Origin of the sequence: Polaromonas sp. 39-63-25 (assembly GCF_002278925.1) — a bacterium.
Classification (GTDB): domain Bacteria; phylum Pseudomonadota; class Gammaproteobacteria; order Burkholderiales; family Burkholderiaceae_C; genus Polaromonas.
Map to the genome: position 1 here is coordinate 55,417 of NZ_NCJH01000008.1, position 113,077 is coordinate 168,493.

A 113,077-nucleotide genomic window follows, 5' to 3' on the forward strand; every position below is an offset into this window, starting at 1 on the left:
TAGCGGCCACTGCTGCGGTGCGGCTTCGAGCATCGCGTAACTCATGCCAGTGATGTCGAGGTCACGGCCGCGAGTGGATTCGCGGTGTTCGTTCCAGATGGCCTCCACGCTTGCCGCCTCTGTATCGGCGGACCAGGGGAACAGGCTGCTGATTTTCTGCACCGGCAACAACTTTTCCAGCCGCTGCGCAAACGCGACGGCAATCGACCAGTCGTGGCGTGTTTCGCCGGGTACGGGCACCGCCGGCCGCACCCGGCTGATGCGGCGTTCGCTGTTGGTCACGGTGCCGGTTTTCTCGCCCCAGGTGGTGGCCGGCAGCAGCAGGTCGGCGTAGTCGCAGGTGGCGGAGGTGGCAAAGGCTTCCTGCACCACGACCAGTTCGGCGCGCTGCAGCGCGCGGCGCACGGTGGCCTGGTCGGGCATGGACTGCGCCGGGTTGGTGCAGGCGATCCACAAGGCCTTGATCTCGCCGTCGGCCGCCGCCTGGAACATCTCCACGGCGGTTTTTCCGGGCTGGTCCGGGACCGAAGGAATGCCCCAGAGCGCGGCAACCTCGGCGCGGTGCTGCGGGTTGGCCAGGTCACGGTGGGCGCTGAGCAGATTCGCCAGGCCGCCGACTTCGCGTCCGCCCATGGCATTGGGCTGGCCGGTCAGCGAGAAAGGTCCGGCGCCCGGTTTGCCGATCTGCGCGGTGGCCAGGTGCAAATTGATCAGCGCCGCATTTTTCGCGGTGCCGCTGCTCGACTGGTTCAAGCCCTGGCAGTACAGGCTCAGGGTGGCGGCCGAGGTGGCGAACAGCTTCGCGGCGGTGAACAAATCGTCTTTTGTGATCCCGCAGATCTGCGACACCAGGTCGGGCGTGTAGTCGCGCACCGTGGTTTTCAGCGCGTCGAAACCGTTGGTGTGTTCTGCGATCCAGGCCGGTTGGGCCCAGCCTTCCCACAGCATGATGTGCAGCATGCCGTTGAACAGAGCGACGTCGGTGCCGGGCTGCACCGGCAGGTATAGATCGGCGATGCCCGCGGTGTCGGTGCGGCGCGGGTCGCAGAAGATGATTTTCATCGCCGGGTTGGCGGCCTTGGCGTCCTCGATGCGCCGGAACAGGATGGGGTGGGCGTAGGCCGTGTTGCTGCCGACGATGAAGATGCACTGCGCGTGTTTGACGTCGTCGTAACAGCTGGGCGGTGCGTCGGCCCCCAGGGTCTGTTTGTAGCCCGCCACCGCGCTGCTCATGCACAGGCGCGAGTTGGTGTCGACGTTGTTGGTGCCGATCAGGCCCTTGGCGAGTTTGTTGAAGACGTAGTAGTCCTCGGTCAGCAACTGGCCGGAGATGTAGAAGCCGACCGCGTCCGGCCCGTGCTCGCGGATGATTCGGGTGAAACCTTCGCTGGCCACATCGAGCGCATGGTCCCAGCTGATGCGCTGCGGCGCGGCCCCGCGCTGCGCACGTTGCATCGGGTGCAGCAGCCGGGTCTGGCGCGTGACGGCGTGGGACGCGGTCAGGTGCAGGGTAGCACCCTTGGTGCACAGCCGCCCGACATTGGCCGGGTGTTCCGGGTCGCCGCGAACCCCCGTGATTTCGTCGCCCTGCGACTCGATGAACACGCCACAACCCACACCGCAATACGGGCAGGTGGACTTGGTTTCCCGGGTCATCACGCGGTGTGCGGTGCCTGCACGTCAAAGGTCTCGTCGCCCAGTGCGCCTGTGGAGGCACGGGGGCCAGCGCGCGGCGGCACCAGGTCCAGGGCCAGCGTGGCCAGCTCGACAGTGTCCAGCAGCACCTGGCCGGCCTCCACCTTGCAGGAAAATTTCGGTGTGCAGCCTTCGTCGGCGCCCTGGGCGCAGCCGTCGGCCAGGGCTATGGTCCAGTTGTGCAGCGGGCAGGCCACGCTGGTGCCGAACACGATGCCCTGCGACAGCGGGCCACCTTTGTGCGGGCAGCGGTCCAGCAACGCAAACACCTGGTCGTCGGCGTTGCGGAAAACTGCGACGTCGATGCCGCGCTCCCGCGTCACGCGGCGAGCGCCCAGCACCGGAATGTCGGTGACCAGGCAGATTTTTTTCCATTCGCTCATGATGAATATCCTTGTTTCAACCGAGCACGCGGGCATACATGCCGGTGACGCGGTCCATGACCTGAAGAAGGTTTTCGCTGCTCACGAAGACGTCATTGGCAGCCTTGGCGCCGCTGACACGGGCCTTCAGCGCGTTGTCAAAGAACAGCCACTGGTGGTCGGCCAAGGCCAGCTCCTGCCTTATCTCTGCGGTCGCTTCCGGCGCATTGCGCAGCAGTTCCAGCGCCGGCACAAACTCCTCGCGGGCCTTGCTGATTTCCCGCTGGCTCGCCACGCTGTCCACGTTCCAGTTGCTGGCCAGGTAGAACTGCGCCATGCGCTGCGACAGCATGCGCTGGCGGCCCGCGACGTTGACCAGCTTGGCACCGGGCTTGCCGGCCTGCTGCTCGAACAATCCCGTGCCCTTGTGCGCCAGGGTCAGCACCTTGCCGGCCTGGTCGAGCACCGACTTGGCCCTCTCCTGAGACGGTACGGCACCGACCAGCAGGCTTTTGTAGTCGGACCAGGCGGATTCCAGCAGCACATAGGTGTCGCGGGTTTCACCGGCTGGTGCGTAGGTCTTGAGTTCGACCTGCTGCCGGTCGAACAGGGCCATGGACTGGTCGAGCACGCGGCGTGCCGACTCTGCCTGGATGCCCTGGCCCATGCCGAACCAGGCCTTGGCCATGCGCTGCGACAACATGCGCTGGCGCCCGGCCTTGTTGATGGCGTCGCCGAGTCCGGCCACCTGTGCGTGGGCCGGCAGCAGCGCAGCCAGCGCGATGCCGCAGAAAACGCGGCGCTGAAGAAGGTAGGTCATCGGTGTTGTCATCCTGAACATCGCGTGTTTCAAGCGGGAAGTGCGGAAAACTGCCGCGTGTCGACGGCCGCTTCCTTGAGCTCAAACCACGGATCGGGTTCACCGTCGAGCGCAAACTGCAACTGCTCCCAGAGCTTCTTGCGGCCCTCGTGGTCCTCCAGGATTTTTTTCTTCACGTAGTCGAGGCCGACGCGGTTCACGTAGTGCACCGTGCGCTCCAGGTACCAGCCCTCCTGGCGGTACAGCTCGCAGAAGGCGCCGGTGTATTCCAGCACCTCGGCGGCGGTTTTCAGCTTCGTGAAAAAGTGCGCCACCTCGGTCTTGATGCCGCCGTTGCCGGCGATGTACATCTCCCAGCCGGAATCGACGCCGATGATGCCGACGTCCTTGATGCCGGATTCGGCGCAGTTGCGCGGGCAACCCGACACCGCGAACTTGACCTTGTGCGGCGCATACATGCGCCACATCGCGCGCTCCAGGTCCTTGCCCATCTGCGTGCTGTCCTGCGTGCCCATGCGGCACCACTCGCTGCCGACACAGGTTTTCACCGTGCGCAGTGCCTTGGCATAGGCGTGGCCGGAGGGCATGCCGATGTCCTTCCAGATGTTTTGCAGGTCTTCCTTTTTCACGCCCAGCAAATCGATGCGCTGGCCGCCCGTGACCTTGACCGTCGGGATCTTGTACTTGTCCACTGCATCGGCGATGCGGCGCAGTTCACTGGCCGTGGTTTCGCCGCCCCACATGCGCGGGATCACGCTGTAGGTGCCGTCTTTCTGGATGTTGGCGTGGCTGCGCTCGTTGATGTAGCGGCTTTGCGGATCGTCTTTCGCCTCCTTGGGCCAGGTGCTGATCAGGTAGTAGTTGATGGCCGGACGGCAGGACGCGCAGCCGTTGGGCGTGCGCCATTCCATGAACTTGAAGGTATCGGCAATCGTCATCAGCTTGTTGTTGCGGATGGCGTCACGCACCGCCTGATGGCCGTGGTCGGTGCAGCCGCACATGGCCTTGAGCTTGGGCGTGGCCGAGTAGTCGCCGCCGGCGGTGGCCATCAGGATCTGCTCGACCAGACCGGTGCAGGAGCCGCAGGACGCGCTGGCCTTGGTGTGTTTTCGCACTTCGTCCAGTGTGAACAGGCCTTTTTCCTTGATGGCTTTGCAGATCGTGCCCTTGGTCACGCCGTTGCAGCCGCAGACTTCCGCCTCCATGGGCATGCTTGCTGCCTTGTTGTGGCCTTCGTGACCGGCGTCGCCGATGTTGGATTCGCCGAACATCAGCTTGTCGCGGATGTCGCCGATACTGCGGCCGTCGCGCAGCAACTTGAAGTAGTAGGAGCCGTCGACGGTGTCGCCGTAGAGGCAGGCGCCAATGAGTTTGTCGTCCCGGATGACCAGCTTTTTGTAGACGCCGCCGAAGGGGTCGCTCATGACGATTTCTTCCGTGCCTTCGCCGCCCATGAATTCGCCGGCCGAGAACAGGTCGATGCCGGTCACTTTCAGTTTGGTCGATGTCAGCGAGCCGGTGTAGCGGCCGATGCCGAACTGCGCCAGGTGATTGGCCGCGACCTTGGCCTGCTCGAACAGCGGGGCGACCAGGCCGTAGGCAATGCCGCGGTGCGCCGCGCATTCACCGACCGAGTAGATGCGCGCATCGGTCACGGTCTGCATGGTGTCGTTGACCACAATGCCCTTGTTGCAGTGCAGGCGCATGGTTTCGGCCAGCTGGGTGTTCGGGCGTATGCCGACCGCCATGACCACGAGGTCAGTGGCCACTTCCGTGCCGTCCTTGAATTTGATGGCGGTGACGCGGCCGTCCGGTCCACCCACCAGCTCCTGGGTCTGCGCACCCATCAGGAAGGTCAGTCCGCGTTCTTCCAGCGATTTCTGCAGCAGCTTGCCGGCCACGCTGTCGAGCTGGCGCTCCATCAGCGTCGGCATCACATGCACCACGCTGACGTCCATGCCGCGCAGCATCAGGCCGTTGGCGGCCTCCAGGCCGAGCAGGCCGCCGCCGATCACCACGGCTTTTTTATACTTTTCCGACGCTGCGATCATTTCGTTGGTGTCGGCGATGTCGCGGTAGGCGATCACGCCCTGCAGGTCCTTGCCGGGCACGGGCAGGATGAAGGGGTTGGAGCCGGTGCACATCAGCAGGCGGTCGTATTCTTCTTCGGTGCCGTCGTCGGCGCGCACCACCCGCCGGATGCGGTCGACCTCCACGACTTTCTTGCCAGCGTGCAGCGTGATGTGGTTGTCCTTGTACCAGTCCCAGCTGTTGAGAACGATCTCGTCAAGGGTCTGTTCGCCGGCCAGCACGGGGGACAGCAGGATGCGGTTGTAGTTGGGGTGCGGCTCGGCGCCGAACACCGTGATGTCATACAGCTCGGGCGCAACCTTGAGCAGTTCCTCGATGGTACGGACGCCCGCCATGCCGTTGCCGACCATGACCAGTTTTGATTTTTTCATCGTGCCACTCCAGTGGGGGCCGGTGCCGTCGGCGCAAGCGCCAAAGCCGTGCCGGCTTGCGAAAAATGGGGGGTAAAGACCATGATGTTCTCTCCTGCAAAACAGGGACCCGGCTGTGGCCGGTATGAGGTACACCAATACGCACGTCGTTATGCGCAGAACCCGCAGTGTGCTGGTTGCGGGTGGGCGCGTCGTTGCGCCCGTGAAGGCTTACGCAAAAGTTGTGCCATGAGGCGGCGTGAGTGGCGAGCCTCATGGCGCGCCCGTGGCGTGCCCGGGAGGGCTGGCATGTTCTGCCCATGCGCGGCATGCCTGGGCTGGCGCAGTGCTTGTTGCAACATTGCTCCGGAAGGCTCGTTATCTGCACCAAAGGCGGGCATGCATAGGGCTTGTCATGGTGCAGGACGTGCCCCCCGTCGCGGGTAGCAGACCGGAAAGAGGCCTTGACGCCTAAAGCGCGATGCCCAGCACCTCGGTGCCGTCCACGGCGCCGCTGCGGCCTGGCAGGGAAAAGCGCTTGCGCCGCCCCGTCTTCACGGCGCCGGCGACCTCGCGCAGCAAGGTGGCGCTCGCCGCAATCTTCCAGCCGGCCGAGGTGGCCTGCTTCTGCAGTTGCAGGGTGGTGCTGACGCTGTCGCCGACCGGCAGAACCTGGGCGTTGCCCCACAACGGGTCCTCCAGTTTGGCCAGCGTCACGGGGCCGCTGTTCAGGCCCACACTGATTTCAAAACGCGGCAGCGAGCGCCCGGAAAAATGACTGAGCAAAAAGCCCTGAACCCGCTGGGCGGCGTCGATCAGGCCCAGTGCCGCCCGGGTCGCACGCAGGCCGTGGTTGACGGTGTCGGTGTCCGTGCTGTCCACGAACACGGCCAGCAGGCCTTCGCCCACAAACTGCATGTGGAAGACGCCGAAAAGATAGAGGGTATCGCCCGCATTCTTGTAAAACTCGCGCACGACCTCGCTGAGCTCCGTGCTCGAGAGTTTTTCAGCCAGCGCCGGGAAGTTGACCACGTCGACAAAGAGAACGCTGGCGCTGGAAAACCTGTGGTCCGCGACCAACGTTTCCGCCGAGGGCCATTTGTCGGCGAGTTCAGCCAGCATTCTTTTTTCATAGAGGCTGCCCAGCTTTTTTTCCTGTTCCCTCAGGGCCTGCCCGATGGCTGCGCCGACCGCCTGCTCCTGGACGGACTGGCGCATCAGCTGCTTGTTGAGCTGGGTGGCGGTTGCTGCCAGCAGTTCCTCGAAAACCAGGGGTTTGGTCAGGTAGTCGTCCGCGCCGCTGGTCATGCCCGTGCGGACGTGGGCGCGTTCCTGCAGCGAGGTCAGCAGGATGACGGGTGTGGCCTGGATGGCGGGGTCGTTGCGCAGCGCCTGCAGCATGGCAAAACCGTCCATCACGGGCATGTTGACATCGCTGACCACCAGGTCGGGTGCGTTGCCCCGCACCAGCGCCAGCCCGGCGGCGCCGTTGTCCGCCTCGGCAACCTCATAACCTTCAAAGCGCAAGGCAGCAGCGATCAGGGTTCGGATCGCCTCATCGTCATCGATGACCACAATCAGGGCCATCTCTTTATTCCATGAAAACAAGCGTCATGGCTGCAAGCTTACCAGCGCTGCCGGCATACTGGCGAGATGCCCCACGTTCGCCAGGCCGGCCTGCCCCCGTTCGATCTGCCGCGGTGTCAGTCACACAGGGTTGTGCGCCCTGCGCTTGCCGGTCACGCGGCTTTTTCGACGTGGCCCTGGCGGGTGTAGAGGAAATCGATCACCGCCTTGCGGTAGTGCAGATACTCGGAGCTTTCGGCCAGCGCCACCCGGTCGCGCGGCCGCGGCAGCGCCACGCTCAGCACTTCGCCGATGGTGGCCGAGGGGCCGTTGGTCATCATCACGATGCGGTCGGACAGCAGCACCGCCTCGTCCACGTCATGCGTCACCATCACCACCGTGCTCTGGGTGTTGGCAACGATCTGCAGCAGCTCATCCTGCAGCTTGGCGCGGGTCAGTGCGTCGAGGGCGCCAAACGGTTCGTCCAGCAGCAACACCTTGGGCTCCATGCACAGGGCGCGGGCAATGCCGACCCGCTGCTTCATGCCACCCGAGATTTCGCCAGGGCGCTTTTGCGCTGCAGCGGTGAGGCCCACCATGGCCAGCGCCGCGTCGGTGCGGGCCTTGAGTTGCGCCTTGTTCTCTTTGGCTGCAAACACGCGCTCCACCGCAAGGTAGACATTTTCAAAGCAGGTGAGCCAGGGCAGCAGCGAGTGGTTCTGGAACACCACGGCGCGCTCGGGGCCCGGGCCGGAGATTTCGCGGTTGGCGCACAGCAGCGTACCTTGCGTTGGCGTGGTCAGGCCGGCGATCAGGTTGAGCAGCGTGGACTTGCCACAGCCCGAGTGGCCGATCAGTGCCACAAACTCGCCCTTGGCGACCGTGAGGTTGATGTTCTGCAGTGCGCAGAACGGGCCTTTTTTGGTCTTGAAGGTCTGCTCGACGCCCTGGATCTCGATGTATTTGGTGGTCAATGAACTCATGGTGCGTTCCTGGTTGGCAGGCCGGAGGCCTAACTTTTCACTTCTTCAAACGTGAAGGCCGTGGCGATCTTGATCAGCACAAATTCCAGCACCAGCCCGACGATGCCGATCACGAAAATCGCGATGATGATGTTCTTGACGTTGAGGTTGTTCCACTCGTCCCAGACCCAGAAGCCGATGCCGACGCCGCCAGTCAGCATTTCTGCCGCGACGATGACCAGCCAGGCGGTGCCAACGGCCAGCCGCACACCGGTCAGCATGTACGGCAGCACGGCGGGGAACAGGATCCTGGTGACGATCTTCCATTCGCTGAGATTGAGCACGCGCGCCACGTTCATGTAGTCCTGCGGCACGCGCTGCACGCCGACAGCGGTGTTGATGATCATGGGCCATATCGAGCAGATGAAGATGGTCCAGATGGCGGCCGGATCGGCGCCCTTGAACACCAGCAGGCCGATCGGCAGCCAGGCCAGCGGCGAGACCGGGCGCAGCAGGCTGATCAAGGGATTGAACATGCGGCTCAGGAAGGTGAAGCGGCCAATCATGAAACCCACCGGAATGCCTACCACGGCCGCCAGGCCGAAGCCCATGGCCACGCGCTTGAGCGAGGACAGCACGTTCCAGCCCACGCCCTGGTCGTTCGGGCCCTTGCTGTAGAACGGGTCCCTGAAGATCTCGATGGCCTGGATAAAGGTGTCTTTCGGTGAGGGAATGCTCGCCCCGGTGCCCATGGACACCAGTTCCCAGACCAGCACCAGCAAACCCATGCCCAGCAGCGGCGGCAGGATGCCCTGCCAGAGAATGGAGGCGTCCCGCGGTGATTTTGCTGGTGCGGCGGCTGGCACGGTGATTTTCATGCTGTTTTGGGCTGTAGTGCCCGTGGTATGGGCGTCATCAGCTATCAAATATGTAGCTGATGGTTCCCTGGATTTGTCGCCACTGCGGGCTGCCGGCGCGGCAGCTTCGAGTGGGCTGTGGAATACGGCACTGACCATGGCGATTTCCTTGATGCAGTTTGATCAGGCGCGCTGCCTCAGCAGCGTGCGGTGAATCTGAGGTGGGTGGTTTCGGCAGCGGAAAGCGTTCTCCGGGGCGTCGATCCCCACTGCGTGGGGCCCCTCGCCGCGCCGTTCACGCTGCGGCCTCCCGGGTTGTGAGGAGTAGCGAGGCTCAGAGGTGTCGGCAGCGGAAAGCGTTCTCCGGGGCGTCGATCCCCACTGCGTGGGGCCCCTCGCCGCGCCGTTCACGCTTTCACCTTGAAGGAATCCGCGTACTTTTTCGGGTCCTTGCCATCCCAGACCGTGCCGTCCATCAGCTTGTGGCTACGCATCAGGTCCTTGGGCACGCTGACCTTGGCGGCGGCGGCGGCGTCCTTGTAGATGTCGATCTGGTTGATCTGCCTGGCAATGCCCAGGTAGTCCGGGTGGTCCTTGATCAGGCCCCAGCGCTTGTGCTGCGTCAGGAACCACATGCCGTCGGACAGGTAAGGGAAGTTGACCGCACCGTCGTTGAAGAACTTCATGTAGTTCGGGTCGTCCCAGGTCTTGCCCATGCCGTTCTGGTAACGGCCCAGGATGCGCTGGTTGATCGCGTCGACGCTGGTGTTGACGTAGCTTTTTTCAGCAATCGTCTCGGCCATCTTGTTCTTGTTGGACAGGCTGGCGTCTATCCATTTGCCGGCTTCGATGATGGCGGCGGTGACGGCACGCGCCGTGTTCGGGTATTTTCTGGCGAAGTCGGCTGTCGTGCCCAGCACCTTTTCAGGATGGTCTTTCCAGATGTCCTGGGTGGTCGTGGCGGTCACGCCGATGCCGTCGATGATGGCGCGGTGGTTCCAGGGTTCGCCCACGCAGAAGCCGTCCATGTTGCCGATGCGCATGTTGGCCACCATCTGCGGTGGCGGCACGGTGATGACCTTGGCGTCCTTCATCGGGTTGATGCCGTTGGCTGCCAGCCAGTAATACAGCCACATCGCGTGGGTGCCGGTGGGAAAGGTCTGTGCGAAGGTGTATTCCCGCTTGTCGGAAGCCATCAGCTTCGCCAGGCCGGCGCCGTCCACGGCGCCCTTGTCGGCGATCTTCTTGGAGAGTGTGATGGCCTGGCCGTTGTGGTTCAGGTTCATCAGCACGGCCATGTCCTTTTTGGGGCCGGCCGTCCCCATGTGCACGCCGTAGATCAGTCCGTACAGCACATGGGCGAAGTCGAGTTCGCCGTTGACCAGCTTGTCGCGCACGCCGGGCCAGCTGGCCTCCTTGCTGGGGATGATGGTCACGCCATGTTTCTTGTCAAAACCCATGACCGAGGCCATGACCACGCTGGCGCAGTCGGTCAGCGGAATGAAGCCTATCTTGACTTCCTTCTTCTCGGGCGCGTCGGATCCGGCCGCCCAGGCGCCGGGGTTGCCGATGCCGAAGGTGGCGGCGGCGCCCAGTGCACCGGCTTTGCGGATGAAGTCGCGGCGTGTCGGCTTGCCTGGAGCGGGGGAAGTTTGCGTCATGTGGAACTCCTTGAGTGACAAAACAGAAGACTGAAAAAGAAGCGCGAAAAATCAAAAGAGGAAAAACAAAACGGCGCCCATTTCTGGCCTGCGCAAGCAGGCTGGAAATGGACGCCGTTGTCCGGTGAAGCCGTGGAAGACTTTTGAAACGGACCGTCGTTGGCCCCTTCATGCCATCAACTAAGCAGTAACCGTGCCAGATGATTTCGATGTGGGGGGTGGGCTGGTGCTTGCCTCTGAAAAACGGCTTGGCGCGGCAGCGCCGGGAGCGCAGGACACGTTCAGCCGGGGTGCGCCATCCTGGTGCGAATGCCCTCAGGCGGCACAGGCCTTGTGCTGAATCAGGGCGTTCCGGTGGCCAGGTAGTCCGCCATGGCCAGCACGGCTTCGGCCACGTCGGTCAGGCGGCGGTTCTGGTTCATGGCGGTTTGCCTGAGCATCTTGTAGGCCTCTTCTTCACTGAGCTTGCGGTGCGCCATCAGCAGGCCCTTGGCGCGTTCAATGAGCTTTCGCTCGTTGAGGGAGGCGCGCGCCGTCTCCAGCTCGTCGCTCATGGCCTGCAGCCGGCTCGCCTGGTCCTGGACCAGCTCGAGGATGGAGCGGTCCAGGTGCGGGCCGTAAGCAGTGGCCGCGGGACCGGTCTGGCCCGTTCCTGCCGGCAGGCCGCCGCCCTGTGCCGTGAGCGCGGCGAGGATCATCTGGTGGTCGCGCAGTTCGGCGCGGGCCTGCACGATCTTCTGTTCGCACAGCAGCAGGAGTTCGGCCGCCAACTGGTCCTCGACGGTTTTCATGGCGTCGATGCGGTGGGTGCAGCAGTCGAACCAGGTCTGGCTCAGGTTGGGGTCAAGGGCGCCGGCCGCCACCGAGCAGGCGATGCGGCGCAGGCGTTCGAGGTCTGCCAGCGTGGCGGTGCTCTGGCTGGTCTGCCAGAGTTCGCGCAGCGCCGGTGTCGAAAAATCGTTGAACACCTGCACGCAGCGTTCCTGCGACTGGATCAGGTGCAGCCACTGCTGCTGGCGCTGGCTGTCGGTCTGGCCCGAAGCGAAGGTGGCCGCGCCAAACGCGCGTTCCTGACCGGCAAACTCCTTGCCCTGCATGAAATTGAACATGGCCACCAGCAGGCGCGAGATCTCGGGGTTGGTGGCGCTATCGGCCGCTTCAAAGACCACGGCCAGCAGGCCGGCGATCAGCTTGACAAAGGCCGCGGTGGCCTCGGCCGCGGCCACGTTCTGCGTGCTGATGCGGGCCCGCAGGGCGGGCAGGGCGTCGAGCTCGTGCAGGACAAAGGCAATGCGGCTGAACAGCCGGGCGCCGTTGTTCAGGTGGCCGGCATCGGTGTCCAGGTGGTCGAAGCTGGCGCGCAACTCGTCCTCGACCTGCTGGCAATCGAGCACCTGGCGGGGCAACTGTGCGGCGAACCGGACGCCCTGCGAGCCCAGAAAAACATTGGAAATGCCGCGTTCCTTCTGCAGCGCGTGGACCAGCCGCCCGATCACGTTGACCAGCGCGCTGGTGCGGGTGAGTTGCTCGAGGTCGTTGATTTCGCAACGCCTGGCGGCAATCAGAAAGCTCAATCCGGATTTCATCGTTTCAGTCAAAGGAAGGAAGGTTCGCCATTGTCCAGCAACATTCATGCCTCGGGCCGCTTCTGGTCCGGATCCGGGGCGAACGGCACACCGCGCTTTACACTGGGTGCCATGCTTGTACTGGGAATTGAATCGAGTTGTGACGAAACCGGCGTGGCGCTTGTCGACGCCTCAGGCCAGGGCGTGCCGGCCTTGCTGGCGCACGCGCTGCACAGCCAGATCGACATGCACCAGGCCTATGGCGGCGTGGTGCCCGAACTGGCCAGCCGCGACCACATCCGGCGTGTGTTGCCGCTGATCAGCGAGGTGCTGGGCCAGGCGCAGCGTTCGCTGGCCGACGTCGACGTGGTGGCCTACACGCGCGGCCCGGGCCTGGCGGGCGCGCTGCTGGTGGGTGCGGGCGTGGCCTGCTCGCTGGCGGCGGCCTTGGGCAAGCCGGTGATGGGCGTGCATCACCTCGAGGGGCATTTGCTCTCGCCTTTTTTGAGCGCCGACCCCCCGCAGTTTTCTTTCGTGGCGCTGCTGGTGTCGGGTGGCCACACCCAGCTGATGCGGGTGGACCGGGTGGGCAGCTATGAGCTGCTGGGTGAAACCATTGACGATGCCGCCGGTGAGGCATTTGACAAATCGGCCAAGTTGCTGGGCCTGCCTTACCCCGGCGGGCCGCACCTGGCCAAACTGGCGCTGGGCGGCGACGCCCAGGCCTTCAAGTTGCCCCGGCCGCTGCTGCACAGCGGCGACCTCGATTTTTCATTTTCCGGCCTGAAAACCGCAGTATTGACGCAGGCCAAAAAACTCGGCGAGCCCATGGGCGAGCAGGCCCGGGCCGACCTGGCGGCCTCGACGCAGGCGGCCATTGTGGAGGTGCTGGTCAAAAAATCGGTGAAAGCGCTGGAGCAGACCGGCTTGAAGCGGCTGGTGGTGGCCGGTGGCGTGGGGGCCAATGCCTTGCTGCGCGAACAACTCAACGCGGCCTGCAGCAAAAAGGGGATTCGGGTGCATTACCCTGAGATGCATTTGTGCACCGATAACGGCGCCATGATCGCGCTGGCGGCCGGCATGCGGCTGCAGGCAGGCCTGGAAAGTCTGCAGCGCGGCTACACCTTTGACGTGAAGCCGCGCTGGGGTCTGGCGGAAATCACTGCCTGACCCGGTTTGCCGGCGGCGCAGGGGGCTAGACGCAGTGGGCGAACGTGGGGGCCGGGTTTTTCCGCCGGGCCGCCCCAAGGAAAAACGCGCCCCCTCGGGGGGCAGAGAGCGACCGTGGGGGCCAGGTCTTACTGAATCGTCAGCTGCGCCACGTTGCTGACCGGGACCTTTTTTCCCAGCGTCAAGGTCAACACGCCGTTTTCCAGTTTGGCGGTGCTTGCAGTGGCGTCGATTTCCACAGGAAAACGGTAAGCCGCCTTGACCTTGCGTGCGGCATCGGCTTTGCTGGCAATACGCACCACATCGCCTTCGATGCCGATGTCCAGCTGTTCCCTGGCCAGGCCTGGAACGTCCAGTTGCAGTGAATAGGCCTTGTCGCCGTCTTCCACCGACGCCGATTGGGCGGGGCGGCTGTCGGACAGGGAGCCCAGGGTGTCACTCAGGAATTTGTCAAGGGCGCCATTGCTGACCAGCGAGGAGGCGGGACGCTGAAAGTTTCGTGCAGGACGGCCGGCAAGTGAATAAAACATAAGGACTCCAGTTGGTTGGGCGGGAAAATTTTCCCCTTACACTTCGCGGCTCCCAATCGTGATCGCCGCATGCACAGCAGGTAAGCGTGCCCAGGCGTATTTCAAGGAAATTCCAGAATGTATTTTTTCAGTTCCAGGGTCTTGAAACGTGCCGTACTGGCCCTAGGCGCGAGCGTCTGCCTGTGGTCGGCCAGTGCCTCTGCACAGCAGCCCGTGGCGGCACCGTCTCCTGTGCGCGTCGCGCTGATCGAGAGTTTGTCCGGACCGTTTGCCAATACCGGCGAAGCCGTGTTCCGCAACCTGGTGTGGGCCGCGGAGCGCGTCAATGCGCGCGGCGGCCTCAAGCTGCCCGGCGGCAATCGCCCGCTGGTTTTCGAGCGCTACGACAGCAAGGGCCAGAACGAGGAAGCCCTGTCGGCCCTGCGCTCCGCCCTCGATGACGGGATCACGCTGGTGACCCAGGGCAACTCGTCGTCGACGGCCGCGGTGCTGATCGATGCGATCAACAAACACAATGAGCGCCAGCCGGCGCAGCGCGTGCTGTACCTGAATTATTCCGCGGTGGATCCGGTGCTGACCAATGAAAAATGCAGCTACTGGCACTTCCGCTTCGATGCCCACGCCGACATGCGCATGGCCGCGCTGATGGACGTACTCAAGGACGACAAGGCGGTCAAGAGCATTTACCTGATCGGGCAGGACTACAGCTTCGGCCAGGCCGTGCTGCGCGAAGCCCGCCGGCAACTGGGTGCCCAGCGCCCCGATGTGCAGATCGTCGGTGACGAGTTGCACCCGATGGGCCGCGTCAAGGACTTTCTTCCCTATGCCGCCAAGATCAAGGCCAGCGGTGCACAGGCCGTGCTTACCGGCAACTGGGGGAACGATCTGACCCTGCTGGTCAAGGCCGCGAGGGACGTGGGTTTTGAAGGCAGCTTCTACACGTTTTACGGCAATGCGCTGGGCGTCCCCGCCGCGCTCGGTGATGCCGGCGTCGGCAAGGTCATCGCCGTGGCCGACTGGTTTCCCAACGAGCCGGGTGCCCAGTCGGAGGCGTTTTACCAGTCCTTCCGACAACGTTTTCCGAAACCCCAGGACGACTATGTGCACATGCGCATGCAGCTGATGGTCGAGGCCCTGGCGCAGAGCATCGAAAAAGCCCGTACGGTGGAGTCAACCGCCGTCGCCGCGCAGCTGGAAAAGGCGACGGTGCTGTTTGCCGGCCACAAGGGCGTGATGCGCAGCGCCGACCACCAGTTCCAGCAGCCGCTGCTGGTGGCCGTGATGGACAAGCAGGGGACACCCGGCGTCAGGTTCGATGTGGAGGGCTCGGGTTATGGGTTTCGTGTGATCAAGACCATCGCTGCAGCGCGCTCCGAACAGGCGCACAGCTGCAGGATGCAGCGGCCCTGAACCGCACGCCAACGCCCCCCTCCGCTGAAAGACACGCATGAGACAAGCCGTTTTAGACCTCGAAGAGTCGATGATCCGCCAGGTGGCCAATGCCGGCATGGGGCGCAGCGATGTGCTCAAGTTCTGGTTTGGTGAAAGTGACGAGGTCACGCCCGCCTTCATCCGCGACGCCGCCATCACCTCGCTGCAGCAGGGCGAAACTTTTTATGCGCACAACCTGGGCCTGCCGGAGCTGCGCGAGGCGATTGCGCGTTACGCCACCGGCTTGCGCTGCGCCGGCGCGGCAGCGATTGATGCGGACCGCATTGCCGTCACCTCCGGCGGCGTGAATGCCCTGATGCTGGCCATGCAGGCGCTGGTGGATGCCGGCGATGAGGTGGTGGCGGTCACGCCGGTCTGGCCCAACCTGACCGCGCAGCCGCTGATCATGGGCGCCAGGCTGCGCTGCGTGAGTCTGCGGCCGGTGGCCGGCCAGTGGCAACTCGATATGGATGAGTTGCTGGCGGCCGTCACGCCCCGGACCCGGCTGTTGATTGTCAACGCACCGAACAACCCAACCGGCTGGACCCTGAGCCGCGCCGAGCAGGAAACCCTGCTCGCACACTGCCGCCGCACCGGTACCTGGATTCTCGCCGACGAGGTGTACGAGCGGCTTTATTTCGAGCCCACGGAAAATGGCTGCGCGCCGAGTTTCCTGGATATCGCTGTCCCGGATGACCGGCTGGTGGTTGTGCACAGTTTTTCCAAGAGCTTTTTGATGACCGGCTGGCGCTTGGGCTGGCTGGTGATGCCGCCGGGCATGACGCCGCACATTGGCAAGCTGGTGGAGTTCAATACCTCGTGCGCCCCGGTATTCGTCCAGCGGGCCGCCCTGGTGGCGCTGGCAAGGACCGATGACGTCACGCCGCAGCTGGTGGCGCACCTGAAAACCTGCCGCGACACGCTGGTGCCGCTGCTGCAGGCCCTGCCGGGCGTGGAAGTGGCCCCGGCCCGGGGCGGCATGTATGCATTTTTCCGGCTGTCGGATCAGGAGCGCTTCGGTGATTCGCTGGCCACTGCCAAACGCCTGGTGGTGGAGGCCGGCCTCGGGTTGGCCCCCGGCAATGCCTTCATGGTCAACCCGGCGCCCGAGGCCCAGGGCTGGCTGCGCTGGTGTTTTGCGAGCCGGGACGTCGCCAGGCTGGGGCAGGGCGTGGAGCGCCTGGCCCGCTGGCTGCCGGGCGCCTGAGCCGGCCCGGAGACTGGGCTATAATCCAAGGCTCTGCCCAAAAGCGTGCTTTTTCATTCGTGAACCAGCACCTCGCAGAACACGGCGGCAACGGTCAACTCCCACGTCGGGAACACTGTACCGCTCGCAAGTTATTTCAAGGAAAACCCATGATCGCGAAATCCATCAAGGCCGACATCGTTCAGGCCAACGCACGCGCCGCCGGCGACACCGGCAGCCCTGAAGTTCAAGTGGCCCTGCTGACTGGCCGCATCAATGAACTGATGCCCCATTTCAAGACCCACGCCAAGGATCACCACGGTCGCCGTGGTCTGCTGCGCATGGTGAGCCGCCGCCGCAAGCTGCTGGACTACCTGAAGTCCAAGGATGCGGCCCGTTATGTGGCGTTGATCGCCAAGCTTGGCCTGCGCAAATAAGCGCTAAAACGGTTGCAAGGCGCCTGAGTTAGTTCACTAGCTCAGGCGTTTTTTACTTCGGAGCAAGGCAAAACGATCACGCGCTGTGTCATTCCACAAGGCAAGTCCTGGTATCCCAGGCGTTTTGTGGAATGGCATCGTGTTCTGCCAGCCACCCCTCCGGGCTCCTGCACTGCCTCAAGTGCTTGAAACTAGTGGAGATAACCATGAGCATTTTCAACAAAGTCACCAAATCCTTCCAGTGGGGCCAGCACAAGGTCACGATGGAAACCGGCGAAGTCGCCCGCCAGTCCGGCGGCGCAGTGATGGTCGATATGGACGGCACCGTGGTGCTGGCCACCGTGGTCGCCAAGGCTGACGCCAAGCCCGGCCAGGACTTCTTTCCCCTGACCGTCGACTACCTCGAAAAAACCTACGCCGCCGGCCGCATTCCCGGCAGCTTTTTCAAGCGTGAAGGCCGTCCCAGCGAGTTCGAAACGCTGACCTCGCGCCTGATCGACCGCCCGATCCGTCCGCTGTTTCCTGAAGGCTTCTTCAACGAAGTGCAGGTTGTGATCCATGTGCTGTCACTGAATCCTGAAGTCGAAGGCGACATTCCTGCGCTGATCGGCGCAAGTGCTGCGCTGGCGATCTCCGGCATTCCGTTCAACGGCCCGATTGGCGCCGCCCGCGTGGCCTACATCGACGGCCAGTATGTGCTGAACCCCGGCAAGACCCAGCTGAAAGATTCGAAGATGGACTTGGTCGTGGCGGGCACCGAAGCCGCCGTGCTGATGGTCGAGTCCGAGGCCCAGCAGCTGTCCGAAGAAATCATGCTCGGCGCCGTGGTGTTCGGCCATGAGCAGGGCAACATCGCCATCAACGCGATTCACGAGCTCGTTCGTGATGCCGGCAAGCCGGTCTGGGACTGGCGCGCGCCTCCCAAGGACGAGGTGCTGATCGCCAAGGTGGTCTCGCTGGCCGAAGAGAAGCTGGTGGCGGCCTACCAGATCCGCAACAAGCAGGCCCGCACCCACGCCACGCGTGAAGTGACCACCTGGACCAAGATGGGCCTGAAGGCCGAAGGCGTCGAATTCGACAGCGTGGCTGTGGACGGCATGCTGTTCGACATCGAAGCCAAAATCGTGCGCAGCCAGATCCTGGCCGGCGATCCGCGTATCGACGGCCGCGACACGCGCACCGTGCGCCCCATCGAAATCCGCAACAGCGTGCTGCCCCGTACCCACGGTTCGGCCCTGTTCACGCGTGGCGAGACCCAGGCGCTGGTGATCACCACGCTGGGCACCGAGCGCGATGCACAGCGCATTGACGCCTTGTCGGGCGACTATGAAGACCGCTTCATGCTGCACTACAACATGCCTCCGTTTGCCACCGGCGAAACCGGTCGTGTCGGCTCGCCAAAACGCCGCGAAATCGGCCACGGCCGCCTCGCCAAGCGTGCGCTGATCGCCGTGCTGCCGACCAAGGAAGAATTCCCCTACACCATGCGTGTCGTCAGCGAGATCACCGAGTCCAACGGCTCCTCGTCGATGGCATCCGTCTGCGGCGGCTGCCTGTCGCTGATGGACGCCGGCGTGCCGATGAAGGCCCACGTGGCCGGCATCGCCATGGGTCTGATCAAGGAAGACAACCGCTTCGCCGTGCTGACCGACATCCTGGGTGACGAAGATCATCTGGGTGACATGGACTTCAAGGTGGCCGGTACCACCGCCGGCATCACTGCGCTGCAGATGGACATCAAGATCCAGGGCATCACGAAAGAAATCATGCAGGTTGCGCTGGCGCAGGCCAAGGAAGCCCGCATGCACATCCTCGGCAAGATGCAGGAAGCCATGGGCGAAGCCAAGGCCGAGGTCTCTGACTTCGCACCGCGCCTGTATGTCATGAAGATCAACCCCGAGAAGATCCGTGACGTGATCGGCAAGGGCGGCGCCGTGATTCGCGCGCTGACCGAAGAGACCGGCACGCAGATCAACATCGAGGAAGACGGCACCATCACGATCGCGTCGAACGACAGCGCCAAGGCCGATGAAGCCAAACGCCGCATCGCCGAGATCACCGCCGAAGTCGAAATCGGCAAGGTCTACGAAGGCGCGATCACCAAGATCCTGGACTTCGGTGCCCTCGTCAACCTGCTGCCCGGCAAGGACGGCCTGCTGCACATCAGCCAGATCGCCCACGAACGTGTCGAGCGCGTGACCGACTACCTGAGCGAAGGCCAGATCGTCAAGGTCAAGGTTCTGGAAACCGACGAAAAAGGCCGCGTCAAGCTGTCCATGAAGGCACTGCTCGACCGTCCGGCCCAAGGCCAGGACCAGGGCTGAACTGCTATCTGATTGATAGCTGCTCGCGCCCGTCTGACGGGCGCTTCGGCCAACAATGAGCATGTACCTGATGAAAGCAGTCGAAATCACTTCCTTCGGACCGCCCGACGTCCTGCGTCTGGGCGAGCGGCCTGCGCCGGTTGCCGGCGAAGGCGAGTTGCTGATCCGCGTCAGTGCCAGCGGGGTGAACCGCCCCGATGTCCTGCAGCGCACCGGCAACTACCCGGTGCCGCCCGGAGCGTCGGATATTCCGGGGCTGGAAGTGGCTGGCGTGGTGGTTGGCGGCGACGCCGAGGCCATGGCGCAGGCCGGCCTGAAGGTGGGCGACCGTGTCTGCGCGCTGGTGGCGGGCGGCGGTTATGCCGAGCTGTGTGTGGCGCCGGTGGGCCAGTGTCTGCCGGTGCCGGCGGGCCTCAGTGATATCGAGGCAGCCTCGCTGCCCGAAACATTCTTTACCGTCTGGAGCAATGTCTTTGACCGGGTGCGCCTGCAAAAGGGCGAAACCCTGTTGGTCCAGGGCGGCTCCAGCGGAATCGGAGTCACGGCCATCCAGATGGCCAAGGCGCTGGGCGCCACGGTGCTGGTCACGGCTGGCAGTGACGACAAATGCGCCGCCTGCCTGGCCCTCGGTGCCGACCATGCGATCAACTACAAGACCAGCGACTTTGCCGAAGAGGTCAAGAAGCTCACGGCAGGTCAGGGCGTCAATGTCATTCTCGACATGGTTGCCGGCAGCTACGTGGCGCGTGAGGTCGAGTGCCTCGCCGAAGACGGCCGTCTGGTGATCATTGCCGTGCAGGGCGGCCTCAAGGCCGAGTTCAATGCCGGCCTGGTGCTGCGAAAGCGCCTGACCGTCACCGGTTCGACCCTGCGGCCACGGTCCATCGAGTTCAAGGCTGCGATTGCCGCGGCCCTGCGGGACAAGGTCTGGCCGCTGATTGTCAGCGGTGCGATCAAGCCCGTGATCCACAGCACGTTTGCTGCGGCGGAGGCCGCGCAGGCCCATGCGCTGATGGAGTCGAACCAGCACATCGGCAAAATCGTCTTGACCTGGCAGGTACCCAGCCCATGAAAAAACTCATCGCAGGAAACTGGAAAATGAACGGCAGCCTGGCTGCCAACGAAGCCTTGCTGCAGGCTCTGGCGGCCGGTTTTCCGGGGCAGCCGGCGTGTGCGGTGGCGGTGTGTGTTCCTGCGCCGTATCTGGCGCAGTTCCAGGCGCTGGCCAAGGCCTTGCCGGCGCTGGCTGCCATTGATCTGGGGGCGCAGGACGTTTCGGCCAAGGCCTCCGGGGCCTACACCGGTGAAGTCAGCGCGTCCATGCTGAAGGACTTCGGCTGCCGTTACGCCATCGTCGGCCACTCGGAGCGCCGCCAGTACCACTTTGAGACCGATGCGCTGGTGGCCGAAAAGGCACAGCAGGCGCTGGCCATGGGTATCACGCCGATTGTCTGTGTCGGCGAGACCTTGGCAGAACGCGAAGCAGGGCAGACGGAAAGCGTCGTCAAACGCCAGCTGGCAGCCGTGATTCATGCCAATGGCCACTGCATCAGTGAAATCGTCGTGGCCTACGAACCGGTCTGGGCGATCGGCACCGGCAAGACGGCGACACCCGAGCAGGCGCAAGCGGTGCACGCGGTGCTCAGGGCCCAGCTCAAGGCGGCGACGGACCAGTCCGCGCGCGTGAAAATTCTGTATGGCGGAAGCATGAATGCGGCCAACGCCGCAACGCTGCTGAGCCAGCCTGACATCGACGGCGGCCTGATCGGCGGCGCGTCGCTCAAGGCCCCCGATTTTTTGACGATTATTGCTGCAGCTGCCGTCTGACGGGCGAAGCACGCTATTCAATTAGGAGTAAACATGAACGTTTTGTTAACCATTGTTCTGGCGGTCCAGATGATCACCGCGCTGGGCATGATCGGCCTGATCCTCGTGCAGCATGGCAAGGGTGCCGACATGGGGGCGGCTTTTGGCAGCGGCGGCTCCGGCAGCCTGTTTGGCGCCAGCGGCAGTGCCAACTTCCTGTCGCGCACGACAGCGGTTTTGGCCGGCGTGTTTTTTGTCTGCACACTGGCCCTGGCTTATTTCGGTAACGCGCGTCCACAGACCGGCACCAGCGTGCTGGAAGGCGCAGCCATCACCGCGCCAGCGCCGGTTGCTCCCGGTGCCGGCCAGATCCCCGGCACGGCAAGCCCCGCACCTGCAGCGGGTGCGGTTGCCGTACCGCCTGCACCGGCAGCTTCTGGCGCAGGTCAGATCCCGACGAAATAGCGCCATAAAGGTGCCGTTCTGCTCAGGGAACGGCACAAATTCAGGGTAAACTCTGAGACTGCCCGGAAAGCCAAAACCGCAAGGTTCCTCATGCAATCCGGACAGCTAAAAACCGCGGACGTGGTGAAATTGGTAGACACGCTATCTTGAGGGGGTAGTGGCGAAAGCTGTGCGAGTTCGAGTCTCGCCGTCCGCACCACCTACAGGCACTGGCCAGTACTGCGCAGGCAGGGCCCAAGGCCTTGAACAGCAAACTGGCACCCAGCACAAGCGGCTTGCAGAAGTTGAATCGACGATGAACCTCGACCAATACCTCCCCGTCCTGTTGTTTATCCTGGTGGGCGTGGCTGTCGGCGTGGTGCCCCAGGTGCTGGGTCGTCTGCTTGGTCCGAACAAGCCGGACAGCGAAAAAAATTCCCCTTATGAGTGCGGCTTCGAGGCGTTTGAAGATGCCCGCATGAAGTTCGATGTGCGTTATTACCTCGTCGCCATCCTGTTCATTCTTTTCGACCTCGAAATCGCCTTCCTGTTTCCGTGGGCCGTGGCGCTCAAGGAGATCGGTCCGGTGGGTTTCTGGTCCATGATGATTTTCCTCGGCATTCTGGTCGTTGGTTTTGCCTACGAGTGGAAAAAAGGCGCCCTGGACTGGGAATAGCTCACCAAGACTCAGCGGCTGCACGCGCAGCCGCCACAAAGGGACGGGTATGTCACTAGAAGGTGTTTTCAACGAAGGCTTCATGACCACCAGTTACGACTCGGTGGTCAACTGGGCCAAGACCGGGTCGCTCTGGCCCATGACCTTCGGCCTGGCCTGCTGCGCCGTCGAGATGATGCATTCGGCCGCTGCGCGTTACGACATCGGCCGTTTCGGTGCCGAGGTGTTTCGTGCCAGTCCGCGCCAGAGTGACCTCATGATTGTGGCCGGCACCTTGTGCAACAAGATGGGTCCGGCCTTGCGCAAGGTGTACGACCAGATGGCCGAGCCGCGCTGGGTGATTTCCATGGGTTCCTGCGCCAATGGCGGTGGGTATTACCACTACAGCTACTCGGTCGTTCGCGGGTGTGATCGCATCGTGCCGGTGGATGTGTATGTGCCGGGTTGCCCGCCCACGGCCGAAGCCCTGATCTACGGCATTATCCAGTTGCAGCAGAAAATCCGCCGCACCAACACCATTGCGAGGGCTTGATGGGTCCTTTGCATCCTGCTACTGCTGAACAGCTCTCCGGCATCATTGCCGCTGCCTTGGGCGACAAAGCCAAGCGCACCACGGTGGCGCTCGGTGAGGTGACCGTTGTTGTCGATGTGTCCGATTACAAGGCGGCTGCCCTGATCCTGCGCGACACCCGCGGCTGCCAATTCGAACAGCTGATGGACCTTTGCGGTGTCGATTATTCCGAGTACGCCGAGGGCCGCTACGATGGTCGCCGCTTTTGCGTGGTGTCCCATTTGCTTTCTGTCAGTCTGAACCAGCGTGTTCGCCTGAAGGTCTTCTGCGCCGACGATGATTTCCCTGTGGTGGCATCCGTCAGCGATGTCTGGAACTCGGCCAACTGGTTCGAGCGCGAGGCCTTTGACCTGTTCGGCATCGTTTTCGAGGGGCACAACGATCTGCGCCGCATCCTGACCGACTACGGCTTTATCGGCCATCCTTTCCGCAAGGATTTTCCGACCACAGGCCATGTCGAGATGCGCTACGACCCCGAGCAGAAGCGCGTGATTTACCAGCCAGTGACGATTGAACCCCGCGAAATCACGCCGCGCGTGATCCGTGAAGACAACTACGGAGGGGTGCAGTAGCTATTTGTTCTTGCGGGCCTGGCCCGCAATCCAGGGTGGCGTTGTTCGCCCGCATGGATACCGGATGAGTCCGGCATGACAAGTCAAACGCAGAATCGATATGGCTGAAATCAAAAACTACACGCTCAACTTCGGGCCGCAGCATCCCGCTGCCCATGGCGTCTTGCGTCTTGTTCTGGAACTGGACGGCGAAGTGGTGCAGCGTGCCGACCCGCACATCGGCTTGCTGCATCGCGCCACCGAGAAGCTTGCCGAGAGCAAGACTTACATCCAGTCGCTGCCCTACATGGACCGGCTCGACTACGTGTCCATGATGTGCAACGAGCATGCCTACTGCCTGGCCATCGAAAAGCTGCTGGGTGTGGATGTGCCCATCCGCGCGCAGTACATCCGTGTCATGTTCTCGGAAATCACGCGCCTGCTGAATCACCTGATGTGGCTGGGCTCGCACGGCAATGACTGTGGCAGCTCGACCATCCTGATCTACACCTTTCGCGAGCGTGAAGACCTGTTTGATATTTACGAGGCGGTGTCCGGTGCGCGCATGCACGCGGCATATTTCCGTCCCGGCGGCGTTTACCGCGACCTGCCGGACACCATGCCGCAGTACAAGGTCAGCAAGATCCGGAATGCCAAGGCCATAGAGGCGATGAACGAGAACCGCCAGGGTTCACTGCTCGATTTCATCGGGGACTTCACCCGCCGTTTCCCGGCTTATGTGGACGAGTATGAAACGTTGCTGACGGACAACCGCATCTGGAAGCAGCGCACGGTGGGTGTCGGTGTGGTTTCGCCGGAACGCGCACTCGCCATGGGCATGACCGGTCCGATGTTGCGCGGCTCCGGCATGGCGTGGGACCTGCGCAAGCAGCAGCCCTACGAGGTTTACGACCGCATGGATTTCGACATTCCCGTGGGCAAGACCGGCGACTGCTACGACCGCTATCTGGTGCGGGTCGAGGAGATGCGCCAGTCCAACCGCATCATCGAGCAGTGCGTGGCCTGGCTGCGCGCCAATCCGGGGCCCGTGATCACCAGCAACCACAAGGTGGCTGCTCCCGGGCGCGAGTCCATGAAGTCCAACATGGAGGAGCTGATCCATCATTTCAAGCTCTTCACGGAAGGCCTCCATGTACCCGAAGGTGAAGCCTATGCCGCGGTCGAACACCCGAAGGGCGAGTTCGGCATTTATATCGTGAGCGACGGCGCCAACAAGCCTTATCGCCTGAAGATCCGCCCGCCGGGTTTTGCGCACCTTGCTGCGCTGGACGAAATGGCGCGTGGCCACATGCTGGCCGATGCCGTGGCGATCATCGGAACCATGGACATTGTTTTTGGAGAGATTGATCGATGATCTCTGAAGTTACCAAAGCGCGCTTCGCGAAAGAAGTCGCAAAATATCCCGCGGACCAGAAGCAGTCGGCCGTCATGGCCTGCCTGGCGATCGTCCAGGAAGAGCAGGGCTACGTCAGCGCCGAGAGCGAAAAACTCGTGGCAGAGTACCTCGGCATGGCACCGATTGCCGTGCATGAGGTCACGACCTTCTACAACATGTACAACCAGCAGCCGGTGGGCAAGTACAAGATCAATGTCTGCACCAACCTGCCGTGCCAGCTGCGCGATGGCACCAGGGCGCTGGCCTACCTCGAGCACAAGCTGGGCGTGACCATGGGCGGCACGACGGAAGACGGCCTGTTCACCCTGCAGCAGTCCGAGTGCCTGGGCGCCTGCGCCGACTCGCCGGTCATGCTGGTCAACGACCTGCACATGTGCAGCTTCATGAGCAACGACAAACTCGACCAGCTGATCGATGGCCTGAAATCGGGCGAGGCTAAATAACCATGTCTGCTTCCAGCATCCTCTCCCAGTTTGAAGCCACCGGCGTCCAGACCTCCTTCCACGGCCGCCATATCGACCCGCAGATCATGGCGGGCCTCGATGGCGCCAACTGGCGCCTGAAAGACTACGAAGCGCGCGGCGGTTACCAGGCCCTGCGCAAGATCCTGGGCAAGGACGGCGGCGAAGGCCTGACACAAGACCAGGTGATCGCCGAGGTCAAGGGCAGCGGCTTGCGCGGACGTGGCGGCGCGGGTTTCCCGACCGGCCTGAAGTGGAGTTTCATGCCGCGCCAGTTTCCGGGCCAGAAATACCTGGTCTGCAACTCGGATGAAGGCGAGCCGGGCACGGCCAAAGACCGCGACATCATGCAGTACAACCCGCACATCGTCATCGAAGGCATGGCGATTGCCGCCTACGCGATGGGCATCAGCGTCGGTTACAACTACATCCACGGCGAAATTTTCACCACTTACAAGCGGTTTGAAGAGGCGCTGGAAGAAGCGCGCGCCGCCGGCTTGCTGGGCGACAACATCCTGGGCAGCAGCTACAGCTTCCAGCTGCATGCGGCCCACGGTTTCGGCGCCTACATCTGCGGCGAGGAAACCGCTTTGCTCGAATCGCTGGAAGGCAAAAAAGGCCAGCCGCGTTTCAAGCCGCCGTTTCCCGCGAGTTTTGGCCTGTACGGCAAGCCGACAACGATCAACAACACGGAAACCTTCGCGGCCGTGCCGTGGATCATCCGCAATGGCGGCCAGGCCTACCTGGACTGCGGCAAGCCCAACAACGGCGGCACCAAGATCTTTACCATCAGCGGCGACGTCGAGCGTCCGGGCAACTATGAAATCCCGATGGGCACGCCTTTTGCCAAACTGCTCGAGCTCGCGGGTGGCATGCGCGGCGGGCGCAAGCTCAAGGCCGTGATTCCCGGCGGTTCGTCCATGCCGGTGCTGCCGGCCGACATCATGATGGCCACCGACATGGACTACGACTCGATCGCCAAGGCCGGCTCCATGCTGGGCTCCGGCGCGGTGATCGTGATGGACGAGACCCGTTGCATGGTCAAGAGTCTGCTGCGCCTGTCCTACTTCTACATGCACGAGAGCTGCGGCCAGTGCACACCCTGCCGTGAGGGCACGGGCTGGCTCTGGCGCATGGTGGACCGCATTGAACACGGCCATGGCCGTGAGAGCGACCTGGACTTGCTCAACTCGATCTCCGACAACATCCAGGGCCGCACCATCTGCGCGCTTGGCGACGCAGCGGCCATGCCGGTGCGCGCCATGATCAAGCACTTCCGCGCCGAATTCGAGCACCACATCACCCACAAGACCTGTCTGGTCCCGGTTTACGCATAACAGCGCTCCAATAAAGCAGATTCACATGGTTGAAATCCAACTCGACGGTCAGAAAGTGGAAGTGCCCGAAGGCAGCACGGTGATGCATGCCGCCGAAAAAGCCGGCACCTACATTCCGCACTTCTGCTATCACAAGAAGCTCAGCATCGCGGCCAACTGCCGCATGTGCCTGGTGGACGTGGAGAAGGCGCCCAAGCCGATGCCGGCCTGCGCGACGCCCGTGACGCAGGGCATGATCGTGCACACCAAGAGTGACAAAGCCATCAAGGCCCAGAAGGGCGTGATGGAGTTCCTGCTGATCAACCACCCGCTGGACTGCCCGATCTGCGACCAGGGCGGCGAGTGCCAGCTGCAGGACCTGGCGGTTGGCTACGGCGGCAGCGGTTCGCGCTACGAAGAAGAAAAGCGCGTGGTGTTCCACAAGAACGTGGGCCCGCTGATCTCCATGGAGGAGATGAGCCGCTGCATTCACTGTACGCGCTGCGTGCGTTTCGGCCAGGAAGTTGCCGGTGTGATGGAGCTCGGCATGTCCAACCGCGGCGAACATGCCGAGATCGAGACTTTTGTCGGCATGTCGGTGGACTCCGAGCTGTCAGGCAACATGATCGACATCTGCCCGGTCGGCGCGCTGACCAGCAAGCCTTTCCGCTACAGCGCCCGCACCTGGGAGCTCTCGCGCCGCAAGTCGGTCAGCCCGCACGACTCGACCGGTGCCAACCTGATTGTCCAGGTCAAGTCCAACAAGGTCATGCGCGTCGTGCCGCTCGAAAACGAAGACGTGAACGAATGCTGGATTGCCGACCGCGACCGCTTCTCTTATGAAGCGCTGAACAGCGACGAGCGCCTGACCACCCCCATGCTCAAGCAGGGCGGGCAGTGGAAAGCTGTGGACTGGCAGACGGCGCTCGAATATGTTGCCAACGGCCTGAAGCAGATCAAGGCTGACCATGGCGCCCAAAGCATGGGCCTGCTTGCCAGTCCGCACAGCACATTGGAAGAGCTGTACCTCGCCGCATCGCTGATGCGCGGCCTGGGCAGTGACAATATTGATTACCGTCTGCGCAACGCAGAATTTGCGCCCGCGCCATCCGTGCGCTGGCTGGGCACCTCGGTTGCATCGTTGTCGCAGTTGCAGCGCGCACTGGTCATCGGCTCCAATCTGCGCAAGGACCACCCGCTGTTTGCACAACGAATTCGGCAGTCTGTCCGCAAGGGCTGTGCGCTGAGTGCTATTACTTCCGTAGCAGAACTGGCGTCTGCCGACGCCTGGGCCATGCCCGTGGCTCATAACGTGCTGGCCGAGCCGGGTGCCTGGGCGCAGGCGCTGGCCGACGTGGCCGCTGCGATTGCCGCAGACAAGAACGTACCGGCGCCGGCTGCCGGCCAGGTCACGGATGCCGCCAGGGCCATCGCCAAATCCCTGCAGGGTGGCGAGCGCAAGGCCATCCTGCTGGGTAACGCCGCTGCACACCATGCGCATGCGGAGAGCCTGCTGGCCCTGGCCAACTGGATCGGCACCCAAACCGGAGCCAGTGTGGGTTACCTGACAGAAGCGGCCAACACCGTGGGCGCACAGCTGGCGGGTGTCATGCCGTCCGCTCGGGGTCTGAACGCCGGGCAGATGCTGACAGGCGGCCTGAAGGCGGTGCTGCTGCTCAACAACGAACCCGAGTTCGATTCTGCGGCAGGTGCGTCAGCCGGGACTTCACTCATTGCAGCGCAAATGGTGGTCACCCTGAGCCCGTTCAAGGCCAACATGGCGTTCAGCGACGTCCTGCTGCCGATTGCACCGTTCTCGGAAACTCCGGGTACTTTTGTCAACGCCGAAGGCCGGGTGCAGGGGTTTCATGCGGTGACCAAGCCGCTCGGCGAAACGCGGCCGGCCTGGAAGGTCCTGCGTGTGCTGGCCAACCTGCTCGAGTTGCCGGGCTTTGATTTCGAATCCGCACAGGATGTGCTCAAGCAGGTGCCCGCTGCCGCGGCAGCGCAGGTGCCCGCAGAGTACCTGGGCAACAGCACCCAGGCCGGCATTGACCTGTCGGCCGCGGGCCCATCCCCGGTGGTCGCCAGCATTTACCAGCTCGACGGCATGGTCCGGCGTGCGACATCGCTGCAACTGACCGCCGATGCGCGGCAGGCGCTGGCAGGTGAGGGAGCAGCAGCATGATTGACGGCATTTTCAACTTCGGCCAAGGCTTGATGGGAGGCATCTGGCCGGGCACGGTCTGGCCTGTCCTGTGGATCCTGATCAAGATCGTCTGCGTCTTGCTGCCCCTGATGGGCGCGGTGGCTTACCTGACCCTGTGGGAGCGCAAGTTGCTGGGTTTCATGCAGGTGCGGCTTGGCCCGAATCGCGTGGGTCCGTTTGGTCTGTTGCAGCCCATCGCCGATGCCGTGAAGCTGCTGACCAAGGAAATCATCAGCCCGACGGCTGCCAGCAAGGGCCTGTTCGTACTCGGGCCGATCATGGCCATCATGCCCGCGCTGGCGGCCTGGGTCGTGATTCCGTTTGGCCCCGATGTGGCGCTTGCCAACGTGAACGCCGGGCTGTTGCTCGTCATGGCGATCACTTCGATCGAGGTGTATGGCGTGATCATTGCCGGTTGGGCCTCCAACTCGAAATACGCTTTCCTGGGGGCGTTGCGCGCTTCGGCCCAGATGGTCAGTTATGAGATCGCCATGGGTTTTTGCCTGGTGGTAGTGCTGATGGTATCGGGCAGCATGAACCTGACGGACATCGTCGTGGGTCAGGCCAGAGGCATGGCAGCCGACAAGGGGTTGACTTTCCTGTCCTGGAACTGGCTGCCGCTGCTGCCCATCTTCATGGTCTATCTGATTTCCGGCGTGGCCGAAACCAATCGCCACCCGTTTGATGTGGTGGAAGGCGAGGCTGAGATTGTGGCCGGTCACATGGTCGAGTACTCGGGTATGGGCTTTGCCATCTTCTTCCTGGCCGAGTACGCCAGCATGTGGCTGGTGGCGATCCTGGCGGCGTTGATGTTCCTCGGCGGCTGGTTGTCGCCGGTGGACAGCGCCTTGTTCAACTGGATTCCCGGCTGGATCTGGCTGGGTCTGAAGACTTTCCTGGTTGTGTCCATGTTCATCTGGATCCGCGCCACTTTCCCGCGCTTCCGGTATGACCAGATCATGCGGCTGGGCTGGAAGATTTTTATCCCGGTCACCCTGGTGTGGCTGGTCGTCGTGGGTGTGTGGATGCAGACGCCCTGGAATATCTGGAACTAAGCGGAAAATCATCATGGCCAGCGCAACCGCTTCAACGTTTTCGTTCAGGGATTTTTTAAGAAGCTTCATGCTCGTGGAGCTGCTCAAGGGCATGGCCCTGACCGGTCGCTATGCCTTCCGGCGCAAGATCACCGTGCAGTTCCCCGAAGAAAAAACGCCACTTTCGCCACGCTTTCGCGGCCTGCACGCCTTGCGCCGTTATGACAACGGCGAGGAACGTTGCATTGCCTGCAAGCTCTGCGAGGCCGTGTGCCCTGCGATGGCGATCACGATCGAATCGGATGTTCGCGAAGACGGCAGCCGCCGCACCTCGCGTTACGACATCGACCTGACCAAATGCATTTTCTGCGGCTTCTGCGAGGAAAGCTGTCCGGTGGACTCCATTGTCGAAACGCACATTCTCGAGTACCACGGTGAGAAGCGGGGCGACCTCTACTTCACCAAGGACATGCTGCTGGCTGTCGGTGACCGTTACGAAAAAGAAATCGCCGCCAACCGCGCTGCGGATGCCAAGTACCGCTGAAACCGCCGCAAAGTCGTTGGCTCAAGAAAGATTCGCAGAACATGGACGTTAAAACCGGTCTCTTTTATCTCTTCGCCCTGGTGCTGCTGTTTGCGGCGTTCCGGGTGATCACTGCGCGCAACCCCGTGCATGCCGTGCTGTACCTGATGCTCGCCTTCTCGCAGGCTGCAGCGGTGTGGCTGCTTCTCAAGGCCGAATTTCTCGCCATTACCCTGGTGCTCGTGTATCTGGGGGCCGTGATGGTGCTTTTCCTCTTTGTGGTGATGATGCTTGACATCAACATGGACGCCGTGCGCAAGGGGTTCTGGAAGCATTTTCCGATGGCCGCCATGGTGGGTGTGCTGATCGCGCTTGAAATGGCCGCTGTGCTGATGGGGGGCTTCCGGCTGACTGAGGAGCCCAAGAGCGCATCGATGGCCAATACAGCTGTCCAGGCGATCCAGTTTTCCAACACCAAGGCGTTGGGCAAACTGCTTTACACCGAGTATCTGTACCCTCTTCAAATTGCCGCGACTATTTTGCTGGTGGCGATGATTGCCGCCATTGCGCTGACCTTGCGGCAGCGCAAGGACAGCAAGCACATCAATCCGGCCCTCCAGATCCGTGTGAAGGCCCGGGACCGTGTCACGCTCGTGAAAGTGTCGGCCACGCAGGCCGCACCCGAGGTGGCGGCCGCACAGACCCCCACCGAGGAGAAGAACGCATGACATTGACGCTGGGACACTTTCTCTCGCTGGGGGCCATACTGTTTGCCCTGTCCGTGATTGGCATCTTCCTGAACCGCAAGAACCTGATCGTGTTGTTGATGGCTATCGAGTTGATGCTGCTGGCCGTCAATACGAACTTCGTTGCCTTTTCGTATTACCTGGGCGACATGCATGGTCAGGTTTTCGTGTTTTTCATCCTGACTGTCGCGGCTGCCGAATCGGCTATCGGCCTGGCTATTCTGGTACTGCTGTTCCGCAACAAGTCCAGCATCAATGTGGACGAACTCAACACGCTCAAGGGATGAAGATGACGCTCCCCCCCGAAGCGGCCTTTGCTTGCCCCGCACCGCTGCCAGAGGCAGCGGCTCTTCGTGGCCGTCCAAGCTTGCGCAGGCAGGTTTGGAGCCGCGGCTCTCAGCCCCTCAAAGGGGCGCCGCTGACGGACCGGCAAAGCCGGTTCCGTGGCGGCCTTGGCATGGCTCCCTTGTTTGCCTGCGCAACTGGCTTGGCGGAAAAAATCTGATATGGCATCCACCCTCAACGCTTCAACCCTGCTTGCTGTTCCCCTGGCGCCCCTTGCGGGCGCCTTGCTGGCCGGCATTTTTGGCACCACGTTCGGTGGCAACTGGATAGGCCGCCGCCTGTCGCACACGCTGACCATCGTCGGTGTGCTGGTGGCCTTCATCATCTCGGCCATGACACTCAGGAGTGTCGCGATCGACGGTGCGCGTTTCAATGAAACGCTTTACACCTGGATGGTCGTTGGCGGCCTGAAGATGGAAATCGGTTTCCTCGTGGACGGCCTGACCGCCATGATGATGTGTGTCGTGACCTTTGTCTCACTGATGGTGCACATCTACACCATCGGCTACATGGAAGAAGACGAAGGCTACAACCGCTTTTTCGCCTACATCTCGCTGTTCACCTTCTCCATGCTGATGCTGGTGATGAGCAACAACATGCTGCAGCTGTTCTTCGGCTGGGAGGCCGTGGGCCTGGTGTCCTACCTCCTGATCGGCTTCTGGTTCAACAAGCCGACCGCCATCTTCGCCAACATGAAGGCTTTCCTGGTCAACCGGGTCGGCGATTTCGGTTTCATCCTCGGCATCGGCCTGCTGGCGGCCTATGCCGGCACGCTCAATTACACCGAAGTGTTCGCCAAGTCGGGCGACATCGCCAAGCTCGGATTCCCTGGCACCGACTGGATGCTGATCACCGTGATCTGCATCTGCCTGTTCATCGGCGCCATGGGCAAGTCGGCCCAGTTTCCGCTGCATGTCTGGTTGCCAGACTCCATGGAAGGCCCGACACCCATTTCTGCGCTCATCCACGCCGCCACCATGGTCACGGCCGGCATTTTCATGGTGGCCCGCATGTCGCCGCTGTTCGAACTGAGCGATACAGCGCTCAGCTTCATCATGGTGATAGGCGCCATCACGGCCCTGTTCATGGGTTTCCTGGGCATCATCCAGAACGACATCAAACGCGTCGTGGCTTATTCCACCCTGTCGCAGCTCGGCTACATGACAGTGGCGCTGGGCGCCTCGGCCTACTCGGTCGCTGTCTTCCACCTGATGACTCATGCCTTCTTCAAGGCCCTGCTGTTCCTGGCGGCGGGTTCCGTCATCATGGGTGTGCACCACAACCAGGACATTCGCTGGATGGGCGGGCTGCGCAAGTACATGCCCATCACCTGGATCACCGCACTGCTCGGCTCGCTGGCGCTGATCGGCACGCCGCTGTTTGCCGGTTTCTATTCGAAGGACAGCATCATCGAAGCGGTGCATTTCAGCAACCTGCCGGGCGCCGGCTTTGCATACTTCGCGGTGCTCGCCGGTGTGTTCGTGACGGCCTTTTATTCCTTCCGCATGTATTTCCTGGTGTTCCACGGCAAGGAGCGTTTTGACCAGAACCCCGATGCACACCACGACGACCACCATGGCCATGATGCGCACCATGCCGCCCATGTGCCGCACGAGTCGCCCTGGGTGGTCACCGCGCCGCTGGTCCTGCTGGCCATTCCCTCGGTGGTGATCGGCTTCATGAGCATTGACGCCATGCTGTTCGGCGACTTCCTGAAAGACGCCATCATCGTCAACGTGGCCAAACACCCGGCCATGGCCGAACTGGCGAAAATGTTCCACGGCCCGGCGCAGATGGCCCTGCATGGCCTCATGACGGCTCCGTTCTGGCTGGCACTTGCCGGCGTGGCTTCGGCTTATTACATGTACATGATCAACCCGGCCCTGCCGGCGGCCATCAAGCGCCGCGTCGAGCCCCTGTACACGCTGCTCGAGAACAAGTACTACATGGACTGGTTCAATGAGAACGTTCTCGCACGCGGTGCGCGCGGCCTGGGCGTCGGCCTGTGGAAGGGCGGCGACGAGAAGCTGATCGACGGCGCGCTGGTCAACGGCTCCTGGAAGCTGGTCGGCTGGGTGGCGGGCGTCGTGCGCAAGGCGCAGACTGGCTACATCTACCACTATGCGCTGGCCATGATCGTCGGCATCTTCATCCTGGTCAGCTATTTCTCGACCTGGCCGATGATCAAAGAACTGCTCAATAAATGAGCCAACAGGAATAACAAAAATGGGATTGTTGAGCCTTGCCATCTGGACGCCGATCTTTTTCGGCGTCATCCTGCTGGCCCTCGGACGTGACGATCAGGCGCGCAGCGTGCGCTGGATCGCGCTGATCGGTGCCATCGTCAGCTTCCTTGTGACCCTTCCCCTTTACGGCGGTTTTGAAATCGGCACCTCGGCCCTGCAGTTTGTAGAGAAGGCCTCGTGGATAGCGCGTTTCAATGTCAATTACCACCTCGGCGTGGATGGCATCTCGCTGTGGTTTGTACTGTTGACGGCCTTCATCAACGTGGTGGTCATCATCGCGAGCTGGGAGTCAATCACCAGCCGCGTCAACCAGTACATGGCCGCCTTCCTGATCCTCAGCGGCCTGATGATAGGCGTGTTCGCGGCGCTCGACGGCATGCTGTTTTATGTGTTCTTCGAAGCCACGCTGATCCCGATGTACCTGATCATCGGCGTCTGGGGCGGGCCGAGGAAGATCTACGCGGCCTTCAAGTTCTTCCTGTACACGCTGCTCGGCTCCTTGCTGATGCTGATCGCGCTGATCTTCCTGTACGTCAAGTCGGGCGGCAGTTTTGACCTCGCCGTCTGGTACAAGTTGCCACTGGGTGCCACCGCGCAGACGCTGCTGTTCTTTGCCTTCCTGGCGGCGTTTGCCGTGAAGGTGCCGATGTGGCCGGTCCACACCTGGCTGCCCGACGTGCACGTGGAGGCGCCCACCGGCGGCTCGGCCGTGCTGGCGGCCATCATGCTCAAGCTCGGCGCCTACGGTTTCCTGCGGTTTTCGCTGCCGATTGCGCCCGACGCCGCACGTGAATGGGCTGGACTCATGATTGCCCTGTCGTTGATCGCCGTGATCTACGTCGGCCTGGTGGCCATGGTCCAGCGGGACATGAAGAAGCTGGTGGCGTATTCGTCGGTGGCACACATGGGTTTTGTCACCTTGGGCTTTTTCATCTTCAACGACATCGGTGTGTCCGGCGGCATTGTGCAGATGATTGCGCACGGCTTTGTTTCCGCCGCCATGTTCCTGTGTATTGGCGTGTTGTACGACCGGGTGCATTCGCGCGAGATCGCCAGTTACGGTGGTGTGGTCAACACCATGCCCAAGTTCACGGCCTTTGCGCTGCTGTTTGCCATGGCCAACTGCGGCCTGCCCGCCACCGCCGGATTTGTCGGCGAGTGGATGGTCATCCTGGGCGCAGTCAAATTCAACTTCTGGATTGGCGCGGCGGCCGCGTCGGCACTGATTTTCGGCGCAGCCTATACCCTGTGGATGTTCAAGCGTGTTTACCTCGGACCGGTCGCCAACGACGATGTCAAGGGCCTGGCCGACATCAACAGCCGTGAATTCCTGATGCTGGCCCTGCTGGCCATTGCCGTGTTGTTCATGGGTATCTATCCCAAGCCTTTCACCGATGTGATGGACAGCTCGGTCATCGACCTGCTCAAACACGTCGCGGCTTCCAAACTGCAATAAGCAACCATTTCAAAGAATTCAGATGATTGACAAACTCAGTTGGCTATCGGTCTACCCGGAAATCGTGCTTCTGGTCATGGCCTGCGTGATCGCCCTGGTCGACCTCGGCGTGAAAAGCCCGCAGCGCACCCTGACCTACGTGCTGACCCTGCTGACGCTGGCTGCCGTGGCGGCACTGGAGGCTGTGTACGCCGTCAAGGGCAACACGTTCTACGGCTTCGGCAACATGGTCGTGAGCGACCCCATGGGCAACTGGCTCAAGTGTTTCGCCTCGATCGCGATGATGGTCACCCTGGTGTATGGCCGTGGGTATGCGGCAGACCGCGACATGCTGCGCGGCGGCGAGCTGTTCACGCTGGGCCTGTTCGCGCTGCTCGGCATCTTCGTGATGATCTCCGGCAACAACTTCCTGGTGCTCTACATGGGCCTGGAGCTGATGACGCTGTCCAGCTACGCCCTGGTGGCGCTGCGCCGTGACAACGCAACGGCTACCGAAGCCGCGATGAAATACTTTGTGCTCAGTGCCATGGCCTCGGGCTTCCTGCTTTACGGCCTGTCCATGATGTACGGCGCCACCGGCTCTCTGGACATCAACGAGGTGTACAGGGCCATTGCCAGCCGCCAGGTGAACCACCAGGTGCTGGTGTTCGGTCTGGTGTTCATTGTGGCCGGCCTGGCCTTCAAGCTGGGCGCCGTGCCGTTTCACATGTGGCTGCCCGACGTTTACCAGGGTGCGCCCACGGCCATCACGCTGCTGATCGGTGCGGCGCCGCAGTTTGCCGCCTTTGCCATCTGCATCCGCTTGCTGGTGCAGGGCCTGCTGCCGCTGGCTATCGACTGGCAGCAGATGCTGGCGCTGATGGCCATCGGTTCGCTGCTGGTGGGCAATCTGGCGGCGGTGGCGCAGACCAATCTGAAGCGCATGCTGGCGTTCTCCACCATTTCGCAAATGGGCTTCCTGCTGCTGGCGCTGCTGGCTGCTGTGGTTCCCGGCAGGCCCCTCAATGCCGAGTACGCCTATGGCGCGGCCATGTTTTACGCCATCACCTATGTGCTGACCACACTCGCGGTGTTCGGCATCATCCTGCTGCTGGCACGTGCCGGCCACGAGTCCGAGGAAATCACCGACCTGGCCGGCCTGAATCAGCGTAGCCCGCTGTTTGCCGGCGTCATGGCCATCAGCATGTTCTCGCTGGCTGGTGTGCCGCCTGTGGTTGGTTTCTACGCCAAGCTCGGCGTGCTGCAGGCCCTGGTGTCCTCGCAACAGACCAGCTACATCGTGCTGGCGGTTTTTGCGGTGTTGATGTCGCTGATCGGTGCTTTCTATTACCTGCGGGTCGTCAAGGTGATGTATTTTGATGCCCCCAACGTCGGCATGCCCACGGCCATCGTGGCCCCGGCCGATGCCCGCGTGGTGCTGTCCATCAACGGCGCGCTGCTGCTGCTGCTGGGTGTCATGCCCGGCGGCCTGATGACGCTATGCCAGCAGGCGATTGCCAGCGTCGTGAAGTCCCTCGGCGCATGAACCAGACTGTCTCGATATGGTTGGTGGTGGCGCTGGCCCTGCTGGCGGCCAACCTGCCTTTCATCAGCAACCGCGTACTGCTGGTTTACCGGTTGCAGAACCCCAAAAATCTGGCGGTGCGTCTTGCCGAGATGGTGTTCTGGTATTTCGTGGCAGGCGGTATCGCGCTGCTGCTGGAGCAGCGCGCCGGCCAGATCGCGCCGCAGGGCTGGGAGTTCTACGCGATCACGGCCACGCTGTTCATCACCTTCGCCTTTCCGGGCTTTGTGTTTCGTTACCTGTTTAAACATCGTTGAGCGGCGGCGCCCGCCCGGTCTTCCGACATGCCTGAGCATCCCGCAGCGCCCCTTGGTACGGCCGACAGCCATCTGATCGAGCACAAGGTCGGCAGCCAGGAGCTGTTGCACGGCCATTTCCTCCACGCTTTCCGCGACACGGTCCGCCTGCCGGACGGACGGGAAGCCTCGCGTGAGTATGTGCGCCATCCGGGTGCGGTCATGATCATTGCCCAGCTCGGCGACGGCCGCCTGGTGCTGGAGCGGCAATACCGCTATCCGGTGCAGGCCGTGATGCTGGAGTTTCCCGCCGGCAAGCTTGATGCCGGTGAGGAGCCGCTGGCCTGTGCCCAGCGCGAGTTGCTCGAGGAAACCGGTTACAGCGCGGCTTCCTGGGCCCGCGCCGGTGTCATGCACCCGGTGATTTCCTACTCGACCGAATTCATCGACATCTGGTTTGCCAGGGACCTGACCCCCGGAGGGCGCAAGCTCGACGCGGGCGAATTTCTCGACGTGTTCACGGCCACGCCGGCCGAACTGCTGCAGTGGTGCCGCGATGGACGTGTCACCGACGGCAAGACACTGACGGGCGCGCTGTGGCTGCAGAACGTCCTGTCGGGCGCATGGACGCTGGACTGGCAGACCGGCACTTCCCGCACCGCGGGCTGATAATCAGCCCATGAAAGTCCTCAACCTCCAGTGTTCGCACCAGCACGCCTTTGAAGGCTGGTTTGCGTCGGAAGATGATTTTCAGGGCCAGCTTGCGCGCGGCCTGGTGACCTGCCCGCTGTGCGCCGACCCGGCCGTGCGGAAAATGCCCAGCGCCCCCCGGCTCAATCTGGGCGCCGCGAGCGGGGCGCCGGCAGTGGCTTCACCCTCGCGTGAACTGTCCGTGCCCGCGGCTGCACCGGCCGGCAACCCGGTGCATGAGGTGATGGCTGGCGCCGGTAGCCCGGCCGTGCAGGCCGAGTTCCTGAAGGCCTTGCGCCACGTGATGGCCAACACCGAGGATGTGGGGGAACGGTTCGCCGACGAGGCACGCGCCATGCATTACGGCGACGCCGAACAGCGCAGCATCCGCGGCCAGGCCAGCCGGGCGGAAGCGGTCGAGTTGCTGGAAGAGGGCATCGACGTGATGCCGCTGCCGCTGGCCGAGGCCGTCAAGGAAACGCTTCAGTAAGCAGCCACGAGCTCCCGGTCGCAATCAAGCAAGGGCCGCGGGACTGGCTTTGCCAGACCGCAGGCGCAGCGGCCCCCCTCGGGGGGGGCAGGGAGCTACACGTAGTGAGCGACCGTGGGGGTCACATGCTTCAGGGGTACAAACCGCGCAGCTCTCGTGTATGCAGAATACGTTTGCAGGCCACGATAAACGTTGCAGTGCGCAGGCTGACCTTGTGGTCCTGCGCCACCTGCCAGACGCCGGCAAAGGCTTCCTTCATGATGCGCACCAGGCGCGCGTTGATTTCGGCTTCGTCCCAGAAGAAGCTGGAGAAATCCTGCACCCACTCGAAGTAACTGACGGTCACGCCGCCGGCGTTGGCAATCACGTCGGGCAGTACCAGCACATTGCGTTCCTGCAGGATGTCGTCGGCTTCGGGGGTGGTTGGCCCGTTGGCGCCTTCGATGATCATGCGTGCCTTGATGCGCCCGGCGTTGTCCCTGGTGATCTGCTGTTCCAATGCGGCCGGGATCAGGATCTCGCAATCCACGTCCCAGAACTTGTCGTCGGCGATGACTTCGGCCTGCGCAAAACCGGCCACGCTGCCGGTCTCCGCCACGTGTCTGAGCAGCGAGGGCACATCGAGCCCGGCTTCACGGTAAATCGTGCCGCCATGGTCCTGCACGGCCACGACGCGTGCACCGGCTTCGGCAAACAGCTTGCCGGCCACGCCGCCCACATTGCCAAAACCCTGCACCGCCACGCGGGCGGTCGCAATGTCCAGGTCGATGTGTCTGGCCGCTTCGGCGCCGACGGTGAACACGCCGCGGCCGGTGGCTTCGCGCCGGCCCAGTGAGCCGCCCAGGTCCACCGGCTTGCCGGTGACCACCCCGGTGGAGGTCGAGCCGGTGTTCATCGAGTAGGTGTCCATCATCCACGCCATGATCTGCTCGTTGGTGTTGACGTCGGGCGCCGGGATGTCCTTGTTCGGGCCGATGATGATGCCGATCTCGCTCGTGTAGCGGCGCGTCATGCGCTCGAGCTCGCCGCGCGAGAGTTTCTTCGGGTCCACGCGGATGCCGCCCTTGGCGCCGCCGTAGGGCACGTTGACCGCGGCATTCTTGATCGACATCCAGGCCGACAGCGCCATCACTTCCGACAGCGTCACGTCCTGGTGAAAACGCACGCCGCCCTTGCCCGGACCACGCGAGACGTTGTGTTGCACGCGGTAACCTTCAAAGTGCGCCACCGTGCCGTCGTCCATGTGGATGGGCACGTCGACGATCAGGATGCGCTTGGGCCGCTTGAGCGTTTCGGCCCAGCGCGCCAGACTGCCCAAGTGCGGAATCACGCGGTCGACCTGCTGCAGGTAGTTGCCCCAGGGGCCGAGCTTGTCGGCCTGCAGGTAGGAGGGCAGGGGGTGCAAAAGCGTGGGGGCGCCGACTGTGGCGGCGGGGCTGGAAGCTTGCGACATCAAAAACTCCTGGTGGAAGATCAATGCGCAGAGCTTAGGCTCGCCGTGTCCGCCTGTCCAAGGCCGGGTTTATGGGTTGTTATGCATGAAACGCATAATCACGGTCTTGAATCGGAACGTCCTGGTCGCTCAGCAAGGTCCGCCTGCGCCGTGCCCCAAGGAAGCGCATGCTTTCAGGCGTTGAACTGCAGCGCGGCCAGCCGCGCATAAATCCCGCCGCGGCTCACCAGTTCGGCGTGGGTGCCTTGCTCCACCAGCCGGCCGTGGTCCAGCACCAGGATGCGGTCGGCCTTCTGCACGGTGGCCAGGCGGTGCGCCACCACCAGCGTGGTGCGGCCCTGCATGGCCGACTCCAGCGCCGCCTGCACCATGCGTTCGCTTTCGGCGTCGAGGGCGCTGGTGGCCTCGTCCAGCAGCAGCAGCGGCGGGTTCTTGAGCATGGCGCGGGCAATCGCGATGCGCTGGCGCTGCCCGCCCGACAGGCGCACGCCGCGTTCGCCGAGAAAGGTGTCATAAGCCTCCGGCAGCGCCATGATGAACTCATGCGCAAAGGCCGCCTGCGCCGCCGTCCGGACCTCGTCGTCACTCGCGCCGGGCTTGCCGTACCGGATGTTCTCCAGCGCACTGGTCGAGAAAATCACCGCGTCCTGCGGCACGATGCCGATGCGTTGGCGCAGGTCGTGCAGCGCCAGGTCGCGGGTCGCCACGCCGTCAAGCTCGATGCGGCCCGTGGCCGGGTCGTAAAAACGCAGCAGCAACTGGAACACCGTGCTTTTGCCGGCGCCGCTGGGCCCCACGATGGCCACGGTTTCGCCGGACGCCACGCTCAGGGAGAAGTCGCTCAGCGCCGCCTGCGCCGGGCGCGACGGGTAGTGGAAGGTCACCGCTTCGAATTTGATAGCGCTTCCCGCCCGTACCACGGGAGCTGGCACCGGATTGGGCGGTGATGTTACGGGGGAGCGGGTTTCCAGCAGTTCCATCAAGCGTTCGGTGGCGCCGGCGGCGCGCAGCAGGTCGCCATACACCTCGCCCAGCACCGCGGTGGCGCTGGCCAGGATGATCACGTACACCACCGTCTGGCCCAGGTGGCCGGCGGTGATGTCACCGCGCATCACCGCCTGCGTGCCCTGGTACAGGCCCCACAGCAGCGCCGCCGAGGTGGCGATGATGATGAAGGCCACCAGAACCGAGCGCGCCCGGGTGCGGCGGATGGCGGTGTTGAAGGCATTGGTGGTCGATTCGTCGAAACGTGCGGCCTCGCGCGCCTCGGCGGTGTAGCTTTGCACCACCGGGATGGCATTGAGCACCTCGGCCGCAATCGCGCTGGAGTCGGCCACCCGGTCCTGGCTGGCGCGCGAGAGCTTGCGCACGCGCCGGCCGAACCATGCCGAGGGCACGACGATCAGCACCAGCCCGCCCAGCACCTGCACCATCAGGTAGGGGTTGGTCACCACCAGCATGCCCAGCGCACCGATACCCATCACGGCGTTGCGCAGGCCCATGCTGAGCGACGAGCCCACCACGGTCTGCACCAGCGTCGTGTCGCCGGTCAGGCGCGAGAGCACCTCGCCGGTCTGGGTGGTTTCAAAAAACTCCGGGCTTTGCCGCACCACGTGCGAATACACCGCGTTGCGCAGGTCGGCCGTCACGCGCTCGCCGAGCCAGCTGACCATGTAAAAGCGGCCGGCTGAAAACAGGCCCAGCGCTGCCGCCACCGCAAACAGCTCGAAGAAGTGGGTGCGCAGCGCCATCAGCTGCGCCCCCTTGTCGCCCGCTCCCAGCCCGCCGTCGATCAGGCCGCGCAGCGCCAGCGGAAACACCAGCGTGGCTACCGCCGCCATCACCAGAAAGAAGATGGCCAGTCCGATGCGGCCGCGGTACGGACGCAGGAAGGGCACGAGGCCCGAGAGGGAGCGCGGCGATCCCTTGGGCGCGTCGGAGGGAGAGGAAGTGGCCATGAGGGGAGTTTAGTCGGCACGGCCGGGCGGGCTCGGGCGAGAAAGCCGGATGGCCTTTTGGCGGCTTGTCATAGATCAAGCACGCTGCCGGGGGGCAGCCCACAATCAACACTGCAGTGATCACCGCGCGTTGCGCTCGGGTTGTCAGGCTGCAGGGGGCGGCACCGTGCCGCGCAACACATAAAGGATAAACACATGCTGAAAAACAAGGTAGCCTTGGTCACCGGCGCGTCGTCAGGTATTGGCCGCGCCATTGCGCTGGTCTGGGCGCGCGAGGGCGCCCGGGTGGTGGTGTCTGACATCAACGAACAGGCCGGTGAGGAAACGGCCTCGCTGGTACGGGCCCTGGGCGGCGACGCCATGTTTGTGGCGGCCGACGTAGGCAAACCGCAGGACGGCGAGGCGCTGGTGGCGCGCACCCTGGCGCTGCACGGCCGGCTCGACATCGCCTGCAACAACGCCGGCATAGGCGGCCCGCAAGCCCCCACGGCTGATTACCCGCTGGACGGCTGGGCGCAGGTCATCAACATCAACCTGTCGGGTGTGTTTTATGGCATGAAGTACCAGATTGCCGCCATGCTCAAAAGCGGCGGTGGCTCCATCATCAACGTCGCCTCCATCCTCGGCAACGTCGGTTTTGCCGGCGCCCCGGCCTATACCGCCGCCAAACACGGCGTGGTCGGGCTGACGAAAGCGGCCGCGCTCGAATACAGCGCACACGGCGTGCGTGTCAACGCCGTCGGACCGGGCTTCATCCACACCCCCATGATCAGCGGCCTCGAAGAAGACCCCGCCATCAACGCCATGCTGGTCGGTGCCCATCCAATAGGTCGTCTCGGCCGCGCCGAAGAAGTGGCCGAGCTGGTGGTCTGGCTGTCCTCGGACAAGGCTTCTTTTGTGACCGGGTCCTATTACCCGGTGGACGGTGGTTACCTGGCGCGTTGAGCGGCCAGCCAGTGATCCGGACCGGAAACCTTCCGGTGGATTACCTGTAGATCGACGGGCCCGCAGCCACGGATTCCGTGCCTGCATTCATGAGTTTCCCGTCATCTCCGGAGGGAAGTGATTCAGCCTTCACAGGGCGGGTGGCTTGCCACCCGTCATTCTTGGTGTGCTTGATGAAAAATGACACCATGCGCTCCCGGCTGTCTTCTGCGGCGACTTTGTTGAGGCCCACGAGATTGCCCAGATAGCGCTGAGGCACGATATCGAGATCAAACGAGTGAGCCGCCTCGGGGTAAATCTTGATGTCCAGCTCCGCCCCGGCTGAACGAACACCCTGGCATTCCTGGGTCGGTGTCCAGCTGTCCTGCCCGCCACCAAATACCAGCAAGGGTGACGCCAGATTCACCCTGCGATTGCCGAATGAGCCACACCACGGGTAATAGGCCACCACGGCGCGATAACCACCTTCCCCGGCGGTTTTTCCATGTGGCGCATCACCCTTGGCGACATTGATGGCGACACTCCCGCCATTGCTCTGTCCCATCAGAAAGATGCTGCTGGTATTCACAAACGTCCGGGTTTTCAGGTAGTTCAATGCGTCGTAGGCATCGTGGGTACGGTAGTCAAGCGCATCGACCTGCTGGGGGACACTTTCGCAAACCTTGCCGCCACCGTTGTTCCGGGGACCAAAGCTGTCGAGGGCAAGAACGACAAATCCCTTGCCAACCAGATAGTCCGCATAGCCATTCATGGTGTAGCGCACCGCCGGTTGCCAGCCGCCGCAGCCATGCATGAGAACCACGGCCGGGAAGGGGCCATTTCCGGGGGGCTTCGATATGTCGGCCCTCAGGGTCACATGCGCCGACGTGTAGGCACGACTGGCCTGGAAATGCACTTTGTCGCCGGCATGAGCGGCGGCTACAAACATCGACGGCAAACACCACAAAGCAATGTAAGCCGACCGCCTGCGGTCGGTCCGCCTCTCGACGAATGGCCTCCCCGGAGCCGACGCAGGGCTCCCGGATTTCCTTCGTTGACTTTTCCGTCTCTCGAAAACAGGCGCCACCTGGACGCCCGCCATGGACCATCCGGTTTTGTACAAAGGCTGATTCATCGTCCCGATTCCCTCGAGGTCATGTGATGGCTGAATGCTTGGCGGGGCGCTGTCCTTGCCATCCCGCCAATATCTTGATTCTCTCCCTTTCACTGCCAGCCTTCAAGCTGTGGCTGATTTGACCGAATGCAAGCCGTCGTCGAGGCTGCTTGCCTGCACCCGGTGGCCCGGATGACGCAGGCCGGCCCTGGCCCTGCAGTCAGCTTCCACCGGCGGACCTGCATGACCTACATCAACACCCTCCACACGTCAGACGTTTAACCTTCTTCCTACAGTTTGTTACTTCTAGTAGCAGTTCGCGGTATCTGCAGCTGTCCCTCGGCATTTACGGATAACACAAACGAAATAAGGGGCGAGACACAACATGCCTGAGAAAAAGAAGGAAGCAGCCAGGACGGGCGCATCGCGACGGGCTGGCACTTTGCGTTTTTACGATGGTTCGTTCGTTCTGAACACAAGCTCCGGCATGTTTTATCGACTGAGCCCGGCAGCAGACTACCTGCTTCGTGCGCTTGAAGCCGGGGCGAAAACAGGTCAATTTGCGGATCTGATCGCAACCCGTTATGGGGTCGATCACGTAACTGCGGTTCGCGATACCGAACTCTTGTTGAACCAGTTCACAGCGCTGGGGCTTCTCGACAACTTCCAGACGAAGCGAGCCCCATGAAAAGACAGATGAAAGCCGTCGCGGTCACCGGCCTGCACCGCGGCGAAAACCCCCAGCCTGGTCCGGCAGTCATCGCCAGCTTGCGCCGGCGCTTCCCGGACCTGCGCATTATTGGTTTGTCCTATGACCCCATGGAGAGCAGCCTGTATGGGCAAGGGGCCGATCATCCGGATGCGGCCTACCTGATTCCATTTCCGGGTGCCGGAGCGACTGCGCTTCTGGAGCGCCTGGACATGATTCGCGAGAAGGAGGATCTTGGATTTGTCATCCCCTGTCTCGATTCAGAGCTGGAAAATTACATGGCCATTCATCCCCAGCTGCTGGAACGGGGAATTGGCTGCATTCTTCCCACGCCGAATTCGTTCAAGGCGCGGGGAAAAGCGGATCTGTACGATTTTTGCCGGCGCATCGGTGTGCCCGTGCCCGTGACGAAACTGGCGAACAACCCGGCTGCCGTTGAAAGATGCGCTCAGGAGATCGGCTATCCGGTCTACGTCAAGGGCAGGCTCTATAACGCGAATCTCGCCAGGTCGCGGGCAGACCTGGCGCAGGCCTACGACGAAATTGTCAAGGTGTGGGGCTGGCCGCTGATGGTTCAGGAACTGCTCTCCGGCGAGGAGTACGACGTTGCCGGCGTCGGTGATGGCAAGGGACGCATTGTAAAAAGCTGCACCATCCGGAAGCTGCTCCGGACATCGCACGGCAAGGGATTCGCCGGGATTGTGGTGGAGGACCCCGAGATTGATCATCTTTCGCAACGCATCATCCATGAGCTGCGCTGGGATGGCCCGTTCGAGCTGGAGTTTCTCAAAGCCCCCGGCAAGCCCCACGCACTGATGGAAATCAATCCGCGTTTCCCGGCGTGGATTGATTTCCCGTCTCAAATAGGTTGCAACCTTCCAGCATTGCTTCTTGACCGGCTCCTTGACCAGGAACCGCAGCCGCTGAGAACCTGCGCCGCCGGCCAGATGTTTGTTCGCCACTGCGTCGATCTCGTGGGCGAGTTTTCCAGTTTTGCCGACATGGCCAGTAGCGGCGAGCGCATTTTCAAACCCCGTTCAGCCCCCATAGAGAGCACTTCATGAACCGCGACTATTTACCGCCAAGCATTGGCCCCGAACTCGGACGCCAGGCCCTTGATGCAGCTGCCGACCGCAACCTGTACGCACGCGGTACGCGCGCACCGACCTTGTTCGAGATAGACGGCATTCCTGTGGCGTCGCTCGTTGAACAATTCGGATCACCACTGTTTGTTTTCTCCGAGCATGGTTTGCGCGAGAAAGCTCGACGCATGCGCGAGGCCTTCAGAAGCCGTTATGAGGACACAAACTTTGCATGGTCGTACAAGACCAATTACCTCAACGCGGTTTGCCAGGTATTTCATCAGGAAGGCTGGACGGCTGAAGTTGTTTCAGACTTCGAATATGAGAAGGCCCGCAAACTGGGCATCCCGGGCAAGGACATTATTTTCAATGGTCCCTACAAGTCGCGGAGCATTCTTGAGCTTGCAATCAGCGAAGGTGCACTGATCCAGATCGACAACTGGGATGAGCTCGGGGTCATCGAAGAACTCACCCGGCATCTCAGGAAGCCGCTCGACATCGGCATACGCGTCTGGCTTGATGCGGGCATCAGGCCGGTCTGGTCGAAGTTCGGTTTTGCCATCGAAAACGGCGAGGCCGGACGTGCTGCAGAGAGGATCCTGAAAAACCCCCATCTGAGGCTGCATACCTTTCATACGCATATCGGAACCTACATTCTGGATCCCAACGCATACCGTGTTGCGGCCACGAAACTTGTCGCCTTGCGCGAGCAGATTTTTGTCGAGCACCAGCACCTGGTCCCCTGTCTCAATCTGGGCGGTGGCTTTCCATCCCAAAGTCTGCTGCATGGCATGGAAGGTCCGGCCGAGCGGGTGATTCCCCCCATTGAAGCGTACGCCGATGCGATCACCGAGGTCCTGAATCGTTTGCCGGCGAAAAAACGGCCCCAACTGCGCTTTGAGAGCGGGCGTCATCTTGTCGACAACGCCGGCTATCTGTTGAGCTCGGTGGTCGCCATCAAGGGGGTTCGGGACCCGTTGGCCGTCAGCTCGGACCTGACCGGACGCGATTACAAGGAGCAGACGCTCCTGGGCGAAGACGCACTGGCAAGTTATGTTCTTGATGCGGGGATCAACCTTCTCTACACGGCAGCCTGGTACCAGATCGACGCACTCCCGTCCCGATCAATCAACGCGCCACTTTCCACGGCGCGGCTTTATGGCCCGCTTTGCATGGCGATCGACGTCGTTCGCTACCGCATCGATCTTCCCCCTCTCAACGTTGGCGAGGTGGTCACGCTGTATCCGGTCGGTGCCTATAACCTGGCCCAGTCCATGCAGTTCATTTCCTACAGACCCGCCGTGGTCATGATTGGGGCGAACGGGAAGCCGGAGATCATTCGTACGCGTGAGGTGCTCGACGATGTCCAGCGACCGGAGCGGCTGCCTGCCCATCTGGACAAGAAGCCTTGATGCTCACAGAAGCCCGCTCCACACATGAGCCTGCACCGGCGGCGGTCGGGGTACACCCTCGCCGCACGCCAGGCCCCGTGCGCAGAAAACTGGACGCGTGGCTTTCTCCTGCAGGGCTTGCGCTGGGGGGGGTGTTGTTCATTCCCCATCCCCTGCTTGGTGTTTTTTTGTGGCTGGCCCTCGCGCTCAACCCTCCCTATGTCGTGTTCGCCCTTTTGGGGCTGGTCATTGGTGCTTCGATCAAGCGCCTGCTCCGCATCAGTGATGGACCGATCCTGGGCGGCGGGCTGAAGGCCAATGCCTTGCTGGCCGCTGTCGTGACGGGGTGGATGACCAGCGGGCTGGGGCTGGCCTGGACCCCCCGGCTGGCGATGGCGGGCGCAGCAGCCATCGCGGCAACCCTCGTGTCGGCCACATTGATGCGCGCTTTCTCCAGAAGCATTTTCCCGCCGCTGCTCTGGGGGTATTGCCTCGTGGCGGTCATGCTGTTCAGTGTCTGCCCGCAGTGCACGGTGATTTCGGCGAACGCCATGCAACCCTGGCCTGCGCCCGTTGACGCCCTGGGCTGGGTGGAGAGCTTTCTGCGGTCGATGGGGTCGCTGATGTACCTGCCTGACGCCAGGGTCGGTCTGCTGGTTTGCGTGGGCGTGTTGTGCTGGTCCCGGACGATGTTCCTCAACGGCATCGTTGGCTGGATAAGTGGCGTATGCGTGGCGCTCGCTTTCCAGGAGATGTATCTGGTTTATTACTGGCTGCCCGTGTCGTACAACTATTTCATCGCGGGCATGGCGCTGGGCGCAGTGATCTTCCTGCCGGGCAGGTTGACCCTGCTGGTGGCGGCCGTTGGCGGGTGCGCTGCTTCATTCTTTGCGCTGGTGCTGCAGTACACGACAAACTGGTCGGCGATTGCCTACCTGCCGATTTCTTCGGGTGTGGCGATCTGGGTCGGTATAGGTGCATTCACCCGGGATCGGTCCATCGGACTGAGAAATCTCATGTCGGAGATCACGCCCGAGGAGAAGTGGTGGCGGGTGGCGTATTGGTACAAGCGGTTCGGGCCGTATTACCCCCTCTTTGCCGTACCAGTGGAGGGTGACCTGAAAATTTCGCAGGGCTTCGATGGCAAGCTCAGCCACATGGGTGTGTTTTGCCATGCGCTGGATTTCCAGCGCCCCGTGGCCTCCGGATCCATCTGGGGAGCCCGTGTCATCTCGCCGGTTTCAGGCATCGTCGAGCGCATCAAAAACTCGGTCCCGGACAACGCGCTGGGCGTGTGCAATTACGCCGAGAGATGGGGCAACCACGTTGTCATCCGCCTTGATCGCGGTGGCTGTGCTCTGCTGGCTCATTTGCAGCAAGGAACGGTGTCAGTCGTACCGGGCACGCGCGTGGAAACCGGAAGTTATATCGGGCTGGTCGGCAACTCCGGGCGCTCGCCGGTTCCGCATCTGCACCTGCAACACCAGGACGCGCCTGAGCCCGGTTCGCCAACAACGCCATTCCGGCTGGCCAATTTCCTGTCCGGTAACCAGACCGAAAGCGCTTCGTGGTCATGGAACGCCGCGGCTGTCCCGGGGGAGGGCGATGTCGTGATGGCGGCACCATCGAACAGGGTGGTCTATCAGGCACTGGCGGGCATGGTTCCGGGATCCGCGGTTTGGGTTGTGGAAGCCCGCGGGCATATTCCACGGGGATTTCGACAGCATTCTTCGGCCGGGACCTTGCGGGTTGACACTCATCTGGACGAACTGGGACAGCATGTTTTCAGGGCGGGGGAAAACGGCAGTCTGGTCTCCAGGCTCGATCCCGACGCCTGGCGCCTCGTTGAGCTCAGGCAGGTGACGTCGCCCTTTCTCAAGTTGCTCGCGCTTGCTGTGCCATCCATCCCGTATGCGGCCAGGCCTGGCATGGCCTGGAGCGATTTTCCGCCCATGATGCCGCCTGGTGGGCTGTTCGGCCCGCTGGTGCTGGCGCTGGCTCCCTACTTCAAACGCCAGTTTCTGAAAGTGTCCTGCGGATGCATGCCGACGCCTGCGGAAGCCGGCCATTCATTCCAGATCGACAGCCATGTGCAGACGCGCTCGCCGTCCTTGCCGCTCACGGTGTCCTGTGACTTTGCCATGCTGCGTGGCCCCGTCAGGGTGCAGGCCGATTTCCAGGGCGGGACGCTGGTTTACACCTTGCTGTCGTACGAGCCGCGCGACCTGGCGAAGGAGTGATGCCATGGCCCAAGCCTGACCTGCCCCGCAGTCTTTGTTCTGACTGCGCTTGCTGGCCACCTGTTTTTTTTGTTTGCCGTCTATCTTTTAAGGAGTATGAAAATGCTGAAATTTGAAAAAAATCGTCTGTTGCCTCTGGCCGCACTGGCTTTGCCCCTGCTGCTGGCTGGATGCGCGGGTAACGTCCTGCGGGTTGCGCCCCACGCTGAACTCAAGGTCGTCGATCCCGTCTGGACGACGGCGTACATCACGCGCAATCACGGGTACCTGGTTTATGACACCTTGTTTGCGATGGATGAAAACTTCGAGCCGAAACCGCAGATGGTCGACACGTGGACGATGTCTGCGGACAAGAAGGTCTGGACATTCAGGCTGCGTGACGGTCTGAAATGGCATGACGGAAAAGACGTCACTGCTGCCGATTGTGTTGCATCGCTTCAGCGTTGGAGCAAGCGCGACGGCGTGGGCCAGCAGATGTTCAGTGATGTCGAGAGCCTGACAGCCCTGGATGCCAGGACGATCAGCCTGAAGTTGCGTGTTCCCAATGGGAACGTGCTTGAGACGCTGGCCAAAATGTCGTCCAACGTGCCGTTCATGATGCCCGAGCGGGTTGCCCAGGCCGATCCTTCCCAGCCCATTCAGGATACCACCGGCTCGGGTCCCTTCATCTTCAAAAAGGAAGACTGGGTGCCGGGCAAAAAGGCGGTCTACATCAAGAACCGCAATTATGTGGCGCGCGTCGAGCCGCTGTCGATGGCCGCTGGCGGCAAGGTCCCCCAGGCAGACATGATTGAGTGGCGCTATTTCCCGGACCAGGCCTCAATGGCCCAGGCGTTGATCGACGGAACAGTCGACTATGTTGAATCTCCGTCGAACAAACTTGTTCCCACGCTCGAAGGCAAAAAGGATGTGGTTGTTGCGTCCACCGATCCGCTCGGGAATATCGGAATGGCCCGGTTCAATACGCTGTTGCCACCGTTTGACAATGTGGAGGTGCGGCGTGCTGCGGCGATGGCGATGCAGCAGGAAGACTACATGAGCGCAGCACTTGGGGATCCGAAATACTGGCGCACCTGTTACTCGGTGTTTCCCTGCGGCACGGCCTATTCCAACAACGCTGCCAGCGACGTCATGAAATCAACCAGCCTTGACGCCGCCCGGAAAGCGCTGCAGGCGGCGAAGTATGACGGTACGCCGGTCGTTATCCTCAATCCGGTGGACAGCCCCGTCATATCGGCTTTTACCAAGGTGACCGCCGAGAAATTGCGCCTGATTGGCATGAAGGTTGACGTTCAGGACATGGATTGGGCAACACTGACTCAGCGACGTGCCAATCGCGGCTCGGCCAAGGACGGTGGCTGGAGCATGTTTCACACCTGGTGGCTGGCCGGTGATGTCATGGACCCTGGTTTTATCGCCTTCTCCGGGGACCGTGAAAACGGCTGGTTCGGCTGGCCGCAGGACGCGGAACTCGAGAAATATCGCCTGGCCTTCAAACAGGCCGCCACTCTGGATGAAAAGAAGGTGCTTGCTGCCAAAGTACAGCAGCGGCTCATCGAGATCGGCGCCTTTGGCATCCTCGGGCAGTTCTTCGAGCCGGTTGCCTTCAGCAGCCATGTCACCGGTATCACATCGCCTATCCAGTTCTACTGGAACATGTCGGTCGAGCTGCCTTGGTGGAAGCGCATGCTGCGCCAGGTCGGCAAAAGCTGGATGTAAGCGTCATGGGGGTCCATTGGCACCGAGGTGTCGATGGGCCTCCTGGCAGGCCTTGGCGGACCCGGCCGGTGCCGCGATGGCTCACCTGAATATGTGGACTTGAGCAGCTATTTATTTGATAGCTGCTTGCGCTTGTTGGTCAAGGGCTGAAGGCCTGAAAGGCTTGCAAACCCGGCGTGATGCCGGGTTTGCCCTGCACAAGGCAGGCGGGGCCGGCTATGCGCGCGACAGCCGCCGCGCCGGCTGCGCCCCGCCCCGCGGCAGGTTGGCGCTGACCAGCGCTGCGGCCAGCGTGACGAGCCACGAGTAATACACCCACACCAGGAAAGCCAGCAAAGGCGCGAAGGCGCCGTAGATCGTGCGGTACGTGGGCACGTTGGCGAGGTAAATCGCGAAGCCGTGTTTGCCCAGCTCAAACGCGATGCCGGCGAGCAGGCCGCCCGCGATCGCATCGCGCCACCGAACAATGGTGTGCGGCACGAAGCGGAACAGACAGGCGAAGCCGGCGACGCTCAGGACCACGGGCCCGAGGTTCAGGGCATGCGGCAGCCAGGCGGGGCGCGTTCCCACCAGTCCGCTGGAGGCAGCCAGAAGATAGGACGCGGCCCACAGGCTCGCACCGATGATCACCGGGCCGGTGAGCAGCATGGCCACGTACAGGGCCAGCCGTCGCAGCACGGTGCGCGGCTTCTTCACCCGCCAGATCCGGTTGAGCGTGTTCTCCACGCTCAGTAGCAGCGTAAGGGCCGACACCAGCAGGACTGCGAAGCCCACCTGCGTGAGGCCGCTGGCGTTGCCCGCGAATTGCGCCAGGTGTTTCAGCACCGTCCTGGCGATGTCGGCCGGCAGCAGGCCGCGCAGCAGGTGCTCGCGAATCGCTTCCCCGGCCGCGCGCAGGGCCGGGATGCGCGCGAACAGGGCAAAACTCACCGCCAGCAGCGGCACCATGGACACCGCCATCGTGAAGGTCAGGCCGCCCGCCGCCTGGGCGAGGCGTTCCTCCCGGCCGCGCCGGAGGATGCGGGTGATCAGGTTGCCCTGGTTTCGGCTTGCAGTGGTCATGGCAGCAATATAGCCACGTCCTTGCAGTTTCTGGCCCGGCGTTGGGGAAATGTGGAAGCTTGCTTGCTCAAACGCGGCATCCGCGCGACAAAGCCCGCCCGGCGATGACACTGCCCGGCGCGGTGGGCAGCCCGATCCTGATGCGATCCTGATGCGGCAGGTGGTACGCTGGCTGGAGCATGAACACCCCGGGAACATCGCAAAACGGCAGCCCTTCAGCCCGCAACTGGCTCGTTGTGGTGTTGCTGCTGGCGGCAGCCACAGCGGTCGGGCTGGTGCTGGACAGTTACGTGACGCTGACCAGCCTGGCCATGGTGTATGTGCTGGCGGTGGTGATTGCGGCCTACCGGCTGGGCTGGATCGAATCGACGGTGTGCGCGGTGGGGGCGGTCACGGCGCTGAATTTCTTTTTTGTTCCGCCGCGCTGGACCTTCGAGGTTGACCACCGGGAGAACCTGATTGCGCTGGCCACCATGCTGGTGCTTGCCCTGGTCATCAGCCGGCTGGCCACGGGTCTGCGCCGCGAGACAGGGCTCGCCCGCCTCAACGAGCGGCGCGCGCGCCAGTTGCAGGCCCTGGCCACGGCGCTTGCCAGTGCCAACTCCCGGGAAGAAGTGCTGACGGTGGGCCGGACGACCCTGAACGCCGCCTTTGCCGGCCCCTGTTTTCTGGTGCTCACAACTGCCGGCAACGAGCTGGAACACGCCGACGGGCTGGATGCTTCCGTGCGCGATGGCATGCGGCAATGCATGGCCGATGCGGCGCTGCTGGGGCCGGGCACCGGGCGCTGGCCGGGGCTGAATGCCTGGTACCTGCCTCTGGGCGAAAAAGGCCGTGTGACAGGGGCCGCCTGTGTGCAGCCGGCCCTGGCCAGGGACGAAGACGGCCGCCAGCATGCGCAGGCGCTGTGTTCGCTGCTGGCGCAGGCGGTGTGGCGCCTGCGCCTGACCGCGTCCATGCTGGCCGCGCAAGGCGAGGCGCAGCAGCAGCAATTGCAGAGCACATTTCTGGCGGCGATATCGCACGACTTGCGCACGCCGCTGGCCGCGATTGTGGGTGCCGCCTCCTCATTGCAGACGCAGCGCGACAAGCTCAGCCCGGCCGAGCAGGACCGCCTGCTGGGCAGCATTGCCGGCGAGGCCGCCTACCTGTCCGCGGTGACCGAGAACACCCTGCAACTCGTGCGCCTGAGCAGTTCGGCGCAGGAACTCCGGCGCGACTGGGAGTCCATGGAGGAAATTGTCGGCGCGGTGCTGGCGCGGGTGCGCCAGCGCGACCCGGGCCGCCGCATCCGGTCCCGGGTGCCCGAAGGGCTGCCGCTGGTCAAGGCCGATCCGGTGCTGCTTGCGCAGCTGCTCGGCAACCTGCTCGACAACGCCCTCAAGTACAGCGAGGGTGCGATTGACCTGACGGTGGGCGTCGAGGGCGGGGAACTCGTGGTCTCGGTCAAGGACCGCGGTGATGGCATTCCCGATGCCGCGCAGGCCAGCATTTTTGAACCCTATGTCCGGGGCGACCAGGTGGGCCCGCGTGGCGCCGGGCTGGGCCTCGCGGTGTGCCGCGCGATTGCCCAGGCGCATGGGGGGCGCCTGACGCTCAGGCGCCGCCAGGGCGGTGGCAGCTGCTTCTCCCTGGCCCTGCCGATCGAGGTGCAGCCGTCGCGGGGAGAAGGGCCATGAGCGCAGCGCAGAACCGCTTCAAGCCAGCGAACACCCCCTCGGGGGGCAGCGAGGACACGCCGTGCCGAGCGCGGGGGCTGCCATGACGCTTCGTGTGCTGGTGGTCGAGGACCACCGTGAAATACGCGCGCTGATGCAATCGTCGTTGTCGGTGGAGGGCTTCGAGGTGCAGACCGCCGTGTCACTGAGCGAAGCAGGGGCCATGCTGCGCCACCACCCGCCCGACGTGATCGTGCTGGACCTGGGCCTTCCCGACGGCGACGGGGTCGAGCTGGTGCGTGAGGTGCGCAGGCACAAGGCCATTCCCATCATCGTGGTGTCGGCGCGCCACCAGGAGGCGCAGAAGATCCTGTTGCTCGATGCCGGCGCCGATGACTACCTGACCAAGCCCTTCAGCGTCGGCGAACTGCTGGCGCGCATCCGGGTGGCGCTGCGGCATCGCGGCACGGCGCTGGCCGCCGCGGTGACCGAACATGTGCTGGACGACCTGCACATCGACCTGCAGTCGCATGTGGTGCTGCGCGACGGCCAGCCCGTGCACCTGACGCCGACCGAATACAAGTTGCTGGCGCGGCTGGTGCGCAGCGCCGGCCGGGTGGTCACCCACCGGCAGTTGCTGGCCGATGTCTGGGGGCCCGAGTTCACCGAGCACACGCACTATCTGCGGCTCTACATGGGTCAGCTTCGGGCCAAGATAGAGCGTGACTCGGCCGAGCCGCGCCATCTGCTGACTGAAACCGGGGTGGGTTACCGCCTGGCGACCGCTTGACCTGCTGCGCACTTATGCGTTCCTGATGCCCCGGCGGCGACAGTGAAGCCTTGTTCACTGTTGATGGATGGTTATGACCAAGACTTCCGGCCGCGAAAGCATGGCGGCGCTCACCCTGGGCGCCATGGGTGTGGTGTACGGCGACATCGGCACCAGCCCGCTGTACACCATGAAGGAAATTTTCAGCCCCGCCACCGGCATAACGCTGGACGCGGCACATCTCATCGGCGCCACGTCGGTGATCTTCTGGGGCCTGATGCTGGTCGTCACGCTCAAATACGTGCTGCTGATCCTGCGCGCCGACAACCGCGGCGAGGGCGGCATCATGGCCTTGACGGCACTGGCGGCCAAGGCCGCCGGCAAGACGCCGCGGCGGCGCGTGATCCTGCTGCTGGCCGGTGTGTTGGGGGCGGCCCTGTTTTACGGCGACAGCGTGATCACGCCGGCAATTTCCGTGCTCAGCGCGGTCGAGGGGCTGGAGGTGGTGACGCCGGTGCTCAAGCCCTATGTGCTGCCCGTTTCCATCGCGGTGCTCATCAGCCTGTTTGCCATGCAGCGTTACGGCACGGGCACGGTGGGCAAGCTGTTCGGGCCCATCATCGTGGTGTGGTTTGGTGTGCTGGCCTTCACCGGCCTGTTGCAGATCATCGAGCAACCCGCCATTCTGGCCGCGCTCAACCCCCTGCAGGCGTTCTCCTTCCTGCGGTTGCAGGGCTGGCACATGTTTGTGGCGTTTGGCGCCATCGTGCTGGCCTTCACCGGCGCCGAGGCGCTGTACGCCGACATGGGGCACTTCGGCAAGCGGCCTATCCAGTTCGCGTGGATGGGCCTGGTGCTGCCGGCCCTGACCATCAACTACATGGGGCAGGGCGCGCTGCTGATGCGCGACCCGTCCGCGCTGGAGAACCCGTTTTATCACCTGTTCCCGCAAAGCTGGCTGATCCCCGCCGTGGTGCTGGCCACCCTGGCCACGGTGATCGCCTCCCAGGCGGTGATCTCCGGCGCCTATTCCATGACCAAACAGGCCATGCAGCTGGGGCTGTTGCCGCGCATGCAGGTGCAGCACACCTCGGCCAAAGAGGCGGGCCAGATCTACATGCCCGAGGTCAACTGGCTGCTGCTGGTGGCGGTGCTGCTGGCCGTCGTCGGCTTCGGCAGTTCGTCGGCGCTGGCCTCGGCCTATGGCATCGCGGTGACGGTAACCATGCTGGTCACCACCGTGCTGACGTTTTTTGTGGTGCGCCATGCCTGGGGCTACCCGCTGCCGGTGGCGCTTGCGGCCACCGGCGTGTTTCTGGCGCTCGACCTGCTGCTGGTGATTTCCTGCTCGCTCAAGTTCTGGCAGGGCGGCTGGTTCCCGCTGGTGCTGGGTGCGGCCATCTTCGTTGTCATGGCGACCTGGCGGCGTGGCCGGGAGCTGCTGATCGAAAGCATGCGCCGCGACGACCCCGAACTGCTGCCTTTCATCACGGCCCTGGCCGCAGACAGGGAGCGCCGCATCCCGCGCACCGCCGTTTATGCCGTGGCCAACCCCGACACGGTGCCGCAGGCGCTGATGCACAACCTCAAGCACAACCAGGTGCTGCACGAGCGCAACCTGATCCTCACCGTGGTGTTCCACGATGTGCCGTGGATCCCGTTCGAGGAGCGCGTCCAGGTCACGCCGCTGGTGCCGGGCTTCTGGCGGGTGCAGGTGAATTACGGTTTCATCAACACACCGGATATCCCCAAGGCGCTGGCGCTTTGTCAGGCCCAGGGTTTGCCCATCAACCTGTTCGAAACGTCCTACTTCCTGAGCCGCGAAATTGTGGTGCCGACCCGGGGCGCCGGCATGGCGCACTGGCGTGAAGCCCTGTTTGCCATCATGTCCCGCAACGCAGGCAGCGTGGCCACCTTTTTCCGCCTGCCCAACAACTGCGTGATTGAACTGGGGACGCGGGTGCAGATCTGAGCCCGGGTCGGAACGGGGGCAACTCGCTGTTTGCGTGTGCGAACAAGATCCAGGCACGGCCTGTGGTGCCGTTTCTCAGGAGCTTGTTCACCCGCGGTGAAGGAAAAGAGCGGTTTTGACATCGCCCAACTGTCTTCAGGACTGCCCGGTGAACATCCCCGGGAATGCCTCAATGGCGCCCAGCGGACGAGTTCACCACGCACCGCTCACGAAACTCGGAAGGTGTCATGCCGTGGCGCTCTCGGAAGGCCCGGTTGAAAGGCCCGATGGATCCAAACCCGGCTTCCAGCGCCAGCGTCAAAATGGGCCGGCGATGGAGCGCCGGGTCCGACATACGCGCCGTGACCTCTCGCAACCGGTGGTCATTGACGAAGGCGGCAAAGTGGCGGTGTCCGAGACGCGCCAGGATCAGCCGCCGCAACACGTATTCCGGCACCTCCAGGGCAGAGGCCAGACGCCTGACCGAAAGTTCCGGGTCGCGGTAAAGATGCTGATCACGCATCAGGACGGCCAGCCGGTCAACCAGCGCCGCATCACCGTCCACCCTGGCGCCGGGCAAGGACGCGGGCTCGCTTGCCTTGCCGGGTAGCGCGGCCGGTTCGAAAAGCGCTTCCTGGGCCTGCGGCCTCACGCCCAGCAGGAACACCGCGCTGGCCAGCAGCGCCAGGACGATCAGCGTGATGTTGAGCAGATCCAGCCAGGGGGGCGGGGCCGAGCGCTGGAGGTAGATCTCCACCATCACGACGACCAGGCTGTAGCACCCCAGCGCGCCCATCACAATCCAGCGCAGGCGACGGCGCGCATCGATCAGATCACCCTCGTGGCTGCGCCAGGCCCTGACACCGGCCGAACCCAGAAAACCAATTGCCATCACCTTGCTCAGGCCACCCAGCACCACCCTCCAGTGCGGCGGGACAGGCAGGTAGTCCACCCCGGCCAGCAGGCCGCCAACAATCATGGCCGTGGCAGCAGCCCAAGCCACCCTGGGGACGTGCCGGTCGTCCTCCAGCACCACCGAGGCCAGCCGCCAAAACGCGAAAGGAAACGCCAGGGCTGCCAGCACCAGGGGCAGGGCGCCGGGCTCGGCGCCGCACAGCCGGGCGGGAGAGGCGCAGACCAGATAAGCGGTCACGCAAGACAGCATCAGCAGCAAGTCGGCGCGCAGGCGCCAGCCGCCACGCGCAGCAGTCACCAGGAGCAGCAGGATCGCCATGGCGATGCCTGCACCGCGCAGCAAAGGTTCGATCAGGTTCATGGCAGTGCCGAGCATGTCACAAGGGCGGCGTCCGATCTCGCCAAAACCTTCAATGTCTGGCCTTTTCGATAAAACGGCAAGCATTCGCCGGAATCGGGCAGACGCCTGACCGCAATTTTTCTAAATTTGGCGTCACTTCAACGTCAAGGAGATCTTCATGACCTGTTTCCAGGATTATTGGGCCGCGGTCGTCGCGGCCTGGCCAGGCATCTGGCTGGCTGACCTGTTGCGCTATCTGGTCGTCGCGGGCGGTCTGGTTGTCGCCCTGGCATGCGCACCCGCCGCCTGGCGGGAACGCCGAACGGTTCGTATCCGCCAGGTCGCCGGTGGACAGCCATTGCGCGAGTTCGGCCATTCCATGCTGACTGTGCTTGTCTTTTCCCTGGTGGGTGCCAGTGTTTTGCTGGGGTACCACGCGGGGGTGATGAAAATCTATCTTGTTCCCCGGGAATTCGGCTGGCCCTGGCTGTTGGCCAGTTTCTTTGTCATGGTCATCCTGCACGACGCGTGGTTCTACTGGACCCACCGGCTCATGCATCATCGCCGCCTGTTCCGCTGGGTGCATCGCACGCACCACCAATCGCTTGCGCCTACACCCTGGGCGGCGTATTCGTTCGCGCCTGCTGAAGCCTTCGTGCAGGCCATTTTTCTGCCCCTTTTCCTGCTGCTTGTCCCGGCACACCAGTTCGTGGTCTTTCTGTGGATGGCGCACATGATCGTGCGCAACGTGGCGGGCCATGCCGGCATCGAACTGGTGCCAAGGGCCTGGCTCGCAGGCTGGTGGGGGCGCTGGCTGACCACCACGCTGCACCATGAATTGCATCATGCCCATGGGCATGCGAACTATGGCCTATATTTTGTCTGGTGGGACCGCTGGTGCGGCACCGAGCATCCCGGCTACCAGGACAGGCTCTGGGCGCTGGCCGGCCGGCTTTACCAGGCACGTGCCGCGCGTCGTGGCTGCGAATCCAAAGCCCTCGCATCGAAGGAGGATCAAACCCCCCGCATCGCCATCTCACCGCACACTTTGACATTTTCCCTGCGGGCACGCCAACTGCCATGAACACGCTCGAACTCAAAATTCCCCCACCGGTGCTGGCATTGGGCCTTGCGCTTCTCATGTGGCTCACGTCCCTGCTTTTCGAGCCATGGCCCGTGCCGTACGGATTTCGACTGGGCGCGGCGCTGGCTCTTGTTGCCATCGGCCAGAGCATCAGTATCTGCGGCATCCTTCTGTTCCGGCGAGCGGGAACCACCATCCATCCGTTCAAGCCAGACGCGACATCGTCGTTGGTCACCAACGGTGTCTATCGCTTCACGCGCAATCCCATGTACATCGGCCTGTTGCTCACGCTCTTTGGGTGGGTCGCCTTCCTGGCGAGCCCGCCGGCCTTGCTCTACCTGGCTGTGTTCGTGCTGTACATGAACCGTTTCCAGATCGGACCCGAGGAGCGCGCGCTTTCATCGCTCTTCGGCACCGACTATGCCGCCTACCAGACACGGGTGCGCCGATGGCTCTGAGGCTTTCCTCCCGCGAGTCAGCCGTCGGAGGTTGACAAACAATCTAACAAACGTTAGATTGATGGCATGAGACACATCAAGGACCATCTTTACGAGCAAGTCGCCCGCATCGGCAAGGCCGTCGCCAGCCCCAAGCGCCTGGAGCTGATCGAGTTGCTTTGCCAGGGTGAGAAGACCGTCGAAGTGCTCGCGGCGCAGGCTGAAATCAGCGTCAAGCTTGCGAGCGCCCACCTGAAACAGTTGCGCATGGCGCGACTCGTCGATACGCGCAAGGAAGGCAAGTACGTCCTGTACCGCCTGGCCAGCACCAGCGTGGCTGACCTCTGGGTGAACTTGCGCGCCGAAGCCGAGGAGCGGCTGGTCGAGTTGCAGGTCGCGTTGGCCTCGATCGTCGAGCACGGCGATGAACTCGAGGGCATCGACCGGGCGGCCATCATGAAAAAGGCCAAGTCCGGTGAGGTCCTGGTGCTGGACGTGCGGCCGGAAGAGGAATTCGCCAGCGCCCATTTGCCGCACGCGCGCTCACTGCCGGTGGACGAGCTCAGGAAGCGGCTGAAAGAGCTCCCCAAGGATGTTCCCGTTGTCGCCTATTGCCGCGGCCCGTTTTGCCTGATGGCCAGAGACGCCGTCGAGTTGCTGCGCAAGCAGGGCTACCGCGCTTTTCACCTGACCGACGGCGTGGCCGAATGGCGCGCCCGTGGCCTGCCCATCGAACAGACAAGCTGAAGCACCGGCATGAACACACTGCTCATCCTGAACGACGCGCCCTACGGCAGTGAGCGCACGTACAACGGGGCGCGCCTGGCCGGCGCACTGGCCAGGCAGCCGGGCAACGAGGTCCGGGTTTTTCTGATTGGTGACGCCGCGTCTGCCGCGCATCGCCTCCAGAAAGTGCCTACCGGCTTTTACAACCTCGAAGTGATGCTCGGCTCGGTGGTGAGCCACGCCGGCCTGATCGGCGTCTGCGGCACCTGCATGGACGCGCGCGGCATCAGCGTCGAGGACCTCCTCCCCGGCTCGCACCGCAGCACCCTGGACGAGCTCACCCAATGGACGGCCTGGGCCGACAAGGTCCTGGTGTTCTGATTCAGGAGACAAACATGTTCTTCCAACAACGACCGGCGGAAAATGCCACCCTGTCCTATTTTTTTGGCTGCGCGGGCCTGGCGAAAGCCGTGGCCGTTGACGTGGTCGCCGGCGACGAGGACTGGTTCATGGCCGAGGCCGAGAAGGCCGGCGTCAGGATCGCCCACGTCATCGACACCCATGTGCATGCCGACCACTACTCGGGTGGCCCCGAGCTGGCCAGGCGGGCCGGCGCGCCGTATTACCTGCACGAGAGCAACCAGGGACGGGTCTTGTTCGAATTCGCGCCCCTCACGGACGGCCAGCGTCTTGAGGCTGGCAACGTGGTGGTGGATGTGCTGCATACGCCCGGGCACACGCCAGACAGCATCTGCCTGCTGGTGCGCGACCTGCGCCGGGGCGACGAGCCCTGGTTCGTCATCACCGGCGACACCCTGTTTGTCGGCGCCGTCGGGCGCCCCGACCTGGCGGGCCGCGAGCGGGAAATGGCGGGCCAGCTGCACGATACCCTGCATGCCAAGCTGCTGACCCTGCCCGCCGACCTCGAAATCTATCCCGGCCACCAGGCCGGCAGCGCCTGCGGCGCCGGCCTGTCCGGCAAACCCGCATCGACGCTGGGTTTCGAGAAACGTTTCAACCCCATGCTCGCCATGTCGCGCGAGGACTTCGTCGATGCGCTGACGGCAGACATTCCACCGCAGCCGCAGGACATGGCCCGCATCGTCGCTGTCAACCTGCGTGGAACAGCACCGGAGCCGGCGCACGCCTGAGCTGAATGAACATGGAATTCGGCATTCGCGCCAATCTCGGCCAGGTGCTGCAGCAACTGCTGCAGGTGCTGCTTGTCGGCATGACCATCGGGATGATGCGCAACGTGGTTCCGGCGCTGGCCGAAACCGAGTTTGGTGTGCCGCGCGGCTCTTTCATGCTGCTGGCGGCCTTTGTCGTCGCCTTCGGTTTCGTCAAGGGCGCCATGAACTTCGCCGCCGGTCGCCTGGCTGAACGCCTGGGCCGCCGGCGTGTGCTGTTGCTGGGCTGGCTGGTGGCGCTGCCGATTCCGCTGATCGTCTACTTCGCCACGTCGTGGAGCTGGATTGTGCTGGCGACCATCCTGCTGGGTGTCAACCAGGGCCTGACCTGGTCGATGACACAGACGGCCAAGCTCGACATCACGCGTGCCGACCAGCGCGGACTGGTCATCGGACTCAACGAGTTTGCCGGTTATGTGGGCGTCGCCATCGCCGGTGTGGTGACGGGTTATGCCGCCTCGCTGCTGGGCCCGCGCGAAGGTTTGTTGTGGTTTGGTGCTGCCGTCATCGGCCTGGCCACGCTGCTGGCCTGGCTGGGCGTGGCGGAGACGCTGCCCTGGGCCCATGCCGAGGTCAAGCGCCACGCTGCGGCCTCTTCGGCGCAAGTGCTGCGGCCGCGCTACCCGACGGGCGTCAGCGAGCAGCCGACCACGCGGGAAATGTTTGCCCTCATGAGTTGGGGTGACCGCCGCATGGCCGCGCTGTGCCAGGCGGGCATGGTCGAAAAGTTTGTTGATGCCCTGGTCTGGGCGTTCTGGCCGGTGTATCTGCACCAGCAGGGTGTCAGCCTGCCCGGCATCGGCTGGATCGTGGGTGTCTACGGCTTCACCTGGGGCGGGGCGCAGTTCTTCACCGGCAAGTTGTCCGACCGCGTCGGCCGGCACCGCCTGAATGTCTGGGGCATGTGGCTGTGCGGCGCCGGCGTCGCGTTGTTGCCGCTGGGCCAGGGTTCTGCGTGGTGGAGCGCCTCGGCCGCCATGGCCGGTCTGGGCATGGCCATGCTGTACCCCAACCTCAGCGCGGCGGTGGCCGACATCGCCCACCCCAACTGGCGCGCATCGGCCATTGGCATCTATCGCTTCTGGCGTGACCTCGGTTACGGCATAGGCGCGCTGGGCCTGGGTGCGGCCGCAGCCCTGGGCGGGCGCATCGAGACCGCCTTCTGGTTCGTCGCCGTGGCGATGTTGCTGTCGGGTGCTGTGCTCCAACACTGGGGTGAAGAAACCCACCCCCGGCTCAGTCCCGCGCACTGACGCATTGATTCCCCCAAGCTTTTGCAAAACCCGGAGACCATCCATGACACTGAAGTTCCTCGCCCTCTGTTCGCGCCGCCTGGCCGCATCCGCCGCCTTGGCCGCGTTGGCAGCGCTGCCGGTCGTTGCGCATGCCCAGCTCGACAAGGCCACCACCGAAGCGCTGGAGACCTACTTCGAATTTTCCGACTACAACAGCGGCACCATCGCTGCCGAACAGATTCCGGCCGAGGACTACAAGAGGTTCTACGTTCTCGACGTGCGCGACGCGGGGCAATTCGCGAAAGAGCACATTCCGGGCGCAAGCAACATCGAATGGCGCAAGGTGTTTGCCGAGCGCGGCAAGCTGCCGAAGGACAGGACCATCCTGGCCTACTGCAATACCGGTTCGTTTTCAGGTCAGGTGGCGATGGCGCTGAGGATGGCCGGCTACGACAACGTGCGCATCCTGCATGGCGGTTATGGGGAATGGAAAGCCCGCGGCGGGTTGGAGGCCCATGCCCGCGCCAGCAAAGAGCGCAAGTGAATCAGCACCTCTGTAGCGCTGCCAGCCCATTCCTGCGCCCCTGAAGCCGCAACGCCGCCGCCCGCTCCGGCAGTTCCAGCTGCTCGCCCCTCAAAGGGCGTATTGCCTTGCTATGTATTTAATAGCTGCTTGCGCAGGTACAGCAAGGGCTCGAGGCATAAAACATGCATGAACTTCACCCGGGCGTGTTTTTCCGGCGTTGCGCGCCGGCGAAGCCCCGTGCGTTCTGCCGCACGGCAAGGCCGCTTCCCCTACGATAGAGGCTTAACCTGGGCCCACAGCGATGTACCGTATGCCGGTTGGTCAAGAGAACCATGTCTTCAGCGACCTCGCCACCTTGATGGCGTGTGCCTCGCCGCTGCGCAGCGGCGACGTGCTGGCCGGGCTGGCCGCCACCTCGGCCGAGCAGCGGGTGGCAGCGCAGTTTGCGCTGGCCGACGTGCCGCTGAAAGACTTTCTCAGCCACGCCCTCGTGCCGTATGAGGCCGACGAGGTCACCCGGCTCATCATCGACACGCATGACAGCGCCGCCTTTGCGCCCGTGGCGCAGCTCACGGTGGGCGGCCTGCGCGACTGGCTGCTGAGTGACACTGCCGACACCGCCGTCTTGAGCGCCCTGGCGCCCGGCCTGACGCCCGAGATGGTGGCCGCCGTCAGCAAACTCATGCGCCTGCAGGATCTGATGATCGTCGCCGCCAAATGCAGCGTGGTCACGCGTTTTCGCAACACCGTCGGCCTGCCCGGGCGCTTCTCGGTGCGGCTGCAGCCGAACCACCCGACCGATGACTTGCGCGGCATTGCCGCCAGCATTCTCGACGGCCTCCTGCTGGGCGCGGGCGACGCGATGATAGGCATCAACCCCGCCACCGACAGCCCAGACAGCGCGCACGCGCTGCTGTGCCTGCTCGACGAAGTGCGCAGCAAACTCGCCATTCCCACGCAAAGCTGCGTGCTCGCGCATGTCACCACCACGCTGGACCTGATCGCCCGCGGCACGCCGGTGGACCTGGTGTTCCAGTCCATCGCCGGCAGCGAAGGCGCGAATCGCAGCTTCGGCATCAATCTCGCGCTGCTGCAGGAGGCGCACGACGCGGCGCAGTCGCTGGCGCGCGGCACGGTCGGCAGCAATGTCATGTATTTCGAGACAGGGCAGGGCAGCGCGCTGTCGGCCGGGCAGCACCACGGCGTGGACCAGCAGACCATGGAGGCGCGCGCCTACGCCGTGGCGCGGCACTTCAAGCCTTTTCTCGTCAACACGGTGGTCGGCTTCATCGGCCCCGAGTATCTGTACGACGGCAAACAGATCACGCGCGCCGCGCTCGAAGACCAGTTCTGCGGCAAGCTGCTCGGCCTGCCCATGGGCTGCGACGTCTGTTACACGAACCACGCGGAGGCCGACCAGGACGACATGGACGCGCTGCTGGCCCTGCTGGTGGCCTCGGGTGTCAACTTTGTCATGGGTGTGCCCGGCGCCGACGACATCATGCTGGGTTACCAGAGCACTTCTTTCCACGACGCGCTGGCCATGCGCGATTTGCTGGGCAAGCGGTGCGCGCCCGAGTTCGAGTTGTGGCTGGCCGCGCAGGGCCTGGTGGACGGCCAGGGCCGCGTGCGGCCGGGCGCCGTGCCGCTGCCTTTCCGGCAACTGCTGGGCAACAGCGCCAAGCCATGAACGACAAGAAGCAACCCCAGCCCCCGGCACCTCTCGATACGCCGTCCGGCACGGCCGAGTTGTGGGCGGCGCTGCGGCCGCTGACGGCCGCACGCATCGGCCTGCCGCGCACCGGCGCCTCGCTGGCCACACCCGCACTGCTGGACTTCCGCCTGGCCCACGCTCGGGCGCGTGATGCGGTAGGCGCCGCGCTGGATACCGGTCCCTTGTTGGCCGGCCTGTCGCTGCTGGGTCAGCCCGCGCTGGTCTGCCGCAGCGCCGCACCCGACAGGCGCAGCTACCTGATGCGGCCTGACCTCGGGCGCCAGCTCGATGCCGATTCGCTGGCGCTGCTGCAAGCCAGCGGCTTGCGCGGCGGCTTGGTCGTGGTGCTGGCCGACGGCCTGTCCGCCCAGGCCACGCAGTGCCATGCCCTGCCGGTGCTTGAAGCGCTGCTGCCGCTGCTGCAAACGCAGGGCTGGGTGCTGGCACCAGTGGTGCTGCTGCACCACGGCCGTGTTGCGGCGGGCGATGCCGTGGCGCGCGCCCTGCAGGCCGAGGCGGTGCTGGTGCTGATCGGTGAAAGGCCGGGCCTGTCGTCGCCCGACAGCCTGGGCGCCTACATCACCTGGGCGCCCGGCGCAGCCACCAGCGACGCCGACCGCAACTGCGTCTCCAACATCCGGACCCAGGGCCTGACCCCGCAGGCCGCAGCGGCCAAGATCGCCTGGCTGCTGAACCAGATGCGTGTTCAACAACGCTCGGGTGTCGCGCTGAAGGACCAGATGGGCCAGCCAGTGCACGTGCCGGCGGGGTAGGGATGGCAGAGTTTCCATCCAGCGCGTACGGAGATGCTATTTATTTGATAGCTGGTTGCGCCCGCCATCAAAGGGCTGAAGGCCTAAAACGTTCCATATCGCATTCGGAACTTGTCATGGCGACTTTCTATTTATCGGGAATGTTCGATGTCCGATAGCTTGCGTGCGCCACGCATCACGCCAGGCGCTCGCCGCCTGGAATTTTTGATCGTCAACACGGAAACACAGGCGCCCGCCGCTGGGTTATTGGGCGACCGTCGGCTTAGTCCGCGGCCTGCAGCCATCGGCCACCCCCGTTTCTGTCGCCGCCGACGCCTCTTTCTCTTTATCTGTTAGCCAGCGCACTCGCACCCAGATCTGACCGCTGTTGTTCTCGTAGAAAAAAGTAGGGTGCGAGGCAGGTCCTTTTGCATCATTGGGGTAGAGCGACAGGGCGCCGTCCTCCTTCGCCACGAAAATAACGCTGTCGCACTCTTCGCACTCTTTCTTGATGGCCGCTCCGATATCGACGCTTTGGTATTCCCGTCTGTCCAGGCCAGGACCCCGCTCGACGACCGCCGCAATCAGGCTGAACCACAAGCCCCCCTCATGTCGCTTGTAGCTCTCAAAAAGATTCATGAGTCGGTTCCCGGGGTCACCGTAAGGCGGTTTATTGACGATGCCCTTGTCGAACCAGACTTGATGCGGGGGAACGGTCAGCCTGTAGGCTGCCTGTTTCTTCACAGTTACGCCTGTGTCGGACCACCACTGGTCGGCGCGTACAAGCGCGAGGCACTCATCGCCCGGGGCGGCAAGGGCGCCCGCCGACAAGCAGCCCGGCACCCCGGCCTCGACGGGCTTGGGTGAGTCATAGGACGTCGGTTCATACCGAACCGCAGCACAGCCGGTCAGGGTCGCGGTAACTACCAGGACCGCGGGGAGCAAGATATTGCGAACTTTCATGGCTATTTCCCCTGGCAATCTGGATCTTCACGTACGTCCACGATGGCCGCGGTGCCTGTCGGGCATTGATCTCCCGTTTCGACAGATTGTGTGAGTCGGCCGTGCGCGTCCAGGCTGTTGAGTTGCGGCTTCGCCATCTTCAGGCATGCGCGGCCAGGCTTTCGCAACTGCAACTGACTGTTTTCATGCGATCTCACGGGAACAAATTTCCGCCTTTCAAACACCGATGGGTGCACGCACAGCCGGTTCACCAGGCTGGCGTCGCTGCGCACGTACGCCACCAGGTCGCGGTTGATCGAATGATAGATGGCCGAGAAAGCCCCGGCCTCGGGGTTGTGACTTGTGCCAAAGCGATCCTCCGGCACTTTGGTTCCTGTTGGCACCAGATCCACGTTGGCCTTGCGCATTTCCTCAAGCATCCAGTTCAAGCTCACCCCGCTCATGCGTGCGTCTGCGTACCCACCACCCACGTCAGAATGGGCACCCGCAAACCACACCTCGCGAAGTCGACCAGGCCGCACGTTGCCGCGCTCGTCGAGAATGGGAGGGCGCTCGGCGGGTGAACATCCGGCCACAAGGTGCCGGCGCGTCAGGAGCTGCGGGGTAAAAATCCATTCGCGATTGTCATCAATTGACATGGCGTGAAACGCATAGTGAACATTGCACAGCTTGTCGCCGTACCGCGAATTCGCGTTATCGACGTCCGCGAGGTGCTGCTGAATCTGGGCTTTATGGCTGATCCGGCTCAGCCAGTTGGGTGCGCCAAGTGCTTCCACGGTGTCCCAAAGTCCAAGCACTTGCACTTCCACAGCCGGCGCCGGACCCAACTTGCGTGTCCGAGGATCCACTTTCCCCAACTTTCGTGTCTGAAGATCTTCTTGCACACGTTGACGCCGCAATGGCTCGTACTGGGCAGGGTAGTCGCTCTCGACCTTGACCAGCTCGTAGACCTCTTCCGCCACGTCCACGTGGGTCCGGTTGTTGGGTTTGTCGGGCAAGCCAGCGTGGTACAGCAGCGAGTTCAGTACCCGCGCGGCATACGCCCCGCGGCTGAAGCCAAACAGGTACACCTTGTCTCCCGGGCGGTGGTGCTTTAAAAGAAAACCATAGGCGATGCGAACCCGCTCACCGAGCCCGTAGCCAGTGGCCATGCCCGCAATGTCGGCGCGTGTCCCAACGCCTTCGATGTACAAGGTAGTGAGGTCCGCGCGCCCTTGCAAGCTCACCAGTGAGTGCAGTCGTTTGATATTTGTATCCGACGCTTCATCGTTGTGCGTGCCGTCGAAGAAGATCGCAATATGCTGGGGCTTATCGTCTTTTGGTATACCCACTGCCTGCTTGTGCGTGATGGTGCTGCAGCCAACAATTGCGAATGCAAGGAGGCCTGACCCAAGAAGACGGAGGCTGGAGCTGATTGCCACGACCAGGATTTGCATGGAGGTCCCCAGAAAAAGTATTCCTGGTCAATTTTCGCCGGACTCGCTTGTTGCCGCATCCTCCATTTGTGGGATGGTGCTTTGGGACGGGTGGCGCCGGCATGGCGCATTGGCGTGAGGCCCTGTTTGACCTCATGTCACGCCGCGGCGCGCTGAGCGGCTTGACCCGCATCAGGCGCGCCCGCTTGCAATGGCGCTTAGGGAAGCGCCGAACAAGTCCCCTGCGGCGCGCGATCAGCCGGGCTCGGGCGGCCTGCTGCGTTGAATTTCTTGCCAATAGCCAGCTATTGGCTGCGAAATCCGCCTTGCCAGACCGTGCGCCAGCGTCCAGAGCAGGGCGCTGCCGACAGTGATGTAATGCTCGTCGCGCACGCCGTACTTGACGTGCCGCGCGCCCAGCTGGCGCACCACGGGAATCATGGACTCCAGATTCGTGAGACCGTTGACGGCCGCGTTCAGCATGGACATCAACATGCGGCCCTGGTCCACCAGATCACCCTTGAACATCGGACGAAGCGAGGGGTTCAGGACAAAAAGGCGTTTGTAGAAAAGGTCGGCGGCGGTTGGGGCAATCGGGCGCACCAGGTCGAAAGTCGATTGCACCAGTTGGATCTGCTCTGAGTTCATGGGGTTTCCTCGTGAAGTTTTATGGGATGGACCCGCCTTGTCACCCAAGATCTGTGCCAGATCATTTCTTCAATGAAATCAAGGAGTTACCGAGAAGTTGCAGGAGTCAGTTGTCGGCATCCACAGACAACATTTCCGGCTAGGTAAAAAAAGGCCAGCAAAATCAGGGGTTCCGCTTGTCGGTGAAAACCGACAACGCAACACCAGAGCGTGGCCGGTGCCCGGTTCAGCTTTTGAAGCTGGTCGACACCAGATCGTGGCGCGCCAGCAAGGCGTAGAAGTCGGTCCGGTTGCGCTTGGCCAGCTTGGCGGCCTGCGCCACATTGCCATTGGTCATCTTGAGCAACTGGGTCAAATACCCGCGCTCAAATTCCTTGCGCGCCTCATCCAGCGGCAACAGCTCCGGCCCCTGGCTGCTCAGTGCACTTTGCACCAGGCTGACCGGAATCAGCGTGCCGGTGCACAGCACCACACAGCGCTCAACCACGTTCTGCAACTGCCGGACATTGCCCGGCCAGGGTGCCGCCCCCAGCAGCTCAAGTGCGCCCGGTGCAAACGCCGTCAGGGCCTTGGCGTAACGCTGCGCCAGGCTGCGCATGAAGTGGTTGGCCAGCAAGGCAATGTCTTCACGGCGCTCAGCCAGCGGCGGCAGCGTCAAGCCCACCACGTTGAGCCGGTAGAACAGATCCTCGCGAAAGCGCCCCGCTGCGACTTCATCTTCCAGCCGGCGGTTGGACGCGGCGATCACGCGCACATCCACCTTGTGCGGCCTGGGCGCACCCACGGGGCGCACCTCCCGCTCCTGCAGCACGCGCAGCAGCTTGACCTGCATGGCCGGCGGCAGGTCGGCAATTTCATCAAGAAAAATCGTGCCCCGGTCGGCACTGGAGAACAGGCCCACACTGTCACGCACCGCGCCGGTGAAAGAACCTTTCACATGGCCAAACAGCTCGGACTCGACCAGGTTCTCCGGGATGGCGCCACAGTTGACCGCCACCAGGGCTTGGGCGGCGCGGGCGCTGGAGGCGTGCAGGGCACGCGCCAGCAGCTCCTTACCGGTTCCGCTTTCGCCGTGGATCAGCACCGAGGCATCGCTCTGGGCCATGAGCCTGGCCTCGGCCAGCAGCTTTTCCATGCGCGGACTGCGCGTGACAATCGCCTGCCGCCACGCTTCGCCCGGCTGCTCGCCCGGCATGTCGGCGCCGAGTGCGGACGAGACCTCCAGCGCGCGATCCACCTCGCGCATCAGGTCCACCCCCTCAAAAGGCTTGGTGATGTAGCCAAACACACCGCGTTGCATGGCCTGCACCGCATCGGGAATGGTGCCGTTGGCGGTCAGCATCAAAACCGGCAGCAGGGGGTAGCGCCGGTGCACGGCTTCAAACAGTTGCAGCCCGTCCATGCCCGGCATGCGCAAGTCGGTGATCAGGATGTTGGGCAGTTCGTGATCGAGCCTGGACAGGGCGGCAGCGCCACTGCCGGCTTCGATGGTGCTGTGCCCCTCGTAGTGCAGGCGCAAAGACAGCAGCCTCAGCAGGGCCGGGTCATCGTCAACGATCAGAATACGCGCCATGGTTGCCCGTCCGGTTCAGCACTTGCCGCTGCAGGTGGCGGTGGCGCGGCTGTGGTCCGGAGAATTCTATAAGCAAAAACACCGGCGCCAGGCCAAAGCGGCAGCCACCGGCCAGCCCGCTTTTGATTGACCGATCTCATGGGCATCGCAGAGAATGCGCGCAGCACAGCCCGCTTCCGGGGCCTGCCGCGCAGACTCAACACTCTTCAACTGACCGCCATGAACACAGACCCTGAACCGCCTGAAGTGTTGACTGCGCCGCCTTTCGCCTCGAACACCCCCGGTGTGGAGGCCGACCCGGTCAAAGTGATCCGCGCGCTCGAAGCCCGGCAGCGGCACATGGTGAGCTTGCTGGCATCAGCCCGCGACGCGGTGCTGGAAATGAACGCGCAGGGGCTGATCACCAGCTGGAATGCCAGCGCCGAGCGCATGTTGGGCTGGACCGCCTCTGAAGCGCTGGGCCAGAACATGTGCCGGCTGATTGTGCCGCCCCAGCACCGGCAGGCGCATGAAGCCGGGCTGGCCCGCTACCTGCAGAGCGGCCAAAGCCAGCCCGTGAACCGCCTGCTGGAAATTGAGGCCTTGCACAAAAGTGGTGCGCTGGTCGCCATCGAGCTGTCCATCTTCAGCGTGGTGGTCGATGAAGAAATCAATTTCGGCGCCTTCATCCGCGACATCTCCGGCCGCCGCTCGGCCGAGCAGGCCTTGCGCCTGTCGCAGGAGAGGTACCGCGCGGTGATCGAACATGTCAGCGAGGGCATGATCGTCATCAAGGACCAGCGTGTTGCGTTTGCCAACCCGCGTGCCGCAGAACTGGCCGGCATGTCGCTGGAAGAGATGCAGCAGATCGGCTTCCTGCACCGTGTGCACCCCGATGACCACGCGCTGGTGCTGGACCGGCAGAACCGGCGCCTGGCGGGTGAAGCGGTGCCCAGCCGTTATGAGCTTCGCCTGCTGATGCCCGACGGTGAAGTCCGCTGGATAGGCATCAGCGTGACCGTGGTTCCCTGGGACGGCGAGCAGGCCACACTGACTTTCTTCTCGGACATCAGCAGCCGGCGAGCCCTGGAAGAAAAGTTGCGTGACACCTTGCAGGAGCGCGAGACCGTTCTTGAAAATTCCCTGGTGGGCATTGCCTTCCTGACACCGGAAGGTGCGTTTCGCTGGTCCAACCGCGCGCTGGCCAAAATGTTCGGCCTGGCGCCCGAAGCCGGCGGGCCGACCGACTGGCGCGCGCTGTTTGCCTCACCCGACGAATACCTGCGCGTGGCCAAGGATATAGCCGCTTGCAACCGCGAAGGCCGCATCTACCAGAGTGACCTGGAGATGCGCAAGACCGATGGCAGCCTGTTCTGGGCCACGGTGTCCGGCAAACCGGTGAGCGTGATCGACCAGACTCAGGGCAGTGTCTGGGCGGTGATGGACATCTCGCCGCGCAAGGCGCTGGAGGTCGCGCTGGCACGCGCTTCGTCCGAGCGCGAGGCCATTTTCAACAGCGCCCTGGTGGGCATCAGCTACAACGTCGGCCGGCGCATGCAGTGGGTCAATGACAAATATGTCGAGATGACGGGTTATGCCCGCGAAGAACTGGTGGGCCGTTCGACCCGGCTGTTTTATGCCGACGACCAGACCTTTGAGGCGCACGGCAGCGAAACCCTGGCGGCGCTGATCCGCGACGGGGTCTATGTGGAAGAGCGGCGCCTGCTGCGGCGCGACGGTGAAACTTTGTGGGTGCAGCTGGCCGGCCGCTGCGTCAGCCCGAACAACCCGGCCGCCGGCGTGATCTGGACGCTGCTGGACATCACCGACCGGCGCCGCGCAGAAGACAACATCCGGGCCGCCCTGCAGCGCGAGAAAGAGCTCAATGACCTGCGCTCGCGTTTTGTCTCCATGACCAGCCATGAGTTTCGCACCCCGCTGGCGGCGATTTTGTCTGCTTCAGAACTGCTGCGCGAGTACAGCGACCGCATGCCGGAAAGCGAAAAAGCGGAAATCCTGGAAAGCATAGGCGCCGGTGTGCAGCGCATGACCCGCATGCTGGACCGCGTGCTGCTGATCGGCCAGGTCGACGCCCAGATGCTGGAGTTTCGCCCGCAGGAGCTTGATTTGCCTGCGCTGTGCCACGCCATCGTGGACGAGGCGCGCCTGCAGTCCAAAGGCGCTTGCACGGTGACCACGCAATTTTCACCACGGGTGGCCACCGGTCTGTTTGACGCCAAGCTGCTGCGCCACATCTTTGGAAACCTGCTGTCCAACGCCATCAAGTATTCACCGCGCGGCGGGCAGGTGGCTTTCACCATTTCAGACAGGGCGGGGCGCACCGTGTTTGAAGTGGAAGACCAGGGCATTGGCATTCCCGCTGAAGAAATGCCGCATCTGTTCGAGTCGTTTCACCGCGCCAGCAACGTTGGCGATATCCCCGGCACCGGGCTGGGTCTGGCGATTGTGAAGACCGCCGTCGATCTGCACGGCGGCAGCATCGAGGTGCAGAGTAATCCGGGGCGGCGTACTTCGTTTGTTGTGACCCTTTAAGCCGGACTTCTTCTGTGAGTGAGTTTGGAAGATGCTATTGATTTAGTAGCTATTTACGCTTGTGTAATAAGGACTGCAGGCCGAAAATGCATAAAATTCAGAAGCGGCCGGCACGCTGAAATGCTTGTCAAAATGAAGTCCGAAAATGGGACTGTGACTGCTGCACCGGGGTTGTTGCTTGGGACGGCATTTGCAAAGAAACCATAACTATCGAGAATATGTAGTTATCGGTAGTCAGTAGCCCTTGCGCGATAGACACAACCTCCGTTGCAGGATGTCTGTTATGGGCCCTTTGCGGTCGGTTGGGCTCATGGAGAGCGGACGCTCTATTTGTAATCGACGATCTACAAAAACTGCCTGCGGTAAGCAGCCCTACTCTAGTGCTAGCTAACGCCATAGTATTCTGTGGGACGCTTGCAGATAGCGCCCCTGTTCTTTTCCTCGAAAGCAGAAAACAGTACCCTAAACACGGCCCTAAGGCCGTCCCAGTCTGGCCCTGCCGGGCCGCTGTGGCGAGATAGTTTTTCACGAAAACGCGCTTGCACTTTAGACTTTTCTAGAAGTTCGCCTTGGTACTGATTCACAGATTTTTCGTATCCAGTCCACTGAACTACCGCAAGATTCCCGCTGTCTAATCTCAACACATCCTCACCCAAGTAAAGTTCAATGCTGGCTGCAATTCCATTGACATCTAATTTTGCTGCGCCGGTTGGTCCTATCGTCGGATAATTTTCTAGAAAATCGAGCTTCGGTAGCTGTCGAATCACAATATTCGCTGGCAAAGCAATCTTCTCGATCGCTTTGCACGCTGCTGCTGCAGCGGTGTCGTTGTCGAACAAAGCCACAACGTTATTCACGATCCCAGCTCCGGCGAAAGCCTTTACGACATTGGCCAAGTTACCTACCCCGCCGCCGTAGCCAGTGCTTTCAAAATCCAAGAACGAGAAGTAGTCTTGCAGATGCGGATACAAAACCTTAAAAGACTCGCTGAGAATCCAAGCATCGGTTTTACCCTCTGTCAAGACTATGGTTTTAGCCATCGAGCTGTATTCAGCTGCGGAAACGCCTAGACCAAATTCGACGAAGTCTTCCCCTTCGTCGAAATTGGAAGACCATACCAAGTCAGTCAAATCGTAGATTAAGTCCCCGTCGTCCCCGAATGCCTCGATGGCGAGCCTCAAAGGCACGAAGACGTCATAACCAGGGAAGCCATACCATTCATTGGAAAGCATGTACCCGATCAGCGTTCCTTTATGGGGACCTTCAAATCGGGCGTGATAGCTGGTTTCCAATTCGGACGACCGGATCATTTTTAGACCCTCTATCCAACTACGGGGTGTTACCGACGCCAATATCTCGGCATCGGTGCGGTAATGATCCTCCATGAGCTTCCGAGTTTCTGAGTCCTGTTCAGCCCACACTTTCATTGATTCGATTTTTTGCGCATGCTCACCTTTGACCCACTCTCTAAACGCATCCTCAACGGTAGTTATGGTGTATCCAAGGACTTCAAGTCGGTCGCGTACCACATTAACTGGGACCTGGTAGTAGACGAGTTTGAGGTCGCTGTCCTCCTCTAGCGACTCTCGATAGTGCTCAAGGCTCGCCGGAAGCTTGTGAAACGGAGCAGACAGGACGACTTTGTCCTGTTGACGAAATAGAGAAATCAGGTTTGGATCTATTTCATTCCTGCTAGAGCCGACATTAAGGTCGCCTAGCCAGCATTTAGCGTAACTACCCACGTTATCCTTCCTGCGCGTTTGCTTTGCGATCTTGGAGAGAATTCTTTGCCTGAACTATATCCCCCAAATAGAGGATGACTGTCCGCTATCGGGAGCTTTCGCCAATGTCTGGTGTTGGCCGATAACCGACATAGCCAACCAAACGCAGATTGCTATCGATAACTACATATTGCCGTTAGCCAGCAACGCCAATCATCACAACCGCAACACCCCCGCATACCCCGTCATCTCCAGGTACCCACGCCCGACGCGTTTGCCATTGCTGTCTATCAGCTCGCTCAGGCCTTCCCAGTAGATGGCGCCGGTGGACTGGCGGCTGTCGAGTTCCTGGTTGTCGATGACGGCGCGCACGGTGTAGATGTCGGCCGGGGTGCGCACCAGCCACTCGACCGGGTAGCTGGCCTGGCTCAGCGGGCTTTTCCAGCGGCGCACGGGTTTGAAGATCACTTCGCCGCGGCTGAAAGAATACACATCGCCTGTGGCAGAACGGAACGAGCCGCCGTCCCACAAGGTGTTGCCGGCCTTGTCGCGCAGCCGGAAGGCGGTCAGGGCGCTGCCGTCGTCGAAGTTCATGCCAATCCAGTCCCAGCCTGCGGCGCTGGGGTGCAGTATCTCTTCACTCCACTCGTGGTCCAGCCAGGCCTTGCCGCTCACGCTGAAGTTTTGGCCCTTGACCTGCAGGCTGCCGCTGGTGGCCAGTTGCGGCAGGCTGTAGTAGTAGCTGGCCTGTTTTTCTTCCGGCCCTTTGCGCGACAGGCCCTGCTTGCCCTGCAGCAGCACGGGCTGGGTTTCGGTGAACTGCAGGTTCAGCGCAAAGTCGGTGGCGGGCAGGCGGGCGCTGTGCGTGCGCCCCTGGCTTTGCAGCGACCAGTCGCGCAGTTTCAGGGCCATGCCCTGCGTGCTGGCGCTGGCAATGTCAAAACCTTCGCGGGCAATGCGCTGGTCGTGCCAGAGTTTGTTGCCCGCCACGTCGGTGACGGCCGCATGCGCGAAGATCAACTGTTTGGCGGCGAACTTCGACGCCATACCCTGCGTGCCGTCCACGCGCGAGCGAAAGAACGTGAGCTGGAAACCAAACTCGCGCGCGCCCGAGTTGGCGTGGCCGGTGATGTACCACCACTCGGTGCGAAAGTCGGGGTGTGCACCAAAGTCGCGCGGAAACTGCAGCACCCTGGCGGGCAGCGCGAAGGCTGGGCCGGCGCCGGCCGCCATGCCCGCCGCCAGTGCCTGCAACAGGCGGCGGCGCACCGGGCTGGGCGCATGAAGGGCAGGCGTGGCGTGTGGGCGCATCGAATCATTCTCGCAGCAAGCACGGCCGGTGTGCGGGACAACACCGGGTTGCGAGGGCCGGGTGTAAGGTCTATCCTTGAAGCGTTGATGAAACCCTTTCCTTTGACTCTCTGCAGGAGATGCACCCATGTACAAGCAAATTTTGTTGGCGTATGACGGCTCCAAGGCGGGGCAGAAGGCGCTGCTGGACTGCCAGGAGATTGCGCAGTGGAGCCAGGCCTCGCTGACCCTGATTGCCGTGACGCCGCTCTACATGGACCTGATCGGTGTGGAAGGCGGTGTGTACGACAGGAGCCTGGCCGAACACGAGAAGGAAAAGTACACCGCCATTCTGGATGAGGGCTTGCGTCAGCTTGCCGACGCAGGCCACCAGGCCAAGGGCGAGGTGGTGGTGGGTGAAACCGTTGACGAAATCACCAAGTACGCGAAAAAGATCAGCGCCGACCTGATTGTGGTGGGCCATAAACATCTCGATGGCTGGGCGGCGCGCTGGTGGCGTGGTTCGGTGTCCAAGTCGCTGATCGAACACGCGCCCTGCAGCGTGCTGGTGGCCATCACCCACTGACCGGCCGCCGGGCCGACGCCGGCCATCAACAGTGCCTGTCCCTGCGCCAGCCCGCCGGGTCATCGAGCAGGGCGGGAATGTCGCCGCGGCTGATGCCCAGGTCGTTCAGCTCCCGCGCGCTCATCTGCGCCAGCTCGGCGCGGCTTTGCCGCAAGCCCTTGTCCTGCACCGCCCCGCGTGGTTTGGGCTGCAGCCGCTGAGCAAGTCCGCGCGCCAGCGCGGCGAAAGGGAGGACGAGGGTCTTGTGCAACATGGCGGTACTCCTGAGGTGGAAGTCCCCGATGGTGCGGTGGATCGTGGTATTGTGGAAGTTGAGTTTTCTGATCAAAATTATCAGGATTTCTGATGCGCGAACTGAACCTTGACCAACTCCGCACCCTGGTGGCCATCACCGACCTCGGCACTTTTTCGGCGGCGGCGCGCGCGCTGCACTTGGCCCAGCCCACCGTGAGCCTGCACATCAGCGAGCTGGAAAGCCGGCTCGGGGCAACGCTGGTGCTGCGCGGCGGCAGAAAGGTGGAGCCCACCGCGGCCGGTGTGGTGCTGGTCGAGCGCGCCAGGCGCCTGCTGCGCGATGCCGACGATGCGGTGGACGCGGTGCAGCGCCACGTCGAGGGCCGCACCGGCCGCGTGCGGCTGGGCAGCTCGACCGGCGCGCTGGTCTACCTGCTGCCCAAGGTGCTCAAGGCCATGGAGCGCGCCCACCCGGACATCGATGTCGAGGTCAGCATCCTGGGCTCGGCGCAGTCCATGGAGCGGCTGGGCCAGGGCACGCTGGATGTGGGGCTGGTCGCCCTGCCGCAGACGGAGCGGCCCGGCATTGTGCTCACGCACTGGCGCAGCGACCCGATGATGGCCTTTGTGCCCCAGGCATGGGCGGTACCCAAACGCATCACGCCGCAATGGCTGGCCGCGCGGCCGCTGATCTTCAACGACTCGACCACGCAGATGTACCGCCTGACCATGGAGTGGTTTGCCGACGCGGGCCTGAGCCCGCGCACCCGCATCGAGCTCAACTACAACGAGGCCATGAAAAGCCTGGTGGCCGCCGGTTACGGTGCGGCCTTGCTGCCGCTGGAACACGCCGGTGAGCAGTTGCACCAGGGCGTGCAGGTGGTTCCGCTCAAGCCAGCCTTGACGCGCCACACGGCGGTGGCGCACAGGCCGCTGGAAGCGGTGGACGGCGCCACGCGCAACCTGCTGCTGACGCTGGCGCAGTTCCGCCAGGTGTGAGAAGGATTAGGGAAGCGCTGAAGGAGTCCTTGCGGAGGCGCGGCAGCCGGATCGGGATGGGATGCAAGGCGGATTTCGCAGCCAATAGCTGGCTATTGGCAAGAAATTCAACGCCGCAGACCGCCCGAGCCCGGCTGATCGCGCGCCGCAGGGGACTTGTTCAGCGCTTCCTTAGTGCGTCGGCGCAGTCTGGAAAACAATTTCGCCGCTGGGGACGTGCACCACGCGGATGTCCTGGCAGGTCGGGTCGGCAAGGCTTTTGACCGCCACGGCCACGGCCAGAGAGCGGTCTGTGTAGAGCTGCCTGAGGGCGTTGTTCGGGAGCAGGCTGCCCCGCAGCGTGTTCCTGCTTTCAATGCGGTATTGAGCGGGCGCCATGGTGAATGCCTTGTTGAAGTGATGTGCCCATCGTAGGCAGATCATGCGGCGTTGTGATGACAATGCCGCATTCAAAGCGTCATCTTGGTAAGCAAAAGAAAGCGCGCATCGTCCACTGTCGCTGCATAGCCGGCAGCAAACCGCCGGCCGCAAAGCTGGCGAATCGGCTTACCAGTCTTCCTTGACGGCAAGCACCGCGTCCTTGCCCGCCGCTGCGCGCCCGGCCAGCCAGGCGGTGACGGTGCCCGCCAGAATGACCGCCGCGCAAAGCGCCAGCAGCCGCGCCCAGGGCAGGGCCAGGTCCATGGTCCAGTGAAAACTCTGCGGGTTGACCACGTGCACCAGCACCAGCGACACGGCCAGCCCCAGGCCCAGGCCGGCCAGCGCGCCGGCCAGCGTCCAGGCGGCGCCTTCGCCGGCGACCAGCGTGAGGATTTGCCGCCGCGTCAGCCCCAGGTGGGCCAGCAGGCCAAACTCCTTGCGCCGCGCCAGCACCTGCGCGCTGAAGCTGGCCGCCACGCCGAACAGGCCGATCGCAATCGCCACCGCCTGCAGCCAGTAGGTCACGGCGAAGCTGCGGTCGAAAATGCGCAGCGAGGTGGCGCGGATCTGGCCACTCGACGCAAACTCGATCAGCTCGCCCGAGCCCGTCTGCGCCTGCGCCAGCGCGCGCACGGCCTGCTGCAGTTGCGCGTCGCCCGCGCCGGGGGCGCGCCACAAGGCGATGTCGTTCACGCGCCGGTCGCCGGTGAGGGCTTCAAAGTCGCGCCTGTCCATGGCGATGGCGCCGAACTGGCGCGCGTAGTCCCGCCAGACACCGGCCACGTAGAACTTGGGGTTAGCCTGGGATGCTCCTGAATTCATAGCTCCTCGCGCCCGTCCATCAAGGGCCAGAGCCTCAAAAGACCCTGAAAGTTGGGAAAACACGGTGCCCGGGCGGGCACCGTACAGATCGACCATGGGTTCACTCACATAAATCGCCACGTGACCGGCCGGTACCGGCAGCGCGCTGCCCACCAGCGGCAGGCTGCCGGCGGGGTCCTGCAGGTCGCGCGCAATCAGCGCCACCGCGGGCTGGTTGGGGTCCAGCAGCAGGGAAGTCACGCGCAGCGTGTTCAGACGCGCCACGCCGGGCAGCTGCGCGAGCGCCTGCACAAACGCGGGCGAGAAAAACACCGTGTCGCTGGCGGCGGTGGTGCCGGCGGTGCGCACGTACAGGTCGGCCGGCAGCACCACGTCCAGCCAGTGGGTGACCGAGTCGCGAAAACTCGCCACCATCACCGTCAGCGCCACGGCCAGGCTCAGCGAGGCGACCACGCCGCTGACGGCCACCGCCGCACTGCCGCGCACACGCCGCGCCCGTTCCACCGCCAGCAGCGGCAACAGGCGGTGCGACACGTGCGGGGCGATGCGGTCGTACAGCAGGGCGATCAGCCAGGGCAGCGCACTGATGCCGCCGACCAGCAGCAGCCCGACCGACAGGTAGGCGCCGAGTGCGATGCCAAAGACCGGCGGCGTCAAGGCCAGCAGGCCGGCAGCGACCATCAGCAGCAGGCTGAGCCGGTAAGGCGTACCGCCGGCCGGCGGCGCGCCCAGGCCCTTGAGGGTTTGCGCTGGCGGCAACTTTTGCGCGGCGCGCGCTGGCCACCAGCCGCCGACCAGCGCCGCGGCCACGCCGAGCAGGCCATACACCGCGGCCGCGCCCGCATTCCACTGCAGGGCCGGGGCCACGCCGGAAAAGTAGCCGCCGCCCAGGTCGCCACCCAGCACCCTCAACGCCAGCGCGGCCAGTGCCGTGCCCAGCGCAATGCCGGCGACGCTGCCGACCGTGCCCAGCAGCGCCGACTCCCAGAGCACCAGGCGCAGGCGTTCGCGGCCGGTCAGGCCCAGCACGCCGAGCAGGGCAAACTGCTGCGCGCGTTTGGCCACGCTCAGCGACAGCACTGAAAACACCAGGAAGGCGCCGGTGAACAGCGCCACCAGCGCCAGCACCGTGAGGTTGACGCGGTAGGCCCGCGACAGGTTGCTCACGCGCTGCGCGTCGTCGCCCGGCTCGGTGGCGGTGATGCCGGCCGGCAGTTGCAGCGAGCTGATGAAGGCGGCGCGGTCGGCGCCGGCCTGCAGGCGGATGTCGATGCGCGAGAGCTGGCCGAGCCGGCCGAACAGTTCCTGCGCCGCGCCTATGTCCATCACCGCCAGCGCGGCGCCCTCGGCGCTGACTCTGCCGGCCACCCGCGCGTCCAGCAACTGCAGCCCGCTTTGCAACTGCAGCCGATCGCCGGGCAGGCTTTGCCGCGCGGCCGCGTTGAGGAAAACCGCACCGGGGGCGAGCAGGGCCAGGCGTTCGGCCCCGGCCGAGGGCACGGGCATCAGGGCCGGCGCCAGCGAGGCGACCACCAGCGCATCGACACCCACCACGCGCAAGGCGACCCGCTGGCCGCCGGGGGCGACGGCGAAGGTGCTGAACTCCAGCACCGGGCTGGCCAGCGCCACCTGCGGGTGGTTGGCCACGCGCGCGTAAACCGCTTCGTCAAACCCGCCGCGCACCGCGCGCAGCTCCAGGTCGGGCTGGCCGTTGACCGAACGCACGGCCTGCGAGAACTCGCTGAGTGCCGAGGCATTGATCAGCTGCACCGAAAACGCCAGCGCCACACCCAGCATGACGGCCACCACGGCCGCCGCGTTGCGCCACTTGTGGTGCAGCAGCTCCTGCCAGGAGAAGGTGGAAAGAAGGGCGAGCATGCGCCTGATTGTGCCTTTCGGGGTGCTGGCGGTGATGACGGTCAGGTTCTAGGCTATCGTTGTTCACCAACCCTTGAATGAAAGCCCCCTCGCCATGCAGCTCCCTACCTACGACGATGTTGTTGCCGCCGCCGCGCGGATAGCAGGCCATGCGCACCGCACACCGGTGCTGCGGTCGGCCACTGCCGATGCGCGCTGGGGTGCGCAGTTTTTCTTCAAGTGCGAGAACTTCCAGCGCATGGGTGCTTTCAAGTTCCGCGGGGCCTTCAATGCGCTGTCGCATGCGCAGGCGGTCGCGCTGTCGGCACGGCTGCTGGGCATGCCGGCGCTGATTGTGATGCCCCAGGACGCGCCGGCAGCCAAGCTGGCGGCCACACGGGGCTACGGCGCCGAGATGGTGCTGTACGACCGCTTCACCGAAGACCGCGAGGCATTGACGCTGCGGCTGGCGGCGGAGCGCGGCATGACCTTGATTCCGCCCTACGACCACCCCGATGTGATTGCCGGCCAGGGCACGGCGGCGAAGGAACTGTTCGAGGAAACCGGACCGCTGGACTGCCTGTACGTGTGCACCGGCGGCGGCGGGTTGACCAGCGGCTCGGCGCTTGCCGCCCGCGCGCTGGCGCCGCAGTGCAAGGTCTATGGCGTGGAGCCCGAAGCCGGCAACGACGGGCAGCAGTCGCTGCGTGCCGGCCGCATCGTGCACATTCCCGTGCCCCAGACCATTGCCGACGGCGCGCAGACCCAGCACCTGGGTGAGTACACCTTCGGCATCATCCGCCGCGATGTGGACGACATCCTGACCGTCAGTGATGCGCAGTTGGTGGAAGCAATGCGCTTTTTTGCAGAGCGCATGAAGATGGTGGTGGAGCCGACCGGCTGCCTGGCGTTTGCCGGCGCCTGCACGGACGCGGCGGCGATCAAGGGTGCTCGCGTCGGCGTGATCGTGAGCGGGGGCAATGTGGATCTGGCGCGTTACGCCGATCTGCTGGTTGGGCGTTAAGCAGGGTCAGGCCGAACGCCAGAAGCGCAGCGGCACGCAGGTCTGCAACCGGTGCACGGCCTGCGCCATCAGTGCGGGGTGCAGCTCGTGGCCGATGCTCGAAGCGATGTCGCAGGTGGCGTCGGCGCCCAGCGCCATCAGTTCGGCATAGGCCTGCTGGGCCAGCCGCGCCGGTACCACGGTGTCGAGCTGGCCATGCAGCAAATGAATGGTCGTGAGCGCAGGGGCCTTGTCGGGCCAGGCCGCATAAGGCCCTGAAAAAGCCAGCACGCGACCGACCAGGCCGTCGTGCTGATCGCTGAGTGCCAGCGCCAGGGTGGCGCCCTGCGAAAACCCGGCCAGCGCGGTGTCGGACTGCAGGATGCCAAAACGCTCCTGCTGCTGGCGAATGAAGGCCGCCAGGGTCGGCACCGCCCGGGCCACGCGTTCCGGGTGGTTGGCGTCGGTCAGTTCAAAGGTCGGGAACCACTGCCGCTCGGTCTTGCCCAGGTGGATGGATTCGACGCCTTCCGGCATCACGACGGCCGCTTCACCGAAGGACTCGCCGAGCAGTGTGGCCAGCTCCATCATGTCCATGGCCGAACCGCCAGCGTCGTGCAGCAGCACAAACAACTGGCGCGGCGCCGTTGCGGGGAGCAACTCCAGGGTTTCAAAGGATGAGGCGTTCATCAGGATTCAGTTGGGGCTGATGGAGACTTTGACAAGTCATTGTCTTCGGGAAGGTCTGCCTGGCGTCAGCCCGTGATGCCTTCGCTGCTCAGATGCAACACACGGTCGGCGCGCGCGGCAGCGGTTTCCGAGTGGGTGACCAGCACCAGCGCGGCGCCGTGTTCACGGGTTTGCGCCACCAGCGCATCCATGACCCTGGCGGCGGTGGTGGGGTCAAGGTTGCCGGTCGGTTCGTCGGCCAGCAGCAGGCTGGGCCGGTGGATCAGGGCGCGCGCGATCGCCACGCGCTGCAACTGTCCGCCCGAAAGCTGCTGCGGCAGGCGCGTGCCCAGGCCTTCCAGCCCGACGGCGGCCAGCATGGCCTGCACCCGATCGTCGTCGTGCTGGCCGAGCAGCAACAGGGGCAGGGCGACGTTTTGCGCGACGTCCAGGTGCGGCAACACATGAAAGGCCTGGAAGACGAAGCCGACTTTTTGGCGGCGCAGCAGGGCGCGCTGGTCGTCGCTGAGCGCGCCCAGGTCCACGCCATCGAGCGACACCGAACCCGCGTCCCAGCTGTCCAGCCCGGCCATGCAGTTGAGCAGCGTCGATTTGCCGACACCCGACTCGCCGACGATGGCGACAAACTCGCCGGGTGCGACCTGCAGAGAGACGTTGCTGAACACCACGACGTCGCCGTAGTGTTTGCTGAGGTTCTGGACGACGAGGCTCAAGCACACGCTCCCATGCAATGTAGATTTGTCATTGCGGGCCTGACCCGCAATCCATGCTGCGCAAGCTGCTGACGTGGTTCATGCGGCATGGATCCCGGATCGAGTCCGGATGACAGCGCAGGCGCTGCAGGTCTGAAAAAGTTGCTGGCATCAAGTTGCACTGAACGCGGCCACCGTATCAAGCACCTGCTGCACCGCGTCTGCTGCGTCACAGGCGACCACCTGGCGCTCGGGCATGGAGCGCAGCCAGGTGATCTGGCGCTTGGCGAGCTGGCGCGTGGCGGCAATGCCCCGCTCGCGCAGTTCGCTCATGGGGAAGGCGCCGTCCAGGGCTTCCCAGGCCTGGCGGTAACCGACGCAGCGCATGGACGGCAGGTCGGGGTGCAGGTCGCCGCGCGCACGCAGGGCCCGCACCTCGTCGAGAAAACCGGCGGCCAGCATGGTGTCAAAGCGCTGGGCGATGCGTTCGTGCAACCAGGCGCGGTCTTGCGGTTCAAGGGAAATCAGGGCTCCAGCCCTTATGGGATGTGCGCCACCAGCTACTTTTTCGATAGCATTTTTTTTCTGGAACGACGACAGCGGCAGCCCGGTCAGGCGAAACACCTCCAGCGCGCGGGAAATACGCTGCGAGTCATTGGGCGCCAGCCGCGCGGCGGTCACAGCATCCACCGCGGCCAGCTCCGCGTGCAGCGCGGGCCAGCCTTTCTCGCCCGCTTCGGCCAGCAGCGCGGCGCGAATCGCCGGGTCGGCTTTGGGCATGTCGTCGAGCCCGTCGAGCAGGGCCTTGAAATACAGCATGGTGCCGCCCACCAGCAGCGGCAGCTTGCCGCGCGCTGCGATGTCGTCGATCAGGCGCGTGGCGTCGGCAACAAACTCGGCCGCGCTGTAGGCCTGCAGCGGGTCGCGGATGTTGATCAGGTGGTGCGGCACGGTAGCGAGTTCGACGGGTGTTGGCTTGGCCGTGCCGATGTCCATGCCGCGGTAGACCAGCGCTGAATCGACGCTGATGATTTCCACCGGGTGGCGCCCGGCAATGGCGAAGGCCGCGGCGGTTTTGCCCGACGCGGTGGGTCCGGCAAGGCCGATCCAGCGGGGTTTGGTCATGGCCGCTGGGGCAGGCCCGGCGTTGCAGGGTCGCCGTGTTTTTGAACCAGTGTCCAGGCGACCGCGGAAATGCACACGCTCCAGAACAACACGCCATAAGCCAGCGGGAACACCGTGCCGTCCAGGTGGCTGCCCAGCCAGCCGCCCATGGCAAAGGCCGCCAGCATCATCAGAAAGCCGTTCAGTGCCGAAGCTGCGCCGGCCGCACCCGGAAAGGGGCTGACGGCGCCGCTCTGGCTGCAGGGCTGGTGCACACCGTGCGCAAACACAAACAGGTAATAGGGCAACAGCAGGGCCCAGACGTTATGGACGCCGGCCCAGGCCAGGGTACTGATCAGCAGGCCGCCGCTGAGCGTCAGGACGCCGGCAATCGCCACCGAGCGCCGCACCCCAAAACGCGGCAGCAACCGGCGGCACCAGAAGGTGCCCAGCACATAGACAAAGGACATCGAAAACATCACCAGGCCGTACTGCGTCTTGCTCAGCCCCAACACGCCGATAAACACAAAGGACGAGGCGGCCAGAAAGGTGAACAACCCGCCGTAGGAAGCCGTGGACAGCGCCGAAAAGGCCACAAAGGTCGGGTTGCGCACAATCGTCCACCAGGTGCGCACCAGCGTGGCCGGCTCCAGCGCGCGCGGGTTTTTCAGCGTCAGGGTTTCCTTGAAGCGCAGCGCAATCATGGCCAGCGCTACGGCGCCGAACACGGCCAGTGCCAGCAGCGCCGCGCGCCAGTTGAAAACGTCCGAGAGCAGGCCGCCAAGCGGCGCGCTCAGGCAGGCAATCACGCCCAGGCCGCTCAGGCCGCGGGACATGGCGCGTGCGGCGGCCACCGGCGTGTAGAGGTCGCGCACGATGGCGCGCGCGCACATGACGGCCGCCCCCATGGCCGCGCCCTGCACGATGCGCCAGGTGATCAGCAGCGCCATGGACGGCGCGAGCGCGGCGCCTATGGCCGCGAGCACGTAGGCGCCCAGGCCCCACAGCAGGATGGGCCGGCGGCCAAAACGGTCGGACAGCGGGCCCCAGAAAAGCTGGGAAACGCCAAACGCCAGCAGCAGCCCGGTGAGCGTGAGCTGGGCCTGCGCCATCGGCGCCCCAAAACCTTCCGTCAGGGCGGGCAGCGCCGGCAAATAGAGGTCGGTGGTGATGGGCTGGATGCCGAGCAGCAGGGTCAGCACCAGCACAATCAGCGCGGGCGACATGGCTGGCGGTTCGGCGGTCACCGCGGGGGCGGCGGAGTCAGGAGCAGGGGGTGTGGCGGACATTGATCTGAGCGTATCAGATCGCTGCGCGCCGGGTGGCTGCGCGGAGCGGGTGCCTTGCCAGCGCTGGGCTATTTCAGGCTGAACAGCTGCGTCAGCGCCTGGCGGTACTGCGCCTGGCCGACGGAGTTGGTGTTGTGGTGCGATCCGCCCTCGACCAGCATGAACAGCTTGGGCTGCGCGGCGGCCTCGTACAGCTTGCGCCCGAGGTCGGGGGCGATCAGCCGGTCTTCACCGCCGTGCACCACCAGCAGCGGCGAGCCGATCTTGCCGACCTTGCGGGCGGCCTCGAAACGCTGGGTGATCAGCAGCGACACCGGCATCCAGCCCCATTTGGAGGTGCTGACCACGTCGGCAATGGAGGTGAAGGTGCCTTCGACAATCGTGCCGCTTTCGTCGTTGACCTCGGTGGCGAGGTTGATGGCAATCGGGCCGCCCAGCGAGTGGCCAAAGACATAACGGGGGCGGTCGGGATATTTCTTGGCGAGCCAGTCCCAGGCGGCGCGGGCATCCTCGTAGGCGGACTCTTCCGAGGGCAGGGCCTGGGTGCTTTTGCCGAAGCCACGGTAGTCCACGCCCAACACCGAAAAGCCCAGCTCCTGCATGCGGCGCATGCGCGGGGCCGAGCCGGTCACATTGAAGCGGGCACCGTGCAGATAAAGCAGCACGGGGGCCTTTGGCTGTTCGGCGGGCAGCCACAGCCCGTGCAGGGTGGCCTGTTCGTCACCGCTGGCTTTGGCCTTGAACCCTATCCAGACGTCTTCCATGCCTTCGGCAGCGGCCAGGCCGCCGCTCCAGCTGCGGTCGCTGGGCTGGAAGATCCAGGCGCGCTGCCGCTCGTCGAGCGTGGCGCAGCCCGCGAGAACGGCAATGCCGAGAGCCAGTACGGTGGCGGCGAGCAGGGTCCAGCGTTTCATAAGCATGACTGAGTGGCCAGAGAGGTAAAAAGTTCGCGTTATCAGGAATTTTCTACGGCAAGCAGGCTTTCTGCCGTGTCTATCGTGTGAAGCTCCCGCAAAGCCGGCGGCAAGGTGCGGGATAAGCCCTTGCAACAGCGCTTCATCAAACCGTCACTTGCATGCACCATAGTGGGACATTCATTCACGGAGACGACCCATGGTTTCATTGCGCATCCTCGCGGCCGGTCTGGCCGCTGTCGGCCTCCTGGGCCTGGCCGCCTGTGCCGGCGGCTCGACCACCGCTGCAACGGGTCGTTATCCCACGCTGGACGGCAAGGCGCCGCTGGTCATCGGGCATCGCGGCGCCAGCGGTTATCTGCCGGAGCACACGCTGGAATCGTACAAACGCGCCATCGAGCTGGGCGCTGATTTCATCGAGCCCGATGTGGTGGCCACCAAAGACGGTGAACTCGTGGTGCGGCACGAGCCCAACATCACGGCCACCACCGACGTGTCGACCCGGCCCGAGTTTGCGAGCCGCAAGACCACCCGGCAGGTCGATGGGGTGGCGGAAACCGGCTGGTTCACCACCGACCTGACGCTGGCCGAGATCAAGACCCTGCGTACCCGGCAGCCCATGGCCGAGCGCGACCAATCCCACAACGGTAAATACGCGATCCCGACGCTGCGCGAGGTGCTCGAACTGGCACGCACCGAAGGCGCACGCGCCGGCCGCACGGTCGGTGTCTACCCCGAGACCAAACACCCGACCTACCACGTGAACGCCGGGCTGGCGCTGGAAGACCGCTTGCTCGCGCTGCTGGCCGAGTACGGCTACACCACGAAAAGTTCGCCGGTCATCGTGCAGTCGTTTGAAGTGGCCAACCTGAAATACCTGCGCAGCAAGACGTCCGTGCGTTTGGTGCAGCTGATCGACGGCGACGGGGTGAACGCCCAGGGCCAGGTCACGCTCAAGCCGCCGTTCGACAAGCCTTACGACTTCGCCCTTGCCAACAACAGCCGCACTTTTGCCGACCTGCTGACGCCCGCCGGCCTGAAGGAGATCAAAACCTACGCCGACGGCATCGGCCCCTGGAAGGCCTACCTGTTGCCCGCGCGGCAGGTGGACGCCAACGGCGACGGCAAACCCGACGACCTCAATGGCGACGGCCTGACCGACGAGCGCGACCGCGTGTTGCTGCCGCCCACGCCGGTGGTGAAAGACGCACACGCTGCGGGCCTGTTCGTGCACCCGTTTACCTTCCGCAGCGAGGCCAAACGCCTCGTGTCCGACTACCGCGGCGATGCGGTGGCCGAGTACCGGAAGTTTTTCGAGATGGGCGTGGACGGTGTGTTCAGCGACTTTCCGGACGCGGCCGTGAAGGCGCGGGCGCGCTGAGGCTGCTTCGTGTCAGGTGCGGCGGTCTGCCCGGCTACCTGGCATCGAGCAGTTTGATTTCATTTATCTCAAGGTTGGGCGGTTGCACAAGCAGGGCGCTGTCCAGCCATTGCAGCAGGCGGTCGCCATACACGTGGCACTTCTTTCGTTCCAGCTTGGCTATGCAGCGCTCGCCCTCCAGCACAATCAATCCGCGCACGATGGATTCGCGCGTCGTGCCCAGGAGTTCGGCCAAGGCGGTGTGCGTGGGTAACTGGACGACGGGACTGCCCTGAACGTCGCTCAGGAGTAACAGGGTGTAGGCGAGCTGCTTGACCAGCGTGCGCAGGCGCATGGCGGCCGACCAATCGGCTGTCAGCCCGAAGGAGTGTATGCAGCCGTTGATCAGATGCTCGCGAAACGAGTCAGCCCAAGGGGCTTTCTCTTCCAGATGCTGAATGGAAAGTTCACAGTAACGACCCGCCGATACCGCAACCCCCGATACCTGGTTGTGCCGTCCAAAGCAGCTGTACATCCCAAATACCGATCCGCGGCCAGCGATGCCGATAGGGCGACGGCGGCCATCCTTGCCGGTACGGTAACCAAACACGGTACCCACCTTGACGATCTTCACACTGGATGCCATTTCTCCTTCCGGGGAAATTTCGTCTCCATTGCGGAATGCACTCTCGCGAACCAGGGGTGAAGCAATTGCAAAGTCTTCGGGCGCCAGCATTCCCACGATGCAGTTCGATCGGGTCGCGCAGGCCATGCAGTTGGTGTGGCCGGGCTGCCCGGTCGGGCTTGTATTTTTGGGGGAGCGACTCATGGGGCCTTTTTTTTCCGCAATCCAAATAGCTAAGTAGCCGACCCTGATGGCGTGTATTTGTAATTATTTTTACATCAATTTACCTTGATGTCTGGATGCTGCTGTTGAAAATGTGACCAATCCGACAGTTTGAAAGCTTTTTGCCGCACGCGTGCGGACGTCGATGCTGATCGCGTTGCGTGCCGGATACGAAGCTGCCCCGTGATCAGCTTGCCGCTTCGCAAAAAAACGCTTGATTGCTCACAGTGGTGTTCTTTTCTCCGCCGGGTCACGGCCGATGAGCTCCGCAACGCAATGCTTTAGGCGTCAAATGATTACAAATTGAGATAGGTCAAAAAACTTTCCCTGGATAAGTGCTTTGGAATCTGTATCCGTTGCGGACGCATGTGCTTCGTAAAAATTGGAAACATGGTTATGAAAACACGATCGCCCTTAAGCAACGCGCTTCACCAGGCAGCGAATCACGCCGTACCCAGCCTGTTTCAGATTGATGGCTGCGGCAGCGTTTCGGTCTATCCGGAGCAGCGCTGCTATGTGACGGACATCCAGAACTGGGATGCGGCCTATCAGTCCCATCCCGAGCGGATCACGATCAAGTCGGTAGCTTGGGGCCAGCCGCCAAGCGGCGCCTTGCCGCTGATGGAGTTGCAGTGGCGTGCGGCCTACCACTGCGCGCTGCAGAGTCAACAGTCCGAGGTGGAAGTCAATGATCTGATCCGGCTTCGGTCCTGGCCCAACCTCACGAGGTTGCCGATTGAGCTGGTGGCGCCGGTGACGCAGATCTGCGCGCTGTTGTGGCGCAAGCCTGCGGTTGGATACCTGATCCCGCGGGTGCTCGATGCCGATGCAACGCAGGTTCGCGCCTTGCTGGAAGTTCTGCAGGGCTTTGGTCATATCAAGGTGTCCAGGACGGTGCTGGGTCCACAGCCTGCGGCATCTCCAGACGCCGGAGAAAGCTTGCTGGACACCGGGGATTCGCAGGGTGATCACATGGCCCAGCCTGCCGGCACGCTGGTCGGCAAGTTATGGCGCCGGCTGGTCGGCCATTGAGAGGTATCGTCATGGAATGGGCAATCCTCTTTGTGGGGCCGGTAGGCGCGGGCAAGACGCAGGCCATACGGACCATCAGCGACATCGACGTCGTCGATACCGAGGCGGACGCGACTGACGAGACCGCGCTGCTCAAGCAAAACACCACCGTGGCCATGGACATGGGTGTGATGCTGCTGGGCACGCATGACAAGGTGCGGCTTTATGGGGCGCCCGGGCAGGACCGTTTCGACTTCATGTGGGACATTCTTCTAGAGCAGTCCAGGGGGGTGGTTTTGTTCATCGATCACAGCCGCCCGAATCCCGTGAACGATCTCGCGTATTACATGGAGCAACTGACCCGGCGCATGGAGGGCCGGGTTCTTCCTGTGGTCATCGGCGTGACCCACACAGACATGGGTAGACCAGCCAATCTCGATGTCTATCGCGATTTCCTGGCAGAGCCCGCTTCGATCACTCGCCGACAAGCCGTGCCCGTGCTGGAGACCGATGCCCGCAGCCTGCACGACGTGAAAACGCTGCTGTTGGCACTGACCTCCATGCTGGACATGAATGAGCGCTTCCCCGTGCGGTCATCGGCTGGCGGGGGGCTGCATGCCTGATCCCGGCATTCTCGAACTGGTGGACTATGGCGTGGCGTTTGGTGACCGCGCGGTTCTGCGCTCTGTCAGTTTTTCTATGCCGGTGCTGGGCTGCACGGTGTTGCTCGGGCCTTCGGGAACGGGGAAGTCCACACTGCTGCGCACCCTGGCGGCCTGCAACCACGCCAACCCGGCGCTGCGTACCTGGGGCGCTGCGCGCTACAAGGCGCAGCCCTGCACGGCGGACCATCACCCGACCCTGATGATGCAGCGTTCCAGGCTGCTGGTGTCGAATGTTCTCGAAAACCTCGTGTGTGAACTTCCCGGCCGTTCATCACTGACCCGCTCGATGCAGGTGGAGATGGTGGCAGAGATGCTCACCCGCTATGGCCAGAACCACTTGCTCGACGCCTTGTCCCAGAAGGTGATAGAGCGCAGTCTCGGCGAGCAGCGCGTGGTTTCCCTGCTGCGCATGCTGATGGCCAATCCCCCGCTTTTGATGGTCGATGAACCGACCACCGAACTCGATGCGGACGCCGCCGAGTCGGTACTCGGGCTGCTCGAGCAGCTGTCCACCGAACGCGCCGTTCTTGTCGTGCTGCACCACCTGCAGCAAGCCAGGCGGCTGGCCGGGCAAGTCGTACTGCTGGCCAATGGCGTGGTCGAAGAGGCTGCGCCGGGTGAAGGCTTCTTCTCAGCGCCGCGCAGCGAGTGCGCCAGGGCGTTTTTGCGTACAGGGTCCTGCCCCGAGTTTGATGGCGCGGCGCTGGTGGCTCAGGCCGGGCCTGCTCCGGTCGAGCCGGCCTTCACCGAAGCGCCGCCAGCGCTACATCCCCGCAGCGCGGCCTATGGCCCGCGTGGCTTTCTCTGGCTCCTGCCTGGCCATCTCGCGGGGACGCCCTGGCCCGGTGTGGTGCATGACGTTCGTTATGACCTCGAGGCCTTGCGCTCTGTGGGCGTCACTCGCCTGATCACGCTCACCGAGACACCCTTCGACGCGACGCTTGCTGGCGAATATGGCATCGCCTGCACTTTCAGTCCGATGCCGGACATGGCGCCGCCTACGCTGTCACAAGGCCTTGACCTGTGCCGGCAGATTGACGCCTGCATCACGCGGGGCGAGGTGGTTGCCGTGCACTGCCGTGCCGGACTGGGGCGAACCGGGACCGTGCTCGCCGCCTACTGGTTGTGGCGCGCCGCCGGACGTATTGATGCACCGAAGGCGCTGGACGATGTGCGCCGCATTCACGCGGGCTGGGTTCAGTCCAGCGCGCAGGTTGAATTTCTGGAGAAGTTTGCACTGGTCGTTGCAAACGCGGATTCCACCCCGGATTCCGTTGACGACCCGAGCTCGGCGCGAGACGTCGCCGGACTCGCCATTCACTGTTAGGCAACGTCAAACCACCCAAAAGGAAAATTTGCAATGAGCTTAGATAATGCGCTTCAGAAGGCCGTGACGGCCGTGCCCGAATGTGTGGCCGCCGGGTACGTGGATCTTTCGTCCGGCATGCTGTTGGGCATCAAGTCGGTTGACTCCCATCCCAGCCAGGTTATCGAACTGCTCGCGGCCGCGACCGCCGACCTGTTTCAGGGGCCGAACGTGCAGGCGATTGAGAAACTGTTCAGGTCTGCCCGTGGCGTGCCGGAAAACGGCCAGCACTACTTTCAGGAAATCATTGTCAACAGTGACAACCTGATCCACGTCTTCCTGCGCGGCAAGAAGCAGGAACAGGTGGCGACTTTCGTGTGCCGCAAGGGCGCCAACCTGGGCATGGTGCTCACCAAGGCCCGCTCCATCATGGTTGAAATTGAAGCTTCCTTTTAATCGGGACCGCAGCCTGCGGCCCTGACCGAAACACCCGCGCCGCAAAACTGCGGCGCAGTTCGAGGACACCATGTCATGACGATGGATGCCGATAAATCCCCCGCGGAACAGTTCGCGCACAAGGCCCGTGGGCTGTTGCGAGGGCTGCAGGGCGCTTCAGACAGCGTGAGATCCTGCGCGTTGGTCTCCTACGACGGCTTGATAGTCGCGTCTGTGCTTGCCGAAGGTGTGGATGCGGATCGCTTCGGTGCCATGTGTGCTTCGCTATTGGCCTTGTCCACCCGCGCAGCCAAAGAAGTGGAGCGAGGCGTGTTGCGCCAGATCATTCTGGATGGGGAGCACGGGCCCGTGCTGCTCACGCGGGCCGGGGCCAGTGGGGTGCTCGCGGTTGCGGCCGATCCCACCAAGAACCTTGGAAAACTGATTCTGGATACCCGGACGACGGCCAGTGCGCTGGCCAGCCTGCAACTGGGGGGAATGGCGGCATGACTGAAGCTGTTCCTGTCCATATCGACGGCGTCGAGTTGACGCTGCGCGCGAACGAAAATCTTCTCGATGCCTGCCAGCGCAGCGCGATCGAGCTGCCGTTTTCCTGCCGTGCCGGCAGCTGTCACACCTGTCTGTTGCGCTGCACCGAGGGTGTGGTGCCCGCGCAGGCGCAGCGCGGGCTCCGGCCCTCGCTGCGCAGCCTGGGCTATCTGCTGGCATGTCAGTGCCGGCCAACGGGTGCCATGACGCTGACGCGTCCCAGCCAGGCCGACATGGTCACCTCGTGCCAGCTGCTGACATCTGCGGGGACCGACGCATCCTTCCGATTCATGCAATTCGAAACCGCCCGGCTGCTGACCTGCCAGCCGGGTCAGCGCCTGCTGCTGGTGACCGACGCGGAGCCCGCCCCATTGATCGAGGTCACGGCGACCTGTCCCGAGACGCACATGGTCGATGCGCTCATGCATTGCCCGCCGGGTGGCATCTTCCCGTCCTGGCTGGATGCAGCCGACGCCTTTGGCCATGAGTTCGAAGTGCGCGGTCCGGTCGACGGCGCGGGCGATGGTCTCGCGGGGAAGGCCGATGTGCCGGTGGAGTCGCCGGCGCCAGCGCCTGACCCGGCGCTCTGGACAGAGCTCGATGGCGGTGCCACTGTCAGGGCAGTGCTCGAGGATTTCTACGGCCAGGTTTATGAGGATCCGCTGCTGGCCCCGTTTTTCCAGAAGGTCACGCGGGATCGTTCCATAGACAAACAATATTCTTTTCTCAAGCAGCTGATGACAGGTGAACGCGTGTATTTCGGCGACCGGCCGCGCAACGCCCACCACTGGATGGTAATTTCGAATGAGCTTTTCGACTACCGGCAGGCGCTCATGGTCCGCACCCTGGAAAAGCATGGCCTGACTGCGCTGCAGATCGCGCGCTGGACACGCCTGGAGCTGCATTACCGGCGCGATATCGTCAAGTCCGCTGCGTGGCCGCGCCATGTGAACGGGGTGGACCTGCCGCTTGACGGCTACGCCAACGAAACACTTTCGGCCGGCACCTTGTGCGACCACTGCGGGGCCGTGATCGACGCCGGCACCCTGGTGAAATACCATGTGCGGTTGGGCCATATCAGTTGCCCGGGCTGTGCTTCAGGCGGACCGCAGGCGCTTGCCAGCAGCCACGGCGCATGTGATGCAGCCGCCTGAAACGCTTCGCTTCATCAGGGTCACCGCGACGGGTGTGCTGCATTGGCTGGCGCAGCCCGACGCAGGGCCGGAGCGCGCGGTGATCGAATGCCTGCTGTCCATGAATGACCGGCATCCGGTCAATTTGCACGCCATGAGCGCCAGCCTGTCCTGGCCCGTGGCACAACTGGCCAGGGTGCTGTTTTCCCTGAATCGCTCACAGGGAATTCAGGTTGGCACGGATGTCCCCCTGCGAGATGAATCTGGTGGCGACGCGCTGGCCGGCCTGGACGACGATCTGCAGACGCTGGCGGGCAGCGGCCTGCGGGCATTGCTGGCCAGCAATGACGGACTTTGCCTGGCGGCCGTTGGATGGTCTGATGAAGAAGCTGAGCAGATGGCCGGCAGGCTTGCTTCTGGGAGCGGGCAGGCAAACTCCGCACCAGTGCTGACCTGGTTTTTTGGACGCGAGCGCGTGCTGCTTTGCACCGATGCAGGTGTCGGTCAGCGTGATCCCGCCTGGGTCGGTGTGGCACGCCGGCTGTTGCGGGCCTGTGGCCCCCTGGGGCTTGAGCCCGGGCTCGCCTGATGGCGTCGGATGAATTCCGCGCGGCATGGGCGCGCCTGAATGAGGACTGCCCGCAGGTTCAGGGGGCCGTTCTGGCCACCCGCGAGGGGCTGCTGCTGTCTGCGAGCGGATGCCTTCAAGACGAAGTGTCGGCGGCCAGCGCTGCCGACCTGGCCGAGCGTGTGGAGCAGAATCTGTCTCTCATGGTTTCGACGCAGTGTTCCGAGCTGCTGATCTGGGCCGCCCCCTCGGTCTGGTACCTGACACGGCTGGCGGTACCTTGCGTGCTGATGGTCTGCGCTACGCCGGCATGTCGCACGGGCGCGCTGCGGCTGGCCGGACAAAACGTCGCCCGCCAACTGTCGCAGCTCCTGGTTCAGGCCGAGCTCAGCGCCCGCGAAGAAAGAGACTGTCCAGCTCCCTGATCGTGAGCTGGCGCCAGGTCGGGCGGCCGTGGTTGCACTGGTCGGAACGGTCGGTCGCTTCCATCTGGCGCAACAGGCCGTTCATTTCATCGATGGTGAGTTTGCGGTTGGCGCGCACCGCGCCGTGGCAGGCCATGGTCGAGAGCAACTCGTTTTGCGCGCGCTGGATCACCGTGCTGGCGTCGTGTTGCGCCAGCTCGGCCAGCACGCTGCGCGCCAGTTCCACCGCATCACCCTGCGCCAGGCTGGTCGGCACGGCACGTACCGCCAGCGTGCGCGGCGAAAAGGGCGTGATTTCCAGACCCAGCGCTTTCAGGGTGTCGACATGCGCCTCGGAGGCGGCGACTTCCTGCGGCGTGGCGGCAAAGGTGGCCGGTATCAGCAAGGGCTGGCTGGCAATGCTGGCGCTGTCCATCTGGTTTTTGAGCCGCTCGTAGACGATACGTTCATGGGCGGCGTGCATGTCCACAATCACCAGACCCTGGGTGTTTTCGGCCAGGATGTAGATGCCCTGCAGCTGGGCGACGGCGCGGCCCAGCGGCCATTCGCCGGGGGGCAGATCGGTGTTGTTCGGGCCTGCATTTTCCGTTTGCCCTGAGCCTGTCGAAGGGCCGTCCGGTGAGGCACCCTGAGTCCCAGTGGCCATTCCAACCTGCGTGTTTTGCGGTCTGACGGGCCACATCGCCTCAAAGTCAGAGACACGCGGGTCCTGGCGGTAAGCCTGATGCGCTCCAAAATTGATAGCTGGTTGCGCCCAGGGGGAAAGGGCTGGTGGCTGATTTGATTCAAAATTTTGTGCAGGCGTGCCGCTGGCCGCTGCCAATGCGGCTGCGGCCGCGCGCGGTGCCGCCAGGGCGTTCTCGACCGCGTGCCGCACCGCCTGGTGCACTTCCCGGCTGTCACGAAAACGCACCTCGATCTTGGTCGGGTGCACATTGACGTCCACCCGCGTCGGGTCCATGGTGACGTAGAGCGCGTAGACCGGCTGGCGGTGGCCGTGCAGCACGTCCTCGTAGGCGCTGCGCGCGGCGTGGGTCATCACCTTGTCGCGCACATAACGGCCGTTGACGTAGGCAAACTGCTGGTCGGCGCGCGAACGCGCCGCATCCGGAATGCCGGCGCGGCCGGTCACGCGCAGGGCGCCGGCGCTGTAGTCCACCGCCACGCTCTGCTCCAGCAATTCGCTGCCCAGCACATCGGCCAGGCGCTGGTCGTGCGCAGCCTCGCCGCTGCAGGCGCGCCACTGCTCGACGAGTTTGCCCTCGTGCCAGATCGCAAAACCCACATCGGGCCGCACCAGCGCGTGGCGGCGCACGGCTTCAATGCAGTGCGCCAGCTCGGTCGCGTCGGTTTTCAGAAACTTGCGTCGTGCCGGCGTGGCATAAAACAGCTCGCGCACCTCCACCGTCGTGCCGCGCGCGCGCGCGGCCGGTGTCAGTTCGCCGGAGCGGCCGTCGAGCTGCCAGGCATGCGCCGCGTCGCCGCTGGCCGAGGCGTCGGAACTGCGCGACAGCAGGCTCATGTCGGCAATCGAATTGATGGCGGCCAGCGCCTCGCCGCGAAAACCCATGGTGCCCACGGATTCGAGGTCCTGCAGCGAGGCGATCTTGCTGGTGGCGTGGCGGCGCAGCGCAATCGCCAGTTCCTCGCGCGGAATGCCCAGGCCGTCGTCCTCGACGGAAATCAGCCGCACGCCGCCGGCCAGCAGCCGCACCGTGACCTGCGTGGCACCGGCGTCGAGCGCGTTGTCGACCAGTTCGCGCACGACGGAGGCCGGGCGCTCCACCACCTCGCCGGCAGCAATCTGGCTGACGAGTTCGTCGGGCAGTTCGCGGATGGGGCGGCGGGGGGCTGGCAGGGGGGTGAGGGGGGTGGCAGGGGTCACCTTGTGATTCTAGAGGGAAGTGTTTTTGCGGGCTTATGGGGTGGCTTCTGGGTGATTTGGTTTGCCTGGGCCTGCTGGCCGGGGTTGCCCGGCGGCAAGTAACTTTCTTTTGCGTCGCCAAAAGAAAGTCACCAAAGAAAAGGCGACCCTGCTGTCTGCGACCCCTGCGCTACGCTCCGGGGCAACCTGCGGTGCTCGGTCCAGCCGGGGCCGGGCTCGAACTCGCTTCGCTCAGACAATCGCCCGTCCTTGTCCGTCTGGACCTCCGCTCCTCGGCGCAGCCAGAAGGGGGGTGGGGTCGGGTGCGGGTTCGGATCCGCAATCGGGTTCCGGCGAGGACGCGCAAAGCGCGTCCTCGCCTCCCTGCACCCGCACCTGAATTCATTCCCCCACCCGTTAGGCTGGGCCGAGGAGCGCAGGCACAAGCGGATCAGGGCTCGCGATTGTCTGAGCCGAAGGCGAGTTCGAGCGAGACCCCGCTTTTGCCGAGCACCGCAGGTTGCCCGCAGCGAAGCGGAGGGACCCAGACTGTCGGGTCGCCTTCTCTTTGCTTACTTTCTCTTGGCGACGCAAGAGAAAGTGAGTCGCCCGCCGGGGCGAGTCCCGGCCAGCAGGCAGACTGAAGGGGGTCGATGCAAACCACCATGTCAAAATCACCCCCATGGAACTACTTGCTTTTCTGATGGACTTCATCCTTCATGTGGACAAACACCTGGAGGCTTTTACACAAAGCTACGGAACCTGGGTTTATGCCTTGCTCTTCCTCATCATTTTTGTGGAAACCGGCGTGGTCGTCATGCCTTTCCTGCCCGGCGATTCCCTGTTGTTCGTGGTGGGCGCCCTCTGCGGGGTGGGCCTGCTGAGCCTGCCGATGGCCATCGCCGTGATGCTGGTGGCAGCCATCCTGGGCGACCAGTGCAACTATTCGATAGGCCGGCACTTCGGGCCCAAGGTGTTCCAGTGGGAGCAATCGCGGTTTTTCAACAAGCGCGCGTTCAACCAGGCGCACGAGTTTTACGAGCGTTATGGCGGCGTCACTATCATCATTGCGCGCTTCATGCCTTTCATCCGCACGTTCGCGCCTTTTGTGGCGGGCGTGGCCGAGATGGGCCGCACCAAGTTCACCGCCTACAACGTGATCGGCGCGCTGATCTGGGTGGTGGGCCTGTGCACGGCCGGTTATTTCTTCGGCAACCTGCCGTGGGTGCAGGCCAACCTGAGCAAGATCATCTGGGCCATGATCCTGATTCCCGGGCTGTTTGTGTTGTACGGCGCCTGGAAAGCCAGCCGGTCTGCCCGGCAATCGGCCCACTGACGGGTTTTTTTACCCGCTGTATTGACCCAGGGCAGGGCGGGCGCGTCTGCGCGGTGCACATTGCCTTGGAGAACTCCCCGTTTCCAACAAGCTGCCCATGACTGTCACCGAGATCGATTTTTCCACCGTCCGTACGCTCCCCGAGCTGCTGGCCTTTCGTGTGGCCCACAGCCCGCAAGCCGAGGCCTATCGCGAATTTGATGCCGGCGCCGGCCGCTGGGTCGCCACCACCTGGGCGCAGGCCGGCGAGCGTTTTGCCCAATGGGGCCAGGCGCTGGCAGCCATGCGTTTGCCGAACCATGCCAGCATTGCCATCCTGCTTCCCAACGGACTGGATGCCGTCAGCCTCGACCAGGCGGCCCTGGCGCTCGGCCATGTGCCGGTGCCGCTCCACGCGCTGGACAACCCGGGCAGCATTGCCTACATCCTGGCGGACTGCGAGGCCGCGCTGCTCATGGTCTCGTCCCTGGCGCAGTGGCATGCGATCAGAGCGCTGGGTGTGGCCATGCCGGCGCTCAGGCGCGTCGTGGTCAGTGGTGAAGCCGTGGCACCCGATGCAGGCGGCGCGGACGTGCCCGTGTGTTCGCTGGCCGACTGGCTGGCCGCCGGGCAGGGCGCGGATGGCGCTTTTGTGCCGCCATCCGGGGACGACCTGGCCGCCATCGTCTATACATCAGGCACCACCGGCAAACCCAAGGGCGTGATGCTCACGCACCGCAACGTGATGGCCAATGTGCAGGCCATCCTGGCGCGCGTGGTCCCCACGCTGGACGATGTGTTCCTTTCGTTTTTGCCGCTGTCCCACACCTTTGAACGCACCGCGGGCTACTACCTGCCGATGGCGTCCGGAAGCTGCGTGGTCTATGCGCGTTCGGTGTCCTTGCTGGCCGAAGACCTGAAAACCGTGCGCCCCACGGTGCTGATCTCGGTGCCCCGCATCTACGAGCGGGTGTTTGCCAAACTGCAGGAAACGCTGGCCACCTCGCCATTGAAGACCCGTTTGTTTGAGGCCACCCAGGCCGTGGGCTGGCGGCGTTTTTGCCGGTCGCAGGGGCTGCCGCTCGCCGCGGGCGAGGGGAGTCGCTGGGCCTGGCTGGACCCGCTGCTGAGGCCCTTGCTGGACCGCCTGGTGGCGCGCACCCTGCGTGCGCAGTTTGGCGGGCGGGTGCGGGTGGCTGTCAGCGGCGGTGCGCCGCTGTCACACGCGGTGGCCCGCTGCTTCCTGGGGCTGGGCCTGCCGCTGCTGCAGGGTTACGGCATGACGGAAACCTCGCCGGTGGTGGCCGCCAACGGCGTGGAAGACAACGACCCGGCCACCGTGGGCCGCGCCTTGCCGGGGGTGGAGGTGCGCTTGGGCGAGAACCGCGAACTGCAGGTGCGCGGCCCATCGGTGATGCGGGGCTACTGGAAACGGCCCGAAGACACGACGCGGGTGCTGACGCCCGATGGCTGGCTGTCCACCGGCGACCAGGCGGACATCACGGACGGGCGCATCCGCATCATGGGCCGCATCAAGGAAATCATCGTCACCTCGACCGGCGAGAAGGTGCCGCCGGGCGACCTGGAACTGGCGATCGCGGTCGATCCCCTGTTCGCACAGGTGTTTGTGGTCGGCGAGAACCAGCCTTTCATCGCCTGCGTGGCGGTGGTGAACCCGGCCGAATGGCGCCGGCTGGCCGAGGCGCTCGGGGTCGACCCGGATGACGCGGCCAGCCTGAACCTGCCGGCGGTGCACCAGGCTGCGCTCAAGCGCATGGCGGCCCAGACCGCGAATTTTGCGCGTTACGCCATGCCGCGCGCCGTGCTGCTGACGACGGAGCCGTGGACGGTCGAAAACGCGCTGATGACCCCGACGCTCAAGCTCAAGCGCAACAACCTGATGAAGCGTTTTGCGCAGGAGATCGAGGCCATGTACCAGCCGCAGGCGCGGCGCAACAGCGGATCCGCATAAACCCTGTTTTCCGGAATTGATAAGTAAGCTTATGATTATCGGATGAACCACAGGCCGGACAGCCGGTCGGGAAGATGCTTGCATGATGGCTGATCAATCCCTTTCCCGCTGGAGCGAACCAGGCTCCAGCCGCGTCCCCTTCTGGGCCTACACCGACGCCCAGCTTTACCAGCGCGAACTCGAGAAGATTTTCTACGGCCCGCACTGGTGTTATGTCGGGCTCGAAGTCGAGATTCCCAATCTCGGCGACTTCAAATTAAGCCACGTCGGTGAACGCCAGGTCGTGATGGTGCGCGACCGGGTGGCGCCCAGGGACCGGGAAACCGACCACGGCATCCGCGTGGTCGAAAACCGCTGCGCCCATCGCGGCGTGCGCTTTTGCCAGAACGGGCAGGGCAATGCCCGCAGTTTTGTCTGCCCCTACCACCAGTGGACCTACAAGCTCAATGGCGACCTCGCCGGGTTGCCCTTCAAGGACGGCGTCAAGGAGGGCGACTGCATCAACGGCGGCATGCCCGAAGGGTTCGATCTGAAAGACCACGGCCTGACCAAGCTGCGTGTGGCCGTGCTGCACGGGCTGGTGTTTGCGACCTTCAGCGAGGCGACCGAGCCGCTGGAAGATTACCTGGGCCCCCAGGTGATGCCCTGGCTGGACCGCATCTTCAAAGGCCGGCAGCTCACCTTGCTGGGCTACAACCGCCAGCGCATTCCGGGCAACTGGAAGCTGATGATGGAAAACATCAAGGACCCCTACCACCCCGGTCTGCTGCACACCTGGTTTGTCACTTTCGGCCTGTGGCGCGCCGACCAGAAAAGCCGCATGGTGATGGACGCACACGGCCGCCACGCAGTGATGATCTCGCGGCGCAACGAGGGCGGGCAGAACGCTGCCGTGACCGAGGGCGTGACCTCGTTCAAGGCCAACATGGCGCTGCACGACGACCGCCTGCTCGACGTGGCGCCGGAAGCCTGGTGGAAGGTCGATGATCCCTCGAACCCCGGCACCGACATCACGCCGACCGTGACCATGATCACGCTGTTTCCCAGCCTCATCATCCAGCAGCAGGTCAACTCGCTGAGCACGCGCCACATCGTGCCGCGCGGCGAGGGCGAGTTTGATTTTGTCTGGACCCATTTCGGTTTTGCCGACGACACGCCCGAGATGACGCGGCGGCGCCTGCGCCAGGCCAACCTGTTCGGGCCGGCGGGCTTTGTCAGCGCCGACGACGGCGAGGTCATCGAGTTCAGCCAGGACGGTTTCCGCCAGGGCGGGGAATGGCGTTCGACGCTGTGTGAACTGGGCGGTACCGGCACCGAGGCGACCGAACATATGGTGACCGAAACGCTGATCCGCAGCATGTATGCCTACTGGAAGAAAGTGATGACGGAGGTGGCGCCATGAGCAGTGCGACGCTGGAACGGCTGGTGCTTCAGTTCGATATCGACCAGCTCAACGCGGCTTATGCGGCCGTGCTGGACGAGAAACGTTTTGATGCCTGGCCGGAGTTTTTCCTCGAGGACGGCCGTTACACCGTGCAGGCACGCGAAAATTTCGACCGCGGCCTGCCGCTGGCCCTGATGGACCTGGAAAGCCGCGGCATGATGAAAGACCGCGTCTACGGCATCACGCAGACGATTTACCACGGGCCGTACTACATGCGGCACGTCATCGCGCCGGCGCAGGTCTTGTCGGTTGAGGGCGATGTCATCACGGCGCAGGCGAACTACGCGGTGTTTCGCACCAAGCCGGCAGGTGTCAGCGAGGTCTACAACGTGGGGCGTTATGCCGACGAGATCGTGCGGACGGGCGAGGGCCTGAAGTTCAGGCGCCGGCTGTGTGTGTACGACAGCGAGATGATTCTCAACTCGCTGATTTATCCGGTTTGATTGCCAACGGCGCTTTGCCGTTGTGCTTCAGGTCTGTAGAAGCTGCCTTTTCCTCATGCGCCGGGGGTTTACCAGCAAGCCGGGGGTTGCCCGGCGGCAAGTAACTTTCTTTTGCGTCGCCAAAAGAAAGTCACCAAAGAAAAGGCGACCCGATGGTCTGGGTCCCTTCGCTTCGCTGCGGGCAACCTGCGGTGCTCGACAAAAGCGGGGTCTCGCTCGAACTCGCTTCGCTCAGACAATCGCGAGCCCTGATCCGCTTTTGCCTGCGCTCCTCGGCCCAGCCCGACGGGTGGAGGAATAAATGCGGGTTCGGGGGACATGACGCGCGCAGCGCATCATGTCGGACTCACGGGACTGTCATGTATGCACGCGGGTGCAGCACACGTTGCCAAATGAAGTCCCCCTCCATCGCCCAGCGGGGCGAGGGCAGGGGTTAGGGGTGGGAGTGGGGAGTTACGCCTACTGTCCGGAACAAACCACCGACGCAGCGCGACGCCTGATGTCTTCTGCGGGCCTCCAAGCCACCCGAATCGTCTTAGCGCTTCTCGTCCTGACGCTTGCCGACTTCGTTGCCGATCAAGGCGCCGGCTGCTGCGCCGCCCACGGTGCCCAGTGTGCCGCCGCCCAGGGCGCTGCCCGCCGCACCGCCGAGCACGGCGCCTGTGGCGGTGCCGATTTGTGCATTGGTCGGGTTGGTGCTGCAGCCGGTCAGGGCGATCAGGGAGGCTGCTGCGACTGACATCAATAGTTTCGTGTTCATCATGTTCACCTTTATGGAAGTCCAGGCATGTCGCATGAGGCTTGAGATGAAGCTTTGCCGCCTGTGATTCACAGGGTAGGCTGGTGAGCGATTTCACCCTGTAGGAGAGGGTCCAGCCTGCCTGTCAGGGCCCCGCGGGATTGCGCGGGGCGTGTCCGCACCTACAGCGGACGGTTGCGCGCCAGCGGCGGGTTCTTGGCGAAGTAGCTGCCGATGCCGCGCATCAGCGCGTCGGCCAGCTGCACCTGGTAGGCCTCGCTGCGCAGCTTGGCCTCTTCGTCGGGATTGCTGATGAAGGCAGTCTCCACCAGCACGCTGGGAATGTCGGGAGCCTTGAGCACGGCAAAGCCGGCCTGTTCGACGCGCGGCTTGTGCAGCTTGCCGACGTTGCCGATCTCGCCGAGCATGGCGCCGCCGAGCTTGAGGCTGTCGTTGATCTGGGCGGTCGTGCTCATGTCGAGCATGGCGCGTTGCACCTGCGCGTCCTTGGCCTTCACGTTGACACCGCCCACCAGGTCGGCGGAGTTTTCCTTGTCGGCCATCCAGCGCGCCGAGCTGCTGGTCGCGCCTTTTTCGCTGAGCGCAAACACGCTGGCTCCCTGCGGCCGGGGCGTGAAGAAGGCATCGGCATGGATGCTGATGAACAGGTCGGCCTGCACGCGGCGGGCCTTTTGCACGCGCACATGCAGCGGCACAAAAAAATCGGCATCCCGCGTGAGGAAGGCGCGCATGTTCGGGATGTTGTTGATGCGTTCGCGCAAGCGCAGGGCGATCTGCAGCACCACGTCTTTTTCGCGCGTGCCGCCGGGTCCGATGGCGCCCGGGTCCTCGCCGCCGTGGCCGGGGTCCAGCGCCACGATGATGAGTCGGTCGGTCTTGTTGCGGGCACCTGCGCCCGCGCCCACGTTTTCGGACGGCGCCTGGGCGACGGGCGGGTTGGCGCTGGTCGCCGGGCTTTTGTCCGCACCCGCGATCGGAGCTGCCGGGGCCGCAGGGGCGGGCGCCGGATGGCCGGCAGCGGGTTTGCCGGCCGGGGGCCGGGTCGTCTGCCGCGCCAGCAGCTCACCGATGGCATCGGGCGCGGCACCCTGATCCGGCTTGTCCTTGAGCCGCTCGGCAATCAGGGCCTCCAGCGGGTCCAGCACCTGGGTCGGGTAGAGGTCGAACACCAGCCGGTGCTGGTAGGCAGCCACCGGCGGCAGGGTGAACACCTGCGGCAGCATGTGTTGCTTGAGGTCGACGACCAGTCGCACCACGCCGGGTGCGTTTTGCCCGACCCGTATGCCGGAGATGTTCGGGTCGTCGGGCTTGACCTTGGCCACCAGCTCGCGCAGCGCGGGGATCAGGTCGATGCCTTCGATGTCCACCGCCAGGCGCGGCGGCTCGGCAATAAAGTAGGTCTTGGTTTTCAGGCCGGTGTCGGACTCGATGGTGACGCGGCTGTAGTCCTTGGCCGGCCAGACCCGCACCGCCAGAATCGTCGCGCCGCGGGCAATCTGCTGCACGCCCAGCAGCAGGACCAGGCTGCCCATTTGCAGCGCGCTGCGCCGGCTGACAGTGGAAGACGACTTGCTGCTCATGGCAGCAACGCCGCGCCGGCGTCTGTGTGGGCGGTCAGCGTGACGGCGCGCGTCTCGCTGGCCAGCATCTCGATGTGGATGTCCAGATCCGCCGGGGGCAGGTGGCTGCCGGCTTTTTCGGGCCACTCGACGAGTTTCAGCCCGGGGCTGGCGAAGATGTCGCGAAAACCGGCTTCTTCCCACTCGTCGGGATCGTTGAAGCGGAAAAAATCGAAATGCCAGATGGACAACACACCGTCCGCCGCGGCCGGGTCGGCCACGCTGTAAGGCTCCACCACCGCATAGGTCGGGCTTTTGACGCGGCCCGTCACGCCCAGGGCTTTGAGCAGATGCCGGGCAAACGTGGTTTTGCCGGCGCCCAGATCGCCATGCAGCTCGATCAGCGCGTTGGCGCCCGTGGCACTGGCGCGCAGTTTCCCGGCCAGGGCTTCGGCAAAGGCCTGGGTCTGGGCTTCGCTGTCCCAGGCCATCCTTTTTACAATGTGTCGGTGATCTTCAATAGCCATCAATTCGTTTCTCAAATTCAAACATGGGCGCGCGAGCTTGGATTTTCGCAAATTGGCATTGCGGGTGTGGACCTGTCATCGGCGGAGCCGGGCTTGTCGGCCTGGCTGGCGGCGGGCTTCCATGGTGACATGAATTACATGGCGGCGCACGGCCTCAAGCGGGCGCGGCCGGCCGAACTCGTGCCCGGCACGGTCAGCGTGATCACCGCGCGCATGGACTACCTGCCGGCGTCCACGCCCGCCCAGCCGGGGCAGTGGCAGGCTGCGGAGCTGGCGCGTCTGCAGCGGCCCGGCGAAGCCATCGTGTCGGTGTATGCGCGGGGACGCGATTATCACAAGATCATGCGGGCGCGCCTGCAAAAACTCAGCGAGCGCATCGAAACCGAGGTGCACGCGCTGGGTCACCGCGTGTTCACCGATTCGGCGCCGGTGCTCGAAGCCGAACTCGCTGCGCGCAGCGGCCAGGGCTGGCGCGGCAAACACACGCTGCTGCTCAACCGCGAGGCCGGGTCCATGTTTTTCCTCGGCGAAATTTATGTCGATCTGGCCCTGCCGCCCAGCGAGCCCGTCAGCGACCACTGCGGCAGCTGCAGCGCCTGCATCACGATTTGCCCGACGCAGGCCATTGTGGCGCCGCTCAAGCTCGATGCACGGCGTTGCATCTCTTACCTGACGATTGAACATGCGGGCTCGATTCCGCTGGAACTGCGGCCGCTGATCGCCAACCGCATCTACGGCTGCGACGATTGCCAGCTGGTCTGCCCCTGGAACAAGTTTGCGCAGCGCAGTGCCTTGCCCGACTTCGACGAGCGCCAGGGCCTGACCGGCCAGCAACTGACGACGCTGTTCGCCTGGACCGAAGAAGAGTTTCTGCGCTACACCGAAGGCAGCGCCATCCGCCGCATCGGCCACGAGCGCTGGCTGCGCAATATCGCCGTGGCGCTCGGCAATGCCCTGCGCGCCGGTGCGGACGACAGCCTGCGCAGCGCCTTGCTGGCGCGGCGCGAACATGGCAGCGAGGTGGTCAGGGAACATGTGGCGTGGGCGCTTGATCAGGCGCCCCTCCTGGAGTTGTCCATAAAATAGGCGTCCGGCCCTTGACGGGCGGGCGCAGTCAGCTATTCATTTTGTAGCAGTATAGGCGGGGCCAAGCCCCATCGTCCAGCCCCGCCGGCAAAGCCCGTCAGCGGCGCTCCTTATAATCACGCTGTGTCCAACACTCCGTCCTGTCGCCCTCTGTGGGCCCGCTTCGCCGCGTGGCTGGGGTTTCTGGCCGTCTTTTCGGCGCTGCTGGCGCCCGTGTCCATGCTGGCCGAGGACATGCGGACTGGCAAGCTGGGCGGTCTTTGCACCGTGGCCAGCGGCGCATCGTCCGCTGCGGCCGGGGACTTGTCGGGCGATGACCAGTCTTCACCGGCTGCCGCGCATTGCGACCTCTGCGGCTCGACCGGGCCCGGTTTGCCGCCGTCCTGGCAGGCCGGCGTTTTTCCCGCACCCATCACCGCGATGGTTGCCGTCTTCCAGGATGCCGTCCGCCCGGCGTCTTTGCCGGGGCTGCCCTTCAGCCGCGGCCCGCCTGCACTTTGAACTGAAGCGCCTCTGACGAGGTTTTCCGCGCGTGGGCCTGACCGCCCGCGTGCTTGTGTTCATTTCAATGTGTGGGTTCCATGAAATTTTCATCAGCTATCAAAAAGATAGCGTTATGCGGAGCCGTGACGGGCGCTGCGCCCGCTTTTCCTCATATTTCCCTGGCCGAGGGTCAGGCCCCGGCCGGACAGCACCATCACTGACACTGACCACTTTTTTTCGACTCATCCTCATTTTTTTAACGAAAGCTATTCATGAAAACAAAAGTTATTGCCGCCCTGTTGGTACTTTCCGCCGGCGCTGTGTTTGCCCAGACGGTCGAGGTCAAGGACGCCTGGGTGCGCGCCGCCGTGCCCGGCCAGTCGGGCACCGGCGCCTTCATGAACATCACGGCCAAAGACGGCGCAAAGCTGGTGGGCGTGTCGTCCCCGGTTGCCGGCGTGGCGGAAGTCCATGAAATGAAGATGGACAACGACGTCATGCGCATGCGCGCCATCCCCGCGCTCGACTTGCCCGCCGGCAAAACCGTGGCGCTCAAGCCCGGCGGTTACCACGTGATGCTGATGGAGCTGAAGCAGGCCCTGCCCAAGGGCAGCACGGTGCCGCTGACCCTGATACTGCGGGACGCCAAAGGGCAGGAAAGCAAGGTGGAGCTGAAGTTGCCGGTGGCCGCTTCCATGCCGGGTGCGGGCATGCCGGCATCGGGCATGCCCGGCGCCATGCACCCCAAGCACTGACTATTTGGATTTGCCGCCCAGACGGCGGTAGACGGTGGCGCGGCTGATGCCGAGCGCCTGCGCCGCTTTCATGACGTTGCCCCGGGCTTCGTTGACCGCCTTGCGGATCAGCGCCGTTTCGACGTCCTTGAGCGGAAGGGCCGGCCCCGCCGCCGCCCGGCCGCTGAACCGGCCCGGTGCGGCCGCGCGGCCGCGCAGCAGCGGCATGACGTGCAGGCGCAGTCCGGACCACAAGGGCACTTCCATGGCTTGGGGGTTGCCCGCGGCGTCGCTCCTGGCGGCGTCGAACAGCATCTCGTAAGGCACGGCAAACAGCTCGTTGCAGTGAACCGCCGCCGGGCTGCCGGCCTGCAGCGCCGGCACCATCTGCCGCGCCGCCGGGTTGGCCCCCAGCACCCAGCCGTCCGGGTCCAGGCTGACCAGCCCGTCGCTGTCTTCTCCCAGGCTGTGGCTGGACCAGTTCAGCCGTATCAGCAGATCGTGCGGCCGGCTCTGGATCAGGGCGTTTTCGATGCTGCGGGCCGACTGCACCACCAGGTGTTTGAGCTCGGGGCGCTCGACCGTGTCCACACCGGTCAGGTCCAGCATGCCGGCGCAGCGGCCGTCCGGCCCGAACAGCGGCGCACCGGCGCAGCTGTAGGCCGAGTTGGCATTGAAAAAATGCTCGCCGCGGTGCAGCCAGACGGGCTGCAGCTCGGTCAGCGCCGCACCGATGGCGGTGGTGCCCACACTTTGTTCGGACAGGTCCACGCCGATGCGCGTGATCAGGTCGGCGCGCCGGTCACGCCGGTCGATGGCGCCGTTGACATCGACCACCACGCCCTGCGCGTTGGTCAGGATGGCGAAATAACGCGTGCTGGCAATCGCCGCGCCCAGTTTTTCGAGCACCGGCCGCGCCGCCTGCACTAGCACGTGGTTGGCTTCTTCGGTGCGGCGCAGCGCCTGGGCCGACAGCACGTCGAAACCGACCTCCTGCTCGGGTTTTTTGCCGCTGGCCAGGCAGCGCTGCCAGGAGCGCTCAATCCACGATTCGGCCAGCAGGCCGGGCTGGCTCCGGCCGTCCCGCAGCACGGCCTGGCGCGCTTGCGCGATCTGTTGCAGGCGCTGTTCGGGGGAGGAGGGAAGGACGGTCAGCATGGGTGGTCAATGCTCTTGAAGGCGGCTGTCTGCGGGAGGATGCCCGCGGTGGCTGCAGCGTAGCAGACCTCGCGCCGACGCGCTGAAGGCCTGTCAGCAACTGTTCCATTTTGAGAATTTAACCGGGCTTTGGCAAGCTCCTAGGGTTTAACCTAGGCCCCTGCGGGGTCGCCACTTCAACAATGACCCTTGTTCCGTCCGTAGCCAAACCCGTCGTCAAAAAATAGCCAACTGGAGACAAGCCCATGCAAGTTCAATTCAAAGTCAACGGAAAAGCCAAAAGCGTTGAAACCCCGCCCAACACCCTGCTGGTGCAGGTGCTGCGCGAACAGCTGAAGATGACCGGCACCCACGTCGGCTGTGACACCGCCCAGTGCGGCGCCTGCACGGTCATCATGAACGGTCGCGCGGTGAAGTCCTGCAACATCCTGGCCGCCCAGGCTGAGGGCAGCGAGATCACCACCATCGAGGGCCTGGCAGCCGCCGACGGCACCATGCACCCGATGCAGGCCGCCTTCAAGGAATGCCACGGCCTGCAATGCGGCTTCTGCACGACAGGCATGGTCATGAGCGCGGTGGACCTGTGCAAGCACCACCCCAAGGCCAGCGAAGGCGAAATCCGCGAGCTGCTCGAGGGCAACATCTGCCGATGCACCGGTTACCAGAACATCGTCAAGGCGGTGCAGCAGGGCGCTGCCGCCATGGCGACCTGAACCACCGCGCTGACCTCTTTTTCCGGCGCCGCCATCGGGCGGCCGCTGGCAACCCTGTCAAACAGTTTTTTTCCAAATTTTCAGGAGTACACACATGGGTGCATCCGATTTCGTCAACCTGCCAAACATTGGCACCTCCGTCCGCCGCAAGGAAGATTACCGCTTTCTCACCGGCGGCGGGCAATACACCGATGACATCACGCTGGCCAACCAGAGTTATGCGGTGTTCGTGCGTTCGCCGCACGCCCACGCCAGGATCAACAGCATCAACACCGCCGCCGCCAAGGCCGCGCCCGGTGTGCTGGACGTGTTTGTCGGCGAGGATGTGGCGGCCGACAAGATCAATGGCCTGCCTTGCGGCTGGCTGATCACCTCTACAGACGGCAACCCGATGAAGGAGCCGCCGCACCCCATCCTGGCCCAGGGCAAGGTGCGTTATGTGGGCGACCATGTCGCCATGGTGGTGGCCGAAACGCTGGAGCAGGCCAAAAACGCCGCCGAGCTGGTCGAGGTGGATTACGAGGTGCTGAGCGCCGTGGTCCGTGTCACCGACGCCGCCAAGGCAACGGCCCTGCATGACGCCGCCCCCGACAACCATTGCTACAAATGGGCCATCGGCGACAAGGGCCAGGTGGACGCGGTCTTCGCCACTGCCGCCCATGTGACCAAGCTGGATCTGACCAACAACCGGCTGATTCCCAATGCCATGGAGCCGCGCGCGGTGATCGGCTCCTACAGCCGCGCCACCGATGAATACGTGCTCTATGTCTCCAACCAGAACCCGCACGTCGAGCGCCTGCTGCTGACAGCGTTTGTGATGGGCCTGCCCGAGCACAAGGTGCGTGTGATCGCCCCTGACGTCGGCGGCGGCTTCGGTTCCAAGATCTATTTGTATGCCGAAGACGTGTGCCTGACCTGGGCGTCCAAAAAGCTCAACCGCAACATCAAGTGGACGGCCGACCGCAGCGAGGCTTTTGTCAGCGACGCCCATGGCCGCGACCATTCCAGCCACGCCGAAATGGCGCTGGACAAGGACGGCAAGTTCCTGGCCATGCGCGTGCACACCGACGCCAACATGGGCGCCTACCTCTCGACCTTTGCACCGGCCGTGCCAACCATCCTGTATGCCACCCTGCTGGCCGGCCAGTACACCTGCCCGCAGATCTACGTCGAGGTTGATGCCTGGTTCACCAACACCGCCCCGGTCGATGCCTACCGCGGCGCGGGTCGTCCCGAGGCGACCTATCTGCTGGAGCGGCTGGTTTCGCGCGCCGGCTGGGAGCTGGGCCTGGCGCAGGACGAAATCCGCCGTCGCAACTTCGTGAAAGACTTTCCTTACCAGACGCCGGTGGCGCTGCAGTACGACGTGGGCGACTTCCATGCCCTGCTCAAGCGCGGCAACGAGCTGGCCGACGTGGCAGGCTTTGAGAAACGCAAAACCGCATCGGCGGCCAAAGGCCTGCTGCGCGGCATGGGTTACTCCTGCTACATCGAGGCCTGCGGCCTGGCGCCCAGCAATATTGCCGGTGCGCTTGGGGCGCGTGCCGGCTTGTTCGAATGCGGCGAGGTGCGGGTGCACCCGACCGGCAGCGTGACGGTGTTCACCGGTTCGCACAGCCATGGACAAGGCCATGAGACCACCTTTGCGCAGGTGGTGGCGGCGCGGCTCGGCATTTCGGTGGACCAGGTCGATGTGGTGCATGGCGACACCGGGCGCGTTCCTTTCGGCATGGGCACCTATGGTTCACGTTCGCTGTCGGTCGGCGGAACGGCCATCATGAAGGCGCTCGACAAGATCGAGACCAAGGCCAAGAAGATTGCCGCGCACCTGATGGAAGCCAGCGATGCCGACGTCGAGTTTGCCAACGGCGAGTTCACCATCAAGGGCACCGACAAGAAGGTGACCTTCGGCCAGGTGGCGCTGACGGCCTATGTGCCACACAACTACCCGCTCGACAAGCTCGAACCCGGCCTGAACGAAACCGCGTTTTACGACCCGACCAACTTCACCTTCCCTGCCGGCACCTACATCTGCGAGGTCGAGGTGGACCCGGCCACCGGCCAGGTGCGCGTGGACCGCTTCACCGCGGTGGACGATTTCGGCAACATCATCAACCCGATGATTGTCGAAGGCCAGGTGCATGGCGGGCTGGTGCAGGGCATCGGCCAGGCGCTGCTGGAGAACTGCGTGTACGACCCCGAGTCCGGCCAACTGCTGACTGGCTCCTTCATGGACTACACCATGCCGCGTGCCGATGACATGCCCAACTTCACGCTGGACACCTTGTGCACGCCGTGCAGCCACAACCCGCTGGGCGCCAAGGGCTGCGGCGAGGCCGGTGCCATCGGTTCGCCGCCGGCGGTCATCAATGCCGTGCTCGACGCCCTCAAGCCGCTCGGCGTGACTGACTTCGACATGCCAGCCTCTCCCGGCCGCGTCTGGGAAGCCATCCAGTCGGCCAAGAAATAAACAGCTATCCAAGGAGAAACCCACCATGTACCCATTCACCCTGGAACGTCCCACCTCCCTGGCTGCCGCCGCGCAGCTCACGGCCGACGGCGCCAAAGCCCTGGCCGGCGGCCAGACCCTGTTGGCGTCGATGAAACTGCGCCTGTCCAGCCCGGACCAGCTGGTGGACCTCAGCGGCATCAAGGAGCTGACCAGCATCAAGCGCGAGGGCAATGCCTTTGTGATCGGCGCCATGACGCGCCACGCCGACGTGGCGACCAACGCCGAGCTGAAGGCAGCGCTGCCCGCGCTCGCCGACCTGGCCGCCAACATCGGCGACCGGCAGGTCCGCGCCATGGGAACGCTCGGCGGCTCGGTCGCCAACAACGACCCTTCGGCCTGCTACCCGAGTGCGGTGCTGGCGCTGGGCGCGACCATCCACACCACCAAGCGCAAGATTGCCGCAGACGACTTTTTCCTCGGCATGTTCGCCACCGCGCTGGAAGAGGGCGAGCTGATCACCGCGATCAGCTTCCCGATTCCGAAGCGCGCGGCCTACATGAAGTTCAAGCAGTCGGCCTCGCGTTTTGCGCTGGTTGGCGTGTTTGTGGCGCAGTTCGATGCCGGCGTGCGTGTGGCCGTCACGGGCGCCTCCAGCGGCGTGTTCCGTCACGCGGGGCTGGAAGCGGCGCTGAGCAAGAGCTTCACACCCGAAGCGGCCGCGGCGGTGAAAATTGACGCGACGGACCTCAACAGCGACATCCACGCGACGGCGGCTTACCGCGCCAACCTGATCAGCGTGCAGGCCCAGCGCGGCGTGGCGAAGGCGCTGGCCTGACAGTGTCCAACCGTCCGGACTGGGCCCGCCCCGGGCCCGGTCTGAACGGTTTGAAGCCTTTGATGTCTTTTAGGCCTCCCGCCCTTGATGGGTGGGCGCAAGCAGCTATTGAATAGATAGCAACAGGTACACTGATCCGATGACACCTTTTCCCACGATTGATGCACTGGCCCAGGCGCTGCAGGGCGCCGGCTACTTTGCCGACCGGCGGCTGGCCACGGCGGTGTTTCTCGCGCTCAAGCTGCAGCGCCCGCTGCTGCTCGAAGGCGAGCCCGGCGTCGGCAAGACCGAGTTGGCCAAGGCGCTGTCGCTGGCGCTGCAGCGCCAGCTGATCCGCCTGCAGTGTTACGACGGGCTGGAGCAGCGCGAAGCGCTCTACGAGTGGAATTACGCCGCCCAGTTATTGCACATGCGTGCTGTGGAAGGCCATGGTGACGCGGCCGATGTCGAACGCGAGGTTTACCAGGACCGCTACCTGATACGCCGGCCGCTGCTGCAGGCGCTGCAGACCCCGGCGCCGGGTGCGGTGCTGCTGATCGACGAGGTGGACCGCGCCGACGAGCCTTTTGAAGCCTTTCTGCTCGAGTACCTCGGCGAGTACCAGGTCAGCATTCCGGAAATCGGCACGGTGCGTGCGCAGGTGACGCCGGTCACCATATTGACCAGCAACCGCACGCGCGAACTCAACGACGCGGTCAAGCGGCGCTGCCTTTACCACTGGCTCGATTACCCCGACCGCGACCGTGAGCTGGCCATCATTCGCGCCCAGGTGCCGGAGGCGGGCGAACAGCTGTCAGCCCAGGTGGCCGGTTTTGTCGACCGGCTGCGCCGCTCGCCGTTTGGCAACGCCTTCCAGCGCGCGCCCGGCATTGCCGAAAGCGTCGAGTGGGCCAAGGCGCTGGTGGCGCTGGACACGCTGGTCGTGGACCCGGAAGTGGTGGCCGACACCGCGGGTATTCTGTTCAAGCAGCGCGAAGACGTGGCGGCGCTCACGCATGAGCTGGCGGTGGAATTGCTCAAGCCCGAAGAGGCGGCCGCCGAGTGAAGCGGGCGAGGTAGTCCATGTTATTGGGTGACGCCAGAGCGGGCAAACTCGCCGACAACATCGCCGGCTTCGGCCGCGCCCTGCGCCGCGCGGGTGTCAAGGTGGACAGCCAGCGCATTGCCCTGGCCAAGGAAGCCGCACTCGCCGTCGGCATCAGCGAAAGGGAAGACCTGAGCGCTGCTTTTGAAGCCGTGATGGTCAGCCGCGAGCAGGACCGGCTGGTCTTCCGCGAACTGTTCGACGTGTATTTTCAGGACCCGAAAGTCGCCAACAAGCTGCTCGCGCAACTGCTGCCCAGTGCCGAGGGCAAGGCCGAGCCCAGCAAGCGCCGCCCGCGTGTGCGCGAGGCGCTGGCGCCGCAAAAAGCGTTTGGCCAGCCGGCAAAACCGACGACGGAAGACCAGAAGGTCGAGTTCGACGCCGCCATGACTGCCAGCGACATCGAGCGTCTGCAGCATGCCGACTTCAATGCGCTGTCGGCCACCGAGTACCGGCTGGTCGAGCGGCTGGCGCGCGACATCAAGCTGCCCTTGCCGATGTTTGCCTCGCGGCGCAGCCGGCCGGCCGCCAGTGGCGCGCGCATGCACTGGCCGGGCGTGATGCACCAGGCCGCACGCACCGGCGGCGAGTTGATGCACCTGCCGCGGCTGCAGCGGCGCGAGCAGGCCCTGCCTTTGCTGGTGCTGGTCGATGTGTCGGGGTCGATGGAGCGTTATGCGCGCCTGCTGCTGGCCTTTCTGCACGCCGCCACACGGCGCCACCCGCATCGCGATGTGTTCGCCTTCGGCATGCACCTGACCGATCTGACGCAGGCCTTCCGCCAGGCCGACACCGACGAGATGCTGGCCCACGCCAGCCTGGCGATCGAAGACTTTGCCGGCGGCACCCAGCTCGGCGCG

General features: G+C 63.7%; 104 protein-coding genes and 1 tRNA gene (2 of these 105 running past the window's edge). 70 read left to right on the top strand and 35 right to left on the bottom strand.

Translation table 11 applies throughout. The features are described 5' to 3' along the window. The 9 genes from B7X65_RS11935 to B7X65_RS11975 all read right to left on the bottom strand — a co-directional run. On the bottom strand, positions 1 to 1,656 hold the 5' portion of the coding sequence (locus tag B7X65_RS11935) for a nitrate reductase (protein ID WP_293594521.1). Its footprint begins 1,230 nt before the window's first position; the window shows 1,656 of its 2,886 coding nt (coding positions 1–1,656); the start codon lies at positions 1,654 to 1,656; the stop codon falls past the left edge of the window. Continuing rightward, complete coding sequence (nirD, locus tag B7X65_RS11940) at positions 1,656 to 2,078, bottom strand: nitrite reductase small subunit NirD (RefSeq protein WP_293594522.1); 423 nt, start codon at positions 2,076 to 2,078, stop codon at positions 1,656 to 1,658. Before nirD ends, B7X65_RS11935 begins: the two co-directional genes overlap by 1 nt. A 16-nt stretch (positions 2,079 to 2,094) precedes the next feature. After that, on the bottom strand, positions 2,095 to 2,877 hold the full coding sequence (locus tag B7X65_RS11945) for a type IV pili methyl-accepting chemotaxis transducer N-terminal domain-containing protein (RefSeq protein ID WP_293594523.1): 783 nt from the start codon (positions 2,875 to 2,877) through the stop codon (positions 2,095 to 2,097). Positions 2,878 to 2,906: 29 nt separating this feature from the next. Beyond that, positions 2,907 to 5,339, bottom strand: a complete 2,433-nt coding sequence (gene nirB, locus B7X65_RS11950) for a nitrite reductase large subunit NirB (RefSeq protein WP_293594524.1) — start codon at positions 5,337 to 5,339, stop codon at positions 2,907 to 2,909. Between the two features lie 450 nt (positions 5,340 to 5,789). Then, positions 5,790 to 6,905 carry a response regulator gene (locus B7X65_RS11955; RefSeq protein WP_293594525.1) on the bottom strand — a complete coding sequence of 372 codons (1,116 nt, stop codon included), beginning with the start codon at positions 6,903 to 6,905 and terminating at the stop codon, positions 5,790 to 5,792. Positions 6,906 to 7,057: 152 nt separating this feature from the next. Next, on the bottom strand, positions 7,058 to 7,867 hold the full coding sequence (locus tag B7X65_RS11960) for an ABC transporter ATP-binding protein (RefSeq protein ID WP_293594526.1): 810 nt from the start codon (positions 7,865 to 7,867) through the stop codon (positions 7,058 to 7,060). A gap of 29 nt (positions 7,868 to 7,896) precedes the next feature. Further along, positions 7,897 to 8,862 (bottom strand): nitrate ABC transporter permease, encoded by a 966-nt coding sequence (gene ntrB, locus B7X65_RS11965; RefSeq protein WP_293594527.1) that lies wholly within the window; start codon positions 8,860 to 8,862, stop codon positions 7,897 to 7,899. A 248-nt stretch (positions 8,863 to 9,110) separates the two neighbouring features. Beyond that, a complete protein-coding gene (locus B7X65_RS11970; protein ID WP_293594528.1) occupies positions 9,111 to 10,364 on the bottom strand; it encodes an ABC transporter substrate-binding protein in 1,254 nt (417 codons plus the stop codon). Between the two features lie 341 nt (positions 10,365 to 10,705). Continuing rightward, complete coding sequence (locus B7X65_RS11975) at positions 10,706 to 11,950, bottom strand: nitrate regulatory protein (protein WP_293594529.1); 1,245 nt, start codon at positions 11,948 to 11,950, stop codon at positions 10,706 to 10,708. Between the two features lie 111 nt (positions 11,951 to 12,061). Between B7X65_RS11975 and tsaD the strand changes: the two genes are divergently transcribed. After that, complete coding sequence (gene tsaD / locus B7X65_RS11980; RefSeq protein ID WP_293594530.1) at positions 12,062 to 13,099, top strand: tRNA (adenosine(37)-N6)-threonylcarbamoyltransferase complex transferase subunit TsaD; 1,038 nt, start codon at positions 12,062 to 12,064, stop codon at positions 13,097 to 13,099. 128 nt (positions 13,100 to 13,227) lie between these two features. Here tsaD and B7X65_RS11985 read toward each other — a convergent pair whose 3' ends face one another. Next, positions 13,228 to 13,629 (bottom strand): Hsp20/alpha crystallin family protein, encoded by a 402-nt coding sequence (locus B7X65_RS11985; protein WP_293594531.1) that lies wholly within the window; start codon positions 13,627 to 13,629, stop codon positions 13,228 to 13,230. A gap of 117 nt (positions 13,630 to 13,746) precedes the next feature. On the opposite strand from B7X65_RS11985, the gene B7X65_RS11990 reads away from it, so the two are divergent. From B7X65_RS11990 to B7X65_RS12110, 25 genes are all read left to right on the top strand, one after another. Continuing rightward, positions 13,747 to 15,039 (top strand): branched-chain amino acid ABC transporter substrate-binding protein, encoded by a 1,293-nt coding sequence (locus B7X65_RS11990; RefSeq protein ID WP_293594532.1) that lies wholly within the window; start codon positions 13,747 to 13,749, stop codon positions 15,037 to 15,039. A 37-nt stretch (positions 15,040 to 15,076) separates the two neighbouring features. Beyond that, positions 15,077 to 16,267, top strand: a complete 1,191-nt coding sequence (locus B7X65_RS11995) for a pyridoxal phosphate-dependent aminotransferase (protein WP_293594533.1) — start codon at positions 15,077 to 15,079, stop codon at positions 16,265 to 16,267. A gap of 149 nt (positions 16,268 to 16,416) precedes the next feature. Beyond that, positions 16,417 to 16,683 (top strand): 30S ribosomal protein S15, encoded by a 267-nt coding sequence (gene rpsO, locus B7X65_RS12000; protein ID WP_096665963.1) that lies wholly within the window; start codon positions 16,417 to 16,419, stop codon positions 16,681 to 16,683. A 206-nt stretch (positions 16,684 to 16,889) separates the two neighbouring features. Continuing rightward, a complete protein-coding gene (gene pnp, locus B7X65_RS12005; RefSeq protein ID WP_293594534.1) occupies positions 16,890 to 19,007 on the top strand; it encodes a polyribonucleotide nucleotidyltransferase in 2,118 nt (705 codons plus the stop codon). 70 nt (positions 19,008 to 19,077) lie between these two features. Beyond that, a complete protein-coding gene (locus tag B7X65_RS12010; RefSeq protein ID WP_293594535.1) occupies positions 19,078 to 20,079 on the top strand; it encodes an NAD(P)H-quinone oxidoreductase in 1,002 nt (333 codons plus the stop codon). Next, positions 20,076 to 20,834, top strand: coding sequence for a triose-phosphate isomerase (gene tpiA, locus B7X65_RS12015; RefSeq protein WP_293594536.1), 759 nt, complete (start codon positions 20,076 to 20,078; stop codon positions 20,832 to 20,834). Before B7X65_RS12010 ends, tpiA begins: the two co-directional genes overlap by 4 nt. Before the next feature lie 33 nt (positions 20,835 to 20,867). Further along, on the top strand, positions 20,868 to 21,278 hold the full coding sequence (secG, locus tag B7X65_RS12020) for a preprotein translocase subunit SecG (RefSeq protein WP_293594537.1): 411 nt from the start codon (positions 20,868 to 20,870) through the stop codon (positions 21,276 to 21,278). 114 nt (positions 21,279 to 21,392) lie between these two features. Next, positions 21,393 to 21,477: transfer RNA gene (locus B7X65_RS12025), tRNA-Leu, on the top strand. 96 nt (positions 21,478 to 21,573) lie between these two features. Continuing rightward, positions 21,574 to 21,933: an NADH-quinone oxidoreductase subunit A gene (locus B7X65_RS12030; RefSeq protein ID WP_293594538.1), complete on the top strand. Its 360-nt coding sequence runs from the start codon at positions 21,574 to 21,576 to the stop codon at positions 21,931 to 21,933. A gap of 49 nt (positions 21,934 to 21,982) precedes the next feature. Then, positions 21,983 to 22,465 (top strand): NADH-quinone oxidoreductase subunit B family protein, encoded by a 483-nt coding sequence (locus B7X65_RS12035; RefSeq protein ID WP_077593284.1) that lies wholly within the window; start codon positions 21,983 to 21,985, stop codon positions 22,463 to 22,465. Next, a complete protein-coding gene (locus tag B7X65_RS12040; RefSeq protein ID WP_293594539.1) occupies positions 22,465 to 23,076 on the top strand; it encodes an NADH-quinone oxidoreductase subunit C in 612 nt (203 codons plus the stop codon). Before B7X65_RS12035 ends, B7X65_RS12040 begins: the two co-directional genes overlap by 1 nt. Positions 23,077 to 23,176: 100 nt before the next feature. After that, positions 23,177 to 24,430 (top strand): NADH-quinone oxidoreductase subunit D, encoded by a 1,254-nt coding sequence (locus B7X65_RS12045; RefSeq protein WP_293594540.1) that lies wholly within the window; start codon positions 23,177 to 23,179, stop codon positions 24,428 to 24,430. Continuing rightward, positions 24,427 to 24,915 carry an NADH-quinone oxidoreductase subunit NuoE gene (gene nuoE / locus B7X65_RS12050; RefSeq protein ID WP_293594541.1) on the top strand — a complete coding sequence of 163 codons (489 nt, stop codon included), beginning with the start codon at positions 24,427 to 24,429 and terminating at the stop codon, positions 24,913 to 24,915. The genes B7X65_RS12045 and nuoE overlap by 4 nt, the downstream gene beginning before the upstream one ends. Positions 24,916 to 24,917: 2 nt before the next feature. Beyond that, complete coding sequence (nuoF, locus tag B7X65_RS12055) at positions 24,918 to 26,270, top strand: NADH-quinone oxidoreductase subunit NuoF (protein WP_293594542.1); 1,353 nt, start codon at positions 24,918 to 24,920, stop codon at positions 26,268 to 26,270. 25 nt (positions 26,271 to 26,295) lie between these two features. Further along, positions 26,296 to 28,437, top strand: coding sequence for an NADH-quinone oxidoreductase subunit NuoG (nuoG, locus tag B7X65_RS12060; protein WP_293594543.1), 2,142 nt, complete (start codon positions 26,296 to 26,298; stop codon positions 28,435 to 28,437). Beyond that, positions 28,434 to 29,513, top strand: a complete 1,080-nt coding sequence (gene nuoH / locus B7X65_RS12065; RefSeq protein ID WP_293594544.1) for an NADH-quinone oxidoreductase subunit NuoH — start codon at positions 28,434 to 28,436, stop codon at positions 29,511 to 29,513. The genes nuoG and nuoH overlap by 4 nt, the downstream gene beginning before the upstream one ends. Positions 29,514 to 29,526: 13 nt before the next feature. Beyond that, a complete protein-coding gene (nuoI, locus tag B7X65_RS12070) occupies positions 29,527 to 30,036 on the top strand; it encodes an NADH-quinone oxidoreductase subunit NuoI (protein ID WP_293594545.1) in 510 nt (169 codons plus the stop codon). 41 nt (positions 30,037 to 30,077) lie between these two features. Beyond that, positions 30,078 to 30,743, top strand: coding sequence for an NADH-quinone oxidoreductase subunit J (locus B7X65_RS12075; RefSeq protein WP_293594546.1), 666 nt, complete (start codon positions 30,078 to 30,080; stop codon positions 30,741 to 30,743). Beyond that, the gene (nuoK, locus tag B7X65_RS12080) at positions 30,740 to 31,048 is read left to right on the top strand and encodes an NADH-quinone oxidoreductase subunit NuoK (RefSeq protein ID WP_293594547.1); all 309 of its coding nucleotides are present in this window, start codon (positions 30,740 to 30,742) and stop codon (positions 31,046 to 31,048) included. The genes B7X65_RS12075 and nuoK overlap by 4 nt, the downstream gene beginning before the upstream one ends. Before the next feature lie 219 nt (positions 31,049 to 31,267). Continuing rightward, complete coding sequence (gene nuoL, locus B7X65_RS12085; RefSeq protein WP_293594548.1) at positions 31,268 to 33,313, top strand: NADH-quinone oxidoreductase subunit L; 2,046 nt, start codon at positions 31,268 to 31,270, stop codon at positions 33,311 to 33,313. A 19-nt stretch (positions 33,314 to 33,332) separates the two neighbouring features. Continuing rightward, complete coding sequence (locus tag B7X65_RS12090) at positions 33,333 to 34,808, top strand: NADH-quinone oxidoreductase subunit M (protein WP_293594549.1); 1,476 nt, start codon at positions 33,333 to 33,335, stop codon at positions 34,806 to 34,808. A 22-nt stretch (positions 34,809 to 34,830) separates the two neighbouring features. Further along, on the top strand, positions 34,831 to 36,333 hold the full coding sequence (nuoN, locus tag B7X65_RS12095; protein WP_293594550.1) for an NADH-quinone oxidoreductase subunit NuoN: 1,503 nt from the start codon (positions 34,831 to 34,833) through the stop codon (positions 36,331 to 36,333). After that, on the top strand, positions 36,330 to 36,629 hold the full coding sequence (locus B7X65_RS12100) for a DUF2818 family protein (protein WP_293594551.1): 300 nt from the start codon (positions 36,330 to 36,332) through the stop codon (positions 36,627 to 36,629). The genes nuoN and B7X65_RS12100 overlap by 4 nt, the downstream gene beginning before the upstream one ends. 27 nt (positions 36,630 to 36,656) lie before the next feature. Beyond that, entirely contained in the window at positions 36,657 to 37,277 is a 621-nt protein-coding gene (locus tag B7X65_RS12105) for an NUDIX hydrolase (RefSeq protein WP_293594552.1), read from the top strand. 10 nt (positions 37,278 to 37,287) lie between these two features. Then, entirely contained in the window at positions 37,288 to 37,788 is a 501-nt protein-coding gene (locus B7X65_RS12110) for a DUF1178 family protein (protein ID WP_293594553.1), read from the top strand. Positions 37,789 to 37,918: 130 nt separating this feature from the next. On the opposite strand, the gene B7X65_RS12115 is transcribed toward B7X65_RS12110, so the two are convergent. Continuing rightward, a complete protein-coding gene (locus tag B7X65_RS12115; protein WP_293594554.1) occupies positions 37,919 to 39,241 on the bottom strand; it encodes a Glu/Leu/Phe/Val dehydrogenase in 1,323 nt (440 codons plus the stop codon). Between the two features lie 173 nt (positions 39,242 to 39,414). Next, positions 39,415 to 41,199: an ABC transporter transmembrane domain-containing protein gene (locus B7X65_RS12120; RefSeq protein WP_293594555.1), complete on the bottom strand. Its 1,785-nt coding sequence runs from the start codon at positions 41,197 to 41,199 to the stop codon at positions 39,415 to 39,417. 195 nt (positions 41,200 to 41,394) lie between these two features. Between B7X65_RS12120 and B7X65_RS12125 the strand changes: the two genes are divergently transcribed. After that, positions 41,395 to 42,144: an SDR family oxidoreductase gene (locus tag B7X65_RS12125; RefSeq protein WP_293594556.1), complete on the top strand. Its 750-nt coding sequence runs from the start codon at positions 41,395 to 41,397 to the stop codon at positions 42,142 to 42,144. 40 nt (positions 42,145 to 42,184) lie between these two features. On the opposite strand, the gene B7X65_RS12130 is transcribed toward B7X65_RS12125, so the two are convergent. Continuing rightward, a complete protein-coding gene (locus B7X65_RS12130) occupies positions 42,185 to 43,072 on the bottom strand; it encodes a dienelactone hydrolase family protein (protein ID WP_293594557.1) in 888 nt (295 codons plus the stop codon). A gap of 550 nt (positions 43,073 to 43,622) precedes the next feature. On the opposite strand from B7X65_RS12130, the gene B7X65_RS12135 reads away from it, so the two are divergent. From B7X65_RS12135 to B7X65_RS12155, 5 genes are all read left to right on the top strand, one after another. Next, positions 43,623 to 43,925, top strand: a complete 303-nt coding sequence (locus tag B7X65_RS12135; RefSeq protein WP_293594558.1) for a PqqD family protein — start codon at positions 43,623 to 43,625, stop codon at positions 43,923 to 43,925. Beyond that, positions 43,922 to 45,010: an ATP-grasp domain-containing protein gene (locus B7X65_RS12140; protein ID WP_293594559.1), complete on the top strand. Its 1,089-nt coding sequence runs from the start codon at positions 43,922 to 43,924 to the stop codon at positions 45,008 to 45,010. Before B7X65_RS12135 ends, B7X65_RS12140 begins: the two co-directional genes overlap by 4 nt. Continuing rightward, entirely contained in the window at positions 45,007 to 46,440 is a 1,434-nt protein-coding gene (locus tag B7X65_RS12145; RefSeq protein ID WP_293594560.1) for a hypothetical protein, read from the top strand. The genes B7X65_RS12140 and B7X65_RS12145 overlap by 4 nt, the downstream gene beginning before the upstream one ends. Beyond that, positions 46,440 to 48,659 (top strand): urea transporter, encoded by a 2,220-nt coding sequence (locus tag B7X65_RS12150; protein WP_293594561.1) that lies wholly within the window; start codon positions 46,440 to 46,442, stop codon positions 48,657 to 48,659. The genes B7X65_RS12145 and B7X65_RS12150 overlap by 1 nt, the downstream gene beginning before the upstream one ends. 102 nt (positions 48,660 to 48,761) lie before the next feature. After that, entirely contained in the window at positions 48,762 to 50,378 is a 1,617-nt protein-coding gene (locus B7X65_RS12155) for an ABC transporter substrate-binding protein (RefSeq protein ID WP_293594562.1), read from the top strand. Between the two features lie 216 nt (positions 50,379 to 50,594). Here B7X65_RS12155 and B7X65_RS12160 read toward each other — a convergent pair whose 3' ends face one another. Next, on the bottom strand, positions 50,595 to 51,440 hold the full coding sequence (locus tag B7X65_RS12160) for a YhjD/YihY/BrkB family envelope integrity protein (RefSeq protein ID WP_293594563.1): 846 nt from the start codon (positions 51,438 to 51,440) through the stop codon (positions 50,595 to 50,597). Positions 51,441 to 51,619: 179 nt separating this feature from the next. Between B7X65_RS12160 and B7X65_RS12165 the strand changes: the two genes are divergently transcribed. The 3 genes from B7X65_RS12165 to B7X65_RS12175 all read left to right on the top strand — a co-directional run bounded on the left by B7X65_RS12165 (position 51,620) and on the right by B7X65_RS12175 (position 55,839). Next, positions 51,620 to 53,119: a DUF4118 domain-containing protein gene (locus B7X65_RS12165; protein WP_293594564.1), complete on the top strand. Its 1,500-nt coding sequence runs from the start codon at positions 51,620 to 51,622 to the stop codon at positions 53,117 to 53,119. A gap of 82 nt (positions 53,120 to 53,201) precedes the next feature. After that, a complete protein-coding gene (locus B7X65_RS12170; RefSeq protein WP_293594565.1) occupies positions 53,202 to 53,888 on the top strand; it encodes a response regulator in 687 nt (228 codons plus the stop codon). A 73-nt stretch (positions 53,889 to 53,961) separates the two neighbouring features. Then, positions 53,962 to 55,839, top strand: a complete 1,878-nt coding sequence (locus tag B7X65_RS12175) for a potassium transporter Kup (RefSeq protein WP_293594566.1) — start codon at positions 53,962 to 53,964, stop codon at positions 55,837 to 55,839. A 169-nt stretch (positions 55,840 to 56,008) separates the two neighbouring features. Here B7X65_RS12175 and B7X65_RS12180 read toward each other — a convergent pair whose 3' ends face one another. Then, a complete protein-coding gene (locus B7X65_RS12180) occupies positions 56,009 to 57,094 on the bottom strand; it encodes a helix-turn-helix transcriptional regulator (RefSeq protein WP_293594567.1) in 1,086 nt (361 codons plus the stop codon). A gap of 157 nt (positions 57,095 to 57,251) precedes the next feature. Here B7X65_RS12180 and B7X65_RS12185 point away from each other — a divergent pair, with 157 nt between their 5' ends. The 9 genes from B7X65_RS12185 to eutC all read left to right on the top strand — a co-directional run bounded on the left by B7X65_RS12185 (position 57,252) and on the right by eutC (position 64,758). Then, the gene (locus B7X65_RS12185) at positions 57,252 to 58,157 is read left to right on the top strand and encodes a sterol desaturase family protein (protein ID WP_293594568.1); all 906 of its coding nucleotides are present in this window, start codon (positions 57,252 to 57,254) and stop codon (positions 58,155 to 58,157) included. Further along, positions 58,154 to 58,615, top strand: coding sequence for an isoprenylcysteine carboxylmethyltransferase family protein (locus B7X65_RS12190; RefSeq protein ID WP_293594569.1), 462 nt, complete (start codon positions 58,154 to 58,156; stop codon positions 58,613 to 58,615). Before B7X65_RS12185 ends, B7X65_RS12190 begins: the two co-directional genes overlap by 4 nt. Before the next feature lie 66 nt (positions 58,616 to 58,681). Beyond that, complete coding sequence (locus B7X65_RS12195) at positions 58,682 to 59,341, top strand: metalloregulator ArsR/SmtB family transcription factor (RefSeq protein WP_293594570.1); 660 nt, start codon at positions 58,682 to 58,684, stop codon at positions 59,339 to 59,341. A gap of 9 nt (positions 59,342 to 59,350) precedes the next feature. Beyond that, on the top strand, positions 59,351 to 59,701 hold the full coding sequence (locus tag B7X65_RS12200; protein ID WP_293594571.1) for a DsrE family protein: 351 nt from the start codon (positions 59,351 to 59,353) through the stop codon (positions 59,699 to 59,701). A 14-nt stretch (positions 59,702 to 59,715) separates the two neighbouring features. After that, positions 59,716 to 60,471 (top strand): MBL fold metallo-hydrolase, encoded by a 756-nt coding sequence (locus B7X65_RS12205; protein WP_293594572.1) that lies wholly within the window; start codon positions 59,716 to 59,718, stop codon positions 60,469 to 60,471. A gap of 5 nt (positions 60,472 to 60,476) precedes the next feature. Then, positions 60,477 to 61,763 (top strand): MFS transporter, encoded by a 1,287-nt coding sequence (locus B7X65_RS12210; protein WP_293594573.1) that lies wholly within the window; start codon positions 60,477 to 60,479, stop codon positions 61,761 to 61,763. Positions 61,764 to 61,806: 43 nt separating this feature from the next. Further along, positions 61,807 to 62,289: a rhodanese-like domain-containing protein gene (locus tag B7X65_RS12215; RefSeq protein WP_293594574.1), complete on the top strand. Its 483-nt coding sequence runs from the start codon at positions 61,807 to 61,809 to the stop codon at positions 62,287 to 62,289. A 292-nt stretch (positions 62,290 to 62,581) separates the two neighbouring features. Then, positions 62,582 to 63,961: an ethanolamine ammonia-lyase subunit EutB gene (locus B7X65_RS12220; protein WP_293594575.1), complete on the top strand. Its 1,380-nt coding sequence runs from the start codon at positions 62,582 to 62,584 to the stop codon at positions 63,959 to 63,961. Continuing rightward, entirely contained in the window at positions 63,958 to 64,758 is an 801-nt protein-coding gene (gene eutC, locus B7X65_RS12225; RefSeq protein ID WP_293594576.1) for an ethanolamine ammonia-lyase subunit EutC, read from the top strand. The genes B7X65_RS12220 and eutC overlap by 4 nt, the downstream gene beginning before the upstream one ends. Before the next feature lie 243 nt (positions 64,759 to 65,001). Here the strand turns inward: eutC and B7X65_RS12230 are convergent, their stop codons facing one another. The 4 genes from B7X65_RS12230 to B7X65_RS12245 all read right to left on the bottom strand — a co-directional run bounded on the left by B7X65_RS12230 (position 65,002) and on the right by B7X65_RS12245 (position 69,336). Further along, on the bottom strand, positions 65,002 to 65,700 hold the full coding sequence (locus B7X65_RS12230) for a hypothetical protein (RefSeq protein ID WP_293594577.1): 699 nt from the start codon (positions 65,698 to 65,700) through the stop codon (positions 65,002 to 65,004). A 2-nt stretch (positions 65,701 to 65,702) separates the two neighbouring features. Then, positions 65,703 to 67,136, bottom strand: coding sequence for a DUF2235 domain-containing protein (locus tag B7X65_RS12235; RefSeq protein ID WP_293594578.1), 1,434 nt, complete (start codon positions 67,134 to 67,136; stop codon positions 65,703 to 65,705). Positions 67,137 to 67,370: 234 nt separating this feature from the next. Continuing rightward, positions 67,371 to 67,763, bottom strand: a complete 393-nt coding sequence (locus B7X65_RS12240) for a globin family protein (protein ID WP_293594579.1) — start codon at positions 67,761 to 67,763, stop codon at positions 67,371 to 67,373. Between the two features lie 226 nt (positions 67,764 to 67,989). Next, positions 67,990 to 69,336 (bottom strand): sigma 54-interacting transcriptional regulator, encoded by a 1,347-nt coding sequence (locus tag B7X65_RS12245; RefSeq protein WP_293594580.1) that lies wholly within the window; start codon positions 69,334 to 69,336, stop codon positions 67,990 to 67,992. On the opposite strand from B7X65_RS12245, the gene B7X65_RS12250 reads away from it, so the two are divergent. Both B7X65_RS12250 and B7X65_RS12255 read left to right on the top strand, forming a co-directional pair. After that, positions 69,335 to 69,466 carry a hypothetical protein gene (locus tag B7X65_RS12250; protein WP_293594581.1) on the top strand — a complete coding sequence of 44 codons (132 nt, stop codon included), beginning with the start codon at positions 69,335 to 69,337 and terminating at the stop codon, positions 69,464 to 69,466. The two genes, B7X65_RS12245 and B7X65_RS12250, sit on opposite strands and share 2 nt — an antisense overlap. 89 nt (positions 69,467 to 69,555) lie before the next feature. Then, complete coding sequence (locus B7X65_RS12255) at positions 69,556 to 71,868, top strand: PAS domain S-box protein (protein ID WP_293594582.1); 2,313 nt, start codon at positions 69,556 to 69,558, stop codon at positions 71,866 to 71,868. Positions 71,869 to 72,251: 383 nt separating this feature from the next. On the opposite strand, the gene B7X65_RS12260 is transcribed toward B7X65_RS12255, so the two are convergent. Beyond that, positions 72,252 to 73,610 carry a HEPN/Toprim-associated domain-containing protein gene (locus tag B7X65_RS12260; RefSeq protein WP_293594583.1) on the bottom strand — a complete coding sequence of 453 codons (1,359 nt, stop codon included), beginning with the start codon at positions 73,608 to 73,610 and terminating at the stop codon, positions 72,252 to 72,254. A gap of 195 nt (positions 73,611 to 73,805) precedes the next feature. Next, entirely contained in the window at positions 73,806 to 74,822 is a 1,017-nt protein-coding gene (locus B7X65_RS12265; protein ID WP_293594646.1) for a lipocalin-like domain-containing protein, read from the bottom strand. A gap of 205 nt (positions 74,823 to 75,027) precedes the next feature. Between B7X65_RS12265 and B7X65_RS12270 the strand changes: the two genes are divergently transcribed. After that, a complete protein-coding gene (locus B7X65_RS12270; protein WP_293594584.1) occupies positions 75,028 to 75,465 on the top strand; it encodes a universal stress protein in 438 nt (145 codons plus the stop codon). 25 nt (positions 75,466 to 75,490) lie between these two features. On the opposite strand, the gene B7X65_RS12275 is transcribed toward B7X65_RS12270, so the two are convergent. Beyond that, entirely contained in the window at positions 75,491 to 75,718 is a 228-nt protein-coding gene (locus tag B7X65_RS12275; RefSeq protein ID WP_293594585.1) for a DUF1127 domain-containing protein, read from the bottom strand. Between the two features lie 92 nt (positions 75,719 to 75,810). On the opposite strand from B7X65_RS12275, the gene B7X65_RS12280 reads away from it, so the two are divergent. Continuing rightward, positions 75,811 to 76,698, top strand: coding sequence for a LysR family transcriptional regulator (locus B7X65_RS12280; RefSeq protein WP_293594586.1), 888 nt, complete (start codon positions 75,811 to 75,813; stop codon positions 76,696 to 76,698). Between the two features lie 171 nt (positions 76,699 to 76,869). Here B7X65_RS12280 and B7X65_RS12285 read toward each other — a convergent pair whose 3' ends face one another. Together B7X65_RS12285 and B7X65_RS12290 are read right to left on the bottom strand one after the other, a co-directional pair. Continuing rightward, complete coding sequence (locus B7X65_RS12285) at positions 76,870 to 77,076, bottom strand: hypothetical protein (RefSeq protein ID WP_293594587.1); 207 nt, start codon at positions 77,074 to 77,076, stop codon at positions 76,870 to 76,872. A gap of 168 nt (positions 77,077 to 77,244) precedes the next feature. Then, positions 77,245 to 79,818, bottom strand: coding sequence for an ABC transporter permease (locus B7X65_RS12290; protein ID WP_293594588.1), 2,574 nt, complete (start codon positions 79,816 to 79,818; stop codon positions 77,245 to 77,247). Positions 79,819 to 79,912: 94 nt separating this feature from the next. Here B7X65_RS12290 and B7X65_RS12295 point away from each other — a divergent pair, with 94 nt between their 5' ends. Further along, on the top strand, positions 79,913 to 80,821 hold the full coding sequence (locus B7X65_RS12295) for a threo-3-hydroxy-L-aspartate ammonia-lyase (RefSeq protein ID WP_293594589.1): 909 nt from the start codon (positions 79,913 to 79,915) through the stop codon (positions 80,819 to 80,821). Between the two features lie 6 nt (positions 80,822 to 80,827). Here the strand turns inward: B7X65_RS12295 and ypfH are convergent, their stop codons facing one another. From ypfH to B7X65_RS12320, 5 genes are all read right to left on the bottom strand, one after another. Continuing rightward, positions 80,828 to 81,490: an esterase gene (ypfH, locus tag B7X65_RS12300; protein ID WP_293594590.1), complete on the bottom strand. Its 663-nt coding sequence runs from the start codon at positions 81,488 to 81,490 to the stop codon at positions 80,828 to 80,830. Positions 81,491 to 81,555: 65 nt separating this feature from the next. Beyond that, the gene (locus B7X65_RS12305; protein ID WP_293594591.1) at positions 81,556 to 82,203 is read right to left on the bottom strand and encodes an ABC transporter ATP-binding protein; all 648 of its coding nucleotides are present in this window, start codon (positions 82,201 to 82,203) and stop codon (positions 81,556 to 81,558) included. Between the two features lie 150 nt (positions 82,204 to 82,353). Continuing rightward, the gene (gene miaA, locus B7X65_RS12310; RefSeq protein WP_293594592.1) at positions 82,354 to 83,307 is read right to left on the bottom strand and encodes a tRNA (adenosine(37)-N6)-dimethylallyltransferase MiaA; all 954 of its coding nucleotides are present in this window, start codon (positions 83,305 to 83,307) and stop codon (positions 82,354 to 82,356) included. Continuing rightward, a complete protein-coding gene (locus B7X65_RS12315) occupies positions 83,304 to 84,575 on the bottom strand; it encodes a multidrug effflux MFS transporter (RefSeq protein ID WP_293594593.1) in 1,272 nt (423 codons plus the stop codon). Before B7X65_RS12315 ends, miaA begins: the two co-directional genes overlap by 4 nt. Positions 84,576 to 84,643: 68 nt before the next feature. Further along, positions 84,644 to 85,489 (bottom strand): alpha/beta fold hydrolase, encoded by an 846-nt coding sequence (locus tag B7X65_RS12320; protein WP_293594594.1) that lies wholly within the window; start codon positions 85,487 to 85,489, stop codon positions 84,644 to 84,646. Between the two features lie 208 nt (positions 85,490 to 85,697). Between B7X65_RS12320 and B7X65_RS12325 the strand changes: the two genes are divergently transcribed. Next, a complete protein-coding gene (locus B7X65_RS12325) occupies positions 85,698 to 86,870 on the top strand; it encodes a glycerophosphodiester phosphodiesterase (protein ID WP_293594647.1) in 1,173 nt (390 codons plus the stop codon). A gap of 34 nt (positions 86,871 to 86,904) precedes the next feature. Here the strand turns inward: B7X65_RS12325 and B7X65_RS12330 are convergent, their stop codons facing one another. Further along, complete coding sequence (locus B7X65_RS12330) at positions 86,905 to 87,678, bottom strand: Crp/Fnr family transcriptional regulator (RefSeq protein ID WP_293594595.1); 774 nt, start codon at positions 87,676 to 87,678, stop codon at positions 86,905 to 86,907. Between the two features lie 414 nt (positions 87,679 to 88,092). Here B7X65_RS12330 and B7X65_RS12335 point away from each other — a divergent pair, with 414 nt between their 5' ends. From B7X65_RS12335 to B7X65_RS12370, 8 genes are all read left to right on the top strand, one after another. Continuing rightward, positions 88,093 to 88,728: a hypothetical protein gene (locus B7X65_RS12335; RefSeq protein ID WP_293594596.1), complete on the top strand. Its 636-nt coding sequence runs from the start codon at positions 88,093 to 88,095 to the stop codon at positions 88,726 to 88,728. Positions 88,729 to 88,739: 11 nt separating this feature from the next. After that, entirely contained in the window at positions 88,740 to 89,330 is a 591-nt protein-coding gene (locus B7X65_RS12340; RefSeq protein ID WP_293594597.1) for an ATP/GTP-binding protein, read from the top strand. Next, positions 89,323 to 90,699, top strand: coding sequence for an ATP-binding cassette domain-containing protein (locus tag B7X65_RS12345; RefSeq protein ID WP_293594598.1), 1,377 nt, complete (start codon positions 89,323 to 89,325; stop codon positions 90,697 to 90,699). Before B7X65_RS12340 ends, B7X65_RS12345 begins: the two co-directional genes overlap by 8 nt. Positions 90,700 to 90,732: 33 nt before the next feature. Continuing rightward, positions 90,733 to 91,134 carry a hypothetical protein gene (locus B7X65_RS12350; protein WP_293594599.1) on the top strand — a complete coding sequence of 134 codons (402 nt, stop codon included), beginning with the start codon at positions 90,733 to 90,735 and terminating at the stop codon, positions 91,132 to 91,134. Between the two features lie 75 nt (positions 91,135 to 91,209). Beyond that, positions 91,210 to 91,623, top strand: a complete 414-nt coding sequence (locus tag B7X65_RS12355; protein WP_293594600.1) for a roadblock/LC7 domain-containing protein — start codon at positions 91,210 to 91,212, stop codon at positions 91,621 to 91,623. Further along, positions 91,620 to 92,816, top strand: coding sequence for a 2Fe-2S iron-sulfur cluster-binding protein (locus B7X65_RS12360; protein ID WP_293594601.1), 1,197 nt, complete (start codon positions 91,620 to 91,622; stop codon positions 92,814 to 92,816). The genes B7X65_RS12355 and B7X65_RS12360 overlap by 4 nt, the downstream gene beginning before the upstream one ends. Then, positions 92,803 to 93,384: a hypothetical protein gene (locus B7X65_RS12365; protein WP_293594602.1), complete on the top strand. Its 582-nt coding sequence runs from the start codon at positions 92,803 to 92,805 to the stop codon at positions 93,382 to 93,384. Before B7X65_RS12360 ends, B7X65_RS12365 begins: the two co-directional genes overlap by 14 nt. Beyond that, a complete protein-coding gene (locus B7X65_RS12370) occupies positions 93,384 to 93,788 on the top strand; it encodes a hypothetical protein (protein ID WP_293594603.1) in 405 nt (134 codons plus the stop codon). The genes B7X65_RS12365 and B7X65_RS12370 overlap by 1 nt, the downstream gene beginning before the upstream one ends. Here B7X65_RS12370 and mutL read toward each other — a convergent pair. Beyond that, a complete protein-coding gene (gene mutL / locus B7X65_RS12375) occupies positions 93,751 to 95,673 on the bottom strand; it encodes a DNA mismatch repair endonuclease MutL (RefSeq protein ID WP_293594604.1) in 1,923 nt (640 codons plus the stop codon). The two genes, B7X65_RS12370 and mutL, sit on opposite strands and share 38 nt — an antisense overlap. 661 nt (positions 95,674 to 96,334) lie before the next feature. On the opposite strand from mutL, the gene B7X65_RS12380 reads away from it, so the two are divergent. From B7X65_RS12380 to B7X65_RS12395, 4 genes are all read left to right on the top strand, one after another. Then, positions 96,335 to 96,988, top strand: coding sequence for a DedA family protein (locus tag B7X65_RS12380; RefSeq protein WP_293594605.1), 654 nt, complete (start codon positions 96,335 to 96,337; stop codon positions 96,986 to 96,988). Between the two features lie 97 nt (positions 96,989 to 97,085). Then, positions 97,086 to 98,939: a long-chain fatty acid--CoA ligase gene (locus B7X65_RS12385; protein ID WP_293594606.1), complete on the top strand. Its 1,854-nt coding sequence runs from the start codon at positions 97,086 to 97,088 to the stop codon at positions 98,937 to 98,939. Positions 98,940 to 99,024: 85 nt separating this feature from the next. Further along, positions 99,025 to 100,341, top strand: a complete 1,317-nt coding sequence (locus B7X65_RS12390) for an aromatic ring-hydroxylating dioxygenase subunit alpha (RefSeq protein WP_293594607.1) — start codon at positions 99,025 to 99,027, stop codon at positions 100,339 to 100,341. After that, entirely contained in the window at positions 100,338 to 100,826 is a 489-nt protein-coding gene (locus tag B7X65_RS12395; protein ID WP_293594608.1) for an aromatic-ring-hydroxylating dioxygenase subunit beta, read from the top strand. Before B7X65_RS12390 ends, B7X65_RS12395 begins: the two co-directional genes overlap by 4 nt. 535 nt (positions 100,827 to 101,361) lie before the next feature. On the opposite strand, the gene B7X65_RS12400 is transcribed toward B7X65_RS12395, so the two are convergent. The 3 genes from B7X65_RS12400 to tsaE form a co-directional block, all read right to left on the bottom strand. Then, on the bottom strand, positions 101,362 to 101,586 hold the full coding sequence (locus B7X65_RS12400) for a glycine zipper domain-containing protein (protein WP_293594609.1): 225 nt from the start codon (positions 101,584 to 101,586) through the stop codon (positions 101,362 to 101,364). 161 nt (positions 101,587 to 101,747) lie between these two features. Beyond that, complete coding sequence (locus B7X65_RS12405) at positions 101,748 to 103,166, bottom strand: N-acetylmuramoyl-L-alanine amidase (protein ID WP_293594610.1); 1,419 nt, start codon at positions 103,164 to 103,166, stop codon at positions 101,748 to 101,750. Continuing rightward, the gene (gene tsaE / locus B7X65_RS12410) at positions 103,163 to 103,672 is read right to left on the bottom strand and encodes a tRNA (adenosine(37)-N6)-threonylcarbamoyltransferase complex ATPase subunit type 1 TsaE (protein WP_293594611.1); all 510 of its coding nucleotides are present in this window, start codon (positions 103,670 to 103,672) and stop codon (positions 103,163 to 103,165) included. The genes B7X65_RS12405 and tsaE overlap by 4 nt, the downstream gene beginning before the upstream one ends. Here tsaE and queG point away from each other — a divergent pair. From queG to B7X65_RS12425, 3 genes are all read left to right on the top strand, one after another. Next, entirely contained in the window at positions 103,658 to 104,758 is a 1,101-nt protein-coding gene (gene queG, locus B7X65_RS12415; protein WP_293594648.1) for a tRNA epoxyqueuosine(34) reductase QueG, read from the top strand. The genes tsaE and queG overlap by 15 nt on opposite strands. A gap of 123 nt (positions 104,759 to 104,881) precedes the next feature. Further along, positions 104,882 to 105,259 (top strand): DUF2946 family protein, encoded by a 378-nt coding sequence (locus B7X65_RS12420; protein ID WP_293594612.1) that lies wholly within the window; start codon positions 104,882 to 104,884, stop codon positions 105,257 to 105,259. A gap of 254 nt (positions 105,260 to 105,513) precedes the next feature. Next, complete coding sequence (locus B7X65_RS12425; RefSeq protein ID WP_293594613.1) at positions 105,514 to 105,996, top strand: copper chaperone PCu(A)C; 483 nt, start codon at positions 105,514 to 105,516, stop codon at positions 105,994 to 105,996. Here the strand turns inward: B7X65_RS12425 and B7X65_RS12430 are convergent, their stop codons facing one another. Further along, on the bottom strand, positions 105,997 to 107,133 hold the full coding sequence (locus tag B7X65_RS12430; RefSeq protein WP_293594614.1) for a helix-turn-helix domain-containing protein: 1,137 nt from the start codon (positions 107,131 to 107,133) through the stop codon (positions 105,997 to 105,999). It abuts the gene before it with no gap. A gap of 245 nt (positions 107,134 to 107,378) precedes the next feature. On the opposite strand from B7X65_RS12430, the gene B7X65_RS12435 reads away from it, so the two are divergent. The 5 genes from B7X65_RS12435 to B7X65_RS12455 form a co-directional block, all read left to right on the top strand. After that, positions 107,379 to 107,846 (top strand): (2Fe-2S)-binding protein, encoded by a 468-nt coding sequence (locus B7X65_RS12435; RefSeq protein WP_096665720.1) that lies wholly within the window; start codon positions 107,379 to 107,381, stop codon positions 107,844 to 107,846. A 94-nt stretch (positions 107,847 to 107,940) separates the two neighbouring features. Beyond that, positions 107,941 to 110,316, top strand: a complete 2,376-nt coding sequence (locus tag B7X65_RS12440; RefSeq protein ID WP_293594615.1) for a xanthine dehydrogenase family protein molybdopterin-binding subunit — start codon at positions 107,941 to 107,943, stop codon at positions 110,314 to 110,316. Between the two features lie 25 nt (positions 110,317 to 110,341). Then, the gene (locus B7X65_RS12445; RefSeq protein WP_293594616.1) at positions 110,342 to 111,133 is read left to right on the top strand and encodes a xanthine dehydrogenase family protein subunit M; all 792 of its coding nucleotides are present in this window, start codon (positions 110,342 to 110,344) and stop codon (positions 111,131 to 111,133) included. 139 nt (positions 111,134 to 111,272) lie between these two features. Next, positions 111,273 to 112,178, top strand: coding sequence for a MoxR family ATPase (locus tag B7X65_RS12450; protein WP_293594617.1), 906 nt, complete (start codon positions 111,273 to 111,275; stop codon positions 112,176 to 112,178). A 17-nt stretch (positions 112,179 to 112,195) separates the two neighbouring features. Further along, a protein-coding gene (locus B7X65_RS12455; RefSeq protein WP_293594618.1) for a VWA domain-containing protein crosses the window boundary here: on the top strand, positions 112,196 to 113,077 show its 5' portion. The gene runs 303 nt beyond the window's last position; 882 of the gene's 1,185 nt are visible here — the first part of the coding sequence; its start codon is at positions 112,196 to 112,198; the stop codon falls past the right edge of the window.

Bases quoted from the DNA above. Each gene is read 5' to 3' on its own strand.
- B7X65_RS12215 (WP_293594574.1), top strand. From the start codon at position 61,807: ATGACACTGAAGTTCCTCGCCCTCTGTTCGCGCCGCCTGGCCGCATCC.
- B7X65_RS12090 (WP_293594549.1), top strand. From the start codon at position 33,333: ATGGGATTGTTGAGCCTTGCCATCTGGACGCCGATCTTTTTCGGCGTC.
- B7X65_RS12250 (WP_293594581.1), top strand. From the start codon at position 69,335: ATGGTTGCCCGTCCGGTTCAGCACTTGCCGCTGCAGGTGGCGGTGGCG.
- B7X65_RS12275 (WP_293594585.1), bottom strand. From the start codon at position 75,718: ATGTTGCACAAGACCCTCGTCCTCCCTTTCGCCGCGCTGGCGCGCGGA.
- B7X65_RS12045 (WP_293594540.1), top strand. From the start codon at position 23,177: ATGGCTGAAATCAAAAACTACACGCTCAACTTCGGGCCGCAGCATCCC.
- B7X65_RS12235 (WP_293594578.1), bottom strand. From the start codon at position 67,136: ATGCAAATCCTGGTCGTGGCAATCAGCTCCAGCCTCCGTCTTCTTGGG.
- B7X65_RS12035 (WP_077593284.1), top strand. From the start codon at position 21,983: ATGTCACTAGAAGGTGTTTTCAACGAAGGCTTCATGACCACCAGTTAC.
- B7X65_RS12190 (WP_293594569.1), top strand. From the start codon at position 58,154: ATGAACACGCTCGAACTCAAAATTCCCCCACCGGTGCTGGCATTGGGC.
- B7X65_RS12145 (WP_293594560.1), top strand. From the start codon at position 45,007: ATGAACCGCGACTATTTACCGCCAAGCATTGGCCCCGAACTCGGACGC.
- B7X65_RS12380 (WP_293594605.1), top strand. From the start codon at position 96,335: ATGGAACTACTTGCTTTTCTGATGGACTTCATCCTTCATGTGGACAAA.
- B7X65_RS12150 (WP_293594561.1), top strand. From the start codon at position 46,440: ATGCTCACAGAAGCCCGCTCCACACATGAGCCTGCACCGGCGGCGGTC.
- pnp (WP_293594534.1), top strand. From the start codon at position 16,890: ATGAGCATTTTCAACAAAGTCACCAAATCCTTCCAGTGGGGCCAGCAC.
- B7X65_RS12195 (WP_293594570.1), top strand. From the start codon at position 58,682: ATGAGACACATCAAGGACCATCTTTACGAGCAAGTCGCCCGCATCGGC.
- B7X65_RS12335 (WP_293594596.1), top strand. From the start codon at position 88,093: ATGAAAACACGATCGCCCTTAAGCAACGCGCTTCACCAGGCAGCGAAT.
- B7X65_RS12350 (WP_293594599.1), top strand. From the start codon at position 90,733: ATGAGCTTAGATAATGCGCTTCAGAAGGCCGTGACGGCCGTGCCCGAA.
- B7X65_RS12425 (WP_293594613.1), top strand. From the start codon at position 105,514: ATGAAAACAAAAGTTATTGCCGCCCTGTTGGTACTTTCCGCCGGCGCT.
- B7X65_RS12125 (WP_293594556.1), top strand. From the start codon at position 41,395: ATGCTGAAAAACAAGGTAGCCTTGGTCACCGGCGCGTCGTCAGGTATT.
- nuoH (WP_293594544.1), top strand. From the start codon at position 28,434: ATGATTGACGGCATTTTCAACTTCGGCCAAGGCTTGATGGGAGGCATC.
- B7X65_RS12100 (WP_293594551.1), top strand. From the start codon at position 36,330: ATGAACCAGACTGTCTCGATATGGTTGGTGGTGGCGCTGGCCCTGCTG.
- B7X65_RS12180 (WP_293594567.1), bottom strand. From the start codon at position 57,094: ATGAACCTGATCGAACCTTTGCTGCGCGGTGCAGGCATCGCCATGGCG.
- B7X65_RS12130 (WP_293594557.1), bottom strand. From the start codon at position 43,072: ATGTTTGTAGCCGCCGCTCATGCCGGCGACAAAGTGCATTTCCAGGCC.
- B7X65_RS11995 (WP_293594533.1), top strand. From the start codon at position 15,077: ATGAGACAAGCCGTTTTAGACCTCGAAGAGTCGATGATCCGCCAGGTG.
- B7X65_RS12210 (WP_293594573.1), top strand. From the start codon at position 60,477: ATGAACATGGAATTCGGCATTCGCGCCAATCTCGGCCAGGTGCTGCAG.
- rpsO (WP_096665963.1), top strand. From the start codon at position 16,417: ATGATCGCGAAATCCATCAAGGCCGACATCGTTCAGGCCAACGCACGC.
- B7X65_RS12405 (WP_293594610.1), bottom strand. From the start codon at position 103,166: ATGAGCAGCAAGTCGTCTTCCACTGTCAGCCGGCGCAGCGCGCTGCAA.
- B7X65_RS12105 (WP_293594552.1), top strand. From the start codon at position 36,657: ATGCCTGAGCATCCCGCAGCGCCCCTTGGTACGGCCGACAGCCATCTG.
- nirB (WP_293594524.1), bottom strand. From the start codon at position 5,339: ATGAAAAAATCAAAACTGGTCATGGTCGGCAACGGCATGGCGGGCGTC.
- B7X65_RS11960 (WP_293594526.1), bottom strand. From the start codon at position 7,867: ATGAGTTCATTGACCACCAAATACATCGAGATCCAGGGCGTCGAGCAG.
- B7X65_RS12030 (WP_293594538.1), top strand. From the start codon at position 21,574: ATGAACCTCGACCAATACCTCCCCGTCCTGTTGTTTATCCTGGTGGGC.
- B7X65_RS12330 (WP_293594595.1), bottom strand. From the start codon at position 87,678: ATGAGTCGCTCCCCCAAAAATACAAGCCCGACCGGGCAGCCCGGCCAC.
- eutC (WP_293594576.1), top strand. From the start codon at position 63,958: ATGAACGACAAGAAGCAACCCCAGCCCCCGGCACCTCTCGATACGCCG.
- tsaD (WP_293594530.1), top strand. From the start codon at position 12,062: ATGCTTGTACTGGGAATTGAATCGAGTTGTGACGAAACCGGCGTGGCG.
- nuoI (WP_293594545.1), top strand. From the start codon at position 29,527: ATGGCCAGCGCAACCGCTTCAACGTTTTCGTTCAGGGATTTTTTAAGA.
- B7X65_RS12340 (WP_293594597.1), top strand. From the start codon at position 88,740: ATGGAATGGGCAATCCTCTTTGTGGGGCCGGTAGGCGCGGGCAAGACG.
- B7X65_RS12040 (WP_293594539.1), top strand. From the start codon at position 22,465: ATGGGTCCTTTGCATCCTGCTACTGCTGAACAGCTCTCCGGCATCATT.
- B7X65_RS12200 (WP_293594571.1), top strand. From the start codon at position 59,351: ATGAACACACTGCTCATCCTGAACGACGCGCCCTACGGCAGTGAGCGC.
- B7X65_RS12320 (WP_293594594.1), bottom strand. From the start codon at position 85,489: ATGAAACGCTGGACCCTGCTCGCCGCCACCGTACTGGCTCTCGGCATT.
- B7X65_RS12430 (WP_293594614.1), bottom strand. From the start codon at position 107,133: ATGCTGACCGTCCTTCCCTCCTCCCCCGAACAGCGCCTGCAACAGATC.
- B7X65_RS12360 (WP_293594601.1), top strand. From the start codon at position 91,620: ATGACTGAAGCTGTTCCTGTCCATATCGACGGCGTCGAGTTGACGCTG.
- B7X65_RS12395 (WP_293594608.1), top strand. From the start codon at position 100,338: ATGAGCAGTGCGACGCTGGAACGGCTGGTGCTTCAGTTCGATATCGAC.
- nuoF (WP_293594542.1), top strand. From the start codon at position 24,918: ATGTCTGCTTCCAGCATCCTCTCCCAGTTTGAAGCCACCGGCGTCCAG.
- B7X65_RS12240 (WP_293594579.1), bottom strand. From the start codon at position 67,763: ATGAACTCAGAGCAGATCCAACTGGTGCAATCGACTTTCGACCTGGTG.
- B7X65_RS12230 (WP_293594577.1), bottom strand. From the start codon at position 65,700: ATGAAAGTTCGCAATATCTTGCTCCCCGCGGTCCTGGTAGTTACCGCG.
- nirD (WP_293594522.1), bottom strand. From the start codon at position 2,078: ATGAGCGAATGGAAAAAAATCTGCCTGGTCACCGACATTCCGGTGCTG.
- B7X65_RS12450 (WP_293594617.1), top strand. From the start codon at position 111,273: ATGACACCTTTTCCCACGATTGATGCACTGGCCCAGGCGCTGCAGGGC.
- B7X65_RS12255 (WP_293594582.1), top strand. From the start codon at position 69,556: ATGAACACAGACCCTGAACCGCCTGAAGTGTTGACTGCGCCGCCTTTC.
- B7X65_RS12115 (WP_293594554.1), bottom strand. From the start codon at position 39,241: ATGTCGCAAGCTTCCAGCCCCGCCGCCACAGTCGGCGCCCCCACGCTT.
- B7X65_RS12075 (WP_293594546.1), top strand. From the start codon at position 30,078: ATGGACGTTAAAACCGGTCTCTTTTATCTCTTCGCCCTGGTGCTGCTG.
- B7X65_RS12185 (WP_293594568.1), top strand. From the start codon at position 57,252: ATGACCTGTTTCCAGGATTATTGGGCCGCGGTCGTCGCGGCCTGGCCA.
- ypfH (WP_293594590.1), bottom strand. From the start codon at position 81,490: ATGAACGCCTCATCCTTTGAAACCCTGGAGTTGCTCCCCGCAACGGCG.
- B7X65_RS12295 (WP_293594589.1), top strand. From the start codon at position 79,913: ATGCAGCTCCCTACCTACGACGATGTTGTTGCCGCCGCCGCGCGGATA.
- B7X65_RS11975 (WP_293594529.1), bottom strand. From the start codon at position 11,950: ATGAAATCCGGATTGAGCTTTCTGATTGCCGCCAGGCGTTGCGAAATC.
- B7X65_RS11955 (WP_293594525.1), bottom strand. From the start codon at position 6,905: ATGGCCCTGATTGTGGTCATCGATGACGATGAGGCGATCCGAACCCTG.
- B7X65_RS12265 (WP_293594646.1), bottom strand. From the start codon at position 74,822: ATGGCGGCCGGCGCCGGCCCAGCCTTCGCGCTGCCCGCCAGGGTGCTG.
- B7X65_RS12345 (WP_293594598.1), top strand. From the start codon at position 89,323: ATGCCTGATCCCGGCATTCTCGAACTGGTGGACTATGGCGTGGCGTTT.
- B7X65_RS12165 (WP_293594564.1), top strand. From the start codon at position 51,620: ATGAACACCCCGGGAACATCGCAAAACGGCAGCCCTTCAGCCCGCAAC.
- B7X65_RS12280 (WP_293594586.1), top strand. From the start codon at position 75,811: ATGCGCGAACTGAACCTTGACCAACTCCGCACCCTGGTGGCCATCACC.
- tsaE (WP_293594611.1), bottom strand. From the start codon at position 103,672: ATGGCTATTGAAGATCACCGACACATTGTAAAAAGGATGGCCTGGGAC.
- B7X65_RS12315 (WP_293594593.1), bottom strand. From the start codon at position 84,575: ATGTCCGCCACACCCCCTGCTCCTGACTCCGCCGCCCCCGCGGTGACC.
- B7X65_RS12290 (WP_293594588.1), bottom strand. From the start codon at position 79,818: ATGCTCGCCCTTCTTTCCACCTTCTCCTGGCAGGAGCTGCTGCACCAC.
- nuoE (WP_293594541.1), top strand. From the start codon at position 24,427: ATGATCTCTGAAGTTACCAAAGCGCGCTTCGCGAAAGAAGTCGCAAAA.
- B7X65_RS12135 (WP_293594558.1), top strand. From the start codon at position 43,623: ATGCCTGAGAAAAAGAAGGAAGCAGCCAGGACGGGCGCATCGCGACGG.
- B7X65_RS12205 (WP_293594572.1), top strand. From the start codon at position 59,716: ATGTTCTTCCAACAACGACCGGCGGAAAATGCCACCCTGTCCTATTTT.
- miaA (WP_293594592.1), bottom strand. From the start codon at position 83,307: ATGACCAAACCCCGCTGGATCGGCCTTGCCGGACCCACCGCGTCGGGC.
- B7X65_RS12270 (WP_293594584.1), top strand. From the start codon at position 75,028: ATGTACAAGCAAATTTTGTTGGCGTATGACGGCTCCAAGGCGGGGCAG.
- tpiA (WP_293594536.1), top strand. From the start codon at position 20,076: ATGAAAAAACTCATCGCAGGAAACTGGAAAATGAACGGCAGCCTGGCT.
- B7X65_RS12365 (WP_293594602.1), top strand. From the start codon at position 92,803: ATGCAGCCGCCTGAAACGCTTCGCTTCATCAGGGTCACCGCGACGGGT.
- B7X65_RS12170 (WP_293594565.1), top strand. From the start codon at position 53,202: ATGACGCTTCGTGTGCTGGTGGTCGAGGACCACCGTGAAATACGCGCG.
- B7X65_RS12445 (WP_293594616.1), top strand. From the start codon at position 110,342: ATGTACCCATTCACCCTGGAACGTCCCACCTCCCTGGCTGCCGCCGCG.
- B7X65_RS11990 (WP_293594532.1), top strand. From the start codon at position 13,747: ATGTATTTTTTCAGTTCCAGGGTCTTGAAACGTGCCGTACTGGCCCTA.
- B7X65_RS12285 (WP_293594587.1), bottom strand. From the start codon at position 77,076: ATGGCGCCCGCTCAATACCGCATTGAAAGCAGGAACACGCTGCGGGGC.
- B7X65_RS12435 (WP_096665720.1), top strand. From the start codon at position 107,379: ATGCAAGTTCAATTCAAAGTCAACGGAAAAGCCAAAAGCGTTGAAACC.
- B7X65_RS12140 (WP_293594559.1), top strand. From the start codon at position 43,922: ATGAAAAGACAGATGAAAGCCGTCGCGGTCACCGGCCTGCACCGCGGC.
- nuoG (WP_293594543.1), top strand. From the start codon at position 26,296: ATGGTTGAAATCCAACTCGACGGTCAGAAAGTGGAAGTGCCCGAAGGC.
- B7X65_RS12110 (WP_293594553.1), top strand. From the start codon at position 37,288: ATGAAAGTCCTCAACCTCCAGTGTTCGCACCAGCACGCCTTTGAAGGC.
- B7X65_RS12155 (WP_293594562.1), top strand. From the start codon at position 48,762: ATGCTGAAATTTGAAAAAAATCGTCTGTTGCCTCTGGCCGCACTGGCT.
- B7X65_RS12385 (WP_293594606.1), top strand. From the start codon at position 97,086: ATGACTGTCACCGAGATCGATTTTTCCACCGTCCGTACGCTCCCCGAG.
- B7X65_RS12400 (WP_293594609.1), bottom strand. From the start codon at position 101,586: ATGAACACGAAACTATTGATGTCAGTCGCAGCAGCCTCCCTGATCGCC.
- nuoN (WP_293594550.1), top strand. From the start codon at position 34,831: ATGATTGACAAACTCAGTTGGCTATCGGTCTACCCGGAAATCGTGCTT.
- B7X65_RS11985 (WP_293594531.1), bottom strand. From the start codon at position 13,629: ATGTTTTATTCACTTGCCGGCCGTCCTGCACGAAACTTTCAGCGTCCC.
- B7X65_RS12010 (WP_293594535.1), top strand. From the start codon at position 19,078: ATGAAAGCAGTCGAAATCACTTCCTTCGGACCGCCCGACGTCCTGCGT.
- nuoL (WP_293594548.1), top strand. From the start codon at position 31,268: ATGGCATCCACCCTCAACGCTTCAACCCTGCTTGCTGTTCCCCTGGCG.
- B7X65_RS12160 (WP_293594563.1), bottom strand. From the start codon at position 51,440: ATGACCACTGCAAGCCGAAACCAGGGCAACCTGATCACCCGCATCCTC.
- B7X65_RS12390 (WP_293594607.1), top strand. From the start codon at position 99,025: ATGGCTGATCAATCCCTTTCCCGCTGGAGCGAACCAGGCTCCAGCCGC.
- B7X65_RS12370 (WP_293594603.1), top strand. From the start codon at position 93,384: ATGGCGTCGGATGAATTCCGCGCGGCATGGGCGCGCCTGAATGAGGAC.
- B7X65_RS12220 (WP_293594575.1), top strand. From the start codon at position 62,582: ATGCCGGTTGGTCAAGAGAACCATGTCTTCAGCGACCTCGCCACCTTG.
- B7X65_RS12175 (WP_293594566.1), top strand. From the start codon at position 53,962: ATGACCAAGACTTCCGGCCGCGAAAGCATGGCGGCGCTCACCCTGGGC.
- B7X65_RS12120 (WP_293594555.1), bottom strand. From the start codon at position 41,199: ATGGCCACTTCCTCTCCCTCCGACGCGCCCAAGGGATCGCCGCGCTCC.
- secG (WP_293594537.1), top strand. From the start codon at position 20,868: ATGAACGTTTTGTTAACCATTGTTCTGGCGGTCCAGATGATCACCGCG.
- B7X65_RS12440 (WP_293594615.1), top strand. From the start codon at position 107,941: ATGGGTGCATCCGATTTCGTCAACCTGCCAAACATTGGCACCTCCGTC.
- B7X65_RS11970 (WP_293594528.1), bottom strand. From the start codon at position 10,364: ATGACGCAAACTTCCCCCGCTCCAGGCAAGCCGACACGCCGCGACTTC.
- B7X65_RS12355 (WP_293594600.1), top strand. From the start codon at position 91,210: ATGACGATGGATGCCGATAAATCCCCCGCGGAACAGTTCGCGCACAAG.
- ntrB (WP_293594527.1), bottom strand. From the start codon at position 8,862: ATGGTCAGTGCCGTATTCCACAGCCCACTCGAAGCTGCCGCGCCGGCA.
- nuoK (WP_293594547.1), top strand. From the start codon at position 30,740: ATGACATTGACGCTGGGACACTTTCTCTCGCTGGGGGCCATACTGTTT.
- B7X65_RS12245 (WP_293594580.1), bottom strand. From the start codon at position 69,336: ATGGCGCGTATTCTGATCGTTGACGATGACCCGGCCCTGCTGAGGCTG.
- B7X65_RS11945 (WP_293594523.1), bottom strand. From the start codon at position 2,877: ATGACCTACCTTCTTCAGCGCCGCGTTTTCTGCGGCATCGCGCTGGCT.